The following is a 94,297-nucleotide window of genomic DNA, read 5'->3' as shown; positions in this document are numbered from 1 at the left end:
CCTCTCAGGCCGGCTACCCGTCGTCGCCTTGGTAGGCCATTACCCCACCAACAAGCTGATAGGCCGCGGGCTCATCCTTCACCGCCGGAGCTTTCCAGCCCGGGAGATGCCTCCCGAACTCGTATCCGGTATTAGACCCCGTTTCCAGGGCTTGTCCCAGAGTGAAGGGCAGATTGCCCACGTGTTACTCACCCGTTCGCCACTAATCCACCCCGAAGGGCTTCATCGTTCGACTTGCATGTGTTAAGCACGCCGCCAGCGTTCGTCCTGAGCCAGGATCAAACTCTCCGTGAATGTTTACCCGTCATCGGGTGACACTCGCGTTGAGCGGAACCATCGGTCGGAATAGGACCAGTGGTTCACAGCGTCCTCGCTGTGTTTTTTCTTCAAAGGAACCTCGACCATCCGAGGATGGACGGGGTATCAACTAATCTGGCGTTGATTTTTGGCACGCTGTTGAGTTCTCAAGGAACGGACGCTTCCTTCGTACTCACCCTTCCGGGCTTTCCTCCGGGCTTTTCCCTTCGGTCTTGCGTTTCCGACTCTATCAGATCTTTCCGATCCGATTTCCCCGGTGCCTTCCGGTCCCTTTTGCTTTCGCTCCGGGCCCTTCCGGCGTGTTCACTACTTTAGCGGATTTCCCCGGTGACTCATAATCGAGTCATTCGAAACGCATTACGGCACGCCGAAATACGCCCCCGCCGGGGGAGATCTTCTTGAGTAGTGGATGGCCGCCTACAGGGGTGCTTGAACAAGCAGGCCCTGATCCAGCGGCTCGGGCCACATTACGCACTTCGTCGGCCCGAGTCAAGGCGCCTCTTGCGCGGGGTGTGGGCGCGGTACGGGCTCACCGTCGGGTCACCGTCGATCCAGAAGCGCCAGGGGTGCGGGGCGCCCTCGCCGCCGACGCCCGTGCGGGGGCCGCTGCGGACGAGGTCCGGGGCCGGCGGGGTGCCGGTGAGTACGGCGAGCGGGGCGTCCGGGTCGGAGCAGGCGTCCTCGCCGTTCAGGGAGAGCGCGACGTCGAGGGCGGTGGCCAGGCGCGCCGGGCCCTTGGCCAGCTCGTCGTCCTTGCGGGCCGAGCGGCGGCGGGGGCGGGCCTGCTCGGCGCCGCTCACGACCTCGCCCGCGCGCAGCAGGACCCCGCTCGCGCTGCCCTCGGGGCCGCACACCAGGTTCAGGCAGTGCCACATGCCGTAGGTGAAGTACACGTACGCGTGTCCGGGCGGGCCGAACATGACGGCGTTGCGTGCCGTCCGCCCCCGGAAGGCGTGCGAGCCCGGGTCGATCACGCCGGCGTACGCCTCCACCTCCGTGAGGCGCAGCTCGATGCGTCCTTCCTCCGTGGTGCGGACCAGGGTGCGTCCGAGGAGGTCCGGGGCCACTTCCAGGACGGGACGGTCGAAGAAGGACCTCGGGAGCGGCGTACGGCCGGGGGACTCGTTCATGGCGTCCGAGCGTAGTGGGGGACCGGCGCGGAACCGGTTACCGTCTTCGCGCGTATGTAGGGGTCAGGACTAGAAGGAGTGAAAGCCATGGGATTCAAGAAGCTGCTCGCGAGCCTGGGTGCCGGCGGGGCCAGTGTGGAGACGGTGCTCACCGAGGAGAACGTGGTCCCGGGCGGGGTCGTCCAGGGCGAGGTGCGGATCCAGGGCGGAAGCGTCGACCAGCAGATCGAGGGGCTGTCCGTCGGGCTCCAGGCGCGCGTCGAGGTCGAGGGCGGCGACCAGGAGCACAAGCAGGACATCGAGTTCGTGAAGGTGCGCCTCGGCGGGGCCTTCCAGGTGCAGGCCGGCGCGGTGCACGTGGTGCCGTTCGGCCTGGAGATCCCGTGGGAGACGCCGATCACCGCCGTGTCCGGGCAGCAGCTGCGCGGCATGCACATCGGCGTGACCACGGAGCTGGAGATCGCGCGCGCCGTGGACTCCGGTGACCTGGATCCGGTCAACGTGCACCCGCTGCCGGCGCAGCAGGCGATCCTGGACGCCTTCCTCCAGCTGGGCTTCCGCTTCAAGAGCGCGGACATGGAGCGGGGGCACATCCGGGGGACGCGGCAGAAGCTGCCCTTCTACCAGGAGATCGAGTTCTTCGCGCCGCAGCAGTACCGCGGCCTGAACCAGGTCGAGGTCAGCTTCGTCGCCGACGACCGCGAGATGGACGTCGTCCTGGAGATGGACAAGAAGCCGGGTCTGTTCACCGAGGGCAGCGACTCCTTCCGCGCCTTCAAGGTGGGGCTGGACGACTTCCACACCACTGATTGGGCGGCGTACCTGAACCAGTGGCTCGCCGAGGTCGGCGGCCGTCGCAACTGGCTCTAGGCTCGGGTCGCAAGGCCGCCCCGGCAGGCCGCCGGGGCGGCGACGAGCGATACGGAGGGTTTCTACGTGTCCGAGGGCAAGAGGGCGCCGCTCCCCCACGACTTCCATCCGCCGGTGGCGGCGTTCACCGTGGTGAGCGACGACATCGCGCCGGGCGGGGTCCTGAAGGACGCTCAGGTGCACGCGGAGGGGAACACCTCGCCGCAGCTCCGCTGGGAGGGTTTCCCGGCGGGGACCAAGAGCTTCGCCGTCACCTGCTTCGACCCCGACGCCCCGACGGGCAGCGGGTTCTGGCACTGGGTGGTGTTCGACATCCCGGCGTCGGTGACGGAACTGCCGGCCGGTGCCGGGTCGGGTGCGTTCGAGGGGCTGCCGGCCGGTGCCGTGCAGGCCCGGAACGACTACGGCGCGAAGGAGTTCGGCGGCGCGGCTCCCCCGGCCGGGGATCCGGCGCACCGCTACGTCTTCACGGTGTACGCGGTGGACAGCGAGAAGCTCGGTCCGGACGCCGACGCCTCGCCGGCGGCGGTCGGGTTCAACCTGCGGTTCCACACGCTGGGCCGTGCGCAGTTGGTCGGTGAGTACGCGGCTCCCGCGGCAGGCTGATCGTTCGTTTGTTGTTTGCCCGCTTCTGGTCCTGGAGAGATCAGAAGCGGGCACCTTTTGTTTCGCGAGAAATTGCGTTGTCCGACCCGGCCGGCCCGGCCATCGTTGATCCAAGCCCGAAGTCCCGTACAGGGGGCCGGGCAGGCATACGGGAGGTGGGCAACATGCGGGACACGCTGGTACTCAACGCGAGCTTCGAGCCGCTTTCGACGGTCACTCTGAACCGTGCGGTGGTGCTCGTGCTGCAGGCCAAGGCCGTCGTCGAGCAGGCCCACCCCGAGCTGCGGGTGCGCGGTGCCGCCGTCGATCTGCCGGTGCCCCGGGTGATCAGACTCTGCCGGTACGTCCGGGTGCCCTTCCGAAGACAGGCGCCGTGGTCGAGACGGGGGGTGCTGGTCCGGGACCAGCACCGGTGCGCGTACTGCGGGAAACGGGCGACGACGGTCGACCACGTCGTGCCGCGGGCCCAGGGGGGCAAGGACACCTGGCTGAACACGGTGGCGTCCTGTGCCGAGGACAACCACCGCAAGGCCGACCGGACGCCGGAGCAGGCGGGGATGCCGCTGCTGCACCAGCCGTTCGAGCCGACCCCGGCGGACGCGATGCTGCTCGCGCTGCGGGCGAGCGAGCGGTCCGCGCTGCCGGAGTGGCTGGCGAACTCGGCTGCGTGACGCGTACCCGCGGATTCGATCCGTATGCGAGGGCCCGTCTCCCGGTGGGAGACGGGCCCTCTCGTGTCACTTGAGGGTGAGCTGGAGGATGGCGACGACGCCGACGGCGATGATCACTCCGCGCAGGACGGTGGGCGGGAGCCGGCGTCCGACCTTGGCGCCGAGCTGGCCGCCGATCGTGGAGCCGACGGCGATGAGCAGGACGGCCGTCCAGTCGAACTCCGCGACGAAGAGGAAGAAGACGGCGGCGACGCCGTTGACGAGGGCTCCGAGGATGTTCTTGACGGCGTTGATCCGCTGGAGGTCGTCGTGGAGCAGCAGGCCCATGAGGGAGAGGTAGAGGACGCCCTGGGCGGCGCCGAAGTACCCGCCGTACATGCTGGCGAGGAGGAGGCCGAAGAGGAGGGCGGGGCCGCCGTCGGGGTGCGCCTCGGATCCGGTCCGTTCGCGCCGGCGCTGCACGGCCGCCGCGATGCGGGGCTGGAGGAGGACCAGGACGAGGGCGAGTCCGATGAGGACGGGGACGATCGCGTCGAAGGCGTCGGACGGCAGGGCGAGGAGCAGGATGGCGCCGACGAGGCCGCCGACGAGGGCGGCGGCGCCGAGGCGGAGGACGCGCTTCTTCTGGCCCTTGAGTTCGCGGCGGTAGCCGATGGCGCCGCTGACGGAGCCGGGGACGAGGCCGAGGGCGTTGGAGACGTTGGCGGTGATCGGTGGCAGTCCGGTCGCGAGGAGGACCGGGAACGTGATCAGCGTTCCCGATCCCACGATCGTGTTGATGGTGCCGGCGCCGATGCCGGCGGCGAAGACCGCCAGGGCTTCCCAGATGGACAACGCCATCTCCTTACGGGGTCGGTGAGTCGCCTCCCCGCTCCGAGGTCGTCGGGGTCGAGGGGCTCGCACCGATCATGCACGAGAAGTACGTGTACGTGTCAGTCAACCGACGGTTCGTCTCGCCTTTCGGGCGCGCCCGTCTTGGTGTTGAAGCCCGGGGCGCCGGAGCCGATGTTGCCGAAGGCGCCGGAGAGGCCCTTGAGGGCGTCGCCGATCTCGCTGGGCACGATCCAGAGCTTGTTGGCGTCGCCCTCGGCGATCTTCGGGAGCATCTGGAGGTACTGGTAGGAAAGGAGCTTCTGGTCGGGGTCGCCGGCGTGGATGGCCTCGAAGACCGTGCGGACGGCCTGGGCCTCGCCCTCGGCGCGCAGGGCGGCGGCCTTGGCCTCGCCCTCGGCGCGCAGGATCTGCGACTGCTTCTCGCCCTCGGCGGTGAGGATCGCGGACTGGCGGGTGCCCTCGGCGGTGAGGATGGCGGCGCGCTTGTCGCGCTCGGCGCGCATCTGCTTCTCCATCGAGTCCTGGATGGAGGTCGGGGGCTCGATCGCCTTGAGCTCGACGCGGTTGACGCGGATGCCCCACTTGCCGGTGGCCTCGTCGAGGACGCCGCGCAGGGCCGCGTTGATCTCCTCGCGGGAGGTGAGGGTCCGCTCCAGGTCCATGCCGCCGATGATGTTGCGGAGGGTGGTGACGGTGAGCTGCTCGATGGCCTGGATGTAGCTGGCGACCTCGTAGGTGGCGGCCCGGGCGTCGGTGACCTGGTAGTAGATGACCGTGTCGATGTTCACGACCAGGTTGTCCTGGGTGATCACCGGCTGCGGCGGGAAGGGGACGACCTGTTCGCGCAGGTCGATCCGGTTGCGGATCGAGTCGATGAACGGGACGACGATGTTCAGTCCGGCGTTGAGGGTGCGGGTGTAGCGGCCGAAGCGCTCCACGATCGCCGCACTCGCCTGCGGGATGACCTGGATCGTCTTGATCAGGGCGATGAAGACGAGCACCACCAGAATGATCAGGACGATGATGACTGCTGACATCGTGTTCCCCGTGCCCTTCGCTGCCGGTTGACTGCCGGTTTGCTATTCGATGATCGAGTCTCGCAGACGCCGGAACGTCATGGGCGGGGTTCGGTCACATGACCACGGCGGTAGCGCCGTCGATCTCGACGACGTCGACCTGTTCGCCCGGTTCGAAGGTCAGTCCGGCGTCGAGCGCGCGGGCGGACCAGACCTCTCCGGCGAGTTTGATGCGGCCCCCGCCGGCGCCGTCGATCCTTTCCAGGACGACGGCCTGACGCCCCTTCAGGGCGTCGACCCCGCTGGAGAGTCCGGGTCCGTCGCCCCGGTGGCGTGCGGCGAGGGGGCGCACCACCGCGATGAGCGCCACGGAGACGGCGACGAAGACGAGCACTTGGGGAACGATGCCGAAGCCGAGGGCGGCGGTGACCGCTCCCGCGACCGCCCCCACGGAGAACATGCCGAACTCCGGCATCGCGGTGAGGACCAGGGGAATGCCGAGCCCCACCGCGACGATCAGCCACCACACCCACGCGTCGATGTCCACACGCCCATGGTAGGGCGGCGGGGTGTTCCGGGACAGGGCGCGGTGCTGTGCGGTCACGGCGCCCGGCCGGTCACTTCAGCGGCAGGCCGCGGGCGGTCCAGCGGTCTTCCAGGCGCTCGACGATGAGCGGGAGGCCGAAGCAGAGGGAGAGGTTGCGGGAGGTGAGCTCGGTCTCGACGGGTCCGGCGGCGAGCACCTTGCCCTGACGGATCATCAGGACGTGGGTGAAGCCGGGGGCGATCTCCTCGACGTGGTGGGTGACCATGATCATGGAGGGGGCGTACGGGTCGCGGGCGAGGCGGCCGAGGCGGCGGACCAGGTCCTCGCGGCCGCCGAGGTCGAGGCCGGCGGCGGGCTCGTCGAGGAGGAGGAGCTCGGGGTCGGTCATCATCGCGCGGGCGATCAGGGTGCGCTTGCGCTCGCCCTCGGAGAGCGTCCCGAACCTGCGGTCCAGGTAGTCGTTCATGCCGAGGCGGTCGAGGAAGGCCTTGGCGCGGTCCTCGTCGACCGGGTCGTAGTCCTCGTTCCAGGTGGCGGTCATGCCGTACGCGGCGGTGAGGACGGTCTGCAGGACGGTCTGGCGCTTGGGGAGCTTGTCCGCCATGGCGATGCCGGCCATGCCGATGCGGGGGCGGAGTTCGAAGACGTCGGTGCCGACGCCGCCGAGCTGCTCGCCCAGGATGCGGGCGCTGCCCCTGGTGGGGAAGAGGTAGCTGGAGGCGACGTTCAGGAGGGTGGTCTTGCCGGCGCCGTTGGGGCCGAGGATCACCCAGCGTTCGCCCTCCTTGACCGACCAGGAGACGTCGTCCACCAGAGCCCGTCCGTCGCGGACCACGGATACGTCCACCAGCTCCAGTACATCGCTCATGAGCGCGTTGTCTCCCCTTGCGGTCGAGTGTCGTCGCCTTGCGCCGGCGGGCGCGGCGTCCAGGGGAAAACCTACGTTATCGCCGGAGCGGGCCGGACAGGCCCTGGTGCTTCCCCCGAGTCCTTAGTCTGGGGGGATGCTTTCGGAACCACGCTCAGGACGTCTGGCCGCCTGGGGCAATGCCCTGCTGGCCGGGGAGGTGTCGCCGGACGAGGCGGCCCTTGCCATTGTCGGGGAGGACGCGGTGCACCGCGTGGAGGGGTTGCCGGGTGAGGCGGGTCCGGTGGGGCTGACGCTGGCCCTGGGGCGGCTGCGGCGGCTCGGGGTGACCGGGTGGCGGGTGGCGCTGCCGGCGCCGGGCCATCCGCTGGGGCTGAGCGGGCCGCCGGACTTCAACGCGCGCGCGTTGGAGGCGGAGGAGGCGGTGGTGGGCTTCGGTGCGCCGTACGGCCTCGTGCCGGAGGTCTCGGAGGCGGGTCCCGCGGGGGACGTGCACGTGGCGGTGGTGTGGCACTGCCTCGCGGTGCGGGAGGCGCCGCCGGCGGACGTGCCGTCGCTCGGGGAGGCGGAGCGGGAGCTGGCGGAGGCGTTGCGGGACGCGACGACGGTGCTGACCCGGCTCGACGTGGCGGCCTCGGGCCCGGCGGCGGACGCGGCGCGGGAGGCGTACCGGGCGCGGTCGGAGGTGGGCCGCGAGGTCCTGGCCCCGGGCTATCCGCCGCGCGCGGTGCGGGTCCTGGAGCTGGCCCAGCGGATCGGCCTGCTGGTGGACCTGGCGTACGACCATGGCCACGGGGGCGCGGTGAGCGCGTCGGAGATGGCGGCGCGGGGGGAGGCGCTGCGGCCGGTGGAGCGGGTGGCGCGGCGGGCGCAGGTCGCCGCGTACAACGCGTACGTGGAGGAACGGGAGCGGGAGCGGGGGTTCTGAGGGGCCCGTCGCCTCTGTCGTGCCCGTCTCCTCCTTCGCGGCCGCGGGGAAGTCCGTGGGGAACGGGGAAACCCCCGGCTCCCGGGGGGATCGTCCGGGGGCCGGGGGTTTCGGCGGTGGGTCAGTCGTTGACGGCGCCGTTGCCGAAGGCCGGGTTCAGCAGGCCGATCACGTTGACCGTGTTGCCGGAGACGTTCACGGGAACGTGGACCGGGACCTGCACCAGGTTGCCGGAGGCGACGCCCGGGGACTGGACGGCCGCGCCCTCGGCCCCCGCGTCGGCGGAGGCGGCACCCGCGCCGGCGGCGACGATGCCCCCGGCGACCATGGTGAGGGCGGCGGCCTTCTTGAACTTGTTCACGTGGTGATTCCTCCTGGTCGTCGCTGCGGCCGGTCCGCCGCAGTACGCCCTGGAGAACGCCACGCCTCCCGGGAGGTTGCGCCGAACGGGGGACGTACACACGACGGTATGAAGAGGTGAACGGTCGTGCGCCCGGCGCGCGGCGGGGGCGCGTCAGCGGGTGAGGCCGTGGCGGACCGCCCAGAGGGCCGCCTGGGTGCGGTCCGCGAGGTCGAGTTTCATCAGGATGTTCGAGACGTGCGTCTTGACCGTCTTCTCGGAGAGGACCAGGGCGCGGGCGATCTCGCGGTTGGAGCGCCCGTCCGCGATCAGGCCGAGGACCTCGCGCTCCCGGTCCGTGAGGGACGGCCCCCGGCCCGTACCGCCGTGGGAGTCCTCCTGGGAGAGGAGCGCCCCGGCGACCTCGGGCTGGAGCAGGACGTGCCCGGCGTGGACGGAGCGGATCGCGCCGGCCAGGGCGTCGGGGTCGATGTCCTTGTAGACGTACCCGGAGGCGCCGGCGCGGAGCGCGGGGACGACCGTGCGCCGCTCGGTGAAGCTGGTGACGATCAGGACCCTGGCGGGGTTGGCGAGCTCGCGGAGCCGCTTCAGGGCCTCGATCCCGTCCGTACCGGGCATCTTCACGTCCATGAGGACGACGTCGGGGCGGAGCTCCTCGGCGCGGGCGACGCCCTCGGCGCCGTCGGAGGCCTCCCCCACGACCTCTATGTCATCCTGCACCTCCAGGAAGGTGCGCAGACCTCGGCGGACGACCTGGTGGTCGTCGACCAGCAGGACGCGGATCGGCTTGTCAGCCACCGGGAACCTCCATCTCGATCGTGGTGCCCTCGCCCGGGGCCGAGGTCACGGTGAGCCGTCCGCCGACGCCGCCCGCCCGGTCCCGCATGGAGACCAGGCCGAGGTGGCGTCCGGCGCTGCGGACCGTACGCGGGTCGAAGCCCTTGCCGTCGTCGGCGACGGTGAGCCGGGCGCCCCGGCCGCTGCGGGTGAGGGAGACCCTTACGAGCTCCGCGTCCGCGTGCCGCAGGGCGTTGTGCAGGGCCTCCTGGGCAACGCGGAGGACGGCCTCCTCCTGGGCGGCCGGCAGGGCGCGGGTGCCCGGGCTCTCGAAGGTGACCCGGGCGGAGTGGGCGCGGTCCAGGACCTGGATCTGGGTGCGGAGGGTGTGGACGAGGCCGTCCTCGTCGAGGGCGGCGGGGCGCAGCTCGACGACGGCGGCGCGCAGCTCGTCGGCGGCCTCGGCAGCGAGCGCGGCGACCTGCTGGAGCTCGCCCTTGGCGCGGGCCGGGTCGCGGTCGACGAGGGCGGCGGCGGCCTGGGCGGTGAGCCGGAGCGAGAACAGCTTCTGGCTGACGGCGTCGTGCAGCTCGTGGGCGAGGCGGGAGCGCTCCTCGGCGATGGTGAGCTCGCGGCTGCGCTCGTACAGGCGCGCGTTGGTGAGGGCGATGGCGGCGTGCTGGGCGAGGATCGAGAGCAGGGCCTCGTCGTCGGCGGTGAAGCCGCAGCGGCCGTCCTCCCTGGGGCAGCGCTTGTTCGCGAGGAAGAGGGCGCCGAGGATCTCGTCGCCGTCCCTCACGGGCAGGCCGATGAAGTCGGACATCTCGGGGTGGGCCTCGGGCCAGCCCTCGAAGCGGGGGTCCTCGCGGACGTCGGCGAGCCGCTCGGGCTCGGCCTTGTGGAGCATCGAGGCGAGGATGCCGTGCTGGCGGGGCAGCGGGCCGATCGCCCGCCACTGCTCGTCGCTGACGCCGTCGACCACGAACTGGGCGAAGCCGCCGTGGTCGTCGGGGACGCCCAGGGCCGCGTACTCGGCGTCGAGGAGCTCGCGGGCCGAGGCCACGATCGTCTTGAGGACGTCGCGGACCTCCAGGTGGCGGCTCATCGCCAGGAGCGCGGTGCTCACGGCGGCGAGGCCGGAGCTGGGTCGATGGCTCATGTGTTCACCGTACCGGCGGGGTGTGACCGTCCGTATCCGTCCGGGGACGAGGCCGGGGCCGGTCCCGGGACCTAGGTCGGAGTGCCCCCGTCCCTTCTGCGCCGCGGTGGTGAGGGGTCGCTCTGCCCGTGGCACGAGTGCGGGGGCGGCTCCCTCCTCCTTCCGGAGGAGACGGCTCACCATGTGCATTGCTGCCGCAACGCGCGGTGACTCCGGGGCGCCCCCCGTGTGAGGCGCCGCATAGGACCCACGTCACTTACGAAGCCCCTTAGTGGAGTCGTTAAGGTCGGATAAGGGCGGAGAAAAACGGGCACAGGGGACGCCTCGCAGGGCACCTCCGACCCCCCGGTCCACTATCCGGCTTCGTACGTCACACCTTTGCCAGGGGATTTTGCGGCCGCTAAGAATTGCATCCGTCGCCGCCGAGTGAGGCGTGTGCCGCCCCCGGCCGGAGCGACCCCCAGCGATTCGAAGAGGTAGTCCTGCATGTCTGCGAACACCCCTGGCCACAGTCGTCGTGGTCTGAAGAAGACCCACAAGGCCACGATCGCCGGCGTCGCCGCTCTGGGCGCCGCGGCTCTCACGCTCTCCCTGGTTCCCGGTAACGGTTCCACCGAGACCGAGCCCCAGGCTCTCTCCACCGGTACTCAGAAGGTCGCGTGGTCCTACGACGCGAACAGCACCCAGGCCAAGGCCCTGGCCGCCAGCCTCAACGAGCAGCAGACCACCCTCGGCCTGAAGGCTCAGCAGGAGGCCAAGGCGAAGGCGAACCTCGCCGCCCAGGCGAAGGCCGCCGCCGAGGCCAAGGCCGCGAAGGCCAAGGCCGTCGCCCAGGCCAAGGCCGCCGCCAAGGCGAAGGCCCAGGCCGCCGCGAAGAAGCGCGCCGCCGCGAAGGCCGCCGCCAACCGCTCCGTCACCCGCACCCCGGTCTTCGCGAACAACCTCGACGGCTGGATCCGCGAGGCGCTGTTCATCATGGACAAGCACGACATCCCGGGCAGCTACGCGGGCATCCACCGCAACATCATCCGGGAGTCCAGCGGCAACCCCCGCGCCATCAACAACTGGGACATCAACGCCATCAACGGCATCCCCTCGAAGGGCCTGCTCCAGGTCATCCAGCCGACCTTCGAGCGGTACCACATCAAGGGCACCAAGTTCGACCTGTACGACCCCGTCGCCAACATCGTCGCGGCCTGCAACTACGCCGCCGACCGCTACGGCTCGATGGACAACGTCAACAGCGCGTACTGATCGCGCGCCGGTACGCCGAAGGGCGGCACCCCTCGTGGAGTGCCGCCCTCGTGGCGTGTGGTCAGCCGGTCACTTGCGCATGACCTCGGGCTCGTGGCGGCGCAGCAGCCGCGCCACCACGACGCAGCAGACCGCCGCCATCAGGAGCTGGACGCCGAGGTCCATGCCCCACTGGCCGGCCGTGTGCTCCCACAGGGGGTCGGTGTCCGTGGGGTTCTTCGGGTCCCACGGCGGCATGAGCCGGGCCAGGTCGAGGGTGGTGCCGGCGCCGGCGATGCCCCAGCGCGACGGCATCAGCCAGGCGAACTGCTCCAGGCCGGGCGAGCCGTACACCTGGAACAGGATGCCGGTGAAGACGACCTGGACGATCGCGAACATCACCAGGAGCGGCATGGTCTTCTCGGCGGTCTTCACGAGCGCGGAGATGACCAGGCCGAACATCATCGAGGTGAGGCCCAGGGCGATGACCTGGACGCACAGCTCGACGGCCGGCGGCATGAAGAGGCCCTCCTCAGGGAGCGCCCGGGTGGAGAAGCCGATGCCGCAGATGATGACGCCCTGGAAGGCCGTGATCAGGCCGAGGACGATGACCTTGGACATCAGGTACGCGGAGCGGGAGAGGCCGGTGGCGCGCTCCCGTTCGTAGATGACCCGTTCCTTGATCAGTTCGCGGACCGAGTTGGCGGCGCCGCTGAAGCACATGCCGACCGCGAGGATCAGCATGATCGTGCCGGCGTCGCCGTTGAAGCGGGACGGCGGGGTCGGTGAGCCGAGGCCGAAGTCGGCCGGGATGACGACCGAGACCGCGCCGAGGACGGCCGGCAGGATCACCATCAGGCCCAGGAAGCCCTTGTCGGACGCGATCACCGAGACGTAGCGGCGGATCAGGGTCCACAGCTGGGAGCCCCAGCCCTGCGGCTTCGGCGGACGGGACATCGCCCGCTGCGGCACCTGGACGGGCTGGGCGGCGACGGCGTCGATGTCCGCGGCGTACATCTGGTAGTGCTGCGAGCCCTTCCAGCGGCCCGCCCAGTCGTAGTCGCGGTAGTTCTCGAAGGCGGAGAAGACGTCGGCCCAGGTGGAGTAGCCGAAGAAGTTCAGCGCCTCCTCCGGCGGGCCGAAGTACGCCACCGAGCCGCCGGGCGCCATCACGAGGAGCTTGTCGCACAGTCCCAGCTCGGCCACCGAGTGGGTGACGACGAGGACCGTGCGGCCGTCGTCCGCGAGGCCGCGGAGCAGCTGCATGACGTCGCGGTCCATGCCCGGGTCGAGGCCGGAGGTCGGCTCGTCCAGGAAGATCAGCGAGGGCTTGGTGAGGAGTTCCAGGGCGACGGAGACGCGCTTGCGCTGGCCACCGGAGAGGGAGGTGACCTTCTTCTCCTTGTGGATGTCGAGCTTGAGCTCGCGCAGCACCTCGTCGATGCGGGCCTCGCGCTCGGCGGTCGCGGTGTCGCCGGGGAAGCGGAGCTTGGCCGCGTAGCGCAGCGCCTTCTGGACGGTCAGCTCCTTGTGCAGGATGTCGTCCTGCGGGACCAGGCCGATGCGCTGGCGCAGCTCGGCGAACTGCTTGTAGAGGCTCCGGTTGTCGTAGAGGACGTCGCCCTCGTTGGCCGGGCGGTAGCCGGTGAGCGCCTTGAGGAGCGTGGACTTGCCGGAGCCGGACGGGCCGATGACGCCGATCAGCGACTTCTCCGGGACGCCGAAGGTGACGTCCTTGAGGATCTGCTTGCCGCCGTCGACCGTGACCGTGAGGTGGCGGGCCGAGAAGGAGACCGAGCCGGTGTCGACGAACTCTTCCAGCTGGCCGCCGACGATGCGGAAGGTCGAGTGGCCGACGCCAACGATGTCCTGCGGGCCGAGGAGGGCGGTGCCGCCCTTGGGGATCGGCTGGCCGTTGACGTACGTGCCGTTGTGCGAGCCGAGGTCGCGGATCTCGAAGCGCCCGTCGGGCGTCGCGTGGAACTCGGCGTGGTTCCGCGAGACCTGGAGGTCGGAGACGACGAGCTCGTTCTCCAGGGCGCGGCCGATGCGCATGACGCGGCCGAGCGACAGCTCGTGGAACGTGGTGGGGCTGCGGTCGGAGTAGGCCGACGACGCCCCCGCGCCGACGCCGGGACCACCTTGTCCGGGCCCCTGCTGGTGCGGGACCTGCGGCTGCGCGGGCTGCTGCTGCCAGCCGGCCTGCTGCGGGGCCTGGTGCTGCGGCGGCCCCTGGTGCGTGACCCATTCGGCCTGCTCCGCGGCCTGGTGGGCCGGGACGGACCGGGCCACCGGCGGCCGGTGCTGCGCCGGCTGCTGCGCGGCCTGCTGGGGCTGGGGCTGCTGCCCGGCCCGGTCCCCGGCGGCGAGATCCAGCCGCGGGCCGTCGGTCGCGTTGCCCAGGTGGACGGCCGAGCCGGGGCCGAGCTCCATCTGGTGGATCCGCTGCCCCCGGACGAACGTGCCGTTCGTGGAGCCGTGGTCCTCGATGACCCAGCTCCGGCCGTTCCAGCTGATCGTGGCGTGGCGCCACGAGACCCTGGCGTCGTCGATGACCAGGTCACCCTGCGGGTCCCGGCCCACGGTGTACGACCTGGAAGGATCGAGCGTCCAGGTCCTTCCATTCAATTCCAGTACGAGTTCTGGCACTCCACGCCCCACTACTTGTCCCCCGATGTACCCCCGTCGCGGGGAGTCCAGGGATGGCGAACATCCGGGGGGAACTATTTCAGGCCCGGTCCCCTCTCCGAAAGTCGGGGCGCGGGCGGGCCGCGGCCGGGACCGCCGGAGGGCCGCCCGGGTGCCGGGGTGTCCGCTACGCGGGACGGGGGGCCGGGCGGCGCGCGGTCCCCGATACGGTGGGAACCACCATGAGCGCATCGCAGATCTCAGACGTTCCGCCCTCCGACGTCCCCACTCTTCTCGTCAAGATCTTCGGGAAGGACCGTCCCGGGATCACCGCGGGACTCTTCGACACCCTCGCCGCCTACTCCGTCGACGTCGTGGACATCGAGCAGGTCGTCTCGCGCGGCCGCCTCGTCCTGTGCGCGCTCGTCACCGAACCGACCGTCGCCTCGCAGGGCGAGCTCCGGGCGACCGTGCACAGCTGGGCCGAGTCGCTGAAGCTCCAGGCCGAGATCATCTCCGGCACGGGCGACAACCGCCCCCGGGGCGAGGGGCGCTCGCACGTCACCGTGCTCGGCAACCCGCTCACGGCGGAGCAGACGGCGGCCATAGCGGCCAGGATCGCGGAGACCGGCGGCAACATCGACCGTGTCTTCCGCCTCGCGAAGTACCCGGTGACGGCGGTCGAGTTCGCGGTCTCGGGCTGCGGGACCGAGGCGCTGCGGACCGCGCTCGCCGTCGAGGCGCACGGCATCGGGGTCGACGTGGCCGTGGTCTCCGCCGGGCTGCACCGGCGCGCCCAGCGGCTCGTCGTCATGGACGTGGACTCGACCCTGATCCAGGACGAGGTGATCGAGCTCTTCGCGGCGCACGCGGGCTGCGAGGACAAGGTCGCCGAGGTGACGGAGGCCGCGATGCGCGGCGAGCTGGACTTCGAGCAGTCCCTGCACGCGCGGGTGGCGCTGCTCGCCGGACTCGACGCCTCGGTGGTGGACAAGGTGCGCGCCGAGGTGCGGATGACGCCCGGGGCCCGGACCCTGATCCGTACGCTCAAGCGGCTCGGCTACCAGGTGGGCGTGGTCTCCGGCGGGTTCACCCAGGTCACCGACGACCTGAAGGAGCGCCTGGGGCTGGACTTCGCCTCGGCCAACACCCTGGAGATCGTGGACGGGAAGCTCACCGGGCGGGTCACCGGGGAGATCGTGGACCGGGCGGGCAAGGCGCGGCTGCTGCGCCGGTTCGCCGCGGAGGCGGGGGTGCCGCTGGCGCAGACCGTGGCGATCGGCGACGGGGCCAACGACCTGGACATGCTGAACGCGGCCGGGCTCGGGGTGGCGTTCAACGCCAAGCCGGTGGTGCGCAGGGCGGCCGACACGGCGGTGAACGTGCCGTTCCTGGACACCGTCCTCTATCTGCTCGGGATCACGCGCGAGGAGGTCGAGGCGGCGGACGGCGGCGAGGAGCTGCTGCACTGAGCCGTCGCCGGAGGCCACGACGAGAAGGGCCCGGTCGTCCTGGGGACGGCCGGGCCCTCGTGCGTACGGGGACGGGGTCCCGCCGCGTACGCGAGGGGGTGCGGGGTCCCGCGTGTACGCGGACGGGGGCGGCTCCCGTCAGTCGTGCGGGGTCCAGAAGTCGACCAGGGTGCCGACGCCGTGCTCGACCGACTTCCAGGTGCCGTCGAAGGAGAGGACGGCGAAGGCGGAGGTCGGGAAGCCGCTGCGGTTCATACGGGTCGCGGTGTCGCCCTCGGCCCGGCCCGCGAGGGCGTCGGCGAGGGCGTGCATGCCGGGGTTGTGGCCGATGACCAGGAGGTCGGAGACCTCGTCCGGGACGTCGTTGAGCAGGGCGATGAGCTCGCCGAGCGAGGCCTCGTACAGCCGGTCCTCGTACACGGTCCTGGGGCGCTCCGGCAGTTCCTGCACGGCGAGCTTCCAGGTCTCCCGGGTTCTGACGGCGGTCGAGCAGAGGGCCAGGTCGAAGCCGATGCCGGTCTCGGCGAGCCTGCGGCCCGCGACGGGGGCGTCCGAGCGGCCTCGTTCGGCGAGGGGCCGCTCGTGGTCGGACACCTGGGGCCAGTCTGCCTTCGCGTGCCGGAGCAGCACGATCCTGCGGGGTGTATCGACGCTCATGGTCCACAGCTTCGCACGAAACGGGCTTCTCCGACTCAGAGAGGCAGCGTTTGCCGGACCTGCTCCAGCAACCGTCCGACCGTCGGGTCTCCCCCGGTCGCGCGGGCCTCTCCCGGCCCGGTCATGAGCAGCAGGAGGGCGGTGAAGGCGGCCACCGGGAGGGCGAGGACCCACCAGGGCAGCCGGGTGTCGACGCCGGTCGCCGTGGCTCCGGTGCCGCTGCGCGTACGGGCCGACATGGCCGCCTCCGTGGGTGGGTCTCCGCTTTCGCCGTCGTCCTCCAACGTACGGAGCGCGGGGGCGGCGGCCCATCCGGTGATCCACCCACTCGACCCTGAGACCCGCCCCCTAGGGGATGCGGGGGTTGTCCCCCGGTCCGGAGGGTCGGAGGAGGACCCGGAGGGTCAGGGGGCGGCGATCGAGGCGATGACTCCGATGACGACGGTGATGGCGATCATCGCGCCGAAGACGGCGAGCAGCTTCTTCTGGCCGTTCGGGGGATTGGGTTCGAGGACTGGCATGGGGACAGTCTCGCACCTCAGCATTCGTCCTCGACCGTCCGGTCCCGGCCCGCCAGGATTCCCACGATCATCTGGGGCACCATCAGGCCTCCCATGAGCGCGATGGGCAGTCCCCAGCCGCCGCTGTGCTGGTAGAGCACGCCGACGAGGAGGGGGCCGGGGATCGAGATGAGGTAGCCGACGCTCTGGGCGAAGGCGGAGAGGCGGACGACTCCGGCGCCGGTGCGCGAGCGCAGGCCGATCATGGTGAGGGCGAGCGGGAAGGCGCAGTTGGAGACGCCGAGCAGGACCGCCCAGACCCAGGCTCCGGCGGCCGGGGCGAGGAAGAGGCCGGTGTAGCCGCCGAGGCCGCACAGGGCGAGAGCGACGACGATCGGGCCCTGGTTCTTCATGCGGGTGGCGAGCCGGGGGATCACGAAGGCGAGCGGGACGCCCATGACCATGGTGACGGCGAGGAGCACGCCCGCGGTGGAGGCGGGGACGCCGGCGTCGCGGAAGATCTGCGGCATCCACCCCATGGTGATGTAGGCGCCGGTGGCCTGGAGGCCGAAGAAGACGCCGAGGGCCCAGGCGGTGCGGCTGCGGGCGACGCGCGGCGCGGCGGCCCGCGCCGGGGCCTTCGCCTCGGCACGGGAGCCGCGGGCGTCCGTATGGGGAGAGCCGGTCTCCGTACGGGAAGAACCGGTCTCTGTATAGGAAGGGCCGGTCTCCATACGGGAAGAACCGGTCTCCATACGGGAGGCGCCGTCGCGGTCGCGCAGGAGCGGGAGCCAGGGCAGGACGGCGAGGGCGGCGAGGACCGCCCAGACGCCGAGGCCGAGGCGCCAGTCCCCGCCGAGGGCGTCGGTCATCGGGACGGTCGCGGCGGCGGCGACGGAGGTGCCGAGGGCGAGCGCCATGGAGTAGAGGCCGGTCATGGTACCGACGCGGTCGGGGAAGTACCGCTTGACGATGACGGGCATCAGGACGTTGCTGACGGCGATGCCCATGAGGGCGAGGGCGCTGGCGGCGAGGAAGGCGGCGGTGCCGCCGGCCAGGGGCCGCAGGACGAGCCCCGCGAGGATCGCGGCCATGCCCGCGCAGACGACGGCGGCGGGGCCGAAGCGGCGGGCGAGGCGCGGGGCGGTGATGCCGAAGACCGCGAAGCAGAGCGGCGGCACGGAGGTGAGGACGCCGGCGACGCTGCCGCTCATGTGGAGGCCTTCGCTGACCTCTTCGAGGAGGGCGCCGAGGCTGGTGATGGCGGGGCGCAGGTTGAGCGCGGCCAGGACGAGTCCGAGGGTGACCGGGACGAGGAACCGGCGGTGGACCGGGGCGGCCTGAGCAACCGGAGCGGCCGGGGGCGCCGTACCGGCGTGGCGGTCGCGGTCGGGTGCGGGAGAATCCCCGGCGGTGGCGGCCGGTCGTGCGGCGGGGTCGAGGGTCTTCGGCTCGTCAGGCATGAGGCCATCATAGAATCATGGGATGATTGGTTGTCCAATCTCGAACGAACGGGAAGGTGTCCCCATGGCCCTCGGCCATCCCCGGCGCGCAGGTCTCTCCGACCAGGTGATCGCCGAGCTGCGGAACCAGATCACCTCCGGCGAGTGGCCGGTGGGCTCGCGCATCCCGACCGAGCCCGAGCTGGTCGAGCAGCTGGGCGTGGCCCGCAACACGGTGCGCGAGGCGGTCCGCGCGCTCGCGCACAACGGGCTGCTCGACATCCGGCAGGGCTCCGGGACGTACGTGGCCGCCACCAGCGAGCTGGCGGGCGTCATGCACCGGCGCTTCGCGGGCTCCGACCCCCGGCACGTCGCCGAGCTGCGCTCGACCCTAGAGTCCGCCGCCGCGCGGTTCGCGGCGGAGCGGCGCACGGAGCGGGACCTGAAGCAGCTCGACGCCCTGCTCGTACGGCGCGAGGAGGCGTGGGGGACGGGGGACGCGGAGCGGTTCGTGACGGCCGACGCGGCCTTCCACCACGCGGTCGTCGCGGCCTCGGGCAACGAGGTCCTCACGGAGCTCTACGCGGACCTGGGCGATCTGCTGCGGCAGTGGCTGCGGGACGACGTGGGGCGGGAACTGCGGCCGGAGAACCACATGGACCACGCGCGCCTGGTGGACGCGATCCGGGACGGCGACGCCGAGCGGGCGGGCACGGAGGCGGCCGGCTACCCCTTCATGTGCCTGCGGAGCCCGGCGCCGGGTCCCGTGGCGGACTCAGGGGCCTGAGGAGCCCGGCGCGGCGGGTTCCGGGTCCGCCGGCTGGTGGGTGATCCAGGCGGACCGGACCTCCTTCCAGCAGCGGCCGGTGAGCCGGGCGTAGTCGGCCGGGCCGACGTCCACGGGCGCGCTGTCGGTGTCGACGTCCCACCACTGCTCGCACTCGACGTGGAGGCGGACCCGGTCGGTGCGCGGGTACGGGTTCTGGCAGTGGGCGGTGACGCGGGAGCCCTCGACGTCGGTGCGGCAGGAGGCGCCGAAGTTCTCCGGCTCCCCGGTCGCGGGGGCGGCGGGCCTCCCGGCCGGGGCGGGGGCCGCGCGCACCTCGGCGGCGAGGGCGACCCCGGTCAGCAGCACGGCGACCGAGGCGAGCGCCCCGGTTCCACGGCGTATCGCGTGCATGCCCGTACCTCCTCCCCGTCAGCAGCAGACCTTCACGCTCCGCACCAGTCTGGGGTCGTTCGGGCTACTTTTCGAGTCGAGTGTTCGATTTCGGCGTTCGGGCCGAGCACGGAGGGGCCGGGCAACGGTGAGGGCCGTGCGCACCGCCCCGAAGGGCGGGCACACGGCCCCGGGGTCGTACGGAAGGCGTCAGGCGCCGATCGCGTGCAGGCCGCCGTCGACGTGGACGATCTCGCCCGTCGTCTTCGGGAACCAGTCGGAGAGCAGCGCGACGATGCCGCGGCCGGCCGGCTCCGGGTCGGTGAGGTCCCACTCCAGCGGGGAGCGGCTGTCCCAGACGGAGGCCAGCTCGCCGAAGCCCGGGATGGACTTGGCGGCCATCGAGCCGAGCGGGCCCGCCGAGACCAGGTTGCAGCGGATGTTCTGCTTGCCCAGGTCACGGGCGATGTAACGGCTGGTGGCCTCCAGGGCGGCCTTGGCCGGGCCCATCCAGTCGTACTGCGGCCAGGCGAACTTCGCGTCGAAGGTGAGGCCGACGACGGAGCCGCCCTCGCTCATCAGCGGCAGCAGCGCCATCGTCAGGGACTTCAGGGAGAAGGCCGAGACGTGCATGGCGGTGGCGACGGACTCGAACGGCGTGTTGAGGAAGTTGCCGCCGAGCGCGTCCTGCGGAGCGAAGCCGATCGAGTGCACGACGCCGTCGAGGCGGTCGCCGAGGTGCTCGCGGACCTGGCCCTCCAGGCGCGCGAGGTGCTCGTCGTTGGAGACGTCGAGCTCCAGGACCTTGACGTCCTCGGGCCGGGGGAGCTTCTTGGCGATGCGCTCGGTCAGCGTCGGCCGGGGCCAGGCGGTGAGGATGATCTCCGCGCCCTGCTCCTGGGCCAGCTTCGCGGCGTGGAAGGCGATGGAGGACTCCATCAGCACACCGGTGATGAGGATGCGCTTGCCCTCGAGGATTCCACTCATGGTGATCAGTGACCCATGCCCAATCCGCCGTCAACCGGGATGACGGCTCCAGTGATGTACGCGGCGTCGTCGGAGGCGAGGAACCGCACCGCGGCGGCGATCTCCCCGGGCTGCGCGTAGCGGCCCAGCGGCACCTGGGACACGATGCCCGCGCGCTGCTCGTCGGTGAGCACCGCGGTCATGTCGGTGTCGACGAAGCCGGGCGCGACGACGTTGAAGGTGATGTTGCGGGAACCCAGCTCGCGGGCGAGGGAGCGGGCGAAGCCGACCAGACCGGCCTTGGAGGCGGCGTAGTTGGCCTGGCCCGCGGAGCCGAGCAGGCCGACGACCGACGAGATCAGGACGACGCGGCCCTTCTTGGCCCGCAGCATCCCGCGGTTGGCCCGCTTGACGACCCGGAAGGTGCCGGTGAGGTTGGTGTCGACGACGGAGGTGAAGTCCTCCTCGGACATGCGCATGAGGAGCTGGTCCTTCGTCACGCCGGCGTTGGCCACGAGGACCTCCACCGGACCGTGCTTCTCCTCGATCTCCTTGTACGCCTGCTCCACCTGCTCGCCGTCGGTGATGTCGCACTTCACGGCCAGGCAGCCCAGCTCGGCCAGCTCGGCCGGCGGCTCGCCGGAGCGGTACGTGAACGCGACCTTGTCGCCGGCCTCGGCGAACGCGCGGGCGATGGCGAGGCCGATGCCCCGGTTTCCTCCGGTGACGAGAACCGAGCGGCTCAACGGATCACCCTTTCGATAGCGGTCTGGTAGCCGAAAACCTATCTGCATCGCTCCCGACATGAGGAATCGACCTCCGACAGTGGCGTACGGGCCGCACTGTCGGGTCCCTACAGCCCGGCGGCGCCGGAAGGCGGTCGTCCGGCGGCCCGCGACCGGGCCCGGCAGGGGTGGTCCGGGGCCGGGAAGCGCGCCCCGGCGGACGTCCGGAGCGACCTCCGGAGACCGGCGCGCCTTGTGCCGTTGCCCCAATGCCCGGCGGGTGGTGGCCGGTTGGGGGCGGTTCCGCCGAGGGCGCACGCCAATGCGCAGCCCCGGCCGCCCCTCCCGTGATTGACTTCCGGGGCAGTTCCATGACCGTCTTCCGAGCCTTCCGATCACCGAGAGCGAGGCCGCTCGTGGTCCATCAGATCGACCCTTCGTTCGTCGCGCTGCCCCTTCGGGCGCTCGCCGACGCGGCGCTCGCCCGAGCGCGCGCGCTGGGCGCCGAGCACGCCGACTTCCGCCTGGAGCGGGTGCGCAGCGCCGCGTGGCGGCTGCGCGACGCCAAACCGTCCGGATCCTCGGACACCACGGACCTCGGCTACGCGGTGCGGGTGGTGCACGGCGGGGCCTGGGGGTTCGCCTCCGGGGTGGACCTGACCATGGACGGGGCGGCCAAGGTCGCCTCGCAGGCGGTCGCCATGGCCAAGCTGTCGGCGAAGGTCATCGCGGCGGCCGGGTCCGAGGAGCGCGTGGAGCTGGCGGCGGAGCCGGTGCACGAGGACAAGGTGTGGATCTCCTCGTACGAGATCGACCCCTTCTCCGTACCCTCCGAGGAGAAGAGCGCCCTGCTCGCGGACTGGAGCGCGCGGCTGCTGCGGGCGGACGGCGTGGCGCACGTGGACGCCTCGCTGCTCACCGTCCACGAGAACAAGTTCTACGCGGACACGGCCGGCACCGTGACCACCCAGCAGCGGGTGCGGCTGCACCCGCAGCTCACGGCGGTGGCCGTGGACGGGACGACCGGCGAGTTCGACTCGATGCGGACGATCGCGCCGCCGGTCGGGCGCGGCTGGGAGTACCTGACCGGCACGGGCTGGGACTGGGACAAGGAGCTGGACGAGATCCCGGCGCTGCTCGCCGAGAAGATGCGGGCGCCGAGCGTCGAGGCGGGGCGGTACGACCTGGTCGTGGACCCGTCGAACCTGTGGCTGACCATCCACGAGTCGATCGGGCACGCCACCGAGCTGGACCGGGCCCTGGGCTACGAGGCGGCCTACGCGGGCACCTCCTTCGCCACCTTCGACCAGCTGAACAAGCTGACGTACGGCTCCTCGGTCATGAACGTGACGGGCGACCGGACCGCCGAGCACGGGCTCGCGACCGTCGGCTACGACGACGAGGGCGTCGAGGCGCAGTCCTGGGACCTGGTGAAGGACGGCACGCTGGTCGGCTACCAGCTGGACCGGCGGATCGCGAAGCTCACCGGCCTCGGCCGGTCGAACGGCTGCGCCTTCGCGGACTCCCCCGCGCACGTGCCGGTGCAGCGGATGGCGAACGTCTCGCTCCGGCCGGACCCGGGCGGCCTGTCGACGGAGGACCTGATCGGGGGCGTGGAGCGGGGCATCTACGTGGTCGGGGACCGGTCCTGGTCGATCGACATGCAGCGGTACAACTTCCAGTTCACCGGGCAGCGCTTCTTCCGCATCGAGAACGGACGGCTCGCCGGACAGCTGCGGGACGTCGCGTACCAGGCGACGACCACGGACTTCTGGGGCTCGATGGAGCAGGTCGGCGGCCCGCAGACGTACGTCCTCGGCGGCGCCTTCAACTGCGGCAAGGCCCAGCCGGGCCAGGTCGCCGCCGTCTCGCACGGCTGCCCCTCCGCCCTCTTCCGGGGCGTCAACATTCTGAACACGACGCAGGAGGCCGGACGATGAGCCGCGTCAGCAAGCCGTACGAGATCGTCGAGCGGGCCCTGGAGCTGTCCCGGGCCGACGGGTGCGTGGTCATCGCGGACGAGGAGTCCTCGGCCAATCTGCGCTGGGCCGGGAACACGCTCACGACGAACGGCGTGACCCGGGGCCGCACGCTCACGGTGATCGCGACCGTCGACGGCGCCCAGGGCACCGCCTCCGGCGTCGTCTCCCGGTCCGCCGTGACCGTGGACGACCTGGAGCCCCTGGTGAGGGCCGCCGAGGCCGCCGCCCGGTCCGCCGGGCCCGCCGAGGACGCGCAGCCGCTGGTGGAGGGCGTGCCCGCCTCCCCCGACTTCACGGACGCCCCGGCGGAGACCTCCTCCGCCGTCTTCGGGGACTTCGCGCCCGCCCTCGGCGAGGCCTTCGCCCGGGCCCGGGCCGGTGGCCGCGAGCTGTACGGTTTCGCCAACCACGAGCTGACCTCCACCTACCTGGGCACGTCGACGGGGCTGCGGCTCCGGCACGACCAGCCCAACGGGACCCTGGAGCTGAACGCCAAGTCCCCCGACCGCTCGCGCTCCGCCTGGGCCGGGCGCGCGACGCGGGACTTCAAGGACGTCGACCCGGCGGCGCTCGACGCCGACCTGGCGGTCCGGCTGGGCTGGGCGGAGCGGCGGATCGAGCTGCCCGCCGGGCGGTACGAGACGCTGCTGCCGCCGACCGCCGTGGCCGACCTGCTGATCTACCAGCAGTGGAACGCCGCGGCCCGGGATGCGGTGGAGGGCCGTACGGTCTTCTCCAAGCCCGGCGGCGGCACCCGGCTCGGCGAGACGCTCTCGCGGCTGCCGCTGACGCTGCGCAGCGACCCGAACGAGCCGGGCCTGGAGTCCGCGCCGTTCGTGATCGCGCACTCCTCCGGCGACGACTCGTCCGTCTTCGACAACGGCCTGCCGGTGGGGCCGATCGACTGGGTGCGGGAGGGGCGGCTGGAGCGGCTGGTCACCACCCGGCACTCGGCGGCGCTCACTCGGTCGCCCGTGGCCCCCGGAGCGGGGAACCTGATCCTGGACGGCGGCGGGCAGCGTTCCCTGGAGGAGATGGTGTCCTCCACCGAGCGCGGTCTGCTGCTGACCTGCCTCTGGTACATCCGCGAGGTCGACCCGGCGACGCTGCTGCTCACCGGACTGACCCGGGACGGCGTCTACCTCGTCGAGAACGGCGAGGTGGTCGGCGAGGTGAACAACTTCCGGTTCAACGAGTCGCCGGTGGACCTGCTGTCGCGGGCCTCGGAGGCGGGCCGTACGGAGAAGACGCTGCCGCGCGAGTGGAGCGACTGGTTCACCCGGGCCGCCATGCCCGCCCTGCGGGTGCCGGACTTCAACATGAGCTCGGTCAGCAAGGGGGTCTGACCCACCTAGACTGGGCGACGGCATCACCTGGACCAATCAAGGAGACGGACGATCGTGACGGACATCGTCGACGAGCTGAAGTGGCGCGGGCTCTTCGCCCAGTCCACCGATGAGGACGCACTGCGCAAGGCTCTCGCGGACGGTCCCGTCACGTTCTATTGCGGCTTCGACCCGACCGCGGCCAGTCTCCACGTCGGCCACCTGGTCCAGGTCCTCACCGTGCGCCGGCTCCAGCGGGCCGGGCACCGGCCGCTGGCGCTCGTCGGCGGGGCCACCGGGCAGATCGGTGACCCGCGGCCGACGGCCGAGCGCACCCTGAACGACCCCGAGACGGTCGCGAACTGGGTGAACCGGCTGCGTTCGCAGATCGAGCCGTTCCTCTCCTTCGAGGGGGAGAACGCGGCGGTCATGGTGAACAACCTGGACTGGACCGCCGGCCTCTCGGCGATCGAGTTCCTGCGGGACATCGGCAAGCACTTCCGGGTCAACAAGATGCTGACCAAGGACTCCGTGGCCCGGCGCCTGGAGTCCGAGCAGGGCATCAGCTACACCGAGTTCAGCTACCAGCTCCTCCAGGGCATGGACTTCCTGGAGCTGTACCGCCGCCACGGCTGCACGCTCCAGCAGGGCGGCTCGGACCAGTGGGGCAACCTGGTGGCCGGGCTCGACCTGATCCACCGCCTGGAGCCGGGGGCCGAGGTCCACGCGCTCGCGACCCCGCTGATGGTCAAGGCGGACGGCACCAAGTTCGGCAAGACCGAGAGCGGGGCCGTCTGGCTGGACCCGGAGATGACCACGCCGTACGCGTTCTACCAGTTCTGGCTGAACGTGGACGACCGGGACATCTCCACCTACCTGCGGATCCTCTCCTTCAGGTCCCGCGAGGAGCTGGAGGACCTTGAGGCGCAGACCGCCGAGCGGCCCCAGGCCCGGGCGGCCCAGCGGGCGCTGGCCGAGGAGCTGACCACGCTGGTGCACGGCGCCGAGCAGTGCGCGGCCGTCATCGGCGCCTCCAAGGCGCTGTTCGGCCAGGGCGATCTGGCCGAGCTGGACGGCGCGACGCTGGCCGCGGCCCTGTCCGAGCTGCCGCACGCGCGCGTGTCGGAGCTCGGCCAGGTCGTGGACCTGTTCGCCGAGGTCGGTCTGGTGGCGAGCAAGTCGGCGGCGCGGCGCACGGTGAAGGAGGGCGGGGCGTACGTGAACAACGTGAAGGTCACCGCCGAGGACGCCGAGGTGTCGGCGGACGACCTGCTGCACGGGCGCTGGCTGGTGCTGCGGCGCGGCAAGAAGAACCTGGCGGCGATCGAGTTCGCCGGCGCCTGACGGGTCCGCCTGTACGACACGACCGGAGGCCCGGTACGGCACGTGGTGTGCCGTACCGGGCCTCCGGTCGTGTCCCGCCGCCGGTCAGGCGCGCTGTCTGTTGCCCTTGATCGAGGCCCAGACCATGTCGCCCACGCCGACGACGACGACCGCGCCGATCAGCTGGAGCAGATGACGGATCCAGTCGATGCCCTTGGTGTCGTTGACGCCGATCCAGGTCGCGACCGCGTTGCCGAGGACGCTGCCAAGCATGCCGAACACCACGGTCAGCCAGAGTGGGATCTGCTGCTTGCCCGGCAGGATCGCCTTCGCGATCAGACCGAGGACGAGTCCCACGATAATCGCCCACAACCAACTCATCGTCGCCTCCTTGTACGCATGTGGGCCCAGTCTCGGCCTTCCCGACATACGACGCATGTCGGACAGCGCCATACGTGCCCCGGTCTCGTACGCGCCGGAGGGCGGGCGTACGGTGGAATCAGGTCCGGACCGGGGTGGGTCCGGCGCGACCGGCGGGTGGTGAGCGGCGATGCCGAAGCGTGGCGGAACCGAGGTCTTCCGGATCACAGGGGCCCGGCAGGGGCTCGCCGACGACGTCCGGGGGCGGCAGCGGAGGTACGTCATCTCGATGACGGTCCGGACGCTCTCCGTGATCGCCGCCGCGGTGCTGTGGAACGTCGAGCGGCACGTGGCGGTCGTGGCGCTCGCCCTGGGCATCCTCCTGCCGTACGTCGCCGTGGTGATCGCCAACGCGGGGCGCGAGTCGGCCCCGTCCCTTCCCTCCACATTCGTACCGACTCCGGCGCGGCCCGCGATCGACGCGGGAGAGCCGGCGGAGGAGGCCGGGACGGGCCCGGAGGCGGACCGCCCGCACGGCCGGAACTGATCACCGAGAGTGGCCGGAAACCTCAAGAAAAGCTCAGATCAATCATGAAGTTCCAGTGCACCGCATCCCATGTGCCGTGACATACTGCCTACGCGCTCCGCATCCCCCGTCGGAGCGACGGACCGGTGCCGGGCAGCTCCCCCCGTGGCTGCTCGGCATCGCCCTTGCTGGACAATGACCGGATGATCATTGGTCCGGTGAGCGAAGAGAAGCCGATCTGCTCCGCGAAGGGGTGCCGCGCCGACGCCGTCTGGGTCCTCGCGTGGAACAACCCCAAGCTGCACACGCCGGAGCGGCGCAAGACCTGGCTCGCGTGCGAGGAGCACCGCGAGCACCTCTCCCAGTTCCTGGGCGTACGGGGTTTCCTCAAGGACGTCGTGCCGCTGGCCGACTGGGAGTCAGAGGCGCCCTAGCTGGTTCCGTCCCGGGAGGTCGTGGACGGGTGAGCCGGGTCTCGGCCGAGGGATCCCGAAGGGGTGCGACCCGGATGCGCCGGCAACCCGCCGGAACTCGATCGCGGCCCGCTGGGTGCCTGACGCTGTCGGGGACCTTGGCGGTGACGGTCGGCCATGCCCTCGACATCTCGGTCTCCGAGATCCCCGACCTCGTCAGCCGCGATCAGCTCCGCGTCTCCTCGCGGCGTCCGACAGCGGCCGCATCGGGTACGAGGAGCAGCTTGCCGGTGGTACGCCGGGCCTCCAGATCGCTGTGGGCCCGGGCGGCCTCGGACAGTGCGTAGCGGCCCGTCACGGTGACCTCAAGTGCCTTGGAGCGCACCCATTCGAACACATCGGCGGCCCGTCGGAGCAGTTCGGACCGGTCGGCGATGAAGTCCCCGAGGCTGGGCCGGATCAGGGTCAGCGAACCGCCGTGGGCGAGCCGGATCGGATCGAACGGCGGCACGGCACCACTCGCCGCGCCGAAGAGCACGAGATGGCCGCGGGTCCGCAGGCTGGCGAGGCTCGCGTCGAAGGTGTGCGCGCCGACGCCGTCGAAGACGACCGGCAGTCCCTGACCGCCGTTGAGCCGCCTCACCTCGGCCGCGAGATCGTCGACCGCGGAGGAGAGGATCACCTCGGCGGCCCCGGCACGCTTCGCCGACTCGGCCTTCGCCGGGGTCGACGTCGTGCCGATCACCCTGCCGCCGAGATGGGTGACGAGCTGGGTCAGAAGCAGCCCCATGCCACCGGCGGCCGCGTGCACGAGCACCGTGTCGCCCGCCTGAACCGGGTAGGCGTCCTTGACGAGATAGTGCGCGGTCATCCCTTGGAGGAGCACGGCGGCGGCCGTCTCGAAGCCGATGTCGTCGGGCAGCGGCACCAGCCGGGAGGAGTCCACGACGGCCCGCTCGGCATACGTACCGGGAATCTCCGCCCAACCGACCCGGTCCCCGACCGCGACGTCGGCGACGCCGGGTCCGACTTCGACGACCGTGCCGGCGCCCTCGGCGCCCGGGGTGAAGGGCAGCGGGAGGCTGTACCGGCCTTCGCGGTGGTAGACGTCGAGGAAGTTGACCCCGGACGCGGCGACCTCCACGACCGCCTCGCCCGGACCCGGCCGCGGCTGGTCCACCTCGGCCTCCCGCAGCACCTCGGGACCGCCCACTTCGTGCACCTGAATCGCTCGCATGACCCCTCCTGAAACGGCAGACCTCCCCCACCAACCCCGTTGACGGCGATCCGATTCCCGGCAAGCGGACAGCCCGTCGGCCACGCCGCCGCGTCCCCCGCCCGACGAGGCGATACACCCAGCGCGGGGGCTCAGCCGCCGATCGCCGACATCGGGCGGTCGGGCTGGAGGAAGCTCGGGTCGTCGAGGCCGGAGCCGGCCTTCTTGCCCCACATCGCCTTCTTCCAGAGCTCCGCGACCTCGGCGTCCCCCGCGTCCGAGCGGAGCGCGGCCCGCAGGTCGGTCTCCTCGGTGGCGAAGAGGCAGGTGCGGACCTGTCCGTCGGCGGTGAGCCGGGTGCGGTCGCAGGCCCGGCAGAACGGGCGGGTGACGGAGGCGATGACGCCGACCGTGTGCGGTCCGCCGTCGACGACCCAGCGCTCGGCGGGGGCGGAGCCGCGCTCGTCGGCGCCCTCCGGGGTCAGCGCGAAGCGGGTGCGCAGGGACTCCAGGATGTCCCCCGCGGTGATCATGCCGTCGCGCTTCCAGCCGTGCTGGGCGTCGAGCGGCATCTGCTCGATGAAGCGGAGCTCGTACCCCTCCTCGATCGCCCAGGCGAGCAGGTCGGGGGCCTCGTCGTCGTTGAGCCCGGGCATCAGGACGGCGTTGACCTTGACCGGGACCAGGCCGGCGTCGCGGGCGGCGGCCATGCCGTCGAGGACGTCCCGGTGCCGGTCGCGGCGGGTGAGGGTCTTGAAGACGTCGGGGCGCAGGGTGTCGAGGGAGACGTTGACCCGGTCGAGGCCCGCGGCCTCGAGCGCGGCCGCGGTGCGCTTGAGGCCGATGCCGTTGGTGGTGAGGGACATCCGGGGGCGGGGCTCCAGGGCCGCGCAGCGCTCGACGATCCCGACGAGGCCGGGACGGAGCAGGGGCTCACCGCCGGTGAAGCGGACCTCGGTGACGCCGAGGTCGGTGACGGCGATGCGGATGAGCCGGACGATCTCGTCGTCCGTGAGGAGGTCCGGCTTGGCGAGCCACTGGAGGCCCTCCTCCGGCATGCAGTAGGTGCAGCGCAGGTTGCACCGGTCCGTGAGCGAGACGCGCAGGTCGGTGGCGACCCGGCCGAAGGTGTCGATGAGCACGGTGGGCCCCCTCCCCGTCTGTGGATCGGTTCGTTTCGATCGCCTTGTTCCGAGCCTACGCGAGCAGTGCGACATCGAGCAGGGCAGATTGTCACGAGGAGCGGCGCGGCCGCGTCGTAGAACCCTACGACGCGGCCGTCCGTGCGTGGCGGAACGTGTGGGGTTCAGTGCGCTCCGACACCGGTGAGGGACTTGACCTCCAGTTCCGCGTACTTGCCCTTGTCCGGCTCCTCCTTGGAGAGGATCGAGCCGAGCCAGCCGAGCAGGAAGCCGAGCGGGATGGAGACGAGTCCGGGGTTCTCCAGCGGGAACCAGTAGAAGTCGACGTTCTTGAACATCGAGGTGGGCTTGCCCGAGACGACCGGCGAGAACAGCACCAGGACGACGGCGGAGACCAGGCCGCCGTAGATCGACCACAGGGCGCCCTGCGTGGTGAACCGCTTCCAGAAGAGCGAGTACAGGATCGTCGGCAGGTTGGCGGAGGCGGCGACCGCGAAGGCGAGCGCGACCAGGCCGGCGACGTTGAGGTCGCGGGCGAGGGCGCCGAGCGCGATGGAGACCACGCCGATGAGGACGGTCGCCCAGCGGGCGGCCCGCATCTCCTCCTTCTCGGTGGCCTGTCCGCGCCGGATGACGTTGGCGTAGATGTCGTGCGCGAAGGACGACGAGGAGGCCAGGGTCAGGCCGGCGACGACGGCGAGGATGGTCGCGAAGGCGACGGCGGAGATGACGGCGAGGAGGATCGCGCCGCCGGTGGACCCGGCTCCGCCGCCGATCTCCAGGGCCGCGAGCGGGGCGGCGGTGTTGCCGGCCTTGTTGGAGGCGACGATGTCGCTGTTCTTGAGCAGGGCGGCGGCGCCGAAGCCGAGGACGATCGTCATCAGGTAGAAGGCGCCGATGATGCCGATGGCCCAGTTGACCGACTTCCGGGCGGCCTTGGCGGTCGGGACCGTGTAGAAGCGGATCAGGATGTGGGGCAGGCCGGCCGTGCCGAGGACGAGCGCGATGCCGAGCGAGAGGAAGTCCAGCTTCGAGGTGGCGGTGGCGCCGTACTTGAGGCCGGGCTCCAGGAAGGCCTGGCCCTTGCCGCTGTTGGTGGCGGCCGCGCCGAGCAGCTCGGACAGGTTGAAGTCGAACTTCCACAGGATGAGGAAGGTGATCAGGAGCGTGCCCGCGATGAGCAGGACGGCCTTGACCATCTGCACCCAGGTGGTGCCCTTCATGCCGCCGATGGTCACGTACACGATCATCAGGATCCCGACGAGGGCGACGATCGCGATCTTGCCGCCGTCGCTGGTGATGCCGAGGAGCAGCGAGACGAGGACGCCCGCGCCGGCCATCTGCGCGAGCAGGTAGAAGATCGAGACGACGATGGTGGAGGTGCCGGCGGCGGTGCGGACCGGGCGCTGGCGCATCCGGTAGGCGAGGACGTCGCCCATGGTGAAGCGGCCGGAGTTGCGCAGCGGTTCGGCGACCAGGAGCAGGGCGACGAGCCAGGCGACGAGGAAGCCGATCGAGTAGAGGAAGCCGTCGTAGCCGAAGAGGGCGATGGCGCCGGCGATGCCGAGGAAGGACGCGGCGGACATGTAGTCGCCGGAGATCGCCAGGCCGTTCTGGAAGCCGGTGAACTGGCGTCCGCCGGCGTAGAAGTCGGCGGCGCTGCGGGTCTGCCGGCCGGCCCACACGGTGATGAAGAGGGTGGCGATCACGAAGGCGCCGAACAGGGCGATGATCAGGGGCCGGTGCTCGCTGGTGGCGTTGCCCGCCGCGAGCAGGACGGGGGTGCTCATGCGTCGCCCTCCATACGGGACTTGATGGCCTCGGCCTTCGGGTCGAGCCGGTTCGCCGCGTGCCGCGAGTAGAGCCAGGCGATGAGGAAGGTGGTGAGGAACTGGCCGAGGCCCAGGACCAGCGCCACGTTGATGTTGCCGAAGACCTTGGTCCCCATGAAGCCGCCCGCGTAGTTGGAGAGCAGCACGTACAGCAGGTACCAGGCGATGAAGGCGAGGGTGAGCGGGAAGGCGAACGAGCGGTAGGTGCGGCGCAGTTCGCCGAACTCCTCGCCCTGCTGCACCTCGACGAACCGCTCCGTGGTGGGTGACGCGGGACCCCGATCGGTCTCCGTGTCGTCTCGGGCTGGCGGCGGTGCTTCGGTAGCCACGGAATCTCCTCGTGACGCGGGGGCGGACGGCTGGGTCAAAGGGGGCCTCACCGGAGGTGCGGGAGCCGGGGCTCCGGGTGGAGCCCTCCCCTGCACAACGGCACGGAGGAGGAAGCGACGCGGTTCACCCCGAGGAATTTCTCGGGCAGATCTTCATGAAGTCTTCTCAACTCATTGATGGGACAGGAAGATCAGCGATAGCTTCACTCGTCATGCACCTGCCCGCGCGCAAACCCGCGCGCGAGCAGTACATACGGATGATGTGGAGAACCCATGGCTCATCTGGGATCGAGGCGCGGCCGAGCTCTCGCCCTGCCGGTCGGCCTCGCGCTCACGGCCTCGCTCGGCTTCCTTCCCTCCGGCGCCTCGGCCGCGGAGCTGAGCGACGCCCCGGTCGCCGCCGTGGCGTCGGACGGGCCGCAGCTGTCGTACGTCGTGAACGTCGACGGGGGCCACTCGGCCGCCAAGTCGGTGAAGAAGGCGATAGCCGCCGCCGGCGGTACGGTCGTCGTCGCGTACGACCAGATAGGCGTGATAGTCGTCCACTCGCAGAACCCGGACTTCGCGAAGCAGGTCCGCAAGGCGCGCGGCGTGGTGTCGGCCGGCGCGACCCGGACCGCCCCGCTCTCCGTGCAGGGCGACAAGTCCGTCGGCGGCGGCACGCAGGCGCTGTCCGAGGCCGAGGCCAAGGCCGCCGCGGCCCGCGCCACGGACGAGCAGGACGCCCTGGAGCCCCTGCAGTGGGACCTCCCGGCGATCAAGGCCGACAAGGCGCACCAGCGGACGCTCGGCAGCAAGCGCGTGACCGTCGCCGTCATCGACACGGGCGTGGACGACACCCACCCGGACCTGGCGCCGAACTTCAACGCCAAGGCCTCCGCCAACTGCGTCTCCGGCAAGCCGGACACCACCGCGGGATCGTGGCGTCCGAACCCGGGCGAGAGCGACCACGGCACGCACGTCGCCGGTACGATCGCCGCCGCCAAGAACGGCATCGGCATCACCGGTGTCGCCCCGGGCGTGAAGGTCGCCGGCATCAAGGTGTCCACCCCGGACGGCTTCTTCTACACGGAGGCCGTGGTCTGCGGCTTCGTGTGGGCGGCCGAGCACGGCGTCGACATCACGAACAACAGCTACTACACCGACCCGTGGATGTTCGCGTGCAAGGACGACGCGGACCAGAAGGCCCTGATCGAGGCCGTCACCCGCGCCACCCGCTACGCGGAGCGCAAGGGCACGGTCAACGTGGCGGCGGCCGGCAACTCCAAGTTCGACCTGGCGGCCGACTCGATCGTCGACGACAGCAGCCCGAACGACTCCACGCCGGGCGGCCGGACCATCGACCCGAAGAAGTGCCTGGACTACCCGGCGATGCTCCCGGGCGTCGTCACGGTCTCCGCGACCGGCGCCAAGGGCCTGAAGGCGTCGTACTCCAACTACGGCCTCGGCGTGATCGACATCGCGGCGCCCGGCGGCGACCGCACCGCGTACCAGACGCCGGACGCCCCGGCGGTGAACGGCCTGATCCTGTCGACCACGGTCAACGGCGGCTACAACTACAAGGGCGGCACGTCGATGGCGTCGCCGCACGCGGCGGGCGTCCTGGCGCTCATCAAGTCGAAGCACCCGACCGCGAGCCCGGCGGCGCTGAAGGCCCTGCTGTACGCGCAGGCCGACAAGCACGCCTGCACCAACCCGTACGACATCGACGCCGACGGCAAGGTCGACGCCGTCTGCGAGGGCGGGAAGAACAAGAACGGCTTCTACGGGGCCGGGATCATCGACGCGCTCGACGCGGTCCGCTGGTAACCACCGACGGAGATCGGGGCCCCGGTGCGGTACGCCGCACCGGGGCCCCTTCGCGTGGGCCGGGTGCCATAGTGCGGTCCATGGACGACGACACGGTGCGCGGCGGTACGGAGTCCCTGTGGGCGGCCCTCGGCGGTGATCCCGCCCTGGTCGGCCGGGCGGTGTTCACGGGGCCCTCGGGGCTGCTGCCGGCCCGGCTGCCGGTGATGGACCTGGCGCGGGCGACGGTCGCGGTGGCGGGGCTCGCGGCGGTGGAGCGGGCGGGGCTCCCGGGGCCGGTGCGGGTGGACGACGGGGCCGTGGCCACCGCCTTCACCAGCGAGCGGCACCTGCGGATCGACGGGCGGGCGCCGGTGAACTTCGCGCCGCTCTCCCGCTTCTGGCGGGCGGCGGACGGGCGGGTCCGCACCCACGCCAACTATCCGCACCACCGGGCGGCCCTGCTCGCCGCCCTCGGCGTGCCCTCCGGTTCACCGGAGGACGCGACGGCGGGGGCGGTGGCGGCGGCGATCGGGGAGCGGACGGCCGCCGAGGTCGAGGAGGCGGTGTACGGGGCCGGGGGCCTGGCCGTCGCCCTGCGGACGCCCGGGGAGTGGGCGGCGCACCCGCAGGGCCGGGAGGTGGCGGCGCGGCCGCCGCTGACCCGGGAGCGGCTCGACGAGGCCCCGCCCCGGCGGCGTTCCGGACCGCTGCGGGTCCTGGACCTGACCCGGGTGCTCGCGGGTCCGGTGGCGACCCGGACCCTCGCGCTGCTGGGCGCGGACGTGCTGCGGATCGACCCGCCGGGCAACCCGGAACTGCCGGACCAGCACGCGGACACGGACATCGGGAAGCGGACGGCCGCCCTCGACCTGGACCGGCCCTCGGACCGGCGCGCCTTCGACGAACTCCTCGACGCGGCCGACGTGCTGGTGACCGGCTACCGGCCGGGCGCGCTCGACCGCTTCGACCCGCACCGGCCGGGGCTCGTCACGGCCCGGATCTCGGCCTGGGGCGACTACGGACCCTGGGGCGGGCGGCGCGGCTTCGACTCGCTGGTGCAGGCGGCGACCGGGATCGCCGTCGTGGAGGGCTCGGCGGAGGAGCCGGGCGCGCTGCCCGCGCAGGCCCTGGACCACGGCACCGGCTATCTGCTCGCGGCGGCGGTCCTGCGGTCGCTGACCGAGCAGGACCGGGACGGCGGCACCCGGCTGGTCCGCGTCGCCCTCGCGCAGACGGGCCACTGGCTGACGCACGCCCTGCCCGCGTACGCGCCCGAGCGGTACCTCACCGAATCGGACGGCCCGCTCGGACGGCTGCGGCACGCCCTGTCGCCGGTCGCGTACGAGGGCGGCCCGACGGGCTGGTCACGGCCGCCGGGGCTGCCGGGGGCGGACGGGGCGGTGTGGCTCTGAGGAACGTCCTCGTCCGTCCCGGGCCGTTATCTCGTTGACCGCCTCCGGTGGGCGGTGCTGGAGTCGGCACGTGGACAGCATCCCCGCCAACCGGCGGCTCTGGAACCGGATCAGCAGCACCTACCAGCAGGAGCACGACCCGCAGATCGGCGCCGCGCCGCGGCTGTGGGGCATGTACTCCGTCCCCGACGCGCGCCTGCGCGCCCTGGGCGACGTCACCGGCAAGCGCGTCCTCGAACTCGGCTGCGGCGCCGGCCAGTGGTCCAGGGCGCTCGCCGCCGAGGGCGCCGCCGTGGTCGGGATCGACCTGTCCGAGGCCCAGCTCGCCGCGGCGGACCGCGCGATGGGAGCGGTCCGCTACCCGCTGGTGCAGGGCGCCGCCGAACGGCTCCCCTTCGCCCCGGACAGCTTCGACCTGGTGTTCTGCGACTTCGGCGGGCTCAGCTGGGCGCCCCCGCACCTGGCCGTCCCGCAGGCCGCACGCGTCCTGCGCCGGGGCGGGCGCCTGGTGTTCAACGTCGCCAGCCCGTGGTTCGAAGCCTGCTACGACGAAGCCGCCGGTCGCGTGACCACGACGCTGCGGCAGGACTACTTCGGGCTGGACGCCATCGCCGAGGGCGACGGCGCGACCAGCTATCAGCTCACCTACGGCGACTGGGTCAGGGTCCTGCGCGGCGCGGGGCTCGTCATCGACGACCTCATCGAGCCGCGGCCCGACCCCGGAACGGCCAACGGCTACAACGAGACCGACCCGCCCGACTGGGCACACCGCTGGCCGGCGGAGCTGCTCTGGGTGGCCGGCAAGCCGTGAGTTCCGCCGCGCGGGGACGTGCGGGGCGGCGGCCCGATCGACGTCACACCCCCGCCGCCCCCAGCAACGACCCCGCCCCGTACGTCACCGCCATCGCCAGGGCCCCGCCCGCCACGTTGCGGAGGACCGCGCGGGCCGGCGGGGCGGCGCCGAGGCGGGCGCTGGACCAGCCGGTGAGGGCGAGGGCCGCGAGGACCGAGAGGACGGTGACCCAGAGGCGGGCCGGGGGCGGCGGCAGGACGATCGCGAGGAGCGGGAGCAGGGCCCCGGCGGTGAAAGCGAGGAAGCTGGCGCCGGCCGCGTGCCAGGGGTTGGTGAGGGCGTCCGGGTCGATGCCCAGCTCCACGCGCGCGTGGGCGCGCAGGGCGTCGCGGGCCGTGAGCTGTTCGGCGGCCTCCCGGGCGACGTCCGGGGAGAGGCCGCGGGCGGCCAGGAGGGCGGCGAGCTCGTCCAGCTCGGCCGCCGGCCGCTCGCGCAGTTCGCGCTTCTCCTCGGCGAGCGCGGCCTTCTCGGAGTCGCGCTGGGTGGAGACCGAGACGTACTCCCCCGCCGCCATCGACATCGAGCCGGCGAGGAGCCCGGAGAGGCCGGCCGTGAACAGCGCGGACCCGGACCCGGTGGCCCCGGCGACGCCGACGACGAGGCCCGCCGTGGAGACCACGCCGTCGTTGGCGCCGAGGACCGCGGCCCGGAGCCAGTTGAGGCGGGAGCCGAGGCCGCCGCCGTGGGCCTCGTCGTGCGCGGCGGGCGCGGAGGACGCGGGAGGCGCGGGGGGTTCGGTCACGTGAGGAGGGTCGCACCCGGCGGGGCGCGGCCCCCGGAACGACCCGCCCGGGGCCGGGCGGGACCGGTCCGCCCGGAGCACCGAGGAGGGGATTGTCGGCCGCGGCCCGTATCCTCAATGACCATGCTCGACGACCGCACGACCGCAGCAGCGTGGCCGACCGCCTACCCGCAGGGGTACGCGGTCGTCGACGTGGAGACCACCGGCCTCGCCCGCGACGACCGGATCGTGTCCGCCGCCGTCTACCGGCTGGACGCCCAGGGGAACGTCGAGGACCACTGGTACACGCTCGTCAATCCCGAGCGGGACCCCGGACCGGTGTGGATCCACGGGCTGACCAGCGACGCCCTGGAGGGTGCTCCGCTCTTCCCGGAGATCGCGGCCGAGTTCGCGGCCCGGCTCGACGGACGGGTGCTCGTCGCGCACAACGCGATCTTCGACTGGCAGATGATCGCCCGGGAGTACGCGCGCGCCGAGTCCGCCGCGCCCGTGCGGCAGCGCCTGTGCACGATCGCGCTCGCCAAGCAGCTGTCGCTGCCGCTGCCCAACCACAAGCTGGAGTCGCTCGCCGCGCACTTCGGCGTCGAGCAGCGGCAGGCGCACAACGCGCTGGACGACGCGCGGGTGCTCGCCGAGGCGTTCCGGCCCAGCCTGCACGCGGCGGCCGAGCAGGGCGTGCGGCTGCCGCTCCTGGAGTGCCGGCCGCTGACCGAGTGGGCCACGTCCCCGGTCGCGCCCGCCGCGTACCCCTCCTCCTCGTACCGGGCGAACAGCTGGCGCCCCTCGCGGAAGCGGCCGGCCTGTCCTTACCCCAATCCCGGCCGGTACGAGACCGACAAGCCGCTCAGGCAGGGGATGCGGGTGGCGTTCTCCGGGGACACCTCCGTCGACCGCGAGCTCCTGGAGGACCGCACGGTCGAGGCCGGTCTCCACGTCGCCGGCAGCGTCTCGCGGCTGACGAGCCTGCTGGTCACCAACGACCCGGACTCCGCCACCTCCAAGACCCTCAAGGCCCGGTCCTTCGGCACGCCCGTCGTCGACGAGGCCGCCTACACCCAGCTCCTGCGGGACGTGGCCCCGGCAGACGGGTGACGTCCCCGGGCCCTCCGGGCGCGCCGGTCGGCGCGCGCCCGCGGGGAGCCCCACCCTGTGGCGCATGGCACGTTGTGAGGTCTGCGGAAACGATTACGGCATGTCCTTCGAGGTGCACGCGCAGGGCGCGGTGCACGTCTTCGACTGCTTCGCCTGCGCCATCCACCGCATGGCGCCCATCTGCGAGCACTGCCGGGTCCAGATCATCGGCCAGGGCGTCGAGGTGGAGGGCAGCTGGTACTGCGGCGGCCACTGCGCCCGCGCGGAGGGGAGGGTGGGCATCGTCGACAAGGTGTGAGCACCCGGCCTGAAGAAACGATTCCGGACGACGGTCCCCGAGCCCGCCGAACCCCCCTGCGTGCACCCCGTGACCCCCGCTGTACGGTCATGGGGTGTACCGCTTCCTGTTGTCCCGGCAGTGGGTGATCCTCACCCTGATCGCCCTCGTCCTCGTCCCGACGATGATCGAGCTGGGCTTCTGGCAGTTCCACCGGCACGAGCGCCGGGTCGCCCAGAACGCCCTGATCCAGGACAGCATCAGCGCGGCGCCGGTGCCGGTCGAGGAGCTCACCTCCCCCGGCCACACCGTCCCGCGCACCGACTACTGGCGCCCGGTCACCGCCACCGGCACCTTCGACACCGCCCACGAGGTGGTCGTCCGCCGCCGCACCTCCTCCGACGACCGGATCGGCGTGCACGTCCTGACCCCGCTGGTCCTGCGGGACGGGAAGGTCCTGGTCGTCAACCGGGGCTGGGTGCCGGCCGCCGCCGACCAGCACTCCTATCCCCAGGTGCCGCCCGTCCCGAAGGGCGAGGTCACGATCACCGGCCGCCTCAAGGCGGACGAGACGACCGACGCCAGCGGCATCAAGGACCTCAAGGGCCTGCCCGACCGCCAGGTCATGCTGATCGACAGCCGGCAGCAGGCCGAGCTCATCGGCCGCGAGGTCCTCGGCGGCTACGTCGAGCAGACCGGGCCCGCCGCCGACTCCCCCGAGCGGATCTCCGAGCCCGACCACGACTCGATCGGCGCCCACATGGCGTACGCCGTGCAGTGGTGGCTCTTCGCGGCCGGCGTGCCCGTCGGCTGGGTGATCCTGGTGCGCCGCGAGAGGCGCGACCGGGAGGCCGCAGCCGCGCCCGGGGCCGCCGGGACGCCGGAACCGGCCACCGCGGAGACCCCGGCCACACCGTCGCGCTGATTGACCGCCGCCGCTTCCGGGAAAAGCCCGAGCGTGACGCAACACATCGACGACTACGCCCTCATCGGCGATCTCCAGACCGCCGCGCTCGTCGGCCGCGACGGATCGGTCGACTGGCTGTGTCTGCCCCGGTTCGACTCGGCCGCCTGCTTCGCCGCCGTCCTCGGCGACGAGGAGAACGGACACTGGCGGATCGCCCCCAAGGGCGCCACGACCTGCACCTCCCGCCGCTACGCCGAGGACTCCCTCGTCCTGGAGACCTACTGGGAGACCCGTACCGGCACCGTCAAGGTCGTCGACTTCATGCCGCAGCGGGACGTCTCCCCCGACGTGATGCGGATCGTCGAGGGGATCAGCGGCAACGTCGAGATGGCCGCCGTCCTGCGGCTGCGCTTCGACTACGGCTCGATCGTGCCCTGGATGCGCAGGGCGGACGGGCACCGGGTGGCGGTCGCCGGTCCGGACGCGGTCTGGCTGCGCAGCGAGCCGCACGTGAAGACCTGGGGCCAGCAGTTCTCCACCTGCTCCTCCTTCACCGTCGCCGCCGGCGAGAAGGTGGCCTTCGTGCTGACCTGGCACCCCTCGCACGAGCCGCGCCCGGACCTGATCGACCCCTTCGAGGCCCTGGAGCAGTCGCTCGCGGACTGGCGGGAGTGGGCGGCCCGCTGCACCTACCGGGGGCCCCACCGGGAGGCGGTGCTGCGCTCCCTGATCACCCTGAAGGCGCTCACCTACGCCCCCACCGGCGGGATCGTCGCCGCCCCGACCACCTCCCTGCCGGAGGAGGTCGGCGGCGTGCGGAACTGGGACTACCGCTCCTGCTGGCTGCGCGACTCCTCCCTGACCCTCGGGGCGCTGCTCGCCGCCGGGTACGTGGAGGAGGCCGCCGCCTGGCGGGACTGGCTGCTGCGCTCGGTCGCGGGCGACCCGGCCGACCTCCAGATCATGTACGGCCCGGCCGGGGAGCGGCGGCTGCCCGAGACGACCCTGCCGTGGCTGCGGGGGTACGCCGACTCGGCGCCGGTGCGGACCGGGAACGCGGCCGTGGACCAGTTCCAGCTCGACGTGTACGGCGAGGTCTTGGACTCGCTCAACCGGGCGCGGGAGGCCGGGATCCCGGCGGAGCGGCACGCCTGGAACCTCCAGCTGAGCCTGCTGGGCTTCCTGGAGGCGGTCTGGCGGGAGCCGGACGAGGGGCTGTGGGAGGTGCGCGGGCCGCGCCGCCACTTCACCCACTCGAAGGTGATGGCCTGGGTGGCCGCCGAACGGGCCGTGCGCACCCTGGAGGCCGACCCGTCGCTGCCGGGGGACGCGGCCCGGTGGCGGGCCATGCGGGACGACATCCACGCCCAGGTGTGCGACAGGGCGTACGACCCCGTGCGGAACACCTTCACCCAGTCGTACGGCTCGCGGGAGCTTGACGCCGCCACCCTGCTCATCCCGCAGGTGGGCTTCCTGCCGCCGGACGACCCCCGGGTGGTGGGCACGGTGGACGCGGTCATGGCGGAGCTGATGCACGACGGCTACGTGCGCCGCTACAGCGCCGAGTCGACGGCGGTGGACGGCCTGCCGGGGCAGGAGGGGACCTTCCTGGTCTGCTCGTTCTGGCTGGCGGACGCGCTGCGGATGACCGGGCGGCCCCAGGAGGCGCGGGTGCTCTTCGAGCGGCTCGTCGCGCTCGGCAACGACGTGGGGCTGCTCGCGGAGGAGTACGACCCGGCGACCGGCCGCCAGCTCGGCAACTTCCCGCAGGCCTTCAGCCACATCGGTCTGGTGGGCACGGCGTTCGCGCTGGCAGCGGACGATCCCGACCCGGCAGGATAGGGCCATGGATCTTGGACTGAAGGACCGTGTGTACGTGGTGACCGGCGCGACGCGGGGGCTCGGCCGGGCCTCGGCGGAGGCGCTGCTCGCGGAGGGCGCCAAGGTGCTGGTGACCGGGCGCGAGGAGAAGACGGTCGCCGAGGCCGTGGAGGCGCTGGGGCCGGGCGCGGCCGGGATCGCGGCCGACAACACCGACCCGGGGACCCCGGACCGGCTGATCGCGGAGGCGCGGGCCCGGTTCGGCGGCTTCGACGGCATCCTGATCAGCGTCGGCGGCCCGGCGCCCGGCTTCGCGGCGGACAACACCGACGAGGAGTGGGCCGCCGCCTTCGACACCGTCTTCCTGGGGGCGGTGCGGCTGGCCCGCGCGGCGGCCGGGACGCTGGGCGAGGGCGGGGTGATCGGCTTCGTCCTGTCCGGTTCGGTCCACGAGCCGATCGCCGGTCTGACCCTCTCCAACGGGCTGCGCCCGGGGCTGGCCGGCTTCGCCAAGTCCCTGGCCAACGACCTGGGGCCGCACGGGGTGCGGGTGATCGGGCTCCTGCCGAGCCGGATCGACACGGACCGGGTGCGCTCCCTGGACGCGCTCTCCGGGGACGCGGACGCGGCCCGCGCGGCGAACGAGGCGACGATCCCGCTGCGCCGGTACGGCACGCCGGAGGAGTTCGGGCGGACGGCGGCCTTCCTGCTGTCGCCGGCCGCCTCGTACCTGACCGGTCTGATGCTGCCGGTGGACGGCGGGGCCCGAAGCGGCTTCTGAGCCGCCTTCCCGGTGGAGCGCCGCCCCCGTCAGGTGACCCGGCGGGCGCGGTGCTTCGCCGCGCGCAGCCGCGCCTCGGTGGGCAGCGCGGACAGGCCGGTCGAGGTGCGGGCGTTGGCGAGGGCCTGGGAGCCGAGGGTGGCGAGGGCGTCGGCCGGGGCCGCGTACGGCTCCAGCCGGAGCTTCACGCGGGCGCGGGGGGCGGTGCGACGGCCGGTGAGGGAGACCCGGGCCCGCTCCACGCCGTCCTGGGAGGCGGCGTCGGCCTCCAGGACGCCCTCCAGGGCCCGGCCGCGCAGGACCGCCTCGTCGCCGTCGCCGCTGTCGACGGCGACCTCGGCGAGCCGGGCCCGCCGGAACTGGGCGATCAGCCACCACAGGGCGAGCAGGACGATCACGCCGAGGACGGCGATGACCACCGGCCACCACCAGCCCTCGTCCCGCCAGCGCTGCCGGTCGGCGGTGGTGAGCAGGACGTCGGAGGGGCCCGACCAGGGCCACCAGGACGGTACGGAGAGGCCGGCCGCAGCGGCGAGGACGGAGCCGCCGAGGACGACGAGGACGAGCCCGGCCAGGCCGAGCAGGACGCGGTTGACGCGGCGGAGGACGACGGTCACCTGCGGACTCCTTCCCGGGGCACCGGGGTCTTCGTACGGGATGTCTTCGCGTGCGGTGTCTCGGTGCGGGGTGTCGCCGTGCGGGGCGCCTTCTCGCAGAAGGCACCCGAGCGGGAGGCCTTCCCGCCGGCCGCCGGGGTCTTCGCGCGAAACGTCATCGGCCCGGTCATCCCTTCCGGGGCGGCCGGGCCACCCGTACCTTCGGCGCGGGCGGGCGGGCGAGGGCGAGTTCGCCGATGCCGGTGGCGACGGCCCGCTCCAGGTCGGCGCGGACCTCGTCGAGGTCCCGGAAGTGCGAGACCGCCCGGACGGCCGCCTTGGAGCGGCGGACGCGCACCTTCGCGGACTGCACGCCGGAGACCTCCATGGCGCGGTCCCGCAGGATGAGGGCCGCGGCCTTGCGGTCGAGTCCGGCCCGTACGTCGGGGTGGTCCCGGCGCATGGGGAGGACGGAGCGCAGTCCGGGAGTGAGGGCCAGGAACAGGAGCCAGAGGCCGAGGAGCGCCGCGAGGGACGCGCCTGCCATGACCCAGGTGGAGTCGAGGGGCCGGGTCGCGAGGCCGTCGGCCACCTCCTTCCGCCAGGCCATGGCGGAGTGGTCGGCCCGTACGGCCGCCACGTCGTAGAGGAGCAGCCCGGCGCCGCCGAGGACGACGGCGGCGAGGAGGGCTGCGGGAACGCGGCGCACCGCCCAGAAGCGGCGGGCGGGGGCCGCGGGGGCGGTGTCGGGCTTCCGCTTCTCCTCCTCCGGTGCGGAGGAGGGGGCCGGTGCCGGGGTGGTGGTCATGAGAGGCGGCCCCTCGGCGTGTCGTCGCGGGTGAGGGCGGAGTGGAGCCGTTCCACGTCGACGGTCACCTCGTGGACCTCCAGGCCCACGAGGTGTTCCACCCGGCTGCGGACCCGGCTCCGGACGGCGCGGCACTGGCGGCCGACATCGGAGGGGTAGTCGAGTTCGAGGCTCACCGCGACCCGGGCGGCGTCCCGGTGGACGACGACCGAGGCGTGGGGCTTCGAGCCTCCCTCCGGGACGCGGCCGAGCGCCTCCCGGGCCGCCTGGGCGGCGATCTTCGCGACGACCCGGTCGGCGATGTCGGTCGCTCCCCGGTCACGCACCGGGTCGTGTGCCGCGTCCTCCGCCGGGTCCGCTGCAAGGTCCGTCGCCACCCCCCGTCACCGCCGCCGGTCGCCGCGCTCGCGTCCCCGGAAGAAGTCCCCGGGTTCCAGGTCGCCGTCGGCGAAGCGGCCGACCACGAAGCCGACCGCTCCGAGGGCCGCGACCAGTACGAACGCTCCGAAGCCGCCGAAGTATCCGGCGAAGCCGAGAGCCATGCCGGCCAACAGGCCGACCACCGCCATGCTCATTCCTAGTCCCTTTCCTGGCCCTGTCCGCCGGTTTTCCGGTGCCCGCCGGGGTCGACGGGCCTCTTACTGGAGCCGGCGCTGGTCGTCGTCGCCGTCGTCGTCGTCCTCGTCGTCGGGCAGCTTCACGTCGCTGACCGCGATGTTGACCTCGACGACCTCGAGACCGGTCATCCGCTCCACGGCGTTGACGACGTTCTCCCGGACATTGCCCGCGACGTCGGAAATGGCGTACCCGTACTCGACGACGATCTCCAGGTCGAGCGCGGTCTGCACCTCGCCGACCTCGGCCTTCACCCCGCGAGTGGCGTTTGCCTTGCCGCCGCCCCCGCCGGGGACCCGGTCGCGTACGGCACCGAAGGTGCGGGAGAGGCCGCTGCCCATAGCGTGGACGCCGTCGACGTCGCGCGCGGCGAGGCCGGCGATCTTCTCCACGACACCGTCGGCGATGGTCGTCTTGCCTCGGGTGGCGGCGGGGCCACCGCCTCGCTTGGCCACGGACGTGCGACGTGCCTCGTCCGTGCCGGAGTCTCCGGTGTGGGTGGTGTCCGTCATCAGGTTTCGCCCCTTCTGGGTTATTTCGGGGTTCTTCGATCACACTAAGGGCGCTTTCCCCAATCCGCTCCCGCAATGCGGCAGTCTGGGGGAATGACGACGGCTGAGGGTTGGACGGCGGCGGTCCGGGACCGCCTGGCCCCGGGCAGACTGCTGCCCCTGGGCACGGCGGAGGACGGCGCCTGGATCGCGGAACGGGCGGCGCGGCAGGTCCTCGACGGGGCCGCCGGGGCGGTGCGGGGCGTGGTGCCGGGCAGGATCCGGGTCGGACCCGATCCGGACGGGGAGCCGGGTCCGGAGCCGCTTCCGGCTCCGCCGGGCGCCCTGCCGCCGGGCCCGCTGCGGATCGCGGCGGAGTTCGGGGCGGTGGCGGGCCGGCCGTTGCCGGAGGTGTCCGAGGAGCTGCGGGCGGCCCTGCTCCGGGCGGCGGACGGGATCGGGCTCCCGGTGACGGCCGCGGACCTGCGGGTGACGGAGCTGCTCGACGCGGCGCCGGAGGAGGAGCCGGCCGCTCCCCCGCCGGGGCGGCCCTCCCCGGCGACGGACGATCCGGTGGCCCTGGCGGTGCTGCGGGTCGAGGGGGTGGCGGGGGTGACGGACGCGCTGGGGCCGCCCGTGCGCCGGAGCGGGGACGCGCTGCGGGTCGAGCTGGCCGTGACGGCCGGCCGCCGTCCGCTGGACGTGGCCCGTGCCGCCCGGAGCGCCGCGACCGCGGCCGCCGAGGGGGCGACCGCGGTCACGGTGCTGGTGTCGGAACTGCGCTGAGGGCGGCGGGGATCAGTCGCCGAGGCCCGCGAGGTCGCGCAGGCGGCGGCCCTGGGCGGCGCGCTCGGCGACGCGCTGCTCCTCGTAGGAGCGGCCGGAGACGCCCTGGAGGAGCGCCTTGGTCTCGTTGACCGCGTCACGGGGCGCCGCGAGCAGGGCGGCGGCGAGGTCCCGTACGGCCGCGTCGAGCTGGTCGGCGGGCACGGCGAGGTTGGCGAGGCCGGTGCGCTCGGCCTCGTCGGCGTGCACGAAGCGTCCGGTGGCGCAGATCTCCAGGGCGCGGGCGTAGCCCACGAGGGAGACGAGGGGGTGCGTGCCGGTGAGGTCGGGGACGAGGCCCAGGCTGGTCTCGCGCATGGCGAACTGCACGTCCTCGGCGACGACCCGCAGGTCGCAGGCGAGGGCGAGCTGGAAGCCCGCGCCGATGGCGTGCCCCTGGACGGCCGCGATCGACACGAGGTCGCCGCGGCGCCACCAGGTGAACGCCTCCTGGTACTCGGCGATGACGGCGTCGAGGTCCTCGTCGGACCCCCGCGCCATGTCGAGGAAGGAAGGCTCGCCGTCGAAGCCCTCAGGCGTGAACGCCTGCCGGTCGAGCCCGGCGGAGAAGGACTTGCCCTCGCCGCGCAGGACCACGACCCGCACGCTGCCCGGCAACGACCGCCCGGCTTCCGTCAACGCCCGCCACAGAGCGGGAGACTGGGCGTTGCGCTTCGCCGGATTGGTCAAGGTCACCGTGGCAACGGCGTCCTCGACGGTGAGCCGTACACCGTCCTTGTCGAATACGAGCTCAGAGTCGTCGAGCGTAGTCATGGGGCGCCTCCGGTTCCGGTGCAGCACTGCATCCGATGCTAAGTGACTGCACAGTAACCACCCGGTAGGCCGCAGGGCCGACCGGGTGGCCACCGGGAGACCCGGTGGCCCGGTCGGGCCGCCCCTGTGTCAGGCCGAGGCCGCCTTCTTGCCCCGGGTCGCCCCGCCGCGTCCGCGCAGCGTGACTCCGGACTCGCTGAGCATCCGGTGGACGAATCCGTAGGAGCGGCCGGTTTCCTCGGCCAGCGCCCGGATGCTCGCACCGGAGTCGTACTTCTTCTTCAGGTCTGCCGCGAGCTTGTCGCGCGCGGCGCCGGTCACCCGGCTGCCCTTCTTCAGAGTCTCGGCCACCCGTGCCTCCTCATGGGAAGTGCGCTCTGGACTTCTCATGATCACCCCTCCCGTCCGTCCTGGCCACCCATTCGACAAGGTCCGTGCCGCTTCGTTGGTGGACGAGTACCGCTTCGCCACGACCGGAACCACTTATTCCGGTCTCAGGTAAAGCCGTCCCTGTACCGGGCGGAGCGGGAAGTGCCAGGTCAGCGGGGGGCCGGGGACACACGTGGGCGCGGGCCTGCCGGAAGGATTCAGCAGAGCACCGCGCCGACGGGTACGAGACGCACTCACTCAGATGAAGGATCACCCATGAGCCGAATGATCCAGCCCCGAGTGATCGTTCCGGGGCCGGGAGGGGTCCCCGTGGGGTTTCCGCGGGGAACCGCGGGGCCCCGGCGGTTCAGGCCAGGGCCACCAGGTCCGCGTAGTCCGCGCCCCACAAGTCCTCGACGCCGTCCGGGAGCAGGATGATCCGCTCCGGGTCGAGCGCCTGCACGGCCCCCTCGTCGTGGGTGACGAGGACGACGGCGCCCTTGTACGTGCGCAGCGCGCCGAGGATCTCCTCGCGGCTGGCCGGGTCCAGGTTGTTGGTGGGCTCGTCGAGGAGCAGCACGTTCGCCGAGGAGACGACCAGGGTCGCCAGGGCGAGCCGGGTCTTCTCGCCGCCGGAGAGCACCCCGGCCGGCTTGTCGACGTCGTCGCCGGAGAAGAGGAACGAGCCCAGCGTCTTGCGCACGTCGACGAGGTCGAGGTCGGGCGCGGCCGAGCGCATGTTCTCCAGGACGGTCCGGTCCGGGTCGAGCGTCTCGTGCTCCTGGGCGTAGTAGCCGAGCTTCAGGCCGTGGCCCGGGGTGACCTCGCCGGTGTCGGGCCGCTCGACCCCGCCGAGCAGGCGCAGCAGGGTCGTCTTGCCGGCGCCGTTGAGGCCGAGGATGACGACGCGCGAGCCCTTGTCGATGGCGAGGCTCACGTCGGTGAAGATCTCCAGCGAGCCGTACGACTTGGAGAGGCCCTCGGCCGTCAGCGGGGTCCTGCCGCAGGGCGCGGGCTCGGGGAAGCGCAGCTTGGCGACCTTGTCGGAGGCGCGCACCGCGTCCAGGCCGGAGAGCAGCCGCTCGGCGCGCTTGGCCATGTTCTGCGCGGCGACGGTCTTGGTGGCCTTGGCGCGCATCTTGTCGGCCTGCGAGTTGAGCGCGGCGGCCTTCTTCTCGGCGTTCTGGCGCTCGCGCTTGCGGCGCTTCTCGTCGGCCTCGCGCTGCTGCTGGTAGAGCTTCCAGCCCATGTTGTAGACGTCGATCACGGAGCGGTTGGCGTCCAGGTAGAAGACCTTGTTGACCACGGTCTCGACCAGGTCGACGTCGTGGGAGATGACGATGAAGCCGCCGCGGTAGGTCTTCAGGTAGTCGCGCAGCCAGATGATCGAGTCGGCGTCGAGGTGGTTGGTGGGCTCGTCGAGGAGGAGCGTGTCGGCGTCCGAGAAGAGGATCCGGGCGAGCTCGACGCGGCGGCGCTGACCGCCGGAGAGGGTGTGCAGCGGCTGGCCCATGACCCGGTCGGGCAGGCCGAGGGCGGCGGCGATGGTGGAGGCCTCGGCCTCGGCCGCGTAACCGCCCTTGGTGAGGAACTCGGTCTCCTGGCGCTCGTACTGGCGCAGGGCCTTGTCGCGGGTGGCGCCGCTGCCCGTGGCGATGCGCTCCTCGTTCATCCGCATCTTCTTGAGGAGGGTGTCCAGGCCCCGGGCGGAGAGGATGCGGTCGCGGGCCAGGACGTCGAGGTCGCCGGTGCGCGGGTCCTGCGGGAGGTAGCCGACCTCGCCGGAGCGGGCGATGGTGCCGCCGGCGGGCTGGCCCTCGCCGGCCAGGCACTTGGTGAGCGTGGTCTTGCCCGCTCCGTTGCGGCCGACCAGGCCGATGCGGTCGCCCTTGGCGACGCGGAAGGAAGCGGACTCGATGAGGACGCGGGCGCCGGCGCGCAGCTCGATGCCGGAAGCGGTGATCACGGACAGACTCCAGGGCGGTGGGGATACGGCGGAAGGACGGGGTGGAGGGCTTCGACGCCGCTAATGCACGGGGAGAATGGCCATACGGCCAGTCTAACGGGCCCCTGCAAATGCTTTTCGGCCGTACGGGGCGCGGAGCGCCTCCGTCCGGGCCTCCCCTCCGCCCGCCGCTCCCGGCGGACCGCATCCGTCCGGGCCTCCCCCACCCGCCGCTCCCACCGGCGCTTCGCAAAAGAAGCGCCGGGTACACGGGCGTCCGATACTCGGCGCAGGGCGGCGGTCACTGCCCGGCGGACAGCGGAGGGTGGTGGACCGTGCAGTTCGACGACGACGCCGATCTGGACACCTCGGAGGTCAATGACTCCCGGGGCAGCCGGATCCCGGGCGGCGGGGCGACCATCGGCGGCGGGATCATCGGTCTCGTCGCGCTGGTCCTGGGGCTGTTCTTCGGCGTGGGCCCCGACCAGCTGGGGCTCTCGGACGGCGGCGACCAGCCGGCCGCGACCTCGTCCTCGGCGACCCAGGTGGACCAGGTCTGCAGGAAGGGCTCGGACGCCAACACGCGCGACGACTGCCGGATCGTCGCCGTCGTCAACAGCGTGCAGGACTACTGGCGGAGCGAGTACGGGCGCCGGGGCGGGACCTACAGCACCGCCCCCACCGAGCTCTTCACCCAGCGGGTCGGGACCGCGTGCGGCACGGCGACCTCGGCGGTGGGGCCGTTCTACTGCCCCGGCGACCGGCAGGTCTACCTGGACCTGGACTTCTTCGAGGAGCTGCGCACCAAGTTCGGGGCGAGCGGCGGACCCTTCGCCCAGGCGTACGTGGTGGCGCACGAGTACGGCCACCACGTGCAGAACCTGATGGGGACCCTGGGCCGCGCCCAGGACGGACGGACCGGCGCGGACTCCAACGCGGTGCGGGTCGAGCTCCAGGCCGACTGCTACGCGGGCGTGTGGGCGCGGCACGCGACGACCACGCCCGACGAGAAGACCGGCCGGCTGCTGCTGACGAAGCTCACCGACCAGGACATCCGGGACGGCCTGGACGCGGCGGCCGCGGTGGGCGACGACCGGATCCAGGAGAGGTTCCAGGGCCGGGTGACGCCGGAGAGCTGGACCCACGGCTCGGCGGCGCAGCGGCAGCAGTGGTTCTACCGGGGGTACGAGACGGGCGACATGGCCCGGTGCGACACCTTCCGCTGAGTTGTCGGTGGCGGCTGTGAGAATGAGACCTGGATCACACGCGACCGAATTCGAGAGGACGTGGTCGGGATGACCGGGGCACCCCACATCTGTCCGACGCTGCTGTACGAGGACGCGAAGGCGGCGATCGAGCTCCTCACGGAGGGCTTCGGCTTCACCGCGACCGGTGTGTACGAGGGCGAGGACGGGCGCGTCGTGCACGCCGAGCTGTCCTTCGGGAACGGCGTCGTGATGCTGGGCAGCAAGGGCACCGGGAGCGCGTTCGACAGGGCGATGGCGGGCGCCGGTCCCGCGGGCGTCTTCGTGCACGTGGACGACGTGGACGAGCACCACGCGCGCGCGGTCGCCCACGGGGCGGAGGTCCTGACGCCGCCCGCGGACCAGGAGTACGGCGCCCGGGACTACATGGCCCGGGACGCCGAGGGCAACATCTGGAGCTTCGGGACGTACGCCCCCGGCTCGGCGGAGTAGCCGGGCGCCGGGGGCGCCCGTCCCGGGCACCGGTCGGAGGCCCCCGGCGCCCCGGCGCCGTGGGTCACGCGCCCCCGGTGTGCACCTGGAACGCGGCCCTGCGGACCGCCTTGGCCAGGGCCGGGTCCGGGTGGGCGGCGGCGAGGGCGACCAGGACCTGGACGGTACGGGGGTGGCCGACGGCCCTGATCTCGTCGAGCAGCGCGGGGACGGTGCCCTGCACGGCGGAGTCGAGGTGGCGGACGAGCAGCGCGCTCTCGCCGTGGTCGGCGACGGCCGCGGCGGTGTCCACCCAGAGCCAGGTGGCCTCCTCCCGGGTCAGCACCTCCTGGGCGTCGTCCGGGTCGGCGCCCTCGTACTCCGCGAGCCAGAGCAGCGCGTACGGGCGGAGCGAGGGCTCGGCGACGGTGGCCCGGACCTCGGCCTCGGCGGGGGCGCCGACGACCCGGAGCGCCTCGAAGGCGAGGCCGCGCAGCAGGGCGTCCTCGCCGCGGGCGACGGCGAGGAGTTCGGCCACGGCGCTGGAGAGGGTGCGGGCCGCGAGCCAGGCGCGGTACTCGTCGCGGGCCGGGCCGGGGGTGAGCCGGGCGCAGCCGCGGAGCATGTCCCCGGCGGACTGCTCGATGTTGCCGGCGGGGCTCTGCGCGGCGACGCAGATCTGCTCCAGCTTGACCCACACGGCCCAGTTGCCGAGCGGGGTCAGGGTGGCGTGGCGCTCGCCGGCGCCGAGGTCCAGGGTGAGCGCGCCGACGGCGGCCAGGCCCTCCAGGGCCCAGTCGAGGAGGGCGGGCAGCCCGTCGGCGCCGTCCTCGGCGGGCGCCTCGGGGGCCTGTTCGGGCGCGGGGACCTCGCAGCGCTCCCCGCGGAGCTCCTCGACCCGCTGGCCGAGGAGGTCGAGGAGGGCCGGGACGAGGACCGGGCCCTGGGAGAGCTGGAGCAGCGAGAGCACCTGCGGGAGGGCCTCGACGACCTCGGCGACGGCGCTCGGGGCGACGCCCTCGGGGGCCGGGTGCACCAGGGACCAGGCGTCGAAGAGGGCGACCCAGCCGCGCAGCACGGCGGAGTCGTCGCGGTCCCAGGCGTGCAGCCGCCAGCCGGGGCGGGCGGTGTCGCCGTGGAGCTCGACGAGTCCGGCGAGCCGGGCGCGGTCCCAGCCGGCCCGGACCTGGCCGGGCGTCAGGTCGAGCGCGGCGGCGGCCCGTTCCTGCGGGGGGACGGCGCCGGGGCCGGTGCGGGGGGCCGTCCGGGCGCCGCCCTCGACGGCGGCCCAGCGGGCGATCCGTACGGCGTCGGCGAGGACGTGCCGGGCCTGGCGGGCGAGTTCCGCGCGGGGCGGAGTGCCCTCGGGCGGCCGCGGCGCCGGCCGGGTGCGCCGGGTCGTCACGGCCCGGCGGGCGGTGGCCAGCGACCGCGGGCGGACGAGTCGGAGTCTGGAGTTGCGCGCCAATGGTTCATCGGGCTTTCGAGACGTCACGGGAGCAGTCTTCCCGCTGACGGCCCGAAAGCCCAATCGGAACCGGCCGCGCCGTCGGAACGGAGTCCGCGGAGGGTCCGCGAAGGGCCCGCGAAGACCGTACGGAGGCCTCGCGGAGGGTTCGGAAAGACCGGGCGAAGGTCCTCCGGTCGGGCACTCCCGGGCGGTGTGGAGAAGGTGCCGGGGAAGCCTCGGAGCAGGGGGCTCAGAGCAAGGGGACGAGGAAGCGGCGCAGGGACTCCTCGTAGCGGACCGGGTCCGGGTTCCACATCGCCGCGTGCGGGGCGTCGCGGACGGTCTTGAGGCTGATCAGGTCGGGGCGGCGGGCGGCGAGTTCGACGGAGGGCTCCCAGGGGGCGATCGCGTCCTCGGGGCCGTGGAAGAGCAGGACCGGGGCGCGCAGGGCGCCGGGGGCCGAGGCGAGCTGGAGGAGGTCGCCGTGCGGGCCGGTCCTGCCCCGGGCCGCGCGGACGGCGAGCGGCATCAGGAATCCGGGAACGTGCCGGGCCGACGCCAGGTTGCGGAGGGTGACCTCCCAGTCCAGGACCGGGGAGTCGAGGACGAGGCCGGCGATCCGGTCGCGCACCCCCGACGCGGCGGCGGCGCGCAGGGCCATCGACGCCCCGGGCCCCCAGCCGTGCAGGACGACCTTCCGGGCGCCGCGGCGGACGGCGTAGCGGAGGGCGGCGTCGACGTCGCGCCACTCGGAGTCGCCGAGGTGGGCGAGGCCGTCCGGGGAGGGCGGCGCGCCCTCGTCGCCCCGGTAGGCGGGGACGAGGACCGGGATCCGGTGCCGGTGGTAGAAGGGGACGACGTTGAGCGGGTGCTCGCGGGTGGTGCCGAGGCCGTGCAGGGCGATCACCCAGGTGGTGCGCGGCGCGGGCACGAGCCAGGCGGGCAGGGGGCCGAGTTCGCCCGGGATCTCCACGTCCTCGTGGTCGAGCCCGAGGGCGCTCGTGGGCGTGCCCCGGTGGAGCGCGGGGGTGAGCCGGACGCGGGCGCCGGGCCCGGGGGCACCGAGCTCGACCCGCTCCAGGCGCCGGACGGCGGTGTCGGCGGTGTGCGGGGCCCGGTCGAGGACGGGGCCGAGGACGGCGTGCAGTCCGTGGCCCTCCATGCCGTACGTGCCGGGGCGCAGCGAGGCGAGGCTGCGGGTGAGGGTGATCCGGTCGGGGCCCGCGGCGTGCACGGTCAGTCTCGGATCGCCGGGCAGGGGGCGGACGGACGACGCCCTGAGGGCGAGGTCGCTGGCGTACCGGCCGGCCGCGACCGCGGCCGCGCCGGCACCGAGCAGGGTGGTGACGGCCGCTGCCGTCGCTGTAGCCGGGCGCACACCCCCAGTGTCCGCAGGACGGGACCGGGGTGCCACCGGAAGGTGCGGAGGGGTGCGTTCCGGCGCCCGGGGCGCACCCCGGGAGAGTGACGCGGCTCTCCTCGGCGGTGTCCCCCGGTCGGGTGGTCCGGTCCGGGGAGCGGAACGGGACGGCGGGGGAGGAACCGGGGCGGGCCGCCGAGGCCTTGCGCGGGCCCGGATTACCCGGGGTCGCAGGGTGACCGCATCGTGGACGGCGTCGCTCGCGGACCGCTCCGGAGGGCCGAGCGGAATCTCTTGACACCGGTTGGGGACACCACGCCGCCCGACCCAGTTCATCTTCCGTTCACCCAGGTTGCTTACGTTCGACCAGCCACTGACGTCGAACGATTGCCTGGGTAAATGGAACACATCACGCTGCTGCTCGCCATTGTGGTCGTGACAGCTCTCGTGTTCGATTTCACGAACGGTTTCCACGACACCGCCAACGCGATGGCCACGACCATCTCGACCGGTGCGCTCAAGCCCAAGACGGCGGTGGCCATGTCCGCCGTGCTCAACCTCGTCGGCGCGTTCCTGTCCGTGGAGGTCGCCAAGACGATCTCCGGCGGGATCATCAACGAAGAGGGCATCCGCACAGAGGTGATCTTCGCCGCGCTGGTCGGCGCCATCCTGTGGAACCTGCTGACGTGGCTGCTCGGACTCCCGTCCAGCTCCTCCCACGCGCTCTTCGGCGGCCTCATCGGCGCCGCGGTCATGTCGGCCGGCTGGTCGGCCGTGAACGGCCCCACCATCGTCACCAAGGTCCTCATCCCGGCCGTCGCCGCGCCGCTCGTCGCGGGTCTCGCCGCGATGTTCGCGACCAGGCTGACGTACCGGATCAAGGCGAACCCCGAGGCGAAGGCCACGGCCAAGGGCTACCGGGCCGGCCAGATCGCCTCCGCCGGTCTCGTCTCGCTCGCCCACGGCACCAACGACGCCCAGAAGACGATGGGCATCATCACCCTCGCCCTGGTCACCCAGGGCGTCGTCGCCCCCGGCTCGAACCCGCCCCTCTGGGTCGTCGTCTCCGCCGGTGTCGCCATCGCGCTCGGCACCTACCTCGGCGGCTGGCGCATCATCCGCACCATGGGCAAGGGCCTCACCGACCTCCAGCCGCAGCAGGGCTTCGCCGCCCAGACCAGCGCCGCGACGGTCATCCTGGCCTCCTCGCACCTCGGCTTCTCCCTCTCCACCACCCAGTCCTGCTCGGGTGCCGTGATGGGCGCCGGCCTCGGCCGCAAGGGCGGTGTCGTCCGCTGGTCGACCGCGACCCGGATGTTCGTCGCCTGGGGCCTGACCCTGCCCGCCGCGGGCCTGGTCGGCGCCGGCGCCGAGTTCCTCACCAAGCAGGGCCCCTGGGGCATCGCCGCCGTCGCGGTCCTGCTCGTGACCGGCTCGGCCGTCATCTGGGCGCTCTCCCGCCGCAAGCCGGTCGACCACCACAACGTCACGGCCGACGACCTCGACGCCTCCGACGCCGAGCCCGCGGGCGTGGTGACCACCGCCATCGCGGCCGTCACCCCGCCGCCGCCGGCCGGCTCCGTGGCCGCCGTCACCGACGAGAACCTCAAGGCGACCATCCTCGCCCCGGCCCCCACCGACCCGACCGCTCCCCCGGCCCCGGCCGCGAAGGTCTAAGGAAAGAACCACATGAAGATCGACTGGGCAGCCCTCGGCTCCGTCTTCGGCGTCAGCCTCGTGGCGACCGTCGCCCTGGTGGGCCTCTTCACCCTCGGCATCGTCGGCCTCACCAAGCAGGAGGAGGCCGTGGCCCGGGGAGGCTCCGCCGCCCTGGCCCGCACCGGCGCCTACGCCTGCTTCGGGCTGTGCCTGGCGGCCGTGGCGTACGGCATCTACCTGATCGTCGTCTGACGGTCCCCGCTCCACCGGCCGGGCGGTCCGCACCTTCGGGTGCGGACCGCCCGGCTCTTTTCTGTGGTGCTCCGCACAGTGCGCCGCCGCAGGTCAAGGCTGGGTTGACGCTTGTTCTCGGGGCGTGGTGGACTGCCGAGGCCATTACGGCGGCAGCAGAGGAAGCCCGGTGCGAATCCGGCGCGGTCCCGCCACTGTGACCGGATCCGAGGGTCCGGGAGTCAGGAACTCTCGCCGCCGGTCACGTCGATCCAGGGCGCGGACCCTGAGTGAGGACACAGCGCCATGCCCGGCCGTCCCAGAGCCACCGGTGTCTTCGCGTACGGAGCGGCCGCGGGCCTCGCCGTCGACCTGCTCCTCGGCGACCCCCGCCGGGGCCACCCCGTCGCCGCGTTCGGCCGGGCCGCCGCCGCCGTCGAGCGGCGCCTCCACCACGACCACCGCGGCTGGGGCGCCCTGCACACCGCCGTCTGCGCCGGTTCCACCGCCGCCCTCGGCGCCCTCGCCGCCCGGACCGTGCGGGACCGGCCGGCCGCCGCCGTCGCGCTGACCGCCGCCTCCGTGTGGGCCGTCGTCGGCGGGACGACCCTGGGCCGGGAGGCCCGCGCGATCGGCGGGGCACTGGCCGCCGGGGACCTGGAGGTGGCCCGCGAGCGGCTGCCCCACCTGTGCGGGCGCGACCCGCAGTCCCTGGACGGTCCCGCGATGGCCCGCGCGGTCGTCGAGTCGGTCGCCGAGAACACCTCGGACGCCGTGGTCGGCGCCCTGTTCTGGGGCGCGGTCGCGGGCGTGCCCGGGCTCGTCGGCTTCCGGGCCGTCAACACCCTGGACGCGATGGTCGGCCACAGGTCCCCCCGGTACCGCCGCTTCGGCTGGGCCTCGGCCCGCCTCGACGACCTGGCCGGCTGGCCGGGCGCGCGCCTGACGGCCGCGCTCGCCACCGTCGCCGGCGGGAACCCGCGCGGGGCCGTGCGGGCCTGGCGGGCGGACGCGTCGAAGCACCCGAGCCCCAACGCGGGCCCGGTCGAGGCCTCCTTCGCGGGCGCGTTGGGCGTACGGCTCGGGGGCACCCTCTCGTACGGCGGGCGCGTCGAGCACCGGCCGGTCCTGAACGGGGAGGGGCGGGCCGTCGAGGTGGCGGACATCGAACGGGCGGTGGCGCTCTCGCGCCGGGTGACCGCGCTGACCCTGGCCGCCTGCGCGGGCGGCCGTCTGATCGCCGGCGCGGTGAAGCGCGGGAAGCGGAGGAGCGCATGAGGGGCGGGAGGGGCGGGGGGCTGCTGGTCGCCGGGACCACGTCCGACGCGGGCAAGAGCGTCGTGACGGCCGGGATCTGCCGGTGGCTGGTCCGCAGAGGTCTGAAGGTGGCGCCGTTCAAGGGGCAGAACATGTCCCTCAACTCCTTCGTCACGCGCGAGGGCGCCGAGATAGGCCGGGCCCAGGCCATGCAGGCGCAGGCCGCCCGGGTCGAGCCGACCGCGCTGATGAACCCGGTGCTGCTCAAGCCGGGCAGCGACCGCTCCAGCCAGGTCGTCCTGATGGGCAAGCCGGTGGGCGAGCTGAGCGCCCGGGGGTTCTTCGGGGGGTCCGGGGGGTCGTCCCCCGGGAAGGCACTGCACGGGGGGCGGCAGAAGGAGCTGTTCGAGCCGGTCATGGCGTGCCTGGAGGAGCTGCGGAGCACGTACGACGCGGTGATCTGCGAGGGCGCGGGCAGCCCGGCCGAGATCAACCTGCGGCGCACCGACATCGTGAACATGGGCGTGGCGCGGGCCGCGAAGCTGCCCGTGGTGGTGGTCGGGGACATCGACCGGGGCGGGGTCTTCGCCCAGTTCTTCGGCACGACGGCGCTGCTGTCGCCCGAGGACCAGTCGCTCGTCGCCGGGTACCTGGTGAACAAGTTCCGGGGCGACGTGAGCCTGCTCGAACCCGGGCTCGACATGCTGTACGGCCTGACCGGGCGCCGGACCTTCGGCGTCCTGCCGTACGCGCACGGGCTCGGCATCGACGAGGAGGACGGCCTGCGGGTCTCCCTGCGGGGCACCGTCCGGGAGTCGGTGGTGGCGCCGCCGGTCGGCGCGGACGTGCTGCGGGTCGCCGTCTGCGCCGTCCCCCTGATGTCCAACTTCACGGACGTGGACGCGCTGGCGGCCGAGCCGGGCGTGGTCGTCCGGTTCGTGGACCGGCCCGAGGAACTGGTCGACGCGGACCTGGTGGTCGTACCGGGCACGCGCGGCACCGTGAAGGCGCTCGCCTGGCTGCGGGAGCGCGGCCTGGCGGACGCCCTGGCCCGGCGCGCGGCCGAGGGCCGCCCGGTGCTCGGCGTCTGCGGCGGCTTCCAGGCCCTGGGCGAACGGATCGAGGACGAGGTCGAGTCGAAGGCCGGGGTGGTCGACGGGCTCGGTCTCCTTCCCGTACGGGTGCGGTTCGGGGTCGAGAAGACCCTGGCCCGGCCGGTCGGCGAGGCGCTCGGCGAGCGGGTCGAGGGGTACGAGATCCACCACGGCGTCGCGGACGTACGCGGGGGAGAGCCGTTCCTGGACGGGTGCCGGGTCGGCTCCGTGTGGGGCACCCACTGGCACGGCTCCCTGGAGAGCGACGGCTTCCGGCGGGCGTTCCTGCGGGAGGTCGCGGCGGCGGCCGGGCGCCGGTTCGTCCCGGCCCCGGACACGTCGTTCGGCACTCTGCGCGAGGAGCAGCTCGACCGGCTCGGCGACCTGATCGAGGAGCACGCGGACACGGACGCGCTGCTGCGGCTGATCGAGGAGGGCGCCCCTGCGGGGCTGCCGTTCGTGCCGCCGGGGGCGCCGTGAGGACCGGGACGCCCGCCGTCGACGGCCGCGCGCCGTCATTCGAACATCAACGATCCGAAGGAGAGACCACCCGATGAGCACCCGGTATCCGTTCACCGCCGTCGTCGGCATGGACGACCTGCGGCTCGCGCTGCTCCTGAACGCCGTCAGCCCGGCCGTGGGCGGCGTGCTCGTCCGGGGTGAGAAGGGCACCGCGAAGTCCACCGCCGTGCGGGCGCTCGCCGAGCTGCTGCCGGCCGTGCCGGTGGTCGCGGGCTGCCGGTTCGGCTGCGACCCGGCCTCGCCCGATCCGGGCTGCCCGGACGGGCCGCACGAGGCGGGTCCGGGGGTCGCGCGGCCCGCGCGGATGGTCGAACTCCCCGTCGGCGCCTCCGAGGACCGTCTCGTCGGCTCGCTCGACATCGAGAAGGCGCTCGCGGAGGGCGTGAAGGCGTTCGAGCCGGGGCTGCTCGCCGACGCGCACCGGGGCATCCTGTACGTCGACGAGGTCAACCTCCTGAGCGACCATCTGATCGACCACCTCCTCGACGCCGCCGCCATGGGCTTCTCGCACGTGGAGCGCGAGGGCGTCTCCGTGCGGCACGCCGCCCGGTTCCTGCTCGTCGGGACCATGAACCCCGAGGAGGGCGAGCTGCGGCCGCAGCTCCTCGACCGGTTCGGGCTGACCGTGGAGGTCGCCGCCTCCCGCGACCCCGAGCAGCGGGTGGAGGTCGTGCGGCGGCGGCTCGCCTTCGAGGACGACCCGGCCGCGTTCGCCGCGCGCTGGACCGGCGAGGAGAGCGCGCTGCGCGAGCGGATCGTCGCCGCGCGCGCCCTCCTCCCGCAGGTGACCCTCGGGGACGCCGTGCTGCTCCAGATCGCCGCGACCTGCGCCGCGTTCGAGGTGGACGGGATGCGCGCCGACATCGTCATGGCCCGCACGGCCACCGCGCTCGCCGCCTGGGCCGGACGGACCGAGGTCACCTCCGAGGACGTGCGGCAGGCCGCGCTCCTGGCCCTCCCCCACCGCCGCCGGCGCTCGCCCTTCGACGCGCCGGGGCTCGACGAGGACAAGCTCGACGAGACCCTGGAGCGGTTCAGGGGCGAGGAGCCGGAGTCCGGTCCGGACGAGGACCCCGACCCGGAGCCGGACGGCCCGGGGGACGGTGGTCCGGGAGACGGCGGGGGCGGTCCGGACGGCGGCGGGATCCCGCCGCAGGGCGACGGGCCCGCGCCCGAGGACGTACCGGCGCCGGAGGAGGCCCCCGCGTCCGAGCCGGCTCCCGAGCCCGCGCCGCAGAAGGCCGGGGCCGGTTCCGGCGAGCGGGCCGCCGTCAAGGCCGCCGAGCCCTTCCGTACGAAGGTGCTCAGCGTGCCCGGTCTCGGCGAGGGCGCGGCCGGGCGCCGTTCCCGGGCCCGCACCGAGCACGGCCGTACGACCGGCTCCACCCGGCCCCGGGGCGCGCTGACCAAGCTGCACCTGGCGGCGACCGTGCAGGCCGCCGCCCCGCACCAGAAGGCGCGCGGGCGGACCGGGCCGGGGCTCGTGGTCCGGCGCGACGACCTGCGGCAGGCGACCCGGGAGGGCCGCGAGGGCAACCTCGTGCTCTTCGCGGTCGACGCCTCGGGCTCGATGGCCGCCCGGCAGCGGATGAGCGCGGTCAAGGGCGCGGTGCTCTCGCTGCTCCTCGACGCCTACCAGCGGCGCGACAAGGTCGGTCTGGTCACCTTCCGGGGCCGGGACGCCGAGGTGGCGCTGCCGCCGACCTCGTCCGTGGACGCGGCCGCCGCGCGGCTCGAACAGCTTCCGACGGGCGGGCGCACGCCCCTGTCGGCCGGGCTGCTCAAGGCCCACGACGTGCTGCGGGTCGAGCGGTTGCGGGACCCCTCGCGCCGTCCCCTGCTCGTCGTCGTGACGGACGGGCGGGCGACCGGGGGGCGGGCGGCCGGCGACCCGGTGGCGCTCGCCGCCCGCGCGGCGCGGCTGCACGCCGCCGAGGGCACGGCGTCGGTCGTCGTGGACTGCGAGACCGGCCCGGTGCGGCTCGGCCTCGCGGGGCAGCTCGCGCGCGAGCTCGGCGGGACGGCCGTGACGCTGGACGAGCTGCGCGCCGACTCGATCGCCGGGCTCGTCAGGGACGTACAGGCAGGACAGACCGGACACGCAGCACGGACAGCCAGGAGGGCCGCCTAATGCCGCAGGGACAGCCGACCGTCGTTCCTGACGACGGTCTGACCACCCGTCAGCGACGCAACCGCGCGCTGGTGATGGTGCACACGGGCGTCGGCAAGGGGAAGTCGACCGCCGCCTTCGGGATGGCGCTGCGCGCCTGGAACCAGGGCTGGCCGATCGGGGTGTTCCAGTTCGTGAAGTCCGCCAAGTGGAAGGTCGGCGAGGAGAACGCCCTCAAGGCGCTCGGCGAGACCGGCAAGGGCGGCACGGTCACCTGGAACAAGATGGGCGAGGGCTGGTCCTGGATCCAGCGCGAGGTCGCCGAGGGCGAGCAGTCGCACGAGGACAAGGCGCGCGAGGGCTGGGAGCAGGTCAAGCGGGACCTCGCGGAGGAGCGGTACAAGTTCTACGTCCTCGACGAATTCGCCTACCTCCTCCACTGGGGCTGGATCGACGTGCACGAGGTCGTGGAGGTGCTGCGCGACCGTCCCGGTCAGCAGCACGTCGTGATCACCGGCCGCAACGCGCCGCAGGAGCTGGTGGACTTCGCGGACCTCGTCACCGACATGTCCAAGGTCAAGCACCCGATGGACGCCGGTCAGAAGGGCCAGCGGGGCATCGAGTGGTAGCACGTCTCGTCATCGCCGCGCCCTCCTCGGGCGCGGGCAAGACCACGGTCGCGACCGGCCTGATGGCCGCGTTCGCGGGCCGTGGCCTGGCCGTCTCCCCGCACAAGGTCGGCCCGGACTACATCGACCCCGGCTACCACGCGCTCGCGACGGGCCGCCCGGGGCGCAACCTCGACGCGTACATGTGCGGCACGGGCCTGGTGGCGCCGCTCTTCCTGCACGGGTCGCGCGGCTGCGATCTGGCCGTGGTCGAGGGGGTCATGGGGCTGTACGACGGCGCCGCCGACCAGGGCGAACTGGCTTCCACCGCGCAGGTGTCGAAGCTCCTGAAGGCGCCCGTGGTGCTGGTCGTGGACGCGTCGTCGCAGTCGCGTTCGGTGGCGGCGCTCGTGCACGGGTTCGCGTCCTGGGACCCGGAGGTGCGGATCGGGGGCGTGATCCTCAACAAGGTCGCGACCGACCGGCACGAGCACCTGCTGCGGGAGGCGCTCGGGGAGTCCGGGGTGCCGGTCCTCGGCGTGCTGCGGCGGGCGCCCGCCGTGGCGACGCCGTCGCGGCACCTGGGGCTCGTGCCGGTGGCCGAGCGGCAGGCCGCCGCCGTGGAGGCGGTGGCGGCGCAGGCCGAACAGGTCCTGGCCGGGTGCGACATGGAGGCGCTGCTCGCGCTCGCGCGGTCGGCTCCGGAGCTGTCCGCGGAGGCGTGGTCGCCGGCGGTCGTGGGGCGCGCGGTGGCGGGCCGGCCCCGGATCGCGGTGGCCGGCGGGGCCGCGTTCACGTTCTCGTACGCCGAGCACACCGAACTCCTGACCGCCGCCGGGGCCGAGGTCGTCACCTTCGACCCGCTGCGGGACGAGGCCCTGCCCAAGGGGACCTCCGGGCTCGTGATCGGCGGCGGCTTCCCCGAGATGTACGGGGGCGAGCTGTCCGCCAACGAGCCGCTGCGGAAGGCCGTGGCGGACCTCGCCGCCTCGGGCGCGCCGATCGCGGCCGAGTGCGCCGGCCTGCTCTACCTGGCGCGGTCGCTCGACGGCACCCCCATGTGCGGGGTGCTCGACGCCGACGCGCGCATGTCGGAGCGGCTGACGCTGGGGTACCGGGACGCGGTGGCCGTCAGCGACAGCGTCCTCGCGCCGACCGGGGCGCGGATGCGGGGGCACGAGTTCCACCGCACCGTGATCGAGCCGGGCGCCGGGGAGCGGGCCGCGTGGGGGCTGCGGCAGCCGGAGCGGCGCGTGGAGGGCTTCGTGCGGGGCGGAGTGCACGCCAGTTACGTGCACACCCACTGGGCGGGCGCGCCCGAGGCGGCGGCGCGGTTCGCGGCGGCGGCCGCGGACGGTCCGGTTTCGTGAGGTCAGCCGCCGGAGGCCCCCACCACCAGCCAGATGAAGCCGACGCCCGCCACTGTGCACAGCAGGGTGGAGCGGGCGGGGTGGTCGTGGTGGGCCTCGGGCAGGATCTCGGCGGCGGCGAGGTAGAGCAGGGCGCCCCCGAAGAAGCCGAGATAACCGCCGAGAAGTTCCTCCGGAAGGGTGAACAGCAGAGTGGAGGCGGCACCGAGGACCGGGGCGACGGCGTCCGCGACGAGCATCGCGAGGGCCTTGCGGCGCGCGTTCCCGTAGAGGCTCGTGATCGTGTACGTGTTGAAGCCGTCGGCGAAGTCGTGGGTGATGACGGCGAGGGCGACGGTGGCGCCCATGCCGCCGCCGACCTGGAAGGCGGCGCCGAGCGCGATGCCGTCCATGAGGCTGTGGCCGACCATCGCGGCGGCGGCCGTCATGCCGACCTGGGGGACCCTCTCGTCGGCCCCGACGCCGTGCGCGGCCCGGCGCACGGCAAGCAGGCGCTCGACGGCGTGGGCGAGGAGGAAGCCGCCGACGAAGAGCAGCAGGGCCTCCGGGACCCCGAAGACCTCGTGCCCGGCGGCCTCCAGGGCCTCGGGCAGGAGGTCGAGTCCGACGACGCCGAGCATGAGCCCGCCGGCGAGTCCGAGGACCAGGTGACGCCGGTCGGTGACGCGCCCGGCGACCCATCCTCCGAAGAGCGTCATGAGGAACGCGCCGAGCGCGACGACCACAGCCATGGGGCTTTGCTATCGGATGGGGAGGCGTCCGCGCACCTCGGTGTGGGCGCCCGGTCGGGCGTCCCGGTGGACGAGGTGCTGGCCCTCGTGGACGCGGTCCTGCGGGAGGCGGGGCTGCCGCGTGCGGCCGTCCGGTCCCTCGCCACGCTCGACGCGCGGGCGGCGGAGCCGGGGATCGCGGGGGCCGCGGCGCTCCTCGGCGTGCCGGTACGGGGGTTCGCGGCCGAGGAGTTGGCGGCCGTGTCCGTACCGCACCCGTCGGCCCTGCCCCTGGCCGCGACGGGCACGGCCTCGGTGGCGGAGGCGGGGGCCTTGCTGGCGGCGGGCGGGGCGGCGGCGCCCGTGGCGCGTGCGCGGGCCGTGCTGCTCGTGCCGAAGCGCAGAACCCGGCGCGTAACGTGCGCTCTCGCCGCTTCCGTCCCGGTTCGGTCGCACGAAGACGCCCCGGCCGTACGGTTGTTGCCCCCGTCACACGGGTACATCGCTGGCGAGCCTGGCTCACCCCCCACCATCCCCACCCCCCACACGACGGCGGCCATGGACATGCACACGCATACCGACGCCCACGACCTTCGCCACCACGGTGACGCCGAGGTCAGGGACGAGAAACTCATCGATCTCGCGGTCAACGTCCGGACGGACACGCCTCCGGACTGGCTGCGCAGACGCATCGCCGACTCCCTGACCGGTCTCGCCGCCTATCCCGACGGCCGGGTCGCGCGGGCCGCGGTCGCCGAGCGGCACGACCTGCCCGCGAACCGGGTGCTGCTCACGGCCGGCGCGGCGGAGGCCTTCGTGCTGCTCGCGCGGGCGCTGCCGGCGCGGCGGCCGGTGGTGGTGCACCCGCAGTTCACCGAGCCGGAGGCGGCGCTGCGCGACGCCGGGCACGAGGTGGAGCGGGTGCTGCTGCGCGAGGAGGACGGCTTCCGGCTGGATCCGGCGGCGGTCCCGGAGGACGCGGACCTGGTGGTGGTCGGAAACCCCACCAATCCGACCTCCGTGCTGCATCCGGCCGCCTCGGTCGCCGCGCTCGCCCGGCCCGGGCGGACCCTGGTGGTGGACGAGGCCTTCATGGACGCGGTGCCGGGCGAGCGGGAGTCCCTGGCCGGGCGGACGGACGTGCCGGGGCTGGTGGTGCTGCGGAGCCTCACCAAGACCTGGGGCCTGGCGGGGCTGCGGATCGGGTACGTGCTCGCCGCGCCCGGCACGGTCGCGGAGCTCGAACGGGCGCAGCCGCTGTGGCCGGTGTCGACGCCCGCCCTGGTGGCGGCGGAGGCCTGCATGTCGCGGGCGGCGCTCGCGGAGGCCGAGCACGCGGCGCACCGGATCGGGATGGAGCGGGCGCATCTGCTGGCCGGCCTCGCGGAGTTCGACGAGGTGCGGACGGTGGCGGGCGCCGAGGGTCCCTTCGTGCTCGTCCGGATCGACGGGGCGGACGCGGTGCGGGAGCGGCTGCGGTCGCTGGGCTTCGCGGCCCGCCGGGGCGACACGTTCCCGGGACTCGACCGGAACTGGCTGCGGCTCGCGGTCCGGGACCGGGCGACGACGAACCGCTTCCTCCAGGCGCTCGACCAGGCGCTGTTGATGGGGGGCTGAGGGGCGGCCGAGGAGTCCTCCGCCGCCCGTTCCCGGGAACGGGCCGGGGCCCGGGGAGGGCGATGTCGTCACCGCCGCCCTCCCCGGGCCCCGCCGTCCTGCTTCCCCCCGCGCCCCCCGGCGCTCCCCCTCGGGCCGTCAGCCGCGCGAGCGGGCGCGCGAACGGGTCAGCGCGAGCGCGCCGCCGCCCGCCACGACGAGGGCGAGCGCCCCGGCCGCGAGGTACGGGGTGGTGGAGCTGCCGCCGGTCTCGGCGAGGTTCTGGGTGGGGGTGCTGCCGCCGTTGTGGGTGCTGATGCCGTCGTCGCTCGGCTCGGCGGAGGGCCGGGGCTGCTCGGAGGGCCGCTCCGTCGGCTTCTCGGTGGGCTTGGCGGTCGGCTTCTCGGTGGGCTTCTCCGTGGGCTTCGTGCCCTTGGGCGTCTCGCAGGTCGCCTCGGCGAGGGTCACGGTGCCGTCGACCTCGGCGACGCCCAGCTCCAGCGGGTTGACCTTCACCTTGAGTTCGAGGGCGGTCGCCGCGGCGGTGCGGGAGGTCGTGGTGGTGCGGGAGACGTCCAGGGTGACCTCGCCGACCTCCGGCACGCTGACCCGGGTCCGGCCGCCCGCGGAGAGGGTGGTCCTCTTGCCGAGGACGGTCACGTGGCCGAGGACGTTCGACTCGGCGACCGGCCGCTCGCCCACCGCGCACAGCGCCTTGGAGGTGACCTTCTCGACCTCGACGAGGGAGAGCAGCGGGAGGCCGGGGACGTGCACGCGCGCCTTGACGAGGTTCACGTGCCCCTCGGCCCCCTCCTCGTCGACGGTGGCCTCGGAGGTGGCGACGTCGGCCTTGAGGATGTCGACCGGCTCGCCGTTCTCGGCCCCCCGCACCTTCACGGAGAGCGCGGTCTCGTGCTCGCTCTCCGGCGCCCTGACCTCGTTGAGGGAGGCCCGGACCGGCACGTTCGCCGTCCTGCCCAGGAGGGAGACGTCGAGGCCGGTCCGCAGGACGACGGCGGTGGCGCGTCCTTCGCCGCCCGTGGCGTGCGCCGCGGGGGCCGCGAGGAGCACGGGGCCGACGGCCAGGGCGGCGACGGTCGCGGCGGCCGCAGAACGGCGTACGGGCATGCGGAAGGTGTTGCTGTTCAAGGTGGTGGAACCCCCACAGGAGACATGGCGTCGCCGGCCGCTCACCACGGGGACGGTGGCTCGGCACGGTCCCGGCGACTTGGGACACCGGAATCTTTACGCACGGAGAGTGAACCGGCGGTCACCTGAAGCCAGTTCACCCCAAAGGGGGGTTTCCGTGTTCATTTTCGATTCTTTTCGCTACAACCGTTCCCGCTCGTCCCGCGTGTTTCGTACGCGAGGACGGCTGCGGGCGCGGGCGGGAACGGCGAGCGGGGGACGAGCAGGGGTGTGAACGAACGGTTCCGCCTCCGGGTAACGGTCCGTCAACCCGGCGCGCTCAGCTGTCGCGCCAGTACCCGAGGGCGTGGACGCGCTCCTTGGGCAGCGCGAGCTCCTTGCGCGCGTACCCGCCGAGGGTGCGGGTGGTGGAGGTGTCGCAGGCGATCCAGACGTACGAGGAGGAGTCGGCGAGCGCGGGCAGCTCGGCCTTCACGCGGGCGACGAGTTCGGCGCCGCCCTTCTCGCGCGGCACCCGGCGCAGGTCGTGCCGCTCGGGGTCGACGCGGAACGGCAGGTCGTCGTCGGAGGCGTGCCGGGTCTCGAACCAGACGGTGGCCGGGAGGCCGGGGAAGGCGTCGAGCAGGGAGTTGATCGCGGGCAGGGAGGCCGCGTCGCCGACCACGAGCAGCCGTCCGGGCAGCGGGGCGGGGGCCTCGAAGCCGGTGCCCTGGAGGGTGGCCTCCACGGTGTCGCCCGGGGCGCAGTCACGGGCCCAGCGGCTCGCGACGCCCTCGTGGAGGGCGAACTCCAGGCTGAAGGTGCCGGCCTCCGCGTCCGGGTCGACGAGGGTGTAGGCGCGCTGGTGCGGCTTGCCGCCGTCGTCGAACCAGACGCGGACCCACATCGTCGGGTGGATCCCGGCGGCGGCGAGGAGGCCGCCGTCCGTGAAGTGCACCCGCCGGTAGTCCTCGGTGACCTGCTCGGCACCCGTCACGGTGAACGTGAAGTCCTTGCCGCGCATCAGCTTGAGGACGGCGCCCTGCCAGCCGTGACCCACCGTGATCCCCTCCCCTTTGATTACTGTAGATTAATTTAGGTCAGCCTAACCTAAGATTTTATGGAAAAGCAGGGACGGGAGAGTTTCTCCGTGAGCATCGAGGTCTACCGGGACGCCTGGGGCGTCCCGCATCTGCGGGCCGGGGACCCGGACGAACTCGCCTTCGCCCAGGGGCGGGTCACCGCCCGTGACCGCGCCTGGCAGCTGGAGGTCGAGCGGCACCGGGCCCGGGGCACCACGGCCGCGTTCCTCGGCGCCGCCGAACTCGGCTGGGACGTCTTCGCCCGGCGGGTCCGGCTCTCGGACACCGCCCGCCTCTGCTTCGCCCGCCTGGAGCGCACGGACGCGCCGACGGCCGCGTGGGTGCGCGCGTACGTGGACGGGGTCAACGACGGTCTGGCCGAGGGGGCGCGGCGCACGCCCGAGTTCGCGGAGACCGGTCTCGCGCCCGGCCGCTGGGAGCCGTGGACGCCGCTCGCTGTCTGGCTCTCGACCCACATCCTCTTCGCGGGGTTCCCCACCAAGCTGTGGCGCGAGGAGGTCGCGCGGCGGCTCGGCGAGGAGTGGACGGAGCTGTTCGCGACGGACGGGCCCGGCACCGCGGGCTCCAACGGCTGGGTGGTCGCGGGCGAGCGGACAGCGAGCGGGGCGGCCCTGGTGGCCGGTGACCCGCACCGGTTCATCGAGGCGCCGGGCGTCTACCAGCAGATCCGGCTCGCCTGCCCCGCGTACGACGTGGTGGGGCTCGCCGTGCCGGGCGTCCCCGGCCTCGCGCACTTCGGCCACACCGGGCCGGTGGCCTGGGCGATCACCAACGCGATGGCGGACTACCAGGACGTGTACCGGGAGCGGCTGCGGCGGCTGCCCGACGGCGGCGTGGAGGCCCTCGGCCCCGAGGGCTGGCGCTCGGCGACGGCCCACACCGAGACGGTCGAGGTCGCGGGCGGGGAACCGGTCGTGATCGAGGTGATCGAGACGGATCGGGGGCCGGTGATCGTCGGCGTGGACGAGGAGCCGGAGACCGGAGGCCCGGAAGGCGGAGCCCCGGAGGCCGGAGCCCTCTCCGCCGGCGTCCCGCGGGCCGAGGTCCCCGTGGACGGCGTCCCCGCGGACGCCCGGACGGCGGGCGACAGTCCGGCGGCGGGCGCGCCGGTGGACAGTTCGGCGGACGGGGTCCTGGAGAACGGTCCGGTCGGCGGCGCCCCCGAGGGCGTCCGGCCCGGCGGGGACGACGGCTGGGAGGTCCTCGCCCTGCGCCACCCGCCCCGGGTCACCGGGCGGCTCGGTTTCGAGGTGCTGCCCGCGCTGCTGCGCGCCCGGACCGTCGGGGATGTGGACGCGGCGCTCGACGGCTGGGTCGAGCCGGTGAACGTGGTCCAGGCGGCCGACACCCGGGGCGGGCTGCTGCACCGGGTCGCCGGCTACGTCCCCGTACGGAACCGGGCCAACTCCCTGCGCACCGTGCCCGCCTGGGATGCGGCGCACGCCTGGGCGGACGCGCCCGCCCCGCTGCCCCGCGCCGAGGTCCGGGGCCACGCCGTGATGGCCAATGCCCGGGGCCTGGCCGCGCCGCTGGGCGTCGAGTTCGCCCCGCCGCACCGGGCGGACCGGATCGACGCGCTGCTCGGCGCCTCGGCCGACTGGACCCCGGAGACCACCACCGCCGTCCACCGGGACACCGACAACCCCTCGGCGGCTCCCCTCCTCGCGGCGGCCGAACGCGCCGGGGCGGGCCTCTCCCCCGCCGCCTCGGCCGTGCGGGAGCGGCTGCTCGCCTGGGACCGGCGCATGGACGCGGAGAGCACTGGCGCCGGTCTGTACGCGGCCGTCCGGGGCGCGGTCGTCCGCCGCCTCGCCGGGCACGAGGCCTTCGCGGCACTGCGCGAACCCGCCCCGTATCCCGAGGTGTTCCGGCCCTGGCTGGCCCTCGGGCCGCGCGTGGCCTTCGCCCTGGAGACCCTGCTCACGGCCGGGCCGGTGCCCGCCGGGGACGTCGACCGGATCGTGCGCGAGGCCCTGGAGGAGGTCGCGGCCGGGGAGCCGCCGGCCGCCTGGGGCACCACCCACCGGCTCGCGCCCTGGCAGGCGCTGCCCGACCCCGACGATGCGCGGTGGCCGGGGCTCGCCGGAGACCACGACTGCGTGCTCTCCACGTCCAGCGTGCCCGGCTGGACCGACCGCGGCGCGCGCGCCTCCGCCGCCCGCTACGTCTGGGACCTGGCCGACCGCGAACGCAGCGGGTGGGTCGTCCCGTTCGGCGCGTCCGGCGTGCCCGGCGACCCCCACCACGAGGACCAACTCCCCCTGTGGCTGCGGGGCGAGCTCGCCCCCGTCACCACCGACTGGCAGTACCTCACCAAGGAGCAGGGATGACCACCGCCGTTCACGTCCAGACCGTCGAGGGCTTCGGCACCGTCACCATCAGGCCCGTCGATCCGGACCGGGACGCCCTGCTCCTGCACGGCTGGGTCAACGCGGAGCGGTCCCGCTTCTGGGGCATGACCGGGACCACCGTCGAGCAGGTCCGGGACGTCTACGCGCACCTGGACTCGCTCACCACCCACCACGGCTTCCTGGTCACCAGGGACGACGAGCCCGTCGCCCTGCTCCAGACCTACGACCCCGGGGCGGACCGGGTGAGCGAGTGCTACGAGGTGCTGCCCGGGGACATCGGCGTGCACTTCCTCATCGCGCCGAACACGTCCCCGGAGCCGGGCTTCACCGGCAAGGTCGTCACCGCGCTGATCGCGTTCACGCTGAAGGACCACACGCGGGTCGTGGTCGAGCCCGACGCCGCCAACGAGAAGGCCGTCGCCCGCATGGCGCGGATCGGTTTCGAGCTGGGCCCGGAGGTCGTGCTGCCGGAGGTGAACCTGCCGGAGGTCTTCATCCCAGAGAAGCGGGCCCGGCTCGCGTTCCTGACCCGCTGACCCCCGGACCGCCGGCCGGCCGGACGTGACGGGCGGCCGGTCAGCCCACGGCCCTCCCGTCGACGACGATCCGCCGCGGTGCCGCCAGGACGCGGACGTCCGCGCGCGGGTCCTCGCCGTAGACGACGAGGTCGGCGGGGGCGCCCTCCTCCAGGGCGGGGCGGCCCAGCCAGGCCCTGGCCCCCCAGGTGGTGGCCGAGAGGGCCTCGACCGGCGGGATGCCGGCCCGGGTCAGCTCCTCGACCTCCTCCGCGACCAGGCCGTGGGCGAGGGAGCCGCCCGCGTCGGTGCCGACGAAGACCGGGACGCCCGCGTCGTAGGCGGCGCGGACCGTGTCGTACCGCCGCTCGTGCAGCCGTCGCATGCGGGCCGACCAGCGGGGGAACTTCTCCTGGCCGCCGTCCGCGAGGTGCGGGAAGGTCGCGATGTTGACCAGGGTCGGGACGATGGCGACGCCCCGCTCGGCGAAGAGCGGGATGGTGTCCTCGGTGAGCCCGGTGGCGTGCTCGACGCAGTCGATGCCCGCCTCGACGAGGTCGCGGAGCGAGTCCTCGGCGAAGCAGTGGGCGGTGACCCGGGCGCCGAGCCGGTGGGCCGCCGCGATGGCCGCCTCCACCTCGGCGCGCGGCCAGCAGGCGGTGAGGTCGCCGACCTCGCGGTCGATCCAGTCGCCGACGAGCTTGACCCAGCCGTCGCCGCGGCGGGCCTCCCGGCCGACGTACGCGACGAGGTCGGCGGGCTCGATCTCGTGCGCGTAGTTGCGGATGTAGCGGCGGGTGCGGGCGATGTGCCGTCCGGCGCGGATGATCTTCGGCAGGTCCTCGCGGTCGTCGATCCAGCGCGTGTCGGAGGGCGAGCCGGCGTCCCGGATCAGCAGGGTCCCGGCGTCCCGGTCGGTGAGGGCCTGCTTCTCGGCGGTCTCCGCGTCGACGGGTCCGTGCCGGTCGAGGCCGACGTGGCAGTGGGCGTCGACGAGTCCGGGCAGGACCCAGCCCTCCACGGTCACCGCCTCGGCGGCGGGCCGGTCGAAGGTGATCCGCCCGCCGACGCACCACAGTTCGTCCCGGACGTCCTCGGGGCCGACGAGCACCCGCCCCTTCACGTGCAGCACCGCGTGATCGCTCATGACCGCACTGTACGAGGACGGGGCCGGCCGCCGTCGGCCCGGGGCGGCCGGGGCCGCTGGGTACCCTGATCCGGAGCTCCCTCCGTACCGCCGGAACCCGGCCGGACCGAACCGAAGAAGGCACCACCGTGACCGTGACGCACCCGCTCCTGGACCTGGCCCCGCTGACCGCCGCGCACTTCGCGTCGATCGAGCGGCGGGTGGCCGCGCTGCTCTCCACGGAGCAGGACGTGGTGATCACCCAGGGCGAGGCGCTGCTGCCGCTCGAAGGGTGCATCCGGAGCGGGGCGCGGGCCGGTTCGACCGCGCTGAACGTCGTCACCGGCCCGTACGGGCAGACCTTCGGGAACTGGCTGCGGGACTGCGGCGCGACCGTGGTCGACCTGGAGGTGCCCTTCCACGCGGCGGTGACGGCGGAGCAGGTGGAGCGGGCGCTCGCCGAGCACCCGGAGATCGACTTCGTGTCCCTGGTGCACGCGGAGGCGGCGACGGGCAACACCAATCCGGTCGCGGAGATCGGCGAGGTCGTGCGGGCCCACGGCGCGCTGTTCTACCTGGACGCGGTGGCGTCGATCGGCGCGGAGCCGGTGCTGCCGGACGCCTGGGGCGTGGACATGTGCATCATCGGCGCGCAGAAGGCGATGGGCGGCCCCGCGGGCGTGTCCGCGGTGTCGGTGAGCGCGCGGGCCTGGGAGCGGTTCGCCGCCAACCCGGCCGCGCCGCGCCGCTCGTACCTCTCGCTCCTGGACTGGAAGGAGCGCTGGATCGACGGGGGCCGCAAGGCGCTGCTGCACGCCCCGGCGCAGCTGGAGATGCTGGCCCTGGAGGCCTGTGTGGAGCGGATCGAGGCGGAGGGCCTGGACGCGCTGATGGCGCGGCACGCCTCGGCGGCGGCCGGGACCCGCGCGGGCGCGCTCGCGCTCGGCGGCGGCCTGGAGCCGTACGTGTACGAGGCGGGGGACGCGGCCCCGGTGGCGACGACGCTGCGCGCCCCGGAGGGCGTGAACGCCGCCGAGCTGGTGGCGAAGGCGCTCGCGGCCGATCCGTCGCTGCCGCTGATCGCGGGCGGCGGGGCGCTGTCCGGGGAGATGATCCGGGTCAACCACTACGGGGTGGACGCGACCCCGGGCGCCGTGCAGTCCTCGCTCGCCGCGCTCGGCGCGGCGCTCGGCGAGACGGGCCGCGCGGTGGACCTGGAGGGTGCGCGCCGCGCGGTGACGGAGGCCTGGAAGTAGGTCGTACGGCGGGAGGGGGCGGGGTTCCGGTGCCGGGATCCCGCCCCTTCGCCGTACGCCCGGACGGTTACAGCGCCGGGTAGTCCGTGTAGCCGCGGTGGTCGCCGCCGAAGAAGGTGGCGGGGTCCGGGGTGTTATAGGGGCCGCCGGCCCTCAGGCGGGCGGGCAGGTCGGGGTTGGCGATGAAGAGGGCGCCGTAGGCGACGAGGTCGGCGGTGCCGTCCTCGATCAGGGCGAGGGCGTCGGGGCCGGTCGGGCCCTCGGTGGCCGGGTTGAGGACGAAGGTGCCGGAGAACGCCTTGCGCAGGGCGAGGGTCAGCTCGCGGACCTCGGGCGCGGGCTCCGTGACGTGCAGGTAGGCGATGCCGATCGGGTCGATCGCGGCGACGAGGGCCGGGTAGATCGCGTCGGTGTCGGTCTCTTCTATGTCGTTGTAGGTGTTGGCCGGGGAGATCCGCAGGCCGGTGCGCTCGGGGCCGATCTCGGCGGCGACGGCCCGGACGACCTCGACGGCGAAGCGGACGCGGTTCTCGACCGGGCCGCCCCACTCGTCGGTGCGGTGGTTGGAGCCGGTGGCGAGGAACTGCTGGACCAGGTAGCCGTTGGCACCGTGGATCTCGACGCCGTCGAAACCGGCCTCGACGGCGTTGCGGGCGGCGGCGGCGAAGCCCGCGATCGTCTCCCGCACCTCGTCGGCGGTCAGCTCGCGCGGGGCGACGAACTCGATGAGGCCGCTGCCGGCGTAGAGCTTTCCGGCCGGGGCGACGGCGGAGGGGCCGACGGGGTGGAGGCCGCCGTCGAGGACCTCGGGGTGGCTGATCCGGCCGGCGTGCATGAGCTGGGCGAAGATCCGGCCGCCCTTCTCGTGGACGGCGTCGGTGACCTCGCGCCAGGCGGCGATCTGCTCGGCGGTGTACAGGCCGGGGGTGTCGGGGTAGCCCTGGCCGATGGCGGTGGGCTGGATGCCTTCGGTGATGATGAGGCCGGTGGAGGCGCGCTGGGCGTAGTACTCCGCGACGAGCGGGGTGGGGGTGCGGCTCCGGCCCTCGGCCCGGCTGCGGGTCATGGGGGCCATGGCGATGCGGTTGGCGAGCCGGGTGCCGGCGAGGTCGATCGGATCGAAGGCGGTGGTCATGGCGATCCCTTCGCGCAAGGTATGTGGTCGACCAAGTATCTGGCTTGTGTGGTCGGCCAAATATCTGGTTCGGACGCCACTGTAACCCATTCATTGGCCGACCAAGGTAATCTTTGTGTGACGACGTCCCGAGGAGCCCCCGTGTCAGGAACCGACCCCGTCTGTACCGAGCCGCCGCTCGCCGCCACGCGCTGCGGGCCCGTCGGCCACTCCCTGGCGCGGGTCGCGCGGATGCACCGGATCGCCATGGGGCGGCGGCTGCGCGAGCTCGGGCTCTACCCGGGCCAGGAGCTGATGATGATGCGCCTGTGGGACTGCGGTCCGGTCCGGCAGTCGGAGCTGATCCAGTCCCTGGGCCTGGACCCGTCGACGGTGACGAAGATGCTCCAGCGGCTGGAGCAGTCCGGCCACGTCCGCCGGGGCCCGGACCCGGCGGACCGGCGCGCGGTCCTGGTGGAGGCGACGGGGAGGGGCCAGGCCCTGCGCACCGGCGTCGAGGACGTCTGGCGGGACCTGGAGTCGCTCTCGCTCGGCGGCCTCTCCCCGGCGGACGGGGCGGAGCTGGCCCGGCTGCTCGACCTCGTCGCGGAGAACCTGCGCGAGGAGACGGAGGAGGCGGGAGACTGCCCGCCGGGGGCGACGGTCTGCTGAGGGGTGACCCCCTCCCCCGGTCTCAGCCCGCCAGGACGTCCAGGGCCCGGTCCACGTCCGCCGTCGTGTTGTACAGGTGGAAGGAGGCCCGCAGGTTGCCCGCGCGGGCCGAGAGCAGGACGCCGGCCCTCTCCAGGGCGTCCGCGCGGTCCCCGAGGCCCGGGACGGCGACGACCGTCGAGTCGTCCGCGACCGGCTCGTGCCCGAGGGAGCGGAGCCCGGCGCGGAAGCGGGCCGCGAGCCCCTTGTCGTGGGCCTCGATCCGCTCGATGCCGACCTCTTCGAGGAGGGCGAGCGAGCGGGCCGCCCCGTGGTACGAGAGGAAGGCCATCGGCTCGTCGAACCGGCGCGCGGAGCGGGCGAGTTCGCGGACCGGGCCGTAGCTGTTGGCCCAGCGATCCTCGCCGGTGACCCAGTTGGCGTGGATGGCGACGAGCGAGTCCTGCGCCTCCTCGGTGACGGTGAGGAAGGACGCCCCGCGCGGACAGAGCAGGTACTTGTAGCCGCCCGCGACCGTGTAGTCCCACTCCCCCGCGCGCAGCGGCAGCCAGCCCGCCGCCTGGGTGGCGTCCAGGAGGGTGCGGGCGCCGTGGGCGGCCGCGGCCTCCCGTACCGCCGCGAGGTCGGCCGTCCGCCCGTCCGACGACTGCACGGCGGAGAGGGCGACGAGGTCGGTCTCCGGGCGCACGGACGCGGCGAGCCGGTCGAGGGGCGCGAAGCGGACCTTGAGGTCGCCGCGGACCGTGAAGGGGGTGATGACGGAGGAGAAGTCGCCCTCGGGGAAGAGGACTTCGGATCCGGCGGGCAGCGACTGGGCGATCATCCCGCAGTGCACGGCGACCGAGCTGCCGACGGCGACGCGCTCGGGGGCGACCCCGGCGAGCCGGGCGAAGGTCGCCCGGGCCTCGTCGACGATCTCGAAGCTCCCGGACCCGCCGGGGCGCCCGTCGGCGGTCTCCCGCGCGAGGAGCGTGACGGCCTCGACGGTCCTGCGGGGCATCAGCCCGCAGGTGGAGGTGTTGAGGTAGGTCTTCTTGGGCGCGAACTCGGCGCCGCCGAGGGGCTGGTCGAGGGAATCCATGGCCCCACCCTGGATCCCCGGTGATCGTCCGTCAATCGCGCTCCCACCCGGGGGAACGTCCAAGTGCGGCTTATCGCCGCAGTTCGGAGCGGGTGGGAGGGCCCGGCCCGGAGACGGCGGGAGCCGCGATCCGGGCCGGGGCGGGACCGGCTCAGGCCCCCGGGACCTCGCAGCCGTCGGGGCCGCAGGCCTCCGCGTCGGCGCCGAGCGGCTGGAGGGCGCGGCCCTGCCAGGCCTGTTCGAGGGCCTGGGTGAAGACCTCGGCGGGCTGGCCGCCGGAGACGCCGTAGCGGCGGTCGAGGACGAAGAACGGCACGCCGTCGGCGCCGAGCTCGGCGGCCTCGCGCTCGTCCTGCCGTACGTCGTCGGCGTAGGCGGTCCCGTCGGCGAGGACGGCGCGGACCTCGGTCTCGTCGAGGCCGGCCTCCACGCCGAGCGCCACCAGGGTCCCGGCGTCGAAGACGGAGCGCTCCTCGGCGAAGTTGGCCCGGTAGGCCAGGTCCAGGAGCTCGCTCTGCCGGCCGCGCGCCTTGGCGAGGTGGAGCAGCCGGTGGATGTCGAAGGTGTTGCCGTGGTCGCGGCCCTCGGTGCGGTAGCCGAGCCCCTCGGAGTGCGCGCTGGAGGCGACGTGCGCCTCCATGGCCCGGGCCTCGTCGAGGGTGCGGCCGTACTTCTTCGCCAGCATCTCCAGGACGGGGGCCGTGTCACCCTTGGGGCGGCCGGGGTCGAGCTCGAAGGAGCGGTGCACCACCTCGACGTCGTCGCGGTGCGCGAAGGCCGCGAGCCCCTTCTCGAAGCGCGCCTTTCCTATGTAGCACCAGGGGCAGGCGATGTCGCTCCAGATCTCGACGCGCATGGGGTTCTCTCCGGGGGGTGTGACGAAGGGGCTGACGTGGGGTGTTCGGTGCGGGGAACGCTCCCACCGGCCCGTTTCATTCCGTGTGCGGGGGCGGTGTGAGCCGGAGCACCCGGTGGCCGCCGCTCCCCGGCAGGCGGCTGAACGTGGCGCGGTGGGCGCTCGGGGTGAGCCCGGTGCGGCCGTCCCGGCCGAGCGGGCGGGGACGGCGGGGGGGCTCCTGAACGCGGTCCGGCAGACGGCGGGGGCGCCGGCGATCGCGGTCTTCGGTTCGCCGGCGGGCCGGTCCGTGACGTCGGCGCCGGGCACGAGCCTGCTGATCAGCGCCGGGTTCCTGACCCCGACGGGGCCGGCCTCGCTGCGGCTTCCGCGCCGCCGGGCCTGAGGAGGTGGCGCGTACGGGAGCGGACCCTCCCCTCGCCACTCTCAACGTATAGCGCACAGGGGGGCTTGCGGCAAGGCCCCCTCCGTGCCGCAGAATCGCCGACCTGCCCGGAAAAGACCCAGGCCAGACACTGCGAAACGGGAGACCCACCACGTGCCCACCTCTTCCTCCGCCCCTCTCCGCCCCGGCGCCGCGAGCGGCGCGTTCGACCTTCCCGGCCGGCTCTCCGCCAAGGCCGACCCGGCGCTGATCGCCGCCGACGAGCGGCACTTCGCCGCCGTCGCGGAGAGCCTGGAGCGGTCCGTCGCCGAACTGTCCGGGCGGCTCGACGACCTGCGGAGGGCGCCCGGCGGCATCGGGCGCGAGGCGATGGAGCGGGACTCCGAGATCCACCGGCTGACCACGCGCCTGCGGACCCTGCGCCGCTTCGGCCTCGATCTGTGCCTCGGCCGGGTCGTCGGCGCGGACGGTTCCGAGCCGGTGTACGTCGGGCGGCTCGGGCTCACCGACGACACCGGCCGCCGCCTGCTGATCGACTGGCGCTCCCCGGCCGCCGAGCCGTTCTTCGGGGCGACCCACGGCAACCCGATGGGGCTCGCCAGCCGCCGCCGGTACCGCTGGACCGGCGGCCGGATCACCGACTACTGGGACGAGGTGTTCACCGCCGAGGGGCTGGAGGGGCACGCGGCGCTCGACGACCAGTCGGCGTTCGTCGCGAGTCTGGGCGGCACCCGGTCGGCCCGGATGCGGGACGTGCTCGGCACCATCCAGGCCGACCAGGACGCCGTCGTCCGGGCCGGTTCCAGGGGCGCGCTCGTCGTGGACGGCGGCCCGGGCACCGGCAAGACCGTCGTCGCCCTGCACCGCGCCGCCTATCTCCTGTACGCGGACCCGCGCCTCGGGCGCCGCGGGGGCGGCGTGCTGTTCGTCGGGCCGCACCAGCCGTATCTGGACTACGTCTCCGACGTCCTGCCCGGTCTCGGCGAGGAGGGGGTGCGGACCTGCACGCCGCGGGACCTCGTCGCGGAGGGGGCGGGGGCGGGGGCCGAGGACGATCCGGAGGCGGCCGCCCTGAAGTCCTCGGCGGCCATGGTGGGGGCGATCGAGACGGCCGTCCGGTTCTACGAGACGCCCCCGGCGGAGGCGACGACGGTCACGACCCCGTGGGGCGAGGTCCGGCTGACCGCCCGCGACTGGGCGCGGGCGTTCGAGGCGCCGGAGGCGGGGACCCCGCACAACGAGGCGCGCGAGCAGATCCGGGAGGAGCTGGCCGAGATCCTGCGGGACGGGCTGGACGCCGAGGTGCCGGAGGACGAGTTCCGGGCGTCGCTGCGCGGGGACCGGGAGCTGACGGCCGCGCTCCACGGCGCGTGGCCGCTGATCGAGGCGGCCGACCTGGTCGGGGACCTGTGGACGGTCCCCGCCTATCTGCGCCTGTGCGCGCCCTGGCTCGGCCCGGACGAGGTGCGGCGGCTGCGGCGCGCGGACGCGCACGCGTGGACGGTGTCCGACCTGCCGCTCCTGGACGCGGCCCGCCGCCGGCTCGGCGACCCGGAGGCGACGCGGCTCGGGCGCCGGCGCGAGGCCGCCGTCGCCGCCGAGCGCGTCCGCCGGGCCGAGGTCACCGCGAGCCTGCTGGAGAACATGGTGATCGACGAGAGCGAGGGCGCCATGGGGATGCTGCGCGGGCGCGACCTCCAGGAGAGCCTGATCGACGAGGACGCGCTGCCCGCCGCCGCGCCGGACCCGCTCGCCGGTCCCTTCGCGCACGTCGTGGTGGACGAGGCGCAGGAGCTGACCGACGCGGAGTGGCGGATGCTGCTCGCGCGCTGCCCGTCGCGGAGCCTCACGATCGTCGGCGACCGCGCCCAGGCCCGGCACGGGTTCACGGAGTCGTGGCGGGAGCGTCTGGAGCGGGTCGGGATCGACCGGATCGAGGTGGCCTCCCTGAGCGTCAACTACCGGACGCCGGAGGAGATCATGACGGAGGCGGAGCCGGTGATCAGGGCCGCGCTCCCGGACGCCAACGTGCCGGTGTCCGTCCGCCGCGGCGGCGTCCCCGTCGCGTACGGGCCGGCCGGGGACCGGGACGCGGTCCTGGACGCCTGGCTCGCGGAGCACGCGGAGGGGACCGCCTGCGTCATCGGCGACCCCTCGTTCCGCGAGCGGCCCCGCGTCCGCTCCCTGACCCCGTCCCTCGCGAAGGGCCTGGAGTTCGACCTGGTCGTCCTCGTCGACCCGGAGGCGTTCGGCGGGGGCGTCGCGGGGGCGGTGGACCGGTACGTCGCGATGACCCGGGCGACGCGGAGCCTGGTGGTCCTGAGGAGCGCCTGACGCGGACGGGACTCCTTCCGTACGAGGAGTGCCTGACGCGGACGGGACTCCTTCCGTACGGGGTGCGGTCCCCGTGCCGGAGGAGGGCGTCTCCCCCGTGCGGCGGAGGCGGTTCGCCGGGCGGGAGGAGGTGGCGCACGGGGCCCGCGCGGGAGCGTGGGGGCATGACACCGACCGTACGCCTCCCCGCTCCGGCGCCCGCCGCCGCCGACGCCCGGGTCGTGCCCGCCGCGGGCCGCCGGAGTGCCTCCACGGTGCTCGTCCCGCTGCTCCCGGTGGCGGATCCCGCCGAGCGGGTCACCGCCCTCACCCGGCTGGCCTACGCTGGCGACATGATCACCGGTGTCCTCCCGGCCGCGTGCGCGGCCGTCCTCCTGCGGCGGCGGAGCGCCGGGGCGTGAGGCGGTGGGCGGGGGCCCTCCTCGGGCAGCGGGCCAGGCTGCGCTGGCTGCACCTGATCCTGGGCGGCGCGCTGTTCATGCCGTACTGGATGGTCGGCACCGTGGTCATGGCCCTGTTCCTGGGCGAGGGCGGGATGTTCAGCGGCGACCTCCCGGTGATGTTCGGGGCGTACGCGGTGGGGCTGCCGCTCGCGGGCGCGACCGCGCTCTTCCCGCCGGCCCGGCCGATGTCGGTGGCGGCGGCCCGGACGCTGTGCGGGGTGCCGGCCGGCCTGTTCGCGGACGGCCCGGCGCGCGACGGGGAGGCCAGGGTGCGGACGGCGGGCTGGTTCACCCTGCACCTGGGCACCGGAGCCCTGGTCAGCGGCGCGAGCCTGGCCCTGCCGCCGTTCGCGGCGACGGTGGCGGCGCTGCCGTTCTCGCCGTCGCTCCGGGCGTCCGAACCGGTCCGGTACTGGGGGCTCGACGGGTCCCCGTGGATCTGGGCGGCGGTTCCGGCGGCCCTGCTCATGCTGCTCGCCCTGGCGGGCACCGCCGCCGCGACCGGGGCCCTGCTCGCCCGGCGGGCGCCCCGACTGCTCGGGCCGGGCCCGGCGGACCGGCTCGCGGCGGCCGAGCGGCGCGCGGCGGAGGCGGAGTCCCGCAACCGGCTGGCCCGGGAGCTGCACGACTCGGTCGGCCACGCGCTGAGCGCGGTCACCCTCCAGGCGGGCGCGGCCCGCCGGGTGCTGAACGGCGAGGGGCCCGACCTGGAGTTCGTGCGGGAGGCGCTGACCGCGATCGAGGAGACCACCCGGCGCACGGTCGGCGAACTGGACCGGGCCCTCGGCCTGCTGCGGCGCGGCGAGGAGGCCGTGGAGGGCGTGGGCCCGGGGCTCGACGCCCTGGCGGCACTGGTGCGCGGGGCGGGGCCGCGGGTGGCGCTGACCGTGGCCGGGGCCCTGGAACCCGTACCGGAGACGGTGTCGCGGGAGGCGTACCGGATCGTGCAGGAGGGCCTGACGAACGCGGCCCGGTACGCGGGCGGCGCGCCCGTCACCGTACGGCTCGACGCCCGTACCGAGGAGTTGGAGATCGTCGTGGAGAACCCGCTGCCCGAGCGGCCCCCGGCCGCCCGCCCGCACGGCGGGCGCGGGCTGCCCGGCATGGCGGAACGGGCCCGGCGCCTCGGCGGCACCGCCGACGCGGGCCCGGCGGACGGCGTGTGGCGCCTCGCGGTGAGGATCCCCCGGTGAGCGCGGTGGAGGGACGGGCCGTGCGGATCGTTCTCGCCGACGACGAGCGGATGGTGCGGACGGCCCTGCGGGTCATCCTGGACGCGGAGCCCGGCCTGGAGGTCGTCGGGGAGGCCGCCACCGGCGCCGAGGCCGTGTCCGTGGCGCGGGCGGCGCGCCCCGACGTGGTCCTCATGGACGTGCGGATGCCGGAGGTCGACGGCATCCGGGCCACCGAGCGGATCCTCGCGGGGATGGCGGAGCCGCCCCGGATCGTGGTGGTGACCACCTTCGAGAACGACTCCTACGTGTACGACGCGCTGCGCGCGGGCGCGGCCGGCTTCCTCCTGAAGCGGGCGGCGGCGGAGGAGCTGGTGAGCGCGGTCCGGCTGGTCGCGCGGAGCGACTCGCTGCTCTATCCGGCGGCGGTGCGCGGTCTGGCCGCCGAGCACGCCCGCCGCGTGCCGTCGGCGGCCCCGCCCTGGGCGGCGCGGCTCACCGAGCGGGAGGCGGAGGTGCTGCGGCTGGTGGCGACGGGCCTGACGAACGCGGAGATCGCCGCCCGGATGGGTGTCGGCCCGGCCACGGTCAAGACGCACGTGGCGGCGGTCCTGGCGAAGCTGGGCGCCCGGGACCGCACCCAGGCGGTGATCCTGGCGTACGAGTCGGGGTTCGCGGGGACGGGGTGAGCCCGGCCCCACGGGGATCCGCCGTTACGACCGGGTGGCCGTCGCGCAGCCGTTCCCGCTCCCGCCCTCGTTCCCGCCCAGCGGTGCCGTGCGGTCGTAGGGGTCGACCGTCCGGCCGTCCGGGTCGGTGTCCACCGCTCCCCCGCCGAACTCCGGCCGGAAGTGGCCGGTGGGCTCGCCGCAGCCGCCGTTGGTCATGTCGAGCTTGTACGACAGGAGGGTGAGGGTCCCCTCCTTGGTGACCACCTTCGCCGGGTCGTCCCAGCTCACCACGGTCTCCCGCCGCACGATCACGCGCACGACCTCGTCGCCGCCGCCGGCCGGGGCGACCGGGTAGACGTACGTGACGTCGGCGGTGACCTCAAGGGCCCCGAGCTTCCCCTCCCGGTAGGAGAGCCGGCCCCGGGTCCTGACCTCGTCCCCGACGAGGCGGGCCTGCGCCGGGTCGAAGCGGCTGAAGAGCATCAGCGGGTCGTGGCCCTCGCCGGGAGTGCTCAGCGCGGTCGTCACGAAGTCCGTGACGTCCTTCTGGTGCGGGTTCATCAGGGCGAGGGCCTTCTCCGGGCGGGCGCCCCTCAGCACCGCCGGGTCCAGGCTGGACGCGGCGAGGAAGTCACGCGTGCGCGTGAGGGCCCGGGCCACCTCCGCCTTCGTCGTCCGGCCGGTGGCCCCGGCGGCGGGCACGGTGATGCCGGCCGTGCCGCTCGCCCAGCGCGCCGCCGGGGAGCCCCGGAAGGGGTCGGCGAGCGTGGCCCGCCCGTCCCCCTCGGCGGGAGGGGCCTCCGTCGGCCGCTCCGTCTCCTGCGCGAGGGGCGCGCCGGCCCGCTCCCCGTCGCCGGACCAGCCGATGAGGCCGCCCGGGTCCACCGCCACGAACAGCAGCGCGAGGGCGGCCGCGAAGCCCGCCACGTACCAGCCCTTGCGGCGCCCGGTCCGTACGGGCGGGGACGTGGGCGCGCGCCACGGCGTCGGCTCCGCGGGCTCCGACCGCAGCCGGGCCGCGACCTCGCGGGCCCGCGCGGACGGCTCCTTCGGCACGTCGCCCTTCCCGTCGGCCGAGGTCCGGAGGAACTCCTCCCACACCTCGTCCGGCACCGGCGAACCGTCTCGTCCCTCGCCCACGTCCGGCCCCTCCCCGTTCCCCGTGGTTCTCCACGCGCTCGTGGCCCCTCCCCAGAGGCCTCCGCATGATCGCACAGCCGACCGAACGGATCCGGACATGAAGGTTCGCTGAGAAATGGGACGCAACCGGAACGTCCGCCGCCGCTCCGTTCGTCCCGACAAGTGCGATGAACAAGACGATCAGGCACACCTCGGTCTTCGTGCTGCTCCTCGTGCTCGCCCTCCTGGGCCGGGCCACGTGGATGCAGGCGTACGAGGCCGAGGCGCTCGCGGACGACCAGAAGAACCGGCGGAAGACGATCGCGCAGTACGCGCAGCCGCTCGGGAACATCGTCGTGGCCGGCTCCCCGGTCACCGGCTCGAAGAGGACGGAGGGGTCGGACCTGGAGTACCGGCGGACCTACACGGACGGCGAGCTGTACGCGGCCGTCACCGGCTACAGCTCGCAGGCGTACGGCGCCACCCAGCTGGAGGGCATCTACGCCGACGTCCTCGACGGCACCGACGACCGGCTGAAGAACCCGCTGGACGCGGTGACCCGCGAGCAGCAGGAGCCGGGCACGGTCCTCACCACGATCGACCCCGCCGTGCAGAAGGCCGCCTACCGGGCGCTCGGGAACAAGAAGGGCGCGGCCGTCGCCCTCGACCCGGTGAGCGGCCGGATCCTCGCCCTGGCCTCCACGCCGTCCTACGACCCGTCGAGGATCTCCGGGACGGACGGCGGCGCGGCCTGGCAGGAGCTGACCGGCGACGCGGACAAGCCACTGGTCAACCGGGCGCTGCGGCAGCCGCTGCCGCCGGGCTCCACCTTCAAGCTGGTCGTCGCGGCGGCGGCCCTGGAGAACGGTCTCTACCGCTCGGTGGACACGGCGACGGAGAGCCCCGCCCCGTACACGCTGCCGCACACCCGGACCGTGCTGCGGAACGAGAACGCCTCGGCGCCCTGCGAGGACGCGACGATCCGCACCGCGCTGCGGTACTCCTGCAACAACGTCTTCGGCAAGATGGCCGCCGACCTGGGGCAGGACAAGGTGCGGGCGATGGCGGAGAGGTTCGGCTTCAACGACGCCGGGCTCGACGTGCCGGTCCGGGCGTACGCGAGCGCGTACCCGTCGAAGATGGACCCGGCGCAGACGGCGCTCAGCGGCATCGGCCAGTTCGACGTGACGGCCACCCCGCTCCAGATGGCCATGGTGTCGGCGGCGATCGCCAACGACGGCCTCCTCGCGGCCCCGCACATGGTGTCGGAGGTCGTCGACTCCGACGGCGACGCGCTGACCTCGTTCGAGGACGGCGACACCCGGCGGATCGTCTCCTCCGCGACGGCTGAGCAGCTGCGGAGCGCGATGGTGACCGTGGTGCAGGAGGGCACCGGCACGAACGCGGCGGTCGCCGGGGCGGAGGTCGGCGGCAAGACGGGCACCGCGCAGCACGGCGAGAACAACAGCAAGACGCCGTACGCCTGGTTCACCTCGTACGCGAAGGACCCCTCGACCGGGAAGCAGGTCGCCGTCGCGGTGATGATCGAGGACTCGGGCGCGGCCCGTTCCGAGGTCAGCGGCAACGGTCTGGCGGCGCCGGTGGCGCAGAAGATGATGGCGGCGGCGCTGAAGTAAGGGGGGCGGGGCCGGTGACGTGACGGCGGGGACGGTGGCGGCGTGACGGCGCCGAAGTGACGCAGGGTTGAGCCCGATTGGCCGTCGGGCCCCGTCACGCGATATGCAGGGGCGCGCTCACATCCGAGCACACATTCGATCCGTACCCCCTGCTCCCACCTCGCGGAGGACCGCCGTGCGTCTGCCCCGTTCCCTGTCCGGCTGGACCATGGCGGTCTTCGGCGTGCTCGCCGCCGCGCTCGGCGTGGTGGGCCTGGTCGCCCCGGACGCCCTGCTCACGGTCATGGGCTTCGAACCGGTGCCCGACGGCGGGCGCGCGGACGGCGACCACACCCTGGTGTTCCTGACGGCCTCCTCGATGGCCGCGCTCAACATGGGCGTCTACTACGTCCTGGCCTCGCTCGCCGACTGGAAGGCGTTCTTCCGCTGGACGGTCCCCTTCCGCCTCCTCACCTGCGCGGTCTTCACCCTCGCCGTCGTCACCGGCCGCGCTCCGGCCGGCTTCCTGGGCGTGGGCCTGTGGGAGGGGCTCGGCGCGCTCGTGACCGGGGCGGCGCTGCGGTACGAGAAGCGGGGGAACGCGGACGCTTCCTAGGTGCGGCGCGGCCTCCGGGCGGGGAGCATGGAGGGGAAGCGCGGGCGCGGCGGGAGGAGGCAGGGTGACGGCCGGTTCCTTCCCTGGGACGGCGGGGCGGGTCGGGGTGCCCCTGGACGGCAAGGGGCTGCTCGACGTGCTCGGGGTCGCGGCCATCGTGGTGGACGCGCGCGGCCGCATCGTGCTGTGGAGCCCGCAGGCGGAGAGCCTCTTCGGCTTCCGCGCCGAGGAGGCCCTCGGCCGGTACGTGGCCCGGCTGATCGTCGGCGAGGACCACCGGGAGGAGGCGGTCCGCCTCTTCGGCGAGGTGCTCGCCGCCGGCACGACCTGGTCGGGCACCTTCCCCGTACGGCACAAGGACGGCTCCACCCGGCAGGTGGAGTTCCGCAACATGCGGCTCACCGACGACCTGGGCGGGCTCTACGCCCTGGGCATCGCCGCCGACCGCTCCGTCGTCGAGCGGGTCGAGGCCGAGCTGGCCCTCTCCGACCGGCTGGTCTCCCAGTCCCCGATCGGCCTCGCCGTCTTCGACACCGCGCTGCGCTTCGTCCTGGTGAACCCGGCCCTGGAGCGGATCAACGGCATCCCGGCCGCGCTGCACACCGGGCGGCGGATCTCCGACATGCTGCCGGGGATCGACGCGCCGGGGGTGGAGGAGGTGCTGCGGACGGTCCTGGCGTCGGGCGAGCCGCTGCTCGACCACTCCACGGTGGGCCGGACCCCCGCCGACCCGGACCGCGACCACGTCTGGTCGGTGTCCTTCTACCGCCTGGAGGGGGGCGAGGGGCGGGTCCTGGGCGTGGCGGCGTCGGTGATCGACGTGACCGAGCGGCACCGGGCGGACGCGGAGGCGGACCGGTCCCGGCGGCGGCTCGCGCTCATCGCGGACGCCTCGGCCCGGGTCGGCACCACCCTGGAGGTGGAGCGGACCGCCGACGAGCTGGCCTCGGTCGTGGTGCCGGAACTGGCGGACATCGCCGCCGTCGACGTCCTGGACTCCGTCCTGTCGCTGCGCAGGCCGGGCGCTCCGGACGAGGGGGGCCCGGCGCTGTTCCGCGCGCTCGCGGTGAAGGCGGCGGGGCCGACGGAGGCGCTGCCGGCCGCCGACCCGCCGGGGTCGGTCGCGATGTACGGGGCGGACCGGCTGGTCACCCGGTGCGTGCACACGGGGCTGCCGGTCCTGGTGGAGCGGGTCGGCCCCGGTGACCTGTCGCGGATCGCGCGGAGCCCGGAGGCGGCGGAGATGCTGGCCAGGGCCGGGGTCCACTCGTACCTGGCGGTACCGCTGATCGCGCGCGGCGAGGTGCTCGGCGCGCTCGACATGAAGCGGGACCGCAACGCGCTGCCGTTCGACGCGGACGACGTGCTGCTCGCGACGGAGCTGGCGGCCCGGGCGGCGGTGAGCATCGACAACGCGCGCTGGTACCAGAGCGTGCGGAACTCGGCGGTGACGCTCCAGCGCAGTCTGCTGCCGGGGGCGCCGCCGGCGCGGGCGGGCCTGGAGGTCGCGGCCCGCTACCAGCCGGCGCAGGCGTCGAGCGAGGTCGGCGGGGACTGGTACGACGTGATCCCGCTGCCCGACGACAAGACGGCGCTGGTCGTCGGGGACGTGATGGGCAGCGGTATCGACGCGGCGGCGACGATGGGCCGGCTGCGGACGGCGACCTGCGCGTTCGCGGACCTCGACCTGTCCCCGACGCAGGTCCTGCGGCACCTGGACCGGATCACGGAGGGCCTGGAGCACTACATCGCGACCTGTCTCTTCGCCGTGCACGACCCGGTCAGGCAGCGGTGCCGGATCGCGAACGCGGGCCACCTGCCGCCCGTGCGGGTCCCGGTGGACGGTCCGGCCGAGCTGGTGCGGCTCTCGCCCGGGGTGCCGCTGGGGGTGGGCGGCGGCACCTTCCGGACGGCCCGGGTGCCGTTCCGGCCCGGTGACCGCCTGGTGCTCTACACGGACGGTCTGATCGAGACACGCGACGAGGCGATCGACGAGCGGCTCGCGCTGCTCGTGGGCCTGCTGGACGAGGCGCGCGGGCCCCTGGAGGAAACCTGCGACCTGCTGCTGCGGGCGCTGCGCCGGCCGGGCGCGCCGGACGACGTGGCGCTCCTGATCGCCCGGAGCACGGGATGACCGCGCGGAGGCGGCGGGACGGCCCGGGGCCCGCCACCGGCCGGGGGCGGAAGCGGACCCGGCGGGAGCGGGGCAGGCGGCGCGAGACCGGTCTACGGAGCGTCGCCGGGCAGGTCTTCGCCCTGGAGGCGCTGATCGCGCTCCTGGTGATCGTGGCGGCGGCGTTCGTCACGTTCTACCAGGAGCGGCGGGACACCGAGCGGGACGCCCGGGCCCGCTCGCTCGCGGTCGCGGAGGCGCTCGCGAACGCCCCGGGCATCGACGAGGCGCTGGCCTCGCCCGATCCGACGGCGCGGCTCCAGGACGAGGCGGAGGCGATCCGGCGGGCCACGCGGCTCGACTTCATCGCGATCCTGGGCCCCGACGGGATGCGGTACACCGACTCGCAGCCGGACCTGATCGGCCGCAGGGCGGTCGGCGACCTCACGCGGGCGACGGTGGACGGCGAGTCGTACACGGAGATCTTCCAGGGCGCGCCGAACGACGCGGTGCGGGCCGTGGTCCCCGTGGTGAACGACCGGGGCAAGATCGTCGGCCTGGTGACCAGCGGCATCGAGGTGGAGAACATCGCGGACGCCTTCCGGGACCGGCTGCCGCTGCTCGCCGGGGCGGCGGGCGGCGCGCTCCTGGTGGCGGTGGGCGGGGCGGCCCTGGTGAGCCGGCGGCTGCGGCGGCAGACGCACGGCCTGGGACCGGCCGAGATGACCCGGATGAAGGAGCACCATGAGGCGGTGCTGCACGCCGTCCGGGAGGGCGTCCTGATCATCGACTCCGACCACCGGCTGCTGCTGGCCAACGACGAGGCGCGCCGGCTGCTCGGCCTCGGGCCGGAGGCCGAGCAGCGGCACGTCTCGGAGCTGGGCCTCGACCCGCGCACGGTCGAGCTCCTGGAGTCGGGGGAGGCGGCGACCGACGAGGTGCACCGGGCGGGCGACCGGCTGCTCGCGGTGAGCGTGCGGCCCACGCTGCCGCACGGCTCCGAGTCCGGCTGCGTGATGACGATGCGGGACACCACCGAGCTGGCGGCGCTGTCCGGCCGGGCGGCGGTGGCCCGGGGCCGGCTCCAGCTGCTGTACGAGGCGGGGGTGCGGATCGGGACGACCCTGGAGGTTGTGCGGACGGCGGAGGAGCTGGCGGAGGTGGCGGTGCCGCGGTTCGCGGACTTCGCCACGGTGGAGCTCCTGGAGCCGGTGCTGCGCGGGGAGGAGCCGTCCGAGATCGTGGAGACGGCGACGGCGACGGCGACGGCGGCAGCGGCGGAGATGCGGCGGACGGCGCTGAGCGGGGCGCGGCCGGGCGGGCCGCTCCAGCCGGTCGGGGACACCGTCCGCTTCGACGTGCCCAGCACCCCGATGGCCATGGCGCTGGCCTCGGGGCACGCGGTGGTGCAGCCGGAGCTGGCGGCGGCGGAGGGCTGGCGGGCGCAGGATCCGGAGGGGGCGGCGCAGGCCCTCGCGTACGGGATGCACTCGCTGCTCACGGTGCCGCTGCTGGCCCGCGGGGTGGTCCTCGGGATGGCGAACTTCTGGCGGGCGGACACCCAGGAGCCGTTCGGGGAGGAGGACCTGTCGTTCGCGGAGGAGCTGGCGGCGCGGGCGGCGGTCGCGATCGACAACGCGCGCCGGTTCACCCGGGAGCACGCGATGGCGGTGTCGCTCCAGCGGAGCCTGCTGCCCCGGGTGCTGCCGGAGCAGAGCGCGGTGGAGGTCGCCCACCGCTACCTCCCGGCGAAGGCCGGGGTGGGCGGCGACTGGTTCGACGTGATCCCGCTGCCGGGGGCGCGGGTGGCGCTCGTGGTGGGGGACGTGGTGGGGCACGGGCTGCACGCGGCGGCGGCCATGGGGCGGCTGCGGACGGCGGTGCACAACTTCTCGACCCTGGACGTGCCGCCGGACGAGCTCCTGGGCCACCTCGACGAGCTGACGGGCCGGATCGACTCCCGGGAGCCGGAGGGGGTGGACGGGGAGGGGCGGCGGCGCGACGAGGGGATCACCGGCGCGACCTGCCTGTACGCGATCTACGATCCGGCGTCCGGGCTGTGCACGGTGGCGAGCGCGGGCCACCCGGGGCCCGCCCTGGTGGCCCCCGACGGGCGGGTGGAGTTCCCCGAGCTGTCACCGGGGCTGCCGCTCGGGCTCGGTCTGGGCGAGGCGCCGTTCGCGTCGACGGAGCTGCGGCTGCCGGAGGGGAGCAAGCTGGTGCTCTTCACCGACGGCCTCCTGGAGGACCACGGGCGGGACTTCGACACGGGGCTCGGGCTGCTGCGGTCCACGCTCACCCGCCCGGACCGGACTCCGGAGCAGACCTGCGCGGACGTCCTGACGGCGCTCCTCCCGCCCTCCCCGCGCGACGACATCGCGCTGCTGGTCGCGCGGACCCGGCTGCTCGACCGGGAGCGGATCGCCGAGTGGGAGGTGGCGCGGGACCCGTCGGCGGTGTCGCCGGTGCGGAACGCGGCGGCGGCGAAGCTGTCGGAGTGGGGGCTCGACGGGCTCGCGTTCTCGGCGGAGCTGATCCTCAGCGAGCTGATCACGAACGCGGTGCGGTACGGCGCGGATCCGGTGCGCGTGCGGCTGCTCCACGACCGGACGCTGATCTGCGAGGTCTCGGACGGCAGCAGCACCTCTCCGCACCTGCGGCACGCGGCGGCGACGGACGAGGGCGGGCGCGGGCTCTACCTGGTCGCGCAGTACGCGGAGCGCTGGGGCACGCGGTACGGGCGGCGCGGCAAGACGATCTGGGCCGAGCTGCGCGCGGGCGGCCCCGAGCCGGCGGAGGCGGCGGTGCCGGACCTGGACGCGCTGGAGGACCTGGCCTGGTGAGGCCCGGGGTCCGGGAGTTCGCTAGGGTGCGCGGATGCCAGACACGCGTGCGTACGGCGCTTATCGGACGGGTGGCCTGTGGGTCGCGGTGGGGATCTCGCTCGGCGCGGTGCTGGTGGGCTCGGCGCTCGCCCTGTTCGCCATGCTGGAGTACGACGAGCGGTGCGCCCACGGGATGGTCCAGGGGCCCGGCCGGCTGCTGCGGACCCGGTACCAGGCGTTCCCCCCGGCCACCGTCTGCGAGTTCGAGCGGGGCGAGGTGTCCTCCCTCGGAGGTTCGTGGCTCCCGGAGGCGCTCCTCTGGGCCGCCCTGACGGTCCTGGTCGTCTGCATGTTCGCGGCGCTGGTGGCGGACTGGTTCGAGCCGCGCCCCGGCGGCCCGCTGGTGGAGCCGAGGACCCGGGCCGAGCGGGTGGGCCGCACGGGGGTCGCCTTCCTCGTGACCGGCTCCCTCTTCCTCCTGCTGTACGCGCTGGCCGGCTGGGAGCTGCTCGCCGGTCCGTCGTCGGCCTGCTCGGCGGGCGGGGGCTGGGGGAGCCTGCCGCCCAGGACGCTGGAGTACTCCTTCTTCCCGCCGCAGGCGACCTGCCAGTACAGGAGCGGCAAGACGGCGTTCCTCACCCCCGGCTGGCTGTCCTCCCTGACGGCCCTCGCCGCCCTCCCCGCCCTTGCCGCCGGCACCGGCTTCGCCCTGGCGTGGCGCCGCCGCCGGGAGGAGCGCCGGGAAGCCGGCCGGCCCGGCGCCCCGGCGGAGGAGCGCTCCCACACACTCCCTTGACGCTCCGTCAGGCGGCTCCCTGGCGTGTCGAAGGTCTCGCGGGGACGGCGTGCGGGAGCGGCCCTCCCGGCGCGGGAACCGCTCCGTGCCCGGCACCCGGCACCCGGCACCCGGCACCGACCGAAGGAGAGCCGCCGCATGACCCGTCCCCTCGCCCTCGTGACCGGGGTCGGCCGCACCGTCGGCATCGGCGCGGCCGTCGCCCGGCGCCTCGCGGACTCGGGCTGGGACCTCGTCCTCACCCACTGGACCCCCTACGACCTGCGCATGGAATGGGGCGTCGAGCGGGGCGCGACCGCGGCGATCCTCCGCGACCTCGCCGACCGGGGCGCGACCGCCGAGGCCGTCGAGGCCGACCTCGCCGATCCCGGGGCCCCCGCGCTCGTCTTCGACGCGGCCGAACGGCGCCTCGGCCGCCCGGTCACGGCCCTCGTCCTGTGCCACTGCGAGTCGGTCGACTCCGGCCTCCTCGACACCACGGTGGAGAGTTTCGACCGCCACTTCGCGGTCAACGCGCGCGCGTCCTGGCTGCTGGTCCGGGAGTACGGCCGGCGCTTCACCGGACCCCACGGCACCGGCCGCGTCGTCGCCCTGACCAGCGACCACACCGTGGGGAACCTCCCGTACGGGGCGAGCAAGGGCGCCCTGGACCGCATCACCCTGGCGGCCGCCCACGAGCTCGCGCACCTCGGGGTCACGGCGAACGCCGTCGATCCCGGCCCCGTGGACACCGGCTGGATGTCGGAGGAGCTGCGGGAGGAGGTCCTCCGGAAGACCCCGCTCGGCCGCCTCGGGACCCCGAGGGACGCGGCGCACCTGGTGGACTTCCTCTGCTCGCCCGAGGGCCAGTGGATCAACGGGCAGCTGCTGAGGGCCGACGGCGGCCTGGTCTGACCCGGGGGCACGGGGGTACGCAGGACCCGGCCGGACTGATACGGGGGAGCCGGCCGGGTCCGGGTGACCGTCCGCGTGGGCGGACCGGACCCGCTCACCGTAGGCCCGGCCGAAGATCGTCGCGAGCCGCGGAACGCGGAGCCTGTCCGGAATGCGCGACGGATCGGAGCAGCGGGAGCACGGCCCGCCGGGAGCGCGCGCCCCCGGCGGCCCGCTCCCGTCCGGCGTCTGCGGACGGCGGTCCCGACCGCAGGATCCGGACGACGTCTTTGGCTCGATACCGCCGCCGGGACCGGCGGCGCTCCCCCGGCGCGGTCACCCCGCACCGCCCCCGTCACCGCTCTCCCCCACTGCGGTCACCCCGCACCGCGTCCCTCAGCGCCCCGACCGCAGCGTCCGGGACGGGGACTCGCCGTACTTCTCGCGGTAGCGCGCCGCGAACCGCCCCTGGTGCCCGAAGCCCCAGCGCCAGGCCACCTCGCTCACGCTCACCTCGTCCGGCGCGGCCGCCCGCAGCTCCTCGCGGACCCGGTCGAGCCGGACCTCCCGCACGTACGCCATCGGGGACATCCCCACGTACTCCCGGAAGGACTCCTGGAGGCGGCGCACGCTCACCCGGGCCAGGGCGGCGAGCTCGGTCGTGGTGAACGGGTGCTCGGGGCGCTCGCGCACCGCGTCCATCGCCCGTTTGACCGGCGCCGGGCGCCGGACCTCCCCCGGGTGGTCGAGCGCCTCGCGCCAGGGGTGTTCGGCGGCCAGGAGCAGCCCGTTGAGCAGCGCCTCCTGGAGGGGCCCGGCCACCAGTTCGTGCCGGGCGAGGCCCTCCCCGGCCAGCGCCCCGTACGCGACCTGGCGGGCGAAGCGCACCCAGCTCAGGCCGGGGCCGCGCGTGATGTCCAGGTGCGGCGCGAAGACGAGCGGGCCGCGCGGGGGCCGGCCCGTCAGCTTTTCGAGGCGCTCGCGCAGCGCGGCCGCCCCGATCTTCACGGCCAGGGTCCGGCAGTCGCCGCTCCAGCGGTCCAGGAAGGTGTCCCCCGCCGGGTCGAGCAGCAGCGCCCCGGCGGCCGTCGCGACGAGCGGCGGGCCGCCGCCCTGGCGCAGCTCCATCGTGCCGGTCAGCGGGGCGTTCAGGTGGTAGGCGCCCAGCTCCCCGAAGCTCATCCGGACGTCGGCCCCGCAGCTCAGGTCGCCGATGACCAGCGGTCCGAGGACAACGGTGTCGAAGTGCGCCGCGAAGGGCCGCGACCGGCGTTCGACGAGCTCCATGCGGCTCGTGTAGTACCGCGCGTCGAGCTCCTCGCGCGCCTCGTCCACGTCCCCCGTACGGAACGAGCCCCCGCCCTCCGGTCTCTCCCGCCCCGCGTCTCCGCCCCGCCCCGCCGGCCCGACCGCGTCCGCCGTCGCTCCCCCGGCCCCCACAGCACCCATGGGTCGAAAGAATATTCATATGACGGATCTGACCGGGAACGGCAGGATGCCCGTCATGCCACGACCTCATGGATTCACGTACGAGCAACGGCGCGACGGCTCCGTCGTCCTCACCCACCAGGGCCGCGCCGCGGGCGTGCTGCGCGGCGGGCGCGCCGAGAAGTTCCTGGCGGAGGTGGAGTCGGGCGACGCCCAGCTCGTCATGGCCCGCTGGACGGGCTCGTACCGCTTCGGCAACGAGCGGCAGGCCGCGAACCACCCGCGTAATCAGGGTGGCCGAACCGGGCGAAGGTAAGGGAACGGCAAAGGGGCCCGGATCGTTAGCCCTGGCATGACCGCTATGACCCCCGGCTCGAACATCCCTCTCACCACCACGCGCGTGGCGGTGGACGTCGCCGCCCCGGTGCGGCTCGACGTCTCGGGCCTGCTGCTCGGCGCCAACGGCAAGGTGCGCTCGGACGACGACTTCATCTTCTACAACCAGCCGGCCGGGCCCGGTGTCACCTACCGCTCCGGCGGCGGGACCGCGCCCGACGCGATCCTGGTCGACACCGGCGCCCTGCCGGCCGGCGTCGAGAGGATCGTCGTCACGGCGAGCCCGGACGCCGCGGGCCAGACCTTCCAGGGCATCGAGCCCACGGCGACGATCCGCGACGCGGACGGCGGCGGCGTGCTCGCCACCTTCACGCCGCCGCGGCTCGCCACGGAGACGGCGCTCGTGGTCGTCGAGATCTATCTGCGCAACGGCGCGTGGAAGGCCCGCGCCGTCGGCCAGGGCTACGCGAACGGGCTCGCCGGCATCGCGACCGACTTCGGCGTCTCGGTGGACGAGGAACCCGCCGCGCCCGCGGCCCCCGCCGCGCAGGCCGCGCCCCCGGCTCCCCCGGCCCCGCCCGTCGCCCCGGTGGACCCCCGGGTCGCGCCCCCGGCCCCGCCCGCTCCCCCGGCCGCCCCCGCCGCTCCCGCTCCCGGCGCCGGCAAGATCAACCTCGACAAGGGCCGGGTCAGCCTCCAGAAGAACCAGACGGTGTCCCTGGTCAAGGGCGGCCGTCCGCTGCTCTCCCAGGTCAAGATGGGCCTCGGCTGGGAGCCCGCCTACCGGGGCAAGGACATCGACCTGGACGCGTCCGTCATCGCGTACGGACCCCAGCGCAACCACCTGGACAGCTGCTACTTCGGCAAGCTGGCCATCCTCAACGGCTCGGTCAAGCACTCCGGTGACAACCTCACCGGCGAGGGCGCGGGCGACGACGAGGTGATCACCGTCGACCTGGGCCGGCTGCCCGCCGAGGTCTCCGGTCTCGTCTTCACGGTCAACTCCTTCTCCGGCCAGAAGTTCACCGAGGTCGCCAAGGCCTACTGCCGGCTGCTCGACGCGGCGACGGGCGAGGAGCTGGTCCGCTTCGACCTGACCACCGCCGAGCCGCAGACCGGCGTGATGATGGCCAAGCTGATCAGGCAGTTCTCCGGCGAGTGGGAGATGACGGCGATGGGCGAGTTCGTGAAGTCGCGGACCGTCCGGGGCATGGTGAAGCCGGCCGCCCAGGCGCTCTGAACGGCCGGAGGGGGCTCCCGGGGATCGTCTCCCGGGAGCCCCCTCCTTTGTGTCGGCGCTCAGCGGCGGGGCTGGCGGCGCCAGGGGCCGGTGATCGCGACCATGATCCCGGGGTCCTGGATGTTGGCGAACAGCGTGTCGCCGCCGGGCGAGAAGACGACGCCGGTGAACTCGCTGCCGTTGAGGTCGTTGCGGGCGATCGGGTACGTGCGGCCGGAGTCGGTGGCGCCGAAGAGGTGCTGGACCCCTTCGCCGTCCTCGGCGATGACGAGCCCGCCGTACGGGGAGACGGTGATGTTGTCGGGGCCGTCGTAGGCGCCGTCCTCGTCGGGGTTCGCGTTCACGCCGAGCAGCACCTTGAGGGTGAGGGTGCGGCGCTTGGGGTCGTAGAACCAGACCTGGCCGTCGTGCGCGGCACCCGGGCTCTCGTCGCGCGCGTAGGAGGAGACGACGTAGGCGCCGCCGTCCGCCCACCACATGCCCTCCAGCTTGCGGGCGCGGGTGACCTGCCCGGCCGCGAACTGCTTGCGGACGGGGGTGGTGCGGCCGTCGCGGTCGGGGACGTCGACCCAGTCCACGCCGTAGACGGTGCCGATCCGGGTGGCGCGGGAGAGGTCGTCGACGAAACGGCCGCCGGAGTCGACGCACTTGAAGGCCTGGAGCACACCGGCGTCGTCGGCGAGGGTGCGGAGCCTGCCGCGCCCGTGCCGGAAGCCCTTCGGCGGCACCCAGCGGAAGAGCAGCCCGTTGGGGCCGGACGCGTCCTCGGTGAGGTAGGCGTGGCCCTGCCGGGGGTCGACGACGACGGCCTCGTGCTCGTAGCGGCCGAAGGCCTTGACCGGCTTCGGGTTCCGGTTGGCCCGGCGGTCGTGCGGGTCGACCTCGAAAATGTACCCGTGGTCCCTGGTCATGCCGTTGACCCCGGCGAGGTCGGCGTTCTCCTCGCCGGTCAGCCAGGTGCCCCAGTCGGTGCGGCCGCCCGCGCAGTTGGTGGAGGTGCCGGCGATGCCGACCCACTCGGCCACCGTGCCGTCGCGGTGCACCTCGACAACGGTGCAGCCGCCGGCCGCGGCCGGGTCGTAGACGAGGCCCTCGGCGAGCGGGACGGGGTGGGTCCATTTGGAGCGGGGGCCCTTGAGCTCGTGGTTGTTGACCAGGTACGTGGTGCCGCGCGGGCCCGCGAAGGCGGCGGTGCCGTCGTGGTTGGAGGGCGTGAACTCGCCGGACTCCAGGCGGGTCACGCCGCTGTGGGTGACGACGCGGTAGGAGAACCCGGCGGGCAGGGCGAGCATCCCCTCCGGGTCGGCGACCAGCGGCCCGTACCCGAGCGCGTGCCCGTGGCCGTGGCCATGACCGTGCCCGGCTCCGTACGCCTGCGGCTCGTCGGACGCGAGCGCCTCGGGGGCGGTGGCGAGAGCTCCGACGACACCGGTGAGGGCGAGCCCCGCACCGGCGACGGCGGACTGCTGGGTGAACTCTCTGCGGTTGAGCGGCATGGTGGCGGGGTCTCCCTGTGGTGGCCGGATCTCGCGGGCCACCTTCCCGCGCCTCCGCGAACACCGCCTGAACACCACCGGAACACCGCCGGGCGCCCGGGGTCACCGGACGTCCGGCGGGAACGGCCACGCCGTCAGGAGCCGCTCGGGACGGGACCGTTCAGGAACCGGCCCGCGACCGCGCCTTGAAGGCGGACTTGCGGGCCTCCTTCGCCGCGCCCTTGTCCCGGTGCAGCCGGCCCATCGCCTCCAGGACCTCCGCCGTCGCCGGGTGCTCCACCCGCCAGGCCGCCTCGAAGAAGCCGCCGTGGCGTCCGGTGAGGCCCTCGATCAGCTCCTGGAGCTCCTCCAGGTCCCCGTCCGCGTCGAGCTGGGCCGCGATCGTGTCGATCGCCAGCCAGAAGATCATCGACTCCGGCGGCGCGGGCACGTCCGCCGCGCCGCGCTCCGCGAGCCAGACCCGGGCCAGGCCGCCGAGCTCCGCGTCGTCCAGGACCTCCCGCACGGCGGGCTCCGCCTCCGGGCCCACCAAGGAGAGCGTCTGCTGGCAGTGGAGGCGGCGGAGCGGGGAGCCC

The 94,297-nt window shown here is 73.7% G+C and carries 90 protein-coding genes, 1 rRNA gene, 1 pseudogene and 1 riboswitch (1 of these 93 running past the window's edge); of the genes and pseudogenes, 48 read left to right on the top strand and 44 right to left on the bottom strand.

Features of this window, described 5'->3' with window-relative positions; all coding sequences use genetic code 11:
* Together AB0398_RS20345 and AB0398_RS20340 are read right to left on the bottom strand one after the other, a co-directional pair.
* A 16S ribosomal RNA gene (locus tag AB0398_RS20345) occupies positions 1-294 on the bottom strand; the annotation flags it as partial.
* 491 nt (positions 295-785) lie between these two features.
* Positions 786-1,448 (bottom strand): DNA-3-methyladenine glycosylase, encoded by a 663-nt coding sequence (locus tag AB0398_RS20340; RefSeq protein ID WP_366376905.1) that lies wholly within the window; start codon positions 1,446-1,448, stop codon positions 786-788.
* Between the two features lie 87 nt (positions 1,449-1,535).
* Between AB0398_RS20340 and AB0398_RS20335 the strand changes: the two genes are divergently transcribed.
* The 3 genes from AB0398_RS20335 (at position 1,536) to AB0398_RS20325 (ending at position 3,595) form a co-directional block, all read left to right on the top strand.
* Positions 1,536-2,318, top strand: a complete 783-nt coding sequence (locus AB0398_RS20335) for a sporulation protein (protein WP_366376904.1) — start codon at positions 1,536-1,538, stop codon at positions 2,316-2,318.
* A 66-nt stretch (positions 2,319-2,384) separates the two neighbouring features.
* Positions 2,385-2,924, top strand: a complete 540-nt coding sequence (locus AB0398_RS20330) for a YbhB/YbcL family Raf kinase inhibitor-like protein (RefSeq protein ID WP_366376902.1) — start codon at positions 2,385-2,387, stop codon at positions 2,922-2,924.
* A gap of 164 nt (positions 2,925-3,088) precedes the next feature.
* Positions 3,089-3,595, top strand: a complete 507-nt coding sequence (locus AB0398_RS20325; RefSeq protein WP_366376901.1) for an HNH endonuclease — start codon at positions 3,089-3,091, stop codon at positions 3,593-3,595.
* A 66-nt stretch (positions 3,596-3,661) separates the two neighbouring features.
* On the opposite strand, the gene AB0398_RS20320 is transcribed toward AB0398_RS20325, so the two are convergent.
* The 4 genes from AB0398_RS20320 to AB0398_RS20305 all read right to left on the bottom strand — a co-directional run bounded on the left by AB0398_RS20320 (position 3,662) and on the right by AB0398_RS20305 (position 6,860).
* Positions 3,662-4,435, bottom strand: coding sequence for a sulfite exporter TauE/SafE family protein (locus tag AB0398_RS20320; RefSeq protein ID WP_366376900.1), 774 nt, complete (start codon positions 4,433-4,435; stop codon positions 3,662-3,664).
* 92 nt (positions 4,436-4,527) lie between these two features.
* Positions 4,528-5,466: an SPFH domain-containing protein gene (locus tag AB0398_RS20315; RefSeq protein WP_062756713.1), complete on the bottom strand. Its 939-nt coding sequence runs from the start codon at positions 5,464-5,466 to the stop codon at positions 4,528-4,530.
* A gap of 94 nt (positions 5,467-5,560) precedes the next feature.
* Positions 5,561-5,992 carry an NfeD family protein gene (locus tag AB0398_RS20310; RefSeq protein WP_366376898.1) on the bottom strand — a complete coding sequence of 144 codons (432 nt, stop codon included), beginning with the start codon at positions 5,990-5,992 and terminating at the stop codon, positions 5,561-5,563.
* Positions 5,993-6,062: 70 nt separating this feature from the next.
* On the bottom strand, positions 6,063-6,860 hold the full coding sequence (locus AB0398_RS20305) for an ABC transporter ATP-binding protein (RefSeq protein WP_366376896.1): 798 nt from the start codon (positions 6,858-6,860) through the stop codon (positions 6,063-6,065).
* Positions 6,861-6,996: 136 nt separating this feature from the next.
* Between AB0398_RS20305 and AB0398_RS20300 the strand changes: the two genes are divergently transcribed.
* Positions 6,997-7,788, top strand: a complete 792-nt coding sequence (locus tag AB0398_RS20300; protein ID WP_366376894.1) for a hypothetical protein — start codon at positions 6,997-6,999, stop codon at positions 7,786-7,788.
* A gap of 121 nt (positions 7,789-7,909) precedes the next feature.
* Here the strand turns inward: AB0398_RS20300 and AB0398_RS20295 are convergent, their stop codons facing one another.
* From AB0398_RS20295 to AB0398_RS20285, 3 genes are all read right to left on the bottom strand, one after another.
* Complete coding sequence (locus tag AB0398_RS20295; RefSeq protein WP_366376892.1) at positions 7,910-8,149, bottom strand: chaplin; 240 nt, start codon at positions 8,147-8,149, stop codon at positions 7,910-7,912.
* A 153-nt stretch (positions 8,150-8,302) separates the two neighbouring features.
* The gene (locus AB0398_RS20290) at positions 8,303-8,947 is read right to left on the bottom strand and encodes a response regulator transcription factor (protein WP_366376891.1); all 645 of its coding nucleotides are present in this window, start codon (positions 8,945-8,947) and stop codon (positions 8,303-8,305) included.
* A complete protein-coding gene (locus AB0398_RS20285) occupies positions 8,940-10,085 on the bottom strand; it encodes a GAF domain-containing sensor histidine kinase (RefSeq protein ID WP_366376889.1) in 1,146 nt (381 codons plus the stop codon). Before AB0398_RS20285 ends, AB0398_RS20290 begins: the two co-directional genes overlap by 8 nt.
* 486 nt (positions 10,086-10,571) lie before the next feature.
* On the opposite strand from AB0398_RS20285, the gene AB0398_RS20280 reads away from it, so the two are divergent.
* The gene (locus AB0398_RS20280) at positions 10,572-11,339 is read left to right on the top strand and encodes a transglycosylase SLT domain-containing protein (RefSeq protein WP_366376888.1); all 768 of its coding nucleotides are present in this window, start codon (positions 10,572-10,574) and stop codon (positions 11,337-11,339) included.
* Positions 11,340-11,408: 69 nt separating this feature from the next.
* Here the strand turns inward: AB0398_RS20280 and AB0398_RS20275 are convergent, their stop codons facing one another.
* Complete coding sequence (locus AB0398_RS20275) at positions 11,409-13,979, bottom strand: FHA domain-containing protein (protein WP_366376886.1); 2,571 nt, start codon at positions 13,977-13,979, stop codon at positions 11,409-11,411.
* 209 nt (positions 13,980-14,188) lie between these two features.
* Here AB0398_RS20275 and serB point away from each other — a divergent pair, with 209 nt between their 5' ends.
* Entirely contained in the window at positions 14,189-15,418 is a 1,230-nt protein-coding gene (gene serB / locus AB0398_RS20270) for a phosphoserine phosphatase SerB (RefSeq protein WP_366376885.1), read from the top strand.
* A 138-nt stretch (positions 15,419-15,556) separates the two neighbouring features.
* Here serB and AB0398_RS20265 read toward each other — a convergent pair whose 3' ends face one another.
* The 4 genes from AB0398_RS20265 to AB0398_RS20250 all read right to left on the bottom strand — a co-directional run bounded on the left by AB0398_RS20265 (position 15,557) and on the right by AB0398_RS20250 (position 18,038).
* The gene (locus AB0398_RS20265; RefSeq protein WP_366376883.1) at positions 15,557-16,075 is read right to left on the bottom strand and encodes a histidine phosphatase family protein; all 519 of its coding nucleotides are present in this window, start codon (positions 16,073-16,075) and stop codon (positions 15,557-15,559) included.
* Between the two features lie 35 nt (positions 16,076-16,110).
* Positions 16,111-16,314: a hypothetical protein gene (locus AB0398_RS20260; protein ID WP_366376881.1), complete on the bottom strand. Its 204-nt coding sequence runs from the start codon at positions 16,312-16,314 to the stop codon at positions 16,111-16,113.
* A gap of 165 nt (positions 16,315-16,479) precedes the next feature.
* The gene (locus AB0398_RS20255; protein ID WP_260321902.1) at positions 16,480-16,596 is read right to left on the bottom strand and encodes an SGM_5486 family transporter-associated protein; all 117 of its coding nucleotides are present in this window, start codon (positions 16,594-16,596) and stop codon (positions 16,480-16,482) included.
* Positions 16,597-16,613: 17 nt separating this feature from the next.
* Entirely contained in the window at positions 16,614-18,038 is a 1,425-nt protein-coding gene (locus AB0398_RS20250; protein ID WP_366376878.1) for an MFS transporter, read from the bottom strand.
* Between the two features lie 64 nt (positions 18,039-18,102).
* Here AB0398_RS20250 and AB0398_RS20245 point away from each other — a divergent pair, with 64 nt between their 5' ends.
* Positions 18,103-18,804, top strand: coding sequence for an FCD domain-containing protein (locus AB0398_RS20245; protein ID WP_366376876.1), 702 nt, complete (start codon positions 18,103-18,105; stop codon positions 18,802-18,804).
* Here the strand turns inward: AB0398_RS20245 and AB0398_RS20240 are convergent.
* The 3 genes from AB0398_RS20240 to fabG form a co-directional block, all read right to left on the bottom strand.
* On the bottom strand, positions 18,793-19,197 hold the full coding sequence (locus AB0398_RS20240; protein ID WP_366376875.1) for a hypothetical protein: 405 nt from the start codon (positions 19,195-19,197) through the stop codon (positions 18,793-18,795). The two genes, AB0398_RS20245 and AB0398_RS20240, sit on opposite strands and share 12 nt — an antisense overlap.
* Before the next feature lie 189 nt (positions 19,198-19,386).
* Complete coding sequence (gene fabI / locus AB0398_RS20235; protein ID WP_121830423.1) at positions 19,387-20,163, bottom strand: enoyl-ACP reductase FabI; 777 nt, start codon at positions 20,161-20,163, stop codon at positions 19,387-19,389.
* Between the two features lie 5 nt (positions 20,164-20,168).
* Positions 20,169-20,888, bottom strand: a complete 720-nt coding sequence (gene fabG / locus AB0398_RS20230) for a 3-oxoacyl-[acyl-carrier-protein] reductase (protein ID WP_366376873.1) — start codon at positions 20,886-20,888, stop codon at positions 20,169-20,171.
* Between the two features lie 395 nt (positions 20,889-21,283).
* Between fabG and AB0398_RS20225 the strand changes: the two genes are divergently transcribed.
* Genes AB0398_RS20225 through tyrS form a run of 3 tightly spaced genes read left to right on the top strand, consistent with a single transcriptional unit; the run spans position 21,284 to position 25,518 of the window.
* The gene (locus tag AB0398_RS20225) at positions 21,284-22,807 is read left to right on the top strand and encodes a TldD/PmbA family protein (RefSeq protein ID WP_366376871.1); all 1,524 of its coding nucleotides are present in this window, start codon (positions 21,284-21,286) and stop codon (positions 22,805-22,807) included.
* Complete coding sequence (locus tag AB0398_RS20220; protein ID WP_366376869.1) at positions 22,804-24,195, top strand: metallopeptidase TldD-related protein; 1,392 nt, start codon at positions 22,804-22,806, stop codon at positions 24,193-24,195. Before AB0398_RS20225 ends, AB0398_RS20220 begins: the two co-directional genes overlap by 4 nt.
* Positions 24,196-24,249: 54 nt before the next feature.
* Complete coding sequence (tyrS, locus tag AB0398_RS20215) at positions 24,250-25,518, top strand: tyrosine--tRNA ligase (protein ID WP_366376867.1); 1,269 nt, start codon at positions 24,250-24,252, stop codon at positions 25,516-25,518.
* 84 nt (positions 25,519-25,602) lie between these two features.
* Here the strand turns inward: tyrS and AB0398_RS20210 are convergent, their stop codons facing one another.
* Entirely contained in the window at positions 25,603-25,878 is a 276-nt protein-coding gene (locus tag AB0398_RS20210; protein WP_366376866.1) for a GlsB/YeaQ/YmgE family stress response membrane protein, read from the bottom strand.
* Positions 25,879-26,047: 169 nt separating this feature from the next.
* On the opposite strand from AB0398_RS20210, the gene AB0398_RS20205 reads away from it, so the two are divergent.
* Together AB0398_RS20205 and AB0398_RS20200 are read left to right on the top strand one after the other, a co-directional pair.
* Positions 26,048-26,404, top strand: a complete 357-nt coding sequence (locus AB0398_RS20205) for a DUF3099 domain-containing protein (protein WP_366376865.1) — start codon at positions 26,048-26,050, stop codon at positions 26,402-26,404.
* 182 nt (positions 26,405-26,586) lie between these two features.
* A complete protein-coding gene (locus AB0398_RS20200; protein ID WP_366376863.1) occupies positions 26,587-26,817 on the top strand; it encodes a hypothetical protein in 231 nt (76 codons plus the stop codon).
* A 205-nt stretch (positions 26,818-27,022) separates the two neighbouring features.
* On the opposite strand, the gene AB0398_RS20195 is transcribed toward AB0398_RS20200, so the two are convergent.
* From AB0398_RS20195 to AB0398_RS20180, 4 genes are all read right to left on the bottom strand, one after another.
* The gene (locus AB0398_RS20195; protein ID WP_366376862.1) at positions 27,023-28,033 is read right to left on the bottom strand and encodes a quinone oxidoreductase; all 1,011 of its coding nucleotides are present in this window, start codon (positions 28,031-28,033) and stop codon (positions 27,023-27,025) included.
* 131 nt (positions 28,034-28,164) lie between these two features.
* Entirely contained in the window at positions 28,165-29,154 is a 990-nt protein-coding gene (moaA, locus tag AB0398_RS20190; protein ID WP_366376860.1) for a GTP 3',8-cyclase MoaA, read from the bottom strand.
* A 164-nt stretch (positions 29,155-29,318) separates the two neighbouring features.
* Complete coding sequence (locus AB0398_RS20185) at positions 29,319-30,944, bottom strand: cation acetate symporter (RefSeq protein ID WP_366376858.1); 1,626 nt, start codon at positions 30,942-30,944, stop codon at positions 29,319-29,321.
* A complete protein-coding gene (locus AB0398_RS20180) occupies positions 30,941-31,315 on the bottom strand; it encodes a DUF485 domain-containing protein (RefSeq protein ID WP_366376856.1) in 375 nt (124 codons plus the stop codon). Before AB0398_RS20180 ends, AB0398_RS20185 begins: the two co-directional genes overlap by 4 nt.
* 273 nt (positions 31,316-31,588) lie before the next feature.
* On the opposite strand from AB0398_RS20180, the gene AB0398_RS20175 reads away from it, so the two are divergent.
* The 3 genes from AB0398_RS20175 (at position 31,589) to AB0398_RS20165 (ending at position 35,329) form a co-directional block, all read left to right on the top strand.
* On the top strand, positions 31,589-33,124 hold the full coding sequence (locus AB0398_RS20175; RefSeq protein ID WP_366376854.1) for a S8 family serine peptidase: 1,536 nt from the start codon (positions 31,589-31,591) through the stop codon (positions 33,122-33,124).
* An 80-nt stretch (positions 33,125-33,204) separates the two neighbouring features.
* On the top strand, positions 33,205-34,518 hold the full coding sequence (locus AB0398_RS20170; RefSeq protein WP_366376852.1) for a CoA transferase: 1,314 nt from the start codon (positions 33,205-33,207) through the stop codon (positions 34,516-34,518).
* Between the two features lie 70 nt (positions 34,519-34,588).
* Positions 34,589-35,329 carry a class I SAM-dependent methyltransferase gene (locus AB0398_RS20165; RefSeq protein WP_366376851.1) on the top strand — a complete coding sequence of 247 codons (741 nt, stop codon included), beginning with the start codon at positions 34,589-34,591 and terminating at the stop codon, positions 35,327-35,329.
* Positions 35,330-35,372: 43 nt separating this feature from the next.
* Here AB0398_RS20165 and AB0398_RS20160 read toward each other — a convergent pair whose 3' ends face one another.
* On the bottom strand, positions 35,373-36,113 hold the full coding sequence (locus tag AB0398_RS20160; RefSeq protein WP_366376849.1) for a VIT family protein: 741 nt from the start codon (positions 36,111-36,113) through the stop codon (positions 35,373-35,375).
* Between the two features lie 117 nt (positions 36,114-36,230).
* Between AB0398_RS20160 and AB0398_RS20155 the strand changes: the two genes are divergently transcribed.
* From AB0398_RS20155 to AB0398_RS20135, 5 genes are all read left to right on the top strand, one after another.
* Positions 36,231-37,205, top strand: a complete 975-nt coding sequence (locus tag AB0398_RS20155) for a DEDDh family exonuclease (protein WP_366376847.1) — start codon at positions 36,231-36,233, stop codon at positions 37,203-37,205.
* Between the two features lie 64 nt (positions 37,206-37,269).
* A complete protein-coding gene (locus AB0398_RS20150; protein WP_265866015.1) occupies positions 37,270-37,503 on the top strand; it encodes a hypothetical protein in 234 nt (77 codons plus the stop codon).
* Positions 37,504-37,597: 94 nt separating this feature from the next.
* A complete protein-coding gene (locus tag AB0398_RS20145; protein WP_366376845.1) occupies positions 37,598-38,407 on the top strand; it encodes an SURF1 family protein in 810 nt (269 codons plus the stop codon).
* 33 nt (positions 38,408-38,440) lie between these two features.
* Entirely contained in the window at positions 38,441-40,231 is a 1,791-nt protein-coding gene (locus AB0398_RS20140; protein WP_366376843.1) for a glycoside hydrolase family 15 protein, read from the top strand.
* A 4-nt stretch (positions 40,232-40,235) separates the two neighbouring features.
* Positions 40,236-40,991 carry an SDR family oxidoreductase gene (locus tag AB0398_RS20135; RefSeq protein WP_366376842.1) on the top strand — a complete coding sequence of 252 codons (756 nt, stop codon included), beginning with the start codon at positions 40,236-40,238 and terminating at the stop codon, positions 40,989-40,991.
* A gap of 29 nt (positions 40,992-41,020) precedes the next feature.
* Here AB0398_RS20135 and amaP read toward each other — a convergent pair whose 3' ends face one another.
* The 5 genes from amaP to AB0398_RS20110 all read right to left on the bottom strand — a co-directional run bounded on the left by amaP (position 41,021) and on the right by AB0398_RS20110 (position 43,522).
* The gene (gene amaP / locus AB0398_RS20130) at positions 41,021-41,608 is read right to left on the bottom strand and encodes an alkaline shock response membrane anchor protein AmaP (protein ID WP_366376840.1); all 588 of its coding nucleotides are present in this window, start codon (positions 41,606-41,608) and stop codon (positions 41,021-41,023) included.
* A gap of 166 nt (positions 41,609-41,774) precedes the next feature.
* Positions 41,775-42,395: a DUF6286 domain-containing protein gene (locus AB0398_RS20125; RefSeq protein WP_366376838.1), complete on the bottom strand. Its 621-nt coding sequence runs from the start codon at positions 42,393-42,395 to the stop codon at positions 41,775-41,777.
* A complete protein-coding gene (locus AB0398_RS20120; RefSeq protein ID WP_366376837.1) occupies positions 42,392-42,772 on the bottom strand; it encodes an Asp23/Gls24 family envelope stress response protein in 381 nt (126 codons plus the stop codon). Before AB0398_RS20120 ends, AB0398_RS20125 begins: the two co-directional genes overlap by 4 nt.
* Positions 42,773-42,778: 6 nt before the next feature.
* Complete coding sequence (locus tag AB0398_RS20115; RefSeq protein ID WP_366376835.1) at positions 42,779-42,970, bottom strand: hypothetical protein; 192 nt, start codon at positions 42,968-42,970, stop codon at positions 42,779-42,781.
* A gap of 63 nt (positions 42,971-43,033) precedes the next feature.
* The gene (locus AB0398_RS20110) at positions 43,034-43,522 is read right to left on the bottom strand and encodes an Asp23/Gls24 family envelope stress response protein (protein ID WP_366376834.1); all 489 of its coding nucleotides are present in this window, start codon (positions 43,520-43,522) and stop codon (positions 43,034-43,036) included.
* Between the two features lie 93 nt (positions 43,523-43,615).
* On the opposite strand from AB0398_RS20110, the gene AB0398_RS20105 reads away from it, so the two are divergent.
* Complete coding sequence (locus tag AB0398_RS20105; protein ID WP_366376832.1) at positions 43,616-44,287, top strand: hypothetical protein; 672 nt, start codon at positions 43,616-43,618, stop codon at positions 44,285-44,287.
* Between the two features lie 12 nt (positions 44,288-44,299).
* Here AB0398_RS20105 and AB0398_RS20100 read toward each other — a convergent pair whose 3' ends face one another.
* The 3 genes from AB0398_RS20100 to AB0398_RS20090 all read right to left on the bottom strand — a co-directional run bounded on the left by AB0398_RS20100 (position 44,300) and on the right by AB0398_RS20090 (position 47,435).
* Positions 44,300-45,100: an enoyl-CoA hydratase/isomerase family protein gene (locus tag AB0398_RS20100; RefSeq protein ID WP_366376830.1), complete on the bottom strand. Its 801-nt coding sequence runs from the start codon at positions 45,098-45,100 to the stop codon at positions 44,300-44,302.
* 129 nt (positions 45,101-45,229) lie between these two features.
* A complete protein-coding gene (locus AB0398_RS20095) occupies positions 45,230-45,451 on the bottom strand; it encodes a helix-turn-helix domain-containing protein (protein WP_006123601.1) in 222 nt (73 codons plus the stop codon).
* Positions 45,452-45,836: 385 nt separating this feature from the next.
* Positions 45,837-47,435, bottom strand: a complete 1,599-nt coding sequence (locus AB0398_RS20090; RefSeq protein ID WP_366376829.1) for an ABC-F family ATP-binding cassette domain-containing protein — start codon at positions 47,433-47,435, stop codon at positions 45,837-45,839.
* A 314-nt stretch (positions 47,436-47,749) separates the two neighbouring features.
* Here AB0398_RS20090 and AB0398_RS20085 point away from each other — a divergent pair, with 314 nt between their 5' ends.
* Together AB0398_RS20085 and AB0398_RS20080 are read left to right on the top strand one after the other, a co-directional pair.
* Positions 47,750-48,640, top strand: a complete 891-nt coding sequence (locus AB0398_RS20085; protein ID WP_366376827.1) for a neutral zinc metallopeptidase — start codon at positions 47,750-47,752, stop codon at positions 48,638-48,640.
* A gap of 69 nt (positions 48,641-48,709) precedes the next feature.
* Positions 48,710-49,111, top strand: coding sequence for a VOC family protein (locus AB0398_RS20080; RefSeq protein ID WP_366376825.1), 402 nt, complete (start codon positions 48,710-48,712; stop codon positions 49,109-49,111).
* Positions 49,112-49,175: 64 nt separating this feature from the next.
* Here the strand turns inward: AB0398_RS20080 and AB0398_RS20075 are convergent, their stop codons facing one another.
* Both AB0398_RS20075 and AB0398_RS20070 read right to left on the bottom strand, forming a co-directional pair.
* Positions 49,176-50,495: a hypothetical protein gene (locus AB0398_RS20075; protein ID WP_366376928.1), complete on the bottom strand. Its 1,320-nt coding sequence runs from the start codon at positions 50,493-50,495 to the stop codon at positions 49,176-49,178.
* Positions 50,496-50,790: 295 nt separating this feature from the next.
* Positions 50,791-51,918 carry a hypothetical protein gene (locus AB0398_RS20070; RefSeq protein ID WP_366376823.1) on the bottom strand — a complete coding sequence of 376 codons (1,128 nt, stop codon included), beginning with the start codon at positions 51,916-51,918 and terminating at the stop codon, positions 50,791-50,793.
* Between the two features lie 381 nt (positions 51,919-52,299).
* Between AB0398_RS20070 and AB0398_RS20065 the strand changes: the two genes are divergently transcribed.
* From AB0398_RS20065 to AB0398_RS20035, 7 genes are all read left to right on the top strand, one after another.
* On the top strand, positions 52,300-53,577 hold the full coding sequence (locus AB0398_RS20065) for an inorganic phosphate transporter (RefSeq protein WP_366376821.1): 1,278 nt from the start codon (positions 52,300-52,302) through the stop codon (positions 53,575-53,577).
* A 12-nt stretch (positions 53,578-53,589) separates the two neighbouring features.
* A complete protein-coding gene (locus AB0398_RS20060; protein WP_366376819.1) occupies positions 53,590-53,811 on the top strand; it encodes a hypothetical protein in 222 nt (73 codons plus the stop codon).
* 111 nt (positions 53,812-53,922) lie between these two features.
* Positions 53,923-54,065: riboswitch (cobalamin riboswitch) on the top strand.
* A gap of 31 nt (positions 54,066-54,096) precedes the next feature.
* Positions 54,097-55,068 carry a cobalamin biosynthesis protein gene (locus AB0398_RS20055; protein WP_366376817.1) on the top strand — a complete coding sequence of 324 codons (972 nt, stop codon included), beginning with the start codon at positions 54,097-54,099 and terminating at the stop codon, positions 55,066-55,068.
* The gene (locus AB0398_RS20050; protein ID WP_366376816.1) at positions 55,065-56,621 is read left to right on the top strand and encodes a cobyric acid synthase; all 1,557 of its coding nucleotides are present in this window, start codon (positions 55,065-55,067) and stop codon (positions 56,619-56,621) included. Before AB0398_RS20055 ends, AB0398_RS20050 begins: the two co-directional genes overlap by 4 nt.
* A gap of 73 nt (positions 56,622-56,694) precedes the next feature.
* Positions 56,695-58,794: a putative cobaltochelatase gene (locus tag AB0398_RS20045; RefSeq protein ID WP_366376815.1), complete on the top strand. Its 2,100-nt coding sequence runs from the start codon at positions 56,695-56,697 to the stop codon at positions 58,792-58,794.
* Entirely contained in the window at positions 58,794-59,402 is a 609-nt protein-coding gene (gene cobO / locus AB0398_RS20040; protein WP_366376813.1) for a cob(I)yrinic acid a,c-diamide adenosyltransferase, read from the top strand. Before AB0398_RS20045 ends, cobO begins: the two co-directional genes overlap by 1 nt.
* Positions 59,396-60,751: a cobyrinate a,c-diamide synthase gene (locus AB0398_RS20035; protein WP_366376812.1), complete on the top strand. Its 1,356-nt coding sequence runs from the start codon at positions 59,396-59,398 to the stop codon at positions 60,749-60,751. Before cobO ends, AB0398_RS20035 begins: the two co-directional genes overlap by 7 nt.
* Positions 60,752-60,753: 2 nt before the next feature.
* On the opposite strand, the gene AB0398_RS20030 is transcribed toward AB0398_RS20035, so the two are convergent.
* Positions 60,754-61,482 (bottom strand): ZIP family metal transporter, encoded by a 729-nt coding sequence (locus tag AB0398_RS20030; RefSeq protein WP_366376810.1) that lies wholly within the window; start codon positions 61,480-61,482, stop codon positions 60,754-60,756.
* 6 nt (positions 61,483-61,488) lie between these two features.
* On the opposite strand from AB0398_RS20030, the gene cobC reads away from it, so the two are divergent.
* Entirely contained in the window at positions 61,489-63,078 is a 1,590-nt protein-coding gene (gene cobC, locus AB0398_RS20025) for an Rv2231c family pyridoxal phosphate-dependent protein CobC (RefSeq protein ID WP_366376808.1), read from the top strand.
* A 138-nt stretch (positions 63,079-63,216) separates the two neighbouring features.
* Here the strand turns inward: cobC and AB0398_RS20020 are convergent, their stop codons facing one another.
* Together AB0398_RS20020 and AB0398_RS20015 are read right to left on the bottom strand one after the other, a co-directional pair.
* Positions 63,217-64,206 (bottom strand): SCO1860 family LAETG-anchored protein, encoded by a 990-nt coding sequence (locus tag AB0398_RS20020; RefSeq protein WP_366376806.1) that lies wholly within the window; start codon positions 64,204-64,206, stop codon positions 63,217-63,219.
* Between the two features lie 319 nt (positions 64,207-64,525).
* The gene (locus AB0398_RS20015) at positions 64,526-65,245 is read right to left on the bottom strand and encodes a siderophore-interacting protein (protein ID WP_366376804.1); all 720 of its coding nucleotides are present in this window, start codon (positions 65,243-65,245) and stop codon (positions 64,526-64,528) included.
* A 60-nt stretch (positions 65,246-65,305) separates the two neighbouring features.
* Between AB0398_RS20015 and AB0398_RS20010 the strand changes: the two genes are divergently transcribed.
* Positions 65,306-67,618 carry a penicillin acylase family protein gene (locus AB0398_RS20010; RefSeq protein WP_366376802.1) on the top strand — a complete coding sequence of 771 codons (2,313 nt, stop codon included), beginning with the start codon at positions 65,306-65,308 and terminating at the stop codon, positions 67,616-67,618.
* Positions 67,615-68,175 carry a GNAT family N-acetyltransferase gene (locus AB0398_RS20005; protein WP_366376800.1) on the top strand — a complete coding sequence of 187 codons (561 nt, stop codon included), beginning with the start codon at positions 67,615-67,617 and terminating at the stop codon, positions 68,173-68,175. Before AB0398_RS20010 ends, AB0398_RS20005 begins: the two co-directional genes overlap by 4 nt.
* 40 nt (positions 68,176-68,215) lie before the next feature.
* Here the strand turns inward: AB0398_RS20005 and AB0398_RS20000 are convergent, their stop codons facing one another.
* Positions 68,216-69,301: an amidohydrolase family protein gene (locus AB0398_RS20000; RefSeq protein ID WP_366376799.1), complete on the bottom strand. Its 1,086-nt coding sequence runs from the start codon at positions 69,299-69,301 to the stop codon at positions 68,216-68,218.
* Positions 69,302-69,435: 134 nt separating this feature from the next.
* Here AB0398_RS20000 and AB0398_RS19995 point away from each other — a divergent pair, with 134 nt between their 5' ends.
* On the top strand, positions 69,436-70,536 hold the full coding sequence (locus AB0398_RS19995; RefSeq protein WP_366376926.1) for an aminotransferase class V-fold PLP-dependent enzyme: 1,101 nt from the start codon (positions 69,436-69,438) through the stop codon (positions 70,534-70,536).
* A gap of 67 nt (positions 70,537-70,603) precedes the next feature.
* On the opposite strand, the gene AB0398_RS19990 is transcribed toward AB0398_RS19995, so the two are convergent.
* The gene (locus AB0398_RS19990; RefSeq protein WP_366376798.1) at positions 70,604-71,671 is read right to left on the bottom strand and encodes an alkene reductase; all 1,068 of its coding nucleotides are present in this window, start codon (positions 71,669-71,671) and stop codon (positions 70,604-70,606) included.
* A gap of 141 nt (positions 71,672-71,812) precedes the next feature.
* Here AB0398_RS19990 and AB0398_RS19985 point away from each other — a divergent pair, with 141 nt between their 5' ends.
* Positions 71,813-72,322 (top strand): MarR family winged helix-turn-helix transcriptional regulator, encoded by a 510-nt coding sequence (locus AB0398_RS19985; RefSeq protein WP_366376796.1) that lies wholly within the window; start codon positions 71,813-71,815, stop codon positions 72,320-72,322.
* A 22-nt stretch (positions 72,323-72,344) separates the two neighbouring features.
* Here the strand turns inward: AB0398_RS19985 and AB0398_RS19980 are convergent, their stop codons facing one another.
* Both AB0398_RS19980 and AB0398_RS19975 read right to left on the bottom strand, forming a co-directional pair.
* On the bottom strand, positions 72,345-73,403 hold the full coding sequence (locus AB0398_RS19980; RefSeq protein ID WP_366376795.1) for an aminotransferase class V-fold PLP-dependent enzyme: 1,059 nt from the start codon (positions 73,401-73,403) through the stop codon (positions 72,345-72,347).
* A 151-nt stretch (positions 73,404-73,554) separates the two neighbouring features.
* On the bottom strand, positions 73,555-74,259 hold the full coding sequence (locus AB0398_RS19975) for a DsbA family oxidoreductase (RefSeq protein ID WP_366376793.1): 705 nt from the start codon (positions 74,257-74,259) through the stop codon (positions 73,555-73,557).
* A 181-nt stretch (positions 74,260-74,440) separates the two neighbouring features.
* On the opposite strand from AB0398_RS19975, the pseudogene AB0398_RS19970 reads away from it, so the two are divergent.
* The 5 genes and pseudogenes from AB0398_RS19970 to AB0398_RS19950 form a co-directional block, all read left to right on the top strand.
* A pseudogene (locus tag AB0398_RS19970) lies at positions 74,441-74,644 on the top strand (MFS transporter); the annotation flags it as partial.
* Positions 74,645-74,797: 153 nt separating this feature from the next.
* Positions 74,798-76,978: an RNA polymerase recycling motor ATPase HelR gene (gene helR / locus AB0398_RS19965; protein ID WP_366376791.1), complete on the top strand. Its 2,181-nt coding sequence runs from the start codon at positions 74,798-74,800 to the stop codon at positions 76,976-76,978.
* Between the two features lie 164 nt (positions 76,979-77,142).
* Positions 77,143-77,379 (top strand): hypothetical protein, encoded by a 237-nt coding sequence (locus AB0398_RS19960; RefSeq protein WP_366376789.1) that lies wholly within the window; start codon positions 77,143-77,145, stop codon positions 77,377-77,379.
* A complete protein-coding gene (locus tag AB0398_RS19955) occupies positions 77,376-78,614 on the top strand; it encodes a histidine kinase (RefSeq protein ID WP_366376788.1) in 1,239 nt (412 codons plus the stop codon). Before AB0398_RS19960 ends, AB0398_RS19955 begins: the two co-directional genes overlap by 4 nt.
* A gap of 5 nt (positions 78,615-78,619) precedes the next feature.
* Positions 78,620-79,282, top strand: coding sequence for a response regulator transcription factor (locus AB0398_RS19950; protein ID WP_366376924.1), 663 nt, complete (start codon positions 78,620-78,622; stop codon positions 79,280-79,282).
* Positions 79,283-79,306: 24 nt separating this feature from the next.
* Here the strand turns inward: AB0398_RS19950 and AB0398_RS19945 are convergent, their stop codons facing one another.
* Positions 79,307-80,404 carry a hypothetical protein gene (locus tag AB0398_RS19945; protein ID WP_366376786.1) on the bottom strand — a complete coding sequence of 366 codons (1,098 nt, stop codon included), beginning with the start codon at positions 80,402-80,404 and terminating at the stop codon, positions 79,307-79,309.
* 167 nt (positions 80,405-80,571) lie between these two features.
* Between AB0398_RS19945 and AB0398_RS19940 the strand changes: the two genes are divergently transcribed.
* The 6 genes from AB0398_RS19940 (at position 80,572) to AB0398_RS19915 (ending at position 89,243) form a co-directional block, all read left to right on the top strand.
* Positions 80,572-82,020: a penicillin-binding protein 2 gene (locus AB0398_RS19940; RefSeq protein ID WP_366376785.1), complete on the top strand. Its 1,449-nt coding sequence runs from the start codon at positions 80,572-80,574 to the stop codon at positions 82,018-82,020.
* Between the two features lie 208 nt (positions 82,021-82,228).
* The gene (locus AB0398_RS19935) at positions 82,229-82,615 is read left to right on the top strand and encodes a hypothetical protein (RefSeq protein WP_366376922.1); all 387 of its coding nucleotides are present in this window, start codon (positions 82,229-82,231) and stop codon (positions 82,613-82,615) included.
* A gap of 64 nt (positions 82,616-82,679) precedes the next feature.
* Positions 82,680-84,749, top strand: coding sequence for a SpoIIE family protein phosphatase (locus AB0398_RS19930; protein ID WP_366376784.1), 2,070 nt, complete (start codon positions 82,680-82,682; stop codon positions 84,747-84,749).
* Positions 84,746-87,571, top strand: a complete 2,826-nt coding sequence (locus AB0398_RS19925) for a SpoIIE family protein phosphatase (protein WP_366376783.1) — start codon at positions 84,746-84,748, stop codon at positions 87,569-87,571. Before AB0398_RS19930 ends, AB0398_RS19925 begins: the two co-directional genes overlap by 4 nt.
* Before the next feature lie 34 nt (positions 87,572-87,605).
* Positions 87,606-88,349 carry a hypothetical protein gene (locus AB0398_RS19920; protein WP_366376782.1) on the top strand — a complete coding sequence of 248 codons (744 nt, stop codon included), beginning with the start codon at positions 87,606-87,608 and terminating at the stop codon, positions 88,347-88,349.
* Positions 88,350-88,487: 138 nt separating this feature from the next.
* Positions 88,488-89,243, top strand: a complete 756-nt coding sequence (locus AB0398_RS19915) for an SDR family oxidoreductase (protein WP_366376781.1) — start codon at positions 88,488-88,490, stop codon at positions 89,241-89,243.
* Between the two features lie 375 nt (positions 89,244-89,618).
* On the opposite strand, the gene AB0398_RS19910 is transcribed toward AB0398_RS19915, so the two are convergent.
* A complete protein-coding gene (locus AB0398_RS19910) occupies positions 89,619-90,671 on the bottom strand; it encodes an AraC family transcriptional regulator (protein WP_366376780.1) in 1,053 nt (350 codons plus the stop codon).
* Between the two features lie 55 nt (positions 90,672-90,726).
* Here AB0398_RS19910 and AB0398_RS19905 point away from each other — a divergent pair, with 55 nt between their 5' ends.
* Together AB0398_RS19905 and AB0398_RS19900 are read left to right on the top strand one after the other, a co-directional pair.
* Entirely contained in the window at positions 90,727-90,966 is a 240-nt protein-coding gene (locus AB0398_RS19905; RefSeq protein WP_366376920.1) for a hypothetical protein, read from the top strand.
* 45 nt (positions 90,967-91,011) lie between these two features.
* Positions 91,012-92,226 carry a TerD family protein gene (locus AB0398_RS19900; RefSeq protein WP_366376918.1) on the top strand — a complete coding sequence of 405 codons (1,215 nt, stop codon included), beginning with the start codon at positions 91,012-91,014 and terminating at the stop codon, positions 92,224-92,226.
* 59 nt (positions 92,227-92,285) lie between these two features.
* Here AB0398_RS19900 and AB0398_RS19895 read toward each other — a convergent pair whose 3' ends face one another.
* Together AB0398_RS19895 and AB0398_RS19890 are read right to left on the bottom strand one after the other, a co-directional pair.
* Positions 92,286-93,722, bottom strand: a complete 1,437-nt coding sequence (locus AB0398_RS19895; protein WP_366376779.1) for an alkaline phosphatase PhoX — start codon at positions 93,720-93,722, stop codon at positions 92,286-92,288.
* Positions 93,723-93,882: 160 nt separating this feature from the next.
* Positions 93,883-94,297, bottom strand: the 3' portion of a protein-coding gene (locus AB0398_RS19890) for a hypothetical protein (protein WP_366376778.1). The gene runs 1,049 nt beyond the window's last position; 415 of the gene's 1,464 nt are visible here — the last part of the coding sequence; the start codon falls outside the window, past its right edge; the stop codon is at positions 93,883-93,885.

Origin of the sequence: Streptomyces sp. NPDC086147 (assembly GCF_040702165.1) — a bacterium.
In the GTDB taxonomy this organism is placed as follows: domain Bacteria; phylum Actinomycetota; class Actinomycetes; order Streptomycetales; family Streptomycetaceae; genus Streptomyces.
This window is presented reverse-complemented; position numbering and strand designations above follow the sequence as displayed.

What these genes read in the sequence shown, in the direction of transcription:
- AB0398_RS19910 (WP_366376780.1), bottom strand. Translation starts at nt 90,671, where the DNA reads ATGGGTGCTGTGGGGGCCGGGGGAGCGACGGCGGACGCGGTCGGGCCG.
- AB0398_RS20125 (WP_366376838.1), bottom strand. Translation starts at nt 42,395, where the DNA reads ATGACCACCACCCCGGCACCGGCCCCCTCCTCCGCACCGGAGGAGGAG.
- AB0398_RS20135 (WP_366376842.1), top strand. Translation starts at nt 40,236, where the DNA reads ATGGATCTTGGACTGAAGGACCGTGTGTACGTGGTGACCGGCGCGACG.
- AB0398_RS20000 (WP_366376799.1), bottom strand. Translation starts at nt 69,301, where the DNA reads ATGAGCGATCACGCGGTGCTGCACGTGAAGGGGCGGGTGCTCGTCGGC.
- cobO (WP_366376813.1), top strand. Translation starts at nt 58,794, where the DNA reads ATGCCGCAGGGACAGCCGACCGTCGTTCCTGACGACGGTCTGACCACC.
- AB0398_RS20080 (WP_366376825.1), top strand. Translation starts at nt 48,710, where the DNA reads ATGACCGGGGCACCCCACATCTGTCCGACGCTGCTGTACGAGGACGCG.
- AB0398_RS20030 (WP_366376810.1), bottom strand. Translation starts at nt 61,482, where the DNA reads ATGGCTGTGGTCGTCGCGCTCGGCGCGTTCCTCATGACGCTCTTCGGA.
- AB0398_RS20045 (WP_366376815.1), top strand. Translation starts at nt 56,695, where the DNA reads ATGAGCACCCGGTATCCGTTCACCGCCGTCGTCGGCATGGACGACCTG.
- AB0398_RS20100 (WP_366376830.1), bottom strand. Translation starts at nt 45,100, where the DNA reads ATGACTACGCTCGACGACTCTGAGCTCGTATTCGACAAGGACGGTGTA.
- AB0398_RS20010 (WP_366376802.1), top strand. Translation starts at nt 65,306, where the DNA reads ATGGAAAAGCAGGGACGGGAGAGTTTCTCCGTGAGCATCGAGGTCTAC.
- AB0398_RS20210 (WP_366376866.1), bottom strand. Translation starts at nt 25,878, where the DNA reads ATGAGTTGGTTGTGGGCGATTATCGTGGGACTCGTCCTCGGTCTGATC.
- AB0398_RS20250 (WP_366376878.1), bottom strand. Translation starts at nt 18,038, where the DNA reads ATGCCTGACGAGCCGAAGACCCTCGACCCCGCCGCACGACCGGCCGCC.
- AB0398_RS20050 (WP_366376816.1), top strand. Translation starts at nt 55,065, where the DNA reads ATGAGGGGCGGGAGGGGCGGGGGGCTGCTGGTCGCCGGGACCACGTCC.
- AB0398_RS19935 (WP_366376922.1), top strand. Translation starts at nt 82,229, where the DNA reads ATGGCGGTCTTCGGCGTGCTCGCCGCCGCGCTCGGCGTGGTGGGCCTG.
- AB0398_RS20300 (WP_366376894.1), top strand. Translation starts at nt 6,997, where the DNA reads ATGCTTTCGGAACCACGCTCAGGACGTCTGGCCGCCTGGGGCAATGCC.
- AB0398_RS20335 (WP_366376904.1), top strand. Translation starts at nt 1,536, where the DNA reads ATGGGATTCAAGAAGCTGCTCGCGAGCCTGGGTGCCGGCGGGGCCAGT.
- AB0398_RS19905 (WP_366376920.1), top strand. Translation starts at nt 90,727, where the DNA reads ATGCCACGACCTCATGGATTCACGTACGAGCAACGGCGCGACGGCTCC.
- AB0398_RS20110 (WP_366376834.1), bottom strand. Translation starts at nt 43,522, where the DNA reads ATGACGGACACCACCCACACCGGAGACTCCGGCACGGACGAGGCACGT.
- serB (WP_366376885.1), top strand. Translation starts at nt 14,189, where the DNA reads ATGAGCGCATCGCAGATCTCAGACGTTCCGCCCTCCGACGTCCCCACT.
- AB0398_RS19895 (WP_366376779.1), bottom strand. Translation starts at nt 93,722, where the DNA reads ATGCCGCTCAACCGCAGAGAGTTCACCCAGCAGTCCGCCGTCGCCGGT.
- AB0398_RS19920 (WP_366376782.1), top strand. Translation starts at nt 87,606, where the DNA reads ATGCCAGACACGCGTGCGTACGGCGCTTATCGGACGGGTGGCCTGTGG.
- AB0398_RS20060 (WP_366376819.1), top strand. Translation starts at nt 53,590, where the DNA reads ATGAAGATCGACTGGGCAGCCCTCGGCTCCGTCTTCGGCGTCAGCCTC.
- AB0398_RS20305 (WP_366376896.1), bottom strand. Translation starts at nt 6,860, where the DNA reads ATGAGCGATGTACTGGAGCTGGTGGACGTATCCGTGGTCCGCGACGGA.
- AB0398_RS20220 (WP_366376869.1), top strand. Translation starts at nt 22,804, where the DNA reads ATGAGCCGCGTCAGCAAGCCGTACGAGATCGTCGAGCGGGCCCTGGAG.
- AB0398_RS20055 (WP_366376817.1), top strand. Translation starts at nt 54,097, where the DNA reads ATGCCCGGCCGTCCCAGAGCCACCGGTGTCTTCGCGTACGGAGCGGCC.
- AB0398_RS20265 (WP_366376883.1), bottom strand. Translation starts at nt 16,075, where the DNA reads ATGAGCGTCGATACACCCCGCAGGATCGTGCTGCTCCGGCACGCGAAG.
- AB0398_RS19990 (WP_366376798.1), bottom strand. Translation starts at nt 71,671, where the DNA reads ATGACCACCGCCTTCGATCCGATCGACCTCGCCGGCACCCGGCTCGCC.
- AB0398_RS20185 (WP_366376858.1), bottom strand. Translation starts at nt 30,944, where the DNA reads ATGAGCACCCCCGTCCTGCTCGCGGCGGGCAACGCCACCAGCGAGCAC.
- AB0398_RS20200 (WP_366376863.1), top strand. Translation starts at nt 26,587, where the DNA reads ATGATCATTGGTCCGGTGAGCGAAGAGAAGCCGATCTGCTCCGCGAAG.
- AB0398_RS19980 (WP_366376795.1), bottom strand. Translation starts at nt 73,403, where the DNA reads ATGGATTCCCTCGACCAGCCCCTCGGCGGCGCCGAGTTCGCGCCCAAG.
- AB0398_RS20280 (WP_366376888.1), top strand. Translation starts at nt 10,572, where the DNA reads ATGTCTGCGAACACCCCTGGCCACAGTCGTCGTGGTCTGAAGAAGACC.
- AB0398_RS20155 (WP_366376847.1), top strand. Translation starts at nt 36,231, where the DNA reads ATGACCATGCTCGACGACCGCACGACCGCAGCAGCGTGGCCGACCGCC.
- AB0398_RS20315 (WP_062756713.1), bottom strand. Translation starts at nt 5,466, where the DNA reads ATGTCAGCAGTCATCATCGTCCTGATCATTCTGGTGGTGCTCGTCTTC.
- fabI (WP_121830423.1), bottom strand. Translation starts at nt 20,163, where the DNA reads ATGAGTGGAATCCTCGAGGGCAAGCGCATCCTCATCACCGGTGTGCTG.
- AB0398_RS19960 (WP_366376789.1), top strand. Translation starts at nt 77,143, where the DNA reads ATGACACCGACCGTACGCCTCCCCGCTCCGGCGCCCGCCGCCGCCGAC.
- AB0398_RS20340 (WP_366376905.1), bottom strand. Translation starts at nt 1,448, where the DNA reads ATGAACGAGTCCCCCGGCCGTACGCCGCTCCCGAGGTCCTTCTTCGAC.
- AB0398_RS20240 (WP_366376875.1), bottom strand. Translation starts at nt 19,197, where the DNA reads ATGCACGCGATACGCCGTGGAACCGGGGCGCTCGCCTCGGTCGCCGTG.
- AB0398_RS20205 (WP_366376865.1), top strand. Translation starts at nt 26,048, where the DNA reads ATGCCGAAGCGTGGCGGAACCGAGGTCTTCCGGATCACAGGGGCCCGG.
- AB0398_RS19900 (WP_366376918.1), top strand. Translation starts at nt 91,012, where the DNA reads ATGACCCCCGGCTCGAACATCCCTCTCACCACCACGCGCGTGGCGGTG.
- AB0398_RS20105 (WP_366376832.1), top strand. Translation starts at nt 43,616, where the DNA reads ATGACGACGGCTGAGGGTTGGACGGCGGCGGTCCGGGACCGCCTGGCC.
- AB0398_RS20065 (WP_366376821.1), top strand. Translation starts at nt 52,300, where the DNA reads ATGGAACACATCACGCTGCTGCTCGCCATTGTGGTCGTGACAGCTCTC.
- AB0398_RS20245 (WP_366376876.1), top strand. Translation starts at nt 18,103, where the DNA reads ATGGCCCTCGGCCATCCCCGGCGCGCAGGTCTCTCCGACCAGGTGATC.
- AB0398_RS20285 (WP_366376889.1), bottom strand. Translation starts at nt 10,085, where the DNA reads ATGAGCCATCGACCCAGCTCCGGCCTCGCCGCCGTGAGCACCGCGCTC.
- AB0398_RS20325 (WP_366376901.1), top strand. Translation starts at nt 3,089, where the DNA reads ATGCGGGACACGCTGGTACTCAACGCGAGCTTCGAGCCGCTTTCGACG.
- AB0398_RS20195 (WP_366376862.1), bottom strand. Translation starts at nt 28,033, where the DNA reads ATGCGAGCGATTCAGGTGCACGAAGTGGGCGGTCCCGAGGTGCTGCGG.
- AB0398_RS20255 (WP_260321902.1), bottom strand. Translation starts at nt 16,596, where the DNA reads ATGCCAGTCCTCGAACCCAATCCCCCGAACGGCCAGAAGAAGCTGCTC.
- AB0398_RS20260 (WP_366376881.1), bottom strand. Translation starts at nt 16,314, where the DNA reads ATGTCGGCCCGTACGCGCAGCGGCACCGGAGCCACGGCGACCGGCGTC.
- AB0398_RS20115 (WP_366376835.1), bottom strand. Translation starts at nt 42,970, where the DNA reads ATGAGCATGGCGGTGGTCGGCCTGTTGGCCGGCATGGCTCTCGGCTTC.
- AB0398_RS19975 (WP_366376793.1), bottom strand. Translation starts at nt 74,259, where the DNA reads ATGCGCGTCGAGATCTGGAGCGACATCGCCTGCCCCTGGTGCTACATA.
- AB0398_RS20005 (WP_366376800.1), top strand. Translation starts at nt 67,615, where the DNA reads ATGACCACCGCCGTTCACGTCCAGACCGTCGAGGGCTTCGGCACCGTC.
- AB0398_RS20170 (WP_366376852.1), top strand. Translation starts at nt 33,205, where the DNA reads ATGGACGACGACACGGTGCGCGGCGGTACGGAGTCCCTGTGGGCGGCC.
- AB0398_RS19915 (WP_366376781.1), top strand. Translation starts at nt 88,488, where the DNA reads ATGACCCGTCCCCTCGCCCTCGTGACCGGGGTCGGCCGCACCGTCGGC.
- AB0398_RS19925 (WP_366376783.1), top strand. Translation starts at nt 84,746, where the DNA reads ATGACCGCGCGGAGGCGGCGGGACGGCCCGGGGCCCGCCACCGGCCGG.
- AB0398_RS19940 (WP_366376785.1), top strand. Translation starts at nt 80,572, where the DNA reads ATGAACAAGACGATCAGGCACACCTCGGTCTTCGTGCTGCTCCTCGTG.
- AB0398_RS20175 (WP_366376854.1), top strand. Translation starts at nt 31,589, where the DNA reads ATGGCTCATCTGGGATCGAGGCGCGGCCGAGCTCTCGCCCTGCCGGTC.
- AB0398_RS20320 (WP_366376900.1), bottom strand. Translation starts at nt 4,435, where the DNA reads ATGGCGTTGTCCATCTGGGAAGCCCTGGCGGTCTTCGCCGCCGGCATC.
- AB0398_RS20150 (WP_265866015.1), top strand. Translation starts at nt 37,270, where the DNA reads ATGGCACGTTGTGAGGTCTGCGGAAACGATTACGGCATGTCCTTCGAG.